Source organism: uncultured Methanobrevibacter sp., from assembly GCF_902784195.1.
Classification (GTDB): Archaea; Methanobacteriota; Methanobacteria; order Methanobacteriales; family Methanobacteriaceae; genus Methanobrevibacter.
In genome coordinates, this window is sequence record NZ_CACZTX010000002.1 from 57672 (window position 1) to 173014 (window position 115343).

General features: G+C 32.0%; 110 protein-coding genes and 1 tRNA gene (1 of these 111 only partly in view). 79 read left to right on the forward strand and 32 right to left on the reverse strand.

Features of this window, described 5'->3' with window-relative positions; all coding sequences use genetic code 11:
- Positions 1 to 188: 188 nt before the first annotated feature.
- Positions 189 to 992, forward strand: a complete 804-nt coding sequence (locus QZU90_RS02580; RefSeq protein WP_295604983.1) for a winged helix-turn-helix domain-containing protein — start codon at positions 189 to 191, stop codon at positions 990 to 992.
- 25 nt (positions 993 to 1017) lie between these two features.
- Positions 1018 to 1833 carry a winged helix-turn-helix domain-containing protein gene (locus QZU90_RS02585; protein WP_295604985.1) on the forward strand — a complete coding sequence of 272 codons (816 nt, stop codon included), beginning with the start codon at positions 1018 to 1020 and terminating at the stop codon, positions 1831 to 1833.
- Positions 1834 to 2029: 196 nt separating this feature from the next.
- Here the strand turns inward: QZU90_RS02585 and glyS are convergent, their stop codons facing one another.
- The 4 genes from glyS to tfrB form a co-directional block, all read right to left on the reverse strand.
- On the reverse strand, positions 2030 to 3742 hold the full coding sequence (glyS, locus tag QZU90_RS02590) for a glycine--tRNA ligase (protein ID WP_295604987.1): 1713 nt from the start codon (positions 3740 to 3742) through the stop codon (positions 2030 to 2032).
- 215 nt (positions 3743 to 3957) lie between these two features.
- Positions 3958 to 4833 (reverse strand): DUF362 domain-containing protein, encoded by an 876-nt coding sequence (locus QZU90_RS02595; RefSeq protein ID WP_296855365.1) that lies wholly within the window; start codon positions 4831 to 4833, stop codon positions 3958 to 3960.
- 103 nt (positions 4834 to 4936) lie between these two features.
- Complete coding sequence (locus QZU90_RS02600; protein WP_296855367.1) at positions 4937 to 5731, reverse strand: TrmJ/YjtD family RNA methyltransferase; 795 nt, start codon at positions 5729 to 5731, stop codon at positions 4937 to 4939.
- Positions 5732 to 5756: 25 nt separating this feature from the next.
- Positions 5757 to 7268: a fumarate reductase (CoM/CoB) subunit TfrB gene (gene tfrB, locus QZU90_RS02605; RefSeq protein ID WP_296855370.1), complete on the reverse strand. Its 1512-nt coding sequence runs from the start codon at positions 7266 to 7268 to the stop codon at positions 5757 to 5759.
- 437 nt (positions 7269 to 7705) lie between these two features.
- On the opposite strand from tfrB, the gene iorA reads away from it, so the two are divergent.
- Together iorA and QZU90_RS02615 are read left to right on the forward strand one after the other, a co-directional pair.
- A complete protein-coding gene (iorA, locus tag QZU90_RS02610; protein ID WP_296855372.1) occupies positions 7706 to 9697 on the forward strand; it encodes an indolepyruvate ferredoxin oxidoreductase subunit alpha in 1992 nt (663 codons plus the stop codon).
- Position 9698: 1 nt separating this feature from the next.
- Positions 9699 to 10310, forward strand: a complete 612-nt coding sequence (locus tag QZU90_RS02615; RefSeq protein ID WP_296855374.1) for an indolepyruvate oxidoreductase subunit beta — start codon at positions 9699 to 9701, stop codon at positions 10308 to 10310.
- Between the two features lie 48 nt (positions 10311 to 10358).
- On the opposite strand, the gene QZU90_RS02620 is transcribed toward QZU90_RS02615, so the two are convergent.
- On the reverse strand, positions 10359 to 10949 hold the full coding sequence (locus QZU90_RS02620; RefSeq protein ID WP_296855376.1) for a zinc ribbon domain-containing protein: 591 nt from the start codon (positions 10947 to 10949) through the stop codon (positions 10359 to 10361).
- 330 nt (positions 10950 to 11279) lie between these two features.
- On the opposite strand from QZU90_RS02620, the gene QZU90_RS02625 reads away from it, so the two are divergent.
- The 3 genes from QZU90_RS02625 (at position 11280) to QZU90_RS02635 (ending at position 12637) form a co-directional block, all read left to right on the forward strand.
- The gene (locus tag QZU90_RS02625; protein WP_296855377.1) at positions 11280 to 11555 is read left to right on the forward strand and encodes a 2TM domain-containing protein; all 276 of its coding nucleotides are present in this window, start codon (positions 11280 to 11282) and stop codon (positions 11553 to 11555) included.
- Positions 11556 to 11695: 140 nt separating this feature from the next.
- Entirely contained in the window at positions 11696 to 12163 is a 468-nt protein-coding gene (locus tag QZU90_RS02630) for a LytTR family DNA-binding domain-containing protein (RefSeq protein WP_296855379.1), read from the forward strand.
- 36 nt (positions 12164 to 12199) lie between these two features.
- Positions 12200 to 12637 carry a DUF3021 domain-containing protein gene (locus QZU90_RS02635; protein WP_296855381.1) on the forward strand — a complete coding sequence of 146 codons (438 nt, stop codon included), beginning with the start codon at positions 12200 to 12202 and terminating at the stop codon, positions 12635 to 12637.
- A gap of 391 nt (positions 12638 to 13028) precedes the next feature.
- Here the strand turns inward: QZU90_RS02635 and QZU90_RS02640 are convergent, their stop codons facing one another.
- The 3 genes from QZU90_RS02640 to QZU90_RS02650 form a co-directional block, all read right to left on the reverse strand.
- On the reverse strand, positions 13029 to 13901 hold the full coding sequence (locus QZU90_RS02640; RefSeq protein ID WP_296855383.1) for a nitrogenase iron protein NifH: 873 nt from the start codon (positions 13899 to 13901) through the stop codon (positions 13029 to 13031).
- A 75-nt stretch (positions 13902 to 13976) separates the two neighbouring features.
- Positions 13977 to 15347: a nitrogenase component 1 gene (locus QZU90_RS02645; protein WP_296855385.1), complete on the reverse strand. Its 1371-nt coding sequence runs from the start codon at positions 15345 to 15347 to the stop codon at positions 13977 to 13979.
- Between the two features lie 16 nt (positions 15348 to 15363).
- Complete coding sequence (locus QZU90_RS02650; RefSeq protein ID WP_296855387.1) at positions 15364 to 16923, reverse strand: nitrogenase component 1; 1560 nt, start codon at positions 16921 to 16923, stop codon at positions 15364 to 15366.
- A 674-nt stretch (positions 16924 to 17597) separates the two neighbouring features.
- On the opposite strand from QZU90_RS02650, the gene QZU90_RS02655 reads away from it, so the two are divergent.
- The 6 genes from QZU90_RS02655 to QZU90_RS02680 all read left to right on the forward strand — a co-directional run bounded on the left by QZU90_RS02655 (position 17598) and on the right by QZU90_RS02680 (position 26541).
- Complete coding sequence (locus QZU90_RS02655; protein ID WP_296855389.1) at positions 17598 to 18740, forward strand: amidohydrolase family protein; 1143 nt, start codon at positions 17598 to 17600, stop codon at positions 18738 to 18740.
- Between the two features lie 84 nt (positions 18741 to 18824).
- Complete coding sequence (locus tag QZU90_RS02660) at positions 18825 to 19268, forward strand: universal stress protein (RefSeq protein WP_296855391.1); 444 nt, start codon at positions 18825 to 18827, stop codon at positions 19266 to 19268.
- A gap of 22 nt (positions 19269 to 19290) precedes the next feature.
- Positions 19291 to 19917, forward strand: coding sequence for a CatA-like O-acetyltransferase (locus QZU90_RS02665; RefSeq protein ID WP_296855393.1), 627 nt, complete (start codon positions 19291 to 19293; stop codon positions 19915 to 19917).
- An 856-nt stretch (positions 19918 to 20773) separates the two neighbouring features.
- The gene (locus QZU90_RS02670) at positions 20774 to 23848 is read left to right on the forward strand and encodes a transglutaminase domain-containing protein (RefSeq protein ID WP_296855395.1); all 3075 of its coding nucleotides are present in this window, start codon (positions 20774 to 20776) and stop codon (positions 23846 to 23848) included.
- 657 nt (positions 23849 to 24505) lie between these two features.
- A complete protein-coding gene (locus QZU90_RS02675) occupies positions 24506 to 25342 on the forward strand; it encodes a CBS domain-containing protein (protein WP_295608343.1) in 837 nt (278 codons plus the stop codon).
- 683 nt (positions 25343 to 26025) lie between these two features.
- The gene (locus tag QZU90_RS02680) at positions 26026 to 26541 is read left to right on the forward strand and encodes a hypothetical protein (protein ID WP_295608341.1); all 516 of its coding nucleotides are present in this window, start codon (positions 26026 to 26028) and stop codon (positions 26539 to 26541) included.
- Positions 26542 to 26607: 66 nt separating this feature from the next.
- Here the strand turns inward: QZU90_RS02680 and larE are convergent, their stop codons facing one another.
- From larE to QZU90_RS02695, 3 genes are all read right to left on the reverse strand, one after another.
- Positions 26608 to 27675 (reverse strand): ATP-dependent sacrificial sulfur transferase LarE, encoded by a 1068-nt coding sequence (gene larE / locus QZU90_RS02685; RefSeq protein ID WP_296855398.1) that lies wholly within the window; start codon positions 27673 to 27675, stop codon positions 26608 to 26610.
- 166 nt (positions 27676 to 27841) lie between these two features.
- The gene (locus QZU90_RS02690; protein WP_296855400.1) at positions 27842 to 28474 is read right to left on the reverse strand and encodes a TfuA-related McrA-glycine thioamidation protein; all 633 of its coding nucleotides are present in this window, start codon (positions 28472 to 28474) and stop codon (positions 27842 to 27844) included.
- Entirely contained in the window at positions 28474 to 29727 is a 1254-nt protein-coding gene (locus QZU90_RS02695; protein ID WP_295608335.1) for a YcaO-related McrA-glycine thioamidation protein, read from the reverse strand. The genes QZU90_RS02690 and QZU90_RS02695 overlap by 1 nt, the downstream gene beginning before the upstream one ends.
- A gap of 192 nt (positions 29728 to 29919) precedes the next feature.
- Between QZU90_RS02695 and QZU90_RS02700 the strand changes: the two genes are divergently transcribed.
- From QZU90_RS02700 to QZU90_RS02750, 11 genes are all read left to right on the forward strand, one after another.
- Complete coding sequence (locus QZU90_RS02700) at positions 29920 to 30963, forward strand: Xaa-Pro peptidase family protein (protein ID WP_296855402.1); 1044 nt, start codon at positions 29920 to 29922, stop codon at positions 30961 to 30963.
- A gap of 142 nt (positions 30964 to 31105) precedes the next feature.
- On the forward strand, positions 31106 to 31342 hold the full coding sequence (locus QZU90_RS02705; RefSeq protein WP_295608331.1) for a hypothetical protein: 237 nt from the start codon (positions 31106 to 31108) through the stop codon (positions 31340 to 31342).
- Entirely contained in the window at positions 31339 to 31737 is a 399-nt protein-coding gene (locus tag QZU90_RS02710; protein ID WP_295608330.1) for a type II toxin-antitoxin system VapC family toxin, read from the forward strand. The genes QZU90_RS02705 and QZU90_RS02710 overlap by 4 nt, the downstream gene beginning before the upstream one ends.
- Positions 31738 to 32439: 702 nt before the next feature.
- A complete protein-coding gene (locus tag QZU90_RS02715) occupies positions 32440 to 33336 on the forward strand; it encodes a type II secretion system F family protein (RefSeq protein ID WP_295608328.1) in 897 nt (298 codons plus the stop codon).
- A 14-nt stretch (positions 33337 to 33350) separates the two neighbouring features.
- The gene (locus QZU90_RS02720) at positions 33351 to 33572 is read left to right on the forward strand and encodes a class III signal peptide-containing protein (protein WP_296855404.1); all 222 of its coding nucleotides are present in this window, start codon (positions 33351 to 33353) and stop codon (positions 33570 to 33572) included.
- A gap of 113 nt (positions 33573 to 33685) precedes the next feature.
- Positions 33686 to 35101 (forward strand): lactaldehyde dehydrogenase, encoded by a 1416-nt coding sequence (locus QZU90_RS02725; RefSeq protein ID WP_295608323.1) that lies wholly within the window; start codon positions 33686 to 33688, stop codon positions 35099 to 35101.
- Between the two features lie 109 nt (positions 35102 to 35210).
- A complete protein-coding gene (locus QZU90_RS02730) occupies positions 35211 to 35936 on the forward strand; it encodes a tRNA-binding protein (RefSeq protein ID WP_295608321.1) in 726 nt (241 codons plus the stop codon).
- Positions 35937 to 36634: 698 nt separating this feature from the next.
- A complete protein-coding gene (locus QZU90_RS02735; RefSeq protein ID WP_295608319.1) occupies positions 36635 to 37045 on the forward strand; it encodes a PRC-barrel domain-containing protein in 411 nt (136 codons plus the stop codon).
- Between the two features lie 402 nt (positions 37046 to 37447).
- Complete coding sequence (locus QZU90_RS02740) at positions 37448 to 38209, forward strand: aspartate dehydrogenase (RefSeq protein WP_295608317.1); 762 nt, start codon at positions 37448 to 37450, stop codon at positions 38207 to 38209.
- 90 nt (positions 38210 to 38299) lie between these two features.
- Positions 38300 to 39061: a tRNA(His) guanylyltransferase Thg1 family protein gene (locus tag QZU90_RS02745; protein ID WP_296855407.1), complete on the forward strand. Its 762-nt coding sequence runs from the start codon at positions 38300 to 38302 to the stop codon at positions 39059 to 39061.
- An 86-nt stretch (positions 39062 to 39147) separates the two neighbouring features.
- Positions 39148 to 39933 (forward strand): Mov34/MPN/PAD-1 family protein, encoded by a 786-nt coding sequence (locus tag QZU90_RS02750; RefSeq protein ID WP_295608313.1) that lies wholly within the window; start codon positions 39148 to 39150, stop codon positions 39931 to 39933.
- A 175-nt stretch (positions 39934 to 40108) separates the two neighbouring features.
- On the opposite strand, the gene serA is transcribed toward QZU90_RS02750, so the two are convergent.
- The gene (serA, locus tag QZU90_RS02755; RefSeq protein ID WP_295608347.1) at positions 40109 to 41683 is read right to left on the reverse strand and encodes a phosphoglycerate dehydrogenase; all 1575 of its coding nucleotides are present in this window, start codon (positions 41681 to 41683) and stop codon (positions 40109 to 40111) included.
- Positions 41684 to 41984: 301 nt separating this feature from the next.
- Between serA and QZU90_RS02760 the strand changes: the two genes are divergently transcribed.
- From QZU90_RS02760 to QZU90_RS02785, 6 genes are all read left to right on the forward strand, one after another.
- Entirely contained in the window at positions 41985 to 42326 is a 342-nt protein-coding gene (locus QZU90_RS02760) for a heavy metal-binding domain-containing protein (protein WP_296855409.1), read from the forward strand.
- 133 nt (positions 42327 to 42459) lie between these two features.
- Positions 42460 to 43086, forward strand: coding sequence for a TetR/AcrR family transcriptional regulator (locus tag QZU90_RS02765; RefSeq protein WP_296855411.1), 627 nt, complete (start codon positions 42460 to 42462; stop codon positions 43084 to 43086).
- A complete protein-coding gene (locus QZU90_RS02770; RefSeq protein WP_296855413.1) occupies positions 43086 to 44180 on the forward strand; it encodes a radical SAM/SPASM domain-containing protein in 1095 nt (364 codons plus the stop codon). Before QZU90_RS02765 ends, QZU90_RS02770 begins: the two co-directional genes overlap by 1 nt.
- A gap of 160 nt (positions 44181 to 44340) precedes the next feature.
- Positions 44341 to 45156 (forward strand): hypothetical protein, encoded by an 816-nt coding sequence (locus tag QZU90_RS02775; RefSeq protein WP_296855415.1) that lies wholly within the window; start codon positions 44341 to 44343, stop codon positions 45154 to 45156.
- 102 nt (positions 45157 to 45258) lie between these two features.
- Positions 45259 to 46089, forward strand: a complete 831-nt coding sequence (gene fdhD / locus QZU90_RS02780; RefSeq protein ID WP_296855417.1) for a formate dehydrogenase accessory sulfurtransferase FdhD — start codon at positions 45259 to 45261, stop codon at positions 46087 to 46089.
- A 118-nt stretch (positions 46090 to 46207) separates the two neighbouring features.
- The gene (locus QZU90_RS02785) at positions 46208 to 46636 is read left to right on the forward strand and encodes a nuclease (protein WP_296855419.1); all 429 of its coding nucleotides are present in this window, start codon (positions 46208 to 46210) and stop codon (positions 46634 to 46636) included.
- Positions 46637 to 46666: 30 nt separating this feature from the next.
- On the opposite strand, the gene QZU90_RS02790 is transcribed toward QZU90_RS02785, so the two are convergent.
- Positions 46667 to 46834: a hypothetical protein gene (locus tag QZU90_RS02790; protein ID WP_296855421.1), complete on the reverse strand. Its 168-nt coding sequence runs from the start codon at positions 46832 to 46834 to the stop codon at positions 46667 to 46669.
- Between the two features lie 44 nt (positions 46835 to 46878).
- A complete protein-coding gene (locus QZU90_RS02795) occupies positions 46879 to 47856 on the reverse strand; it encodes a transcriptional regulator (protein WP_296855613.1) in 978 nt (325 codons plus the stop codon).
- 216 nt (positions 47857 to 48072) lie between these two features.
- Here QZU90_RS02795 and QZU90_RS02800 point away from each other — a divergent pair, with 216 nt between their 5' ends.
- The 21 genes from QZU90_RS02800 (at position 48073) to QZU90_RS02900 (ending at position 70161) form a co-directional block, all read left to right on the forward strand.
- The gene (locus tag QZU90_RS02800; RefSeq protein WP_296855423.1) at positions 48073 to 49332 is read left to right on the forward strand and encodes a tRNA(Ile)(2)-agmatinylcytidine synthase; all 1260 of its coding nucleotides are present in this window, start codon (positions 48073 to 48075) and stop codon (positions 49330 to 49332) included.
- A gap of 324 nt (positions 49333 to 49656) precedes the next feature.
- On the forward strand, positions 49657 to 51135 hold the full coding sequence (locus QZU90_RS02805) for a DUF3100 domain-containing protein (RefSeq protein WP_296855425.1): 1479 nt from the start codon (positions 49657 to 49659) through the stop codon (positions 51133 to 51135).
- A gap of 289 nt (positions 51136 to 51424) precedes the next feature.
- Complete coding sequence (locus QZU90_RS02810; RefSeq protein WP_296855427.1) at positions 51425 to 52828, forward strand: DUF3100 domain-containing protein; 1404 nt, start codon at positions 51425 to 51427, stop codon at positions 52826 to 52828.
- Positions 52829 to 53182: 354 nt separating this feature from the next.
- The gene (locus QZU90_RS02815) at positions 53183 to 54460 is read left to right on the forward strand and encodes a DUF3100 domain-containing protein (RefSeq protein WP_296855429.1); all 1278 of its coding nucleotides are present in this window, start codon (positions 53183 to 53185) and stop codon (positions 54458 to 54460) included.
- Between the two features lie 148 nt (positions 54461 to 54608).
- Positions 54609 to 56036, forward strand: coding sequence for an MmgE/PrpD family protein (locus QZU90_RS02820; protein WP_296855431.1), 1428 nt, complete (start codon positions 54609 to 54611; stop codon positions 56034 to 56036).
- 70 nt (positions 56037 to 56106) lie between these two features.
- Positions 56107 to 56982 carry a peptidase gene (locus QZU90_RS02825; RefSeq protein WP_295606589.1) on the forward strand — a complete coding sequence of 292 codons (876 nt, stop codon included), beginning with the start codon at positions 56107 to 56109 and terminating at the stop codon, positions 56980 to 56982.
- An 82-nt stretch (positions 56983 to 57064) separates the two neighbouring features.
- Positions 57065 to 57949 carry a fumarate hydratase gene (locus QZU90_RS02830; protein WP_295606546.1) on the forward strand — a complete coding sequence of 295 codons (885 nt, stop codon included), beginning with the start codon at positions 57065 to 57067 and terminating at the stop codon, positions 57947 to 57949.
- Between the two features lie 185 nt (positions 57950 to 58134).
- Positions 58135 to 58983, forward strand: coding sequence for a citryl-CoA lyase (locus QZU90_RS02835; protein ID WP_295606549.1), 849 nt, complete (start codon positions 58135 to 58137; stop codon positions 58981 to 58983).
- A gap of 80 nt (positions 58984 to 59063) precedes the next feature.
- Positions 59064 to 59570, forward strand: a complete 507-nt coding sequence (locus QZU90_RS02840; protein WP_296855434.1) for a nitroreductase family protein — start codon at positions 59064 to 59066, stop codon at positions 59568 to 59570.
- 31 nt (positions 59571 to 59601) lie between these two features.
- Positions 59602 to 59949, forward strand: a complete 348-nt coding sequence (locus QZU90_RS02845) for a hypothetical protein (protein ID WP_295606555.1) — start codon at positions 59602 to 59604, stop codon at positions 59947 to 59949.
- A 410-nt stretch (positions 59950 to 60359) separates the two neighbouring features.
- Positions 60360 to 60674 carry an ATP synthase archaeal subunit H gene (ahaH, locus tag QZU90_RS02850; protein ID WP_292786818.1) on the forward strand — a complete coding sequence of 105 codons (315 nt, stop codon included), beginning with the start codon at positions 60360 to 60362 and terminating at the stop codon, positions 60672 to 60674.
- 9 nt (positions 60675 to 60683) lie between these two features.
- Positions 60684 to 62690, forward strand: coding sequence for a V-type ATP synthase subunit I (locus QZU90_RS02855; RefSeq protein WP_296855436.1), 2007 nt, complete (start codon positions 60684 to 60686; stop codon positions 62688 to 62690).
- Between the two features lie 251 nt (positions 62691 to 62941).
- Positions 62942 to 63427, forward strand: coding sequence for a V-type ATP synthase subunit K (locus QZU90_RS02860; RefSeq protein WP_295606562.1), 486 nt, complete (start codon positions 62942 to 62944; stop codon positions 63425 to 63427).
- 13 nt (positions 63428 to 63440) lie between these two features.
- On the forward strand, positions 63441 to 64121 hold the full coding sequence (locus tag QZU90_RS02865) for a V-type proton ATPase subunit E (protein WP_296855439.1): 681 nt from the start codon (positions 63441 to 63443) through the stop codon (positions 64119 to 64121).
- Positions 64122 to 64133: 12 nt separating this feature from the next.
- Complete coding sequence (locus QZU90_RS02870; RefSeq protein WP_296855442.1) at positions 64134 to 65288, forward strand: V-type ATP synthase subunit C; 1155 nt, start codon at positions 64134 to 64136, stop codon at positions 65286 to 65288.
- Entirely contained in the window at positions 65285 to 65602 is a 318-nt protein-coding gene (locus QZU90_RS02875) for a V-type ATP synthase subunit F (protein WP_292786807.1), read from the forward strand. The genes QZU90_RS02870 and QZU90_RS02875 overlap by 4 nt, the downstream gene beginning before the upstream one ends.
- Positions 65599 to 67353 (forward strand): ATP synthase subunit A, encoded by a 1755-nt coding sequence (locus QZU90_RS02880; RefSeq protein ID WP_296855444.1) that lies wholly within the window; start codon positions 65599 to 65601, stop codon positions 67351 to 67353. Before QZU90_RS02875 ends, QZU90_RS02880 begins: the two co-directional genes overlap by 4 nt.
- A gap of 2 nt (positions 67354 to 67355) precedes the next feature.
- Positions 67356 to 68741, forward strand: a complete 1386-nt coding sequence (locus QZU90_RS02885) for an ATP synthase subunit B (RefSeq protein WP_295606577.1) — start codon at positions 67356 to 67358, stop codon at positions 68739 to 68741.
- A 94-nt stretch (positions 68742 to 68835) separates the two neighbouring features.
- Positions 68836 to 69525, forward strand: coding sequence for a V-type ATP synthase subunit D (locus QZU90_RS02890; RefSeq protein WP_295606580.1), 690 nt, complete (start codon positions 68836 to 68838; stop codon positions 69523 to 69525).
- Between the two features lie 256 nt (positions 69526 to 69781).
- Positions 69782 to 69853: transfer RNA gene (locus QZU90_RS02895), tRNA-Gln, on the forward strand.
- Between the two features lie 158 nt (positions 69854 to 70011).
- A complete protein-coding gene (locus QZU90_RS02900) occupies positions 70012 to 70161 on the forward strand; it encodes a hypothetical protein (protein ID WP_295606583.1) in 150 nt (49 codons plus the stop codon).
- Between the two features lie 55 nt (positions 70162 to 70216).
- Here the strand turns inward: QZU90_RS02900 and QZU90_RS02905 are convergent, their stop codons facing one another.
- The 3 genes from QZU90_RS02905 to dnaG all read right to left on the reverse strand — a co-directional run bounded on the left by QZU90_RS02905 (position 70217) and on the right by dnaG (position 74175).
- Positions 70217 to 71452, reverse strand: a complete 1236-nt coding sequence (locus tag QZU90_RS02905) for an ATP-grasp domain-containing protein (RefSeq protein WP_296855446.1) — start codon at positions 71450 to 71452, stop codon at positions 70217 to 70219.
- An 11-nt stretch (positions 71453 to 71463) separates the two neighbouring features.
- Positions 71464 to 72462 carry a site-specific tyrosine recombinase/integron integrase gene (gene xerA, locus QZU90_RS02910; RefSeq protein WP_394350197.1) on the reverse strand — a complete coding sequence of 333 codons (999 nt, stop codon included), beginning with the start codon at positions 72460 to 72462 and terminating at the stop codon, positions 71464 to 71466.
- Between the two features lie 363 nt (positions 72463 to 72825).
- Positions 72826 to 74175: a DNA primase DnaG gene (gene dnaG / locus QZU90_RS02915; RefSeq protein ID WP_296855448.1), complete on the reverse strand. Its 1350-nt coding sequence runs from the start codon at positions 74173 to 74175 to the stop codon at positions 72826 to 72828.
- Positions 74176 to 75301: 1126 nt separating this feature from the next.
- On the opposite strand from dnaG, the gene QZU90_RS02920 reads away from it, so the two are divergent.
- On the forward strand, positions 75302 to 76036 hold the full coding sequence (locus QZU90_RS02920) for an RraA family protein (protein WP_296855450.1): 735 nt from the start codon (positions 75302 to 75304) through the stop codon (positions 76034 to 76036).
- 83 nt (positions 76037 to 76119) lie between these two features.
- Here QZU90_RS02920 and QZU90_RS02925 read toward each other — a convergent pair whose 3' ends face one another.
- On the reverse strand, positions 76120 to 76848 hold the full coding sequence (locus QZU90_RS02925; protein WP_296855452.1) for an NAD-dependent protein deacylase: 729 nt from the start codon (positions 76846 to 76848) through the stop codon (positions 76120 to 76122).
- A 377-nt stretch (positions 76849 to 77225) separates the two neighbouring features.
- Here QZU90_RS02925 and QZU90_RS02930 point away from each other — a divergent pair, with 377 nt between their 5' ends.
- Positions 77226 to 77600 (forward strand): Gar1/Naf1 family protein, encoded by a 375-nt coding sequence (locus QZU90_RS02930; RefSeq protein ID WP_296855454.1) that lies wholly within the window; start codon positions 77226 to 77228, stop codon positions 77598 to 77600.
- 129 nt (positions 77601 to 77729) lie between these two features.
- Complete coding sequence (locus QZU90_RS02935; protein WP_394349913.1) at positions 77730 to 78734, forward strand: transcription initiation factor IIB; 1005 nt, start codon at positions 77730 to 77732, stop codon at positions 78732 to 78734.
- Between the two features lie 222 nt (positions 78735 to 78956).
- Here the strand turns inward: QZU90_RS02935 and QZU90_RS02940 are convergent, their stop codons facing one another.
- Together QZU90_RS02940 and QZU90_RS02945 are read right to left on the reverse strand one after the other, a co-directional pair.
- On the reverse strand, positions 78957 to 80888 hold the full coding sequence (locus QZU90_RS02940) for an MJ1255/VC2487 family glycosyltransferase (RefSeq protein ID WP_296855456.1): 1932 nt from the start codon (positions 80886 to 80888) through the stop codon (positions 78957 to 78959).
- Between the two features lie 109 nt (positions 80889 to 80997).
- Complete coding sequence (locus QZU90_RS02945) at positions 80998 to 82140, reverse strand: hypothetical protein (protein WP_295607696.1); 1143 nt, start codon at positions 82138 to 82140, stop codon at positions 80998 to 81000.
- A 168-nt stretch (positions 82141 to 82308) separates the two neighbouring features.
- Here QZU90_RS02945 and QZU90_RS02950 point away from each other — a divergent pair, with 168 nt between their 5' ends.
- A complete protein-coding gene (locus QZU90_RS02950) occupies positions 82309 to 83139 on the forward strand; it encodes a sulfite exporter TauE/SafE family protein (protein WP_295607693.1) in 831 nt (276 codons plus the stop codon).
- Between the two features lie 77 nt (positions 83140 to 83216).
- Here the strand turns inward: QZU90_RS02950 and QZU90_RS02955 are convergent, their stop codons facing one another.
- From QZU90_RS02955 to QZU90_RS02985, 7 genes are all read right to left on the reverse strand, one after another.
- Positions 83217 to 84152: a hypothetical protein gene (locus QZU90_RS02955; protein WP_295607691.1), complete on the reverse strand. Its 936-nt coding sequence runs from the start codon at positions 84150 to 84152 to the stop codon at positions 83217 to 83219.
- Between the two features lie 40 nt (positions 84153 to 84192).
- Positions 84193 to 84516: a YbjQ family protein gene (locus QZU90_RS02960; RefSeq protein ID WP_295607688.1), complete on the reverse strand. Its 324-nt coding sequence runs from the start codon at positions 84514 to 84516 to the stop codon at positions 84193 to 84195.
- Between the two features lie 134 nt (positions 84517 to 84650).
- Entirely contained in the window at positions 84651 to 84839 is a 189-nt protein-coding gene (locus QZU90_RS02965) for a DUF2116 family Zn-ribbon domain-containing protein (protein ID WP_295607685.1), read from the reverse strand.
- Positions 84840 to 84987: 148 nt separating this feature from the next.
- Positions 84988 to 85782 carry a TatD family hydrolase gene (locus QZU90_RS02970; protein WP_295607683.1) on the reverse strand — a complete coding sequence of 265 codons (795 nt, stop codon included), beginning with the start codon at positions 85780 to 85782 and terminating at the stop codon, positions 84988 to 84990.
- 107 nt (positions 85783 to 85889) lie between these two features.
- On the reverse strand, positions 85890 to 86567 hold the full coding sequence (gene pyrH, locus QZU90_RS02975) for a UMP kinase (RefSeq protein WP_292788598.1): 678 nt from the start codon (positions 86565 to 86567) through the stop codon (positions 85890 to 85892).
- A gap of 155 nt (positions 86568 to 86722) precedes the next feature.
- The gene (locus QZU90_RS02980) at positions 86723 to 87238 is read right to left on the reverse strand and encodes a hypothetical protein (RefSeq protein ID WP_296855460.1); all 516 of its coding nucleotides are present in this window, start codon (positions 87236 to 87238) and stop codon (positions 86723 to 86725) included.
- A 41-nt stretch (positions 87239 to 87279) separates the two neighbouring features.
- Positions 87280 to 87621 (reverse strand): hypothetical protein, encoded by a 342-nt coding sequence (locus tag QZU90_RS02985; RefSeq protein ID WP_296855462.1) that lies wholly within the window; start codon positions 87619 to 87621, stop codon positions 87280 to 87282.
- Positions 87622 to 88040: 419 nt separating this feature from the next.
- Here QZU90_RS02985 and prf1 point away from each other — a divergent pair, with 419 nt between their 5' ends.
- The 10 genes from prf1 (at position 88041) to QZU90_RS03035 (ending at position 97027) form a co-directional block, all read left to right on the forward strand.
- Complete coding sequence (gene prf1 / locus QZU90_RS02990) at positions 88041 to 89285, forward strand: peptide chain release factor aRF-1 (RefSeq protein ID WP_295607674.1); 1245 nt, start codon at positions 88041 to 88043, stop codon at positions 89283 to 89285.
- A gap of 18 nt (positions 89286 to 89303) precedes the next feature.
- On the forward strand, positions 89304 to 89951 hold the full coding sequence (locus tag QZU90_RS02995) for a DUF655 domain-containing protein (RefSeq protein WP_296855465.1): 648 nt from the start codon (positions 89304 to 89306) through the stop codon (positions 89949 to 89951).
- Positions 89952 to 90649: 698 nt separating this feature from the next.
- Positions 90650 to 91075 carry a hypothetical protein gene (locus tag QZU90_RS03000; RefSeq protein ID WP_295607667.1) on the forward strand — a complete coding sequence of 142 codons (426 nt, stop codon included), beginning with the start codon at positions 90650 to 90652 and terminating at the stop codon, positions 91073 to 91075.
- A 35-nt stretch (positions 91076 to 91110) separates the two neighbouring features.
- On the forward strand, positions 91111 to 92880 hold the full coding sequence (locus QZU90_RS03005) for a hypothetical protein (RefSeq protein WP_296855467.1): 1770 nt from the start codon (positions 91111 to 91113) through the stop codon (positions 92878 to 92880).
- Positions 92881 to 93284: 404 nt separating this feature from the next.
- Positions 93285 to 94085 carry a hypothetical protein gene (locus tag QZU90_RS03010; RefSeq protein ID WP_295608686.1) on the forward strand — a complete coding sequence of 267 codons (801 nt, stop codon included), beginning with the start codon at positions 93285 to 93287 and terminating at the stop codon, positions 94083 to 94085.
- Positions 94086 to 94240: 155 nt separating this feature from the next.
- Positions 94241 to 94678 (forward strand): hypothetical protein, encoded by a 438-nt coding sequence (locus tag QZU90_RS03015; protein WP_295608684.1) that lies wholly within the window; start codon positions 94241 to 94243, stop codon positions 94676 to 94678.
- Positions 94679 to 94772: 94 nt separating this feature from the next.
- Positions 94773 to 95195 (forward strand): hypothetical protein, encoded by a 423-nt coding sequence (locus QZU90_RS03020; protein WP_296855469.1) that lies wholly within the window; start codon positions 94773 to 94775, stop codon positions 95193 to 95195.
- A 59-nt stretch (positions 95196 to 95254) separates the two neighbouring features.
- Positions 95255 to 95887 carry a 5-formyltetrahydrofolate cyclo-ligase gene (locus tag QZU90_RS03025; protein ID WP_295608680.1) on the forward strand — a complete coding sequence of 211 codons (633 nt, stop codon included), beginning with the start codon at positions 95255 to 95257 and terminating at the stop codon, positions 95885 to 95887.
- Between the two features lie 275 nt (positions 95888 to 96162).
- Positions 96163 to 96708: a rubrerythrin gene (gene rbr / locus QZU90_RS03030; RefSeq protein WP_296855473.1), complete on the forward strand. Its 546-nt coding sequence runs from the start codon at positions 96163 to 96165 to the stop codon at positions 96706 to 96708.
- A 160-nt stretch (positions 96709 to 96868) separates the two neighbouring features.
- A complete protein-coding gene (locus QZU90_RS03035; RefSeq protein WP_296855475.1) occupies positions 96869 to 97027 on the forward strand; it encodes a hypothetical protein in 159 nt (52 codons plus the stop codon).
- A gap of 164 nt (positions 97028 to 97191) precedes the next feature.
- On the opposite strand, the gene QZU90_RS03040 is transcribed toward QZU90_RS03035, so the two are convergent.
- Positions 97192 to 97689: an SseB family protein gene (locus tag QZU90_RS03040; RefSeq protein WP_296855477.1), complete on the reverse strand. Its 498-nt coding sequence runs from the start codon at positions 97687 to 97689 to the stop codon at positions 97192 to 97194.
- A gap of 28 nt (positions 97690 to 97717) precedes the next feature.
- Positions 97718 to 98125 (reverse strand): SseB family protein, encoded by a 408-nt coding sequence (locus QZU90_RS03045; protein ID WP_296855479.1) that lies wholly within the window; start codon positions 98123 to 98125, stop codon positions 97718 to 97720.
- Between the two features lie 384 nt (positions 98126 to 98509).
- Here QZU90_RS03045 and QZU90_RS03050 point away from each other — a divergent pair, with 384 nt between their 5' ends.
- Positions 98510 to 98770 (forward strand): hypothetical protein, encoded by a 261-nt coding sequence (locus QZU90_RS03050; RefSeq protein WP_296855481.1) that lies wholly within the window; start codon positions 98510 to 98512, stop codon positions 98768 to 98770.
- Entirely contained in the window at positions 98767 to 99042 is a 276-nt protein-coding gene (locus QZU90_RS03055; protein ID WP_296855483.1) for a type II toxin-antitoxin system RelE/ParE family toxin, read from the forward strand. Before QZU90_RS03050 ends, QZU90_RS03055 begins: the two co-directional genes overlap by 4 nt.
- Positions 99043 to 99143: 101 nt before the next feature.
- Here the strand turns inward: QZU90_RS03055 and QZU90_RS03060 are convergent, their stop codons facing one another.
- Positions 99144 to 100016 carry an SseB family protein gene (locus QZU90_RS03060; protein ID WP_296855485.1) on the reverse strand — a complete coding sequence of 291 codons (873 nt, stop codon included), beginning with the start codon at positions 100014 to 100016 and terminating at the stop codon, positions 99144 to 99146.
- A gap of 375 nt (positions 100017 to 100391) precedes the next feature.
- On the opposite strand from QZU90_RS03060, the gene QZU90_RS03065 reads away from it, so the two are divergent.
- Together QZU90_RS03065 and QZU90_RS03070 are read left to right on the forward strand one after the other, a co-directional pair.
- Positions 100392 to 100730: a type II toxin-antitoxin system RelE/ParE family toxin gene (locus QZU90_RS03065; protein WP_296855487.1), complete on the forward strand. Its 339-nt coding sequence runs from the start codon at positions 100392 to 100394 to the stop codon at positions 100728 to 100730.
- A 579-nt stretch (positions 100731 to 101309) separates the two neighbouring features.
- The gene (locus tag QZU90_RS03070; protein ID WP_296855489.1) at positions 101310 to 102809 is read left to right on the forward strand and encodes a DUF2779 domain-containing protein; all 1500 of its coding nucleotides are present in this window, start codon (positions 101310 to 101312) and stop codon (positions 102807 to 102809) included.
- 299 nt (positions 102810 to 103108) lie between these two features.
- Here the strand turns inward: QZU90_RS03070 and QZU90_RS03075 are convergent, their stop codons facing one another.
- Positions 103109 to 106336 carry a type ISP restriction/modification enzyme gene (locus tag QZU90_RS03075; protein ID WP_296855490.1) on the reverse strand — a complete coding sequence of 1076 codons (3228 nt, stop codon included), beginning with the start codon at positions 106334 to 106336 and terminating at the stop codon, positions 103109 to 103111.
- A 759-nt stretch (positions 106337 to 107095) separates the two neighbouring features.
- On the opposite strand from QZU90_RS03075, the gene QZU90_RS03080 reads away from it, so the two are divergent.
- Together QZU90_RS03080 and QZU90_RS03085 are read left to right on the forward strand one after the other, a co-directional pair.
- Positions 107096 to 107989 (forward strand): hypothetical protein, encoded by an 894-nt coding sequence (locus tag QZU90_RS03080; RefSeq protein WP_296855491.1) that lies wholly within the window; start codon positions 107096 to 107098, stop codon positions 107987 to 107989.
- An 11-nt stretch (positions 107990 to 108000) separates the two neighbouring features.
- A complete protein-coding gene (locus QZU90_RS03085; protein WP_296855492.1) occupies positions 108001 to 108306 on the forward strand; it encodes a hypothetical protein in 306 nt (101 codons plus the stop codon).
- Positions 108307 to 108360: 54 nt separating this feature from the next.
- Here QZU90_RS03085 and QZU90_RS03090 read toward each other — a convergent pair whose 3' ends face one another.
- Positions 108361 to 109083 (reverse strand): PD-(D/E)XK nuclease family protein, encoded by a 723-nt coding sequence (locus QZU90_RS03090; RefSeq protein WP_296855494.1) that lies wholly within the window; start codon positions 109081 to 109083, stop codon positions 108361 to 108363.
- Positions 109084 to 109494: 411 nt separating this feature from the next.
- Between QZU90_RS03090 and QZU90_RS03095 the strand changes: the two genes are divergently transcribed.
- The 8 genes from QZU90_RS03095 to QZU90_RS03130 form a co-directional block, all read left to right on the forward strand.
- Positions 109495 to 110352 carry a hypothetical protein gene (locus QZU90_RS03095; protein ID WP_295604840.1) on the forward strand — a complete coding sequence of 286 codons (858 nt, stop codon included), beginning with the start codon at positions 109495 to 109497 and terminating at the stop codon, positions 110350 to 110352.
- Positions 110353 to 110399: 47 nt separating this feature from the next.
- Positions 110400 to 110627: a hypothetical protein gene (locus QZU90_RS03100; protein ID WP_296855496.1), complete on the forward strand. Its 228-nt coding sequence runs from the start codon at positions 110400 to 110402 to the stop codon at positions 110625 to 110627.
- A gap of 60 nt (positions 110628 to 110687) precedes the next feature.
- Positions 110688 to 110870, forward strand: coding sequence for a zinc ribbon domain-containing protein (locus QZU90_RS03105; protein ID WP_295604836.1), 183 nt, complete (start codon positions 110688 to 110690; stop codon positions 110868 to 110870).
- The gene (locus QZU90_RS03110; protein ID WP_296855498.1) at positions 110870 to 111340 is read left to right on the forward strand and encodes a hypothetical protein; all 471 of its coding nucleotides are present in this window, start codon (positions 110870 to 110872) and stop codon (positions 111338 to 111340) included. The genes QZU90_RS03105 and QZU90_RS03110 overlap by 1 nt, the downstream gene beginning before the upstream one ends.
- A 223-nt stretch (positions 111341 to 111563) precedes the next feature.
- Positions 111564 to 112481 carry a hypothetical protein gene (locus tag QZU90_RS03115; RefSeq protein WP_296855500.1) on the forward strand — a complete coding sequence of 306 codons (918 nt, stop codon included), beginning with the start codon at positions 111564 to 111566 and terminating at the stop codon, positions 112479 to 112481.
- 223 nt (positions 112482 to 112704) lie between these two features.
- A complete protein-coding gene (locus QZU90_RS03120) occupies positions 112705 to 112956 on the forward strand; it encodes a hypothetical protein (protein WP_295604831.1) in 252 nt (83 codons plus the stop codon).
- 144 nt (positions 112957 to 113100) lie between these two features.
- Positions 113101 to 113664, forward strand: a complete 564-nt coding sequence (locus QZU90_RS03125; protein ID WP_296855503.1) for a hypothetical protein — start codon at positions 113101 to 113103, stop codon at positions 113662 to 113664.
- Between the two features lie 395 nt (positions 113665 to 114059).
- Positions 114060 to 115343, forward strand: the 5' portion of a protein-coding gene (locus tag QZU90_RS03130; protein WP_295604827.1) for a glutamate synthase-related protein. 198 nt of this gene lie beyond the right edge of the window; the window shows 1284 of its 1482 coding nt (coding positions 1-1284); the start codon lies at positions 114060 to 114062; the stop codon falls past the right edge of the window.

Below are 115343 nucleotides of genomic sequence, written 5' to 3' on the forward strand. Positions count from 1 at the left end.
TTTACTGGGGTTATCGATTTGATTGGGGTGTTTTGAGTAGTGAGGTTTAAATTTTGTTGATTTTTCTGTTTGATTTTTTGTTGATTTTTCGTATTAATTTTATAATTTTTAAAATCATGGTTTATATAAACTTAAAGGTATTTTAGTTTATCAATGATTTGATAGTTAGTTATATAAATGGTGATAATATGGATTATTTCTCAGTTGTTGGAGATGAGTTAAAGTTTTTAAACAATTCTGATATTAGAATAAAAGTCTTGATAGACTTATTGGATGGTCCCTTGAAAATAAGGGATATAAATAAACGGTCTTTATTAAGTTACAGTTCAATTTCAAGCAATATTCATAAATTATGTGCTGAAGGGTATGTTGAAAAAATTCATAACAGCTTCCAGCTAACAAATTTAGGGTTGATTTATACAACTATATTGATGGATTTTAGAGATGTTATTGCTACAATAAGCAATAATGCGGATTTTTGGTTGGATCATGACATCAGTTCATTATCCATTGAAGATTTAAATAAACTATCCTCTTTGGAAGGCTCTGAATTGATAAGATGCAATTCAATGGATATCTACAAGACACATAAGGAGTTTAAACGATTATTTAAAAATTCAAAAAATTTGAAGGTCATATTTCCCTATCTTCACCCTGAATATCCTAAATTGATAAGAAGATTAATCTTAAAAGGAATCAAGGTGGAATTGGTAGTTTCTAGGGACATATTGGATAGTTTCATAAGAGACATTGGGAATGATGTTGTTAAGAAAGGCATTTATGATGGCAATTTTTCCATAAAATATTTGGATGAGGATATTAAGATTGCCCTAGCCATTTCCAATGAATTCATTACAGTGGGATTGTTTAAGCTAGATGGAACTTATGATCAAAACAGATTATTGTTATCCAATAGGAAAAAGGCAATTGATTGGGGATTAAGCATTTTTGATTCCTATGCTCAATGTGCTTTGGCTTTGATTTTGAATTAATTTTATTTTAAATTTAGGTGGTTTAATGTTTAATGAAGAAGATTCACCAAATAAGTATGTTGATTTTTTAACTGTTCGATTTTTATTGGCTTCTAAGATGAGGCCTTTGCTATTGTTGTTATTATCTGATAAGGAGTATGATTTAAATGATTTTAGAGAAGAATTGAATAAGCCTTCAGCTTCAATATTGCACGGATTAAAGGAATTGGAACGGATTAATTTAATCAAGAAGAATTTTAAAAAGTATTCCCTATCCTCTAAAGGGGTTTTATGTTCTGCAAGTTTGAAAAAGCTTTTTAAGGATTTGTATATTTTTGAAATCAATAGGGATTTTTGGCTTAATCATTCTATAGAATCCATTCCTATAGAGTCATTTAAAAATACCTATCTTTTGAAGGATTCTGTTTTTGTCGAGTCTGATGAGCATAACCTTTCAAAATCCTTTACCCAATACCTTGAACTCTTAAGCAATTGCGGTAATATGGAAATAATTCTGCCTATATTCCTTGAGGAACATTTGGAGATAATATTGGAAAATCTTGAAAATGGAGATAATTTGATTTTAATTACAAATGAGGAAGTATTGTCATCTTTAAAGAAATCCAAATATTATGATGACTTGATTGATTTTTCAAAAAAGAGCCAGCTTATAATCAGAAAAGTTGATTATGACTTAAAGATATTCTTAACAATCTGTGATGATTTCATGTCTTTAAGTCTGTTTTTTAAGGATGGGCTTTTTGACAATTCCTGCTTTATTCTTAATGAACATTCCGATGGGATTAAGTGGGCCAGAATATTGTTTAAGAAGTTTTCTGAAAAGTCAATCAGGGCACTTTAAGGTTTTCATTTATAAAAAAAGGATGTTAAATCTTATTTGGTATTTTTTAAAGTTAGAAAAAGTTAAAAAAAGTATTAGGAGTTTTAAATAAGTATAAAAAAGTATTTGGCTTTTTAAAAATTTAAATAAGTATTAAAAAGTATAAATATATTTTAAAAAAGTAGAAGTTAAAAAAAGTTTAAAAATTTAAAAAAGTTTATTGAAGTTTTGCTTCAATAACTTCTTTTAAATCTTCTATTTTTACTCTTTCCTGTTCTTCAGTGTCCCTGTCTCTTATTGTTACAGTATTGTCTTCTTTGGTGTCAAAGTCAACTGTAATAGCTATTGGAACACCTACTTCATCTGCACGAGCATATCTTTTACCGATGGTTCCTGAAGTGTCATTGTCTACAGTGAAACCCGCTTCACGAAGTTTGTGAGTGATGTCAATTGCTATTTCACCGAGCCCTTCCTTGTTCATCAATGGGAAGACACTTACTTGAATTGGTGCAATCTCTTTTGCAAACTTGAAGTATTCCTTTTCAAATCCTTCTTCTTCAGTCTTAAATGAATGCAATAATGTGCAGTAAAGGATACGGTCGATACCAAATGAAGGTTCAATTACATGAGGAATGATTCTTTCCCCTTTAACTTCCTCTTCAATGTCTTCAAATATTAAGTGCTCTTCAAGAATCTCAAAGGTGTTGTCAAGTTCAAGGATGAATTTTCCTTCACTTTCGATTTGTTCCTTAAGTGCTAGAACTTCATCATCTGATAAGTTTTCGATATAAGTCTTGATTTTTGGAGAATCCCCTTTGAATGCAGGTCCGAATAACTTTAAGTTAGGCTTTACGATGGTTTTAGATACAAGCTTAGGCTCATCGTATTCCATGTAAATGCTCAATTCCTCATTACTGAATTGGCTATGTGCAGTTAGGTCGTAGTTTCCTCTGTCTGCAATACCGATGATTTCCACCCAACCGTATTGGTCAGTCAAGCATTCAACGTCCCAGCAGTCAAGTGCATAATGAGCCATTTCTCCAGGCAAGTGTTGTCTGAATCTCAATACTTCATCAGGGATGCCTAATTCCTTCAAGAATTTTCTTGCAAGATACAATTGATAGATTAATGTTTCAGAAGATACGACACCTTGGTCGAGTGCTTCTTGAGCAGTGATTTCCAAGGTTTCCTTATCATTCATCTGAACATCTTGAGAGGATAAGTATAAAATTTCATCAGCTATTTGGCTGAATTTAGGATGGGTCTTGTCTTCAGGATCAAGGAATATTTCAGCTTCAGCTTGGGTGAATTCTCTTAGACGGATAACCCCTTGTCTTGGAGAGATTTCATTTCTGTATGCTTTTCCAAGTTGCACAGCACCGAATGGGAGCTTGTTTTTAAAGAATCTGGATAATCTTTTGAATAGGATGAAAATTCCTTGTGCTGTTTCAGGTCTCATGTAACCTACTTTGTCACCTTTTGCTCCGATTTCAGTCTTAAACATTAAATTGTAGTTCCAGATGTTTGCTAAGTCTCCACCACAGCTTGGACATTTGATGTTGTTTTCCTTAACGATCTCATCCATTTGGCTATTTTCCAAGCTTTCCACATCTTCACCGATTGCCTCTTCAATGATGTGGTCTGCCCTGAACACTTCACCGCAAGAGAGACATTTGGTCATTGGATCTGTAAAGTTGTCAACGTGTCCAGATGCCTTCAATACTTCCTTAGGCATTACAGTAGGCCCTTCAATTTCGTGGAAACCTTCTCCTGCAATGTATTGCTTTCTCCACTTTTGCATGATGTTATTCTTTAAGCTTGCTCCAAGAGGTCCGTAATCTGTAAATCCAGACACTCCTGAGTAAATCTCAAAAGATGGCCATAAGAAACCTCTTTTACGTGCAATATTAAACATTTTTTCATGATTCATTAATATTTCTCCATAAGTAAAATAATTTTTTAAATTAATTAGAATATTTAATTAGAATATTTATTGAAATAAGTTATTATAATCAAATAATTTAACTTAATAATTTAACATTTTAATTTTTCTTTTTAATTATTATTATAAGTTTTTATAAAATTAGATTGCAAAATTGAAAAAATAAGTTAAATTAAAAAAAGTAATTAAAAAGTATTAGTTAATTATTTTTTATAATCAACTAATTCCCCAATTCTATTTAATACGGAATCAATAGATTTTTGGCTGTAATTCAATTCAATAGCATCGAACTTGCATGTTTGAACACAGTGCCCACAGCCAACACATTTGTCTTGATCAATGCTTATTTTTCCATCTTCAATATAGATTGCATTTCCAAAGCAAACGTCATCACCTAAACATTTTCTGCACATCTTACAGTTATCGCTTACTGTATGCACTTCAACATCTTCAAGCCTCATCACCTTATTGCTGATGTCATCATCCAAGTCTGGAAGAACTTTCCATAGGCAACAGCAAGGGCAGCAATGGCAAATTGTCAAGAGTTTTTCCTTTGGCCTTACATTCATCCAAACGCTATCGATCTTGTTTCTACCGATAACATGGCTTAATCCTAATTCATCTGCCTTGCCAACATGTGCTAAGGCCTCTTCAACAGTTGCGCTTCTACCGTATTTTGAAGCTATTTTCCTGCTTGCAGGGCCAATGAAAATACAACCGAAGTCTTGCGGGTAATCCTCACAATTTGCAGAAGTTCTGCAAAGGCATTTGTGCATAATGACAATATCTTCAGCTTCTTTTATAACTTCCTTGATTATTTGGCTCGGCACAAATTCAGAGTCATCTTTTTGGAAGCTTTGGTTGACTTCAATGTTTGTAGTGATGGTCTTATTGACGGCATTTTTGTTTGGAAGGACATAAACTTCATCATCTTCGAAAAGGATTTTATCAATGATTTTTTTAAATATCCTTGATCTTCTTGTCATTCTAGAAAGGAAAAATCGTGTATGGAATGTGTGCCCAACTAAAAATGTAGTTATATCTTCGTAATATCCTTTTCGTCTGTCTTTATCGTCCATAGTTCAGTCCCTTGAATTTTATTATTTATATAAGTCTATATAGATATAATTTTTTAATATTTAAATATTTTTTGATAAGTTTTTAAAGTATAAGGTTTTTTGATTATTCCTCATTGTTTTCTTCTTCTATCTTTTTATTCAATCGTCTTAAAATGCCTTTTAATGTATGTGCCTCTCTTCCAGTAATGAAAGCCCGATTGATAATGTTCTTGAACACTTTCAATCCGTTTTTCTTTTTATGGTCAGGAATGGATAATGTGCTGATTAGTTTCTCCATATCGCTTAACAGATATTCCTTTTCAAGTGCAGTGCTTTCTTCCAATCCTTCAACAGGGTAATTGTTTCTGTTTTTAAAGATTTCATAGAGAATGACTGCTGCTGCATGTGAAATGTTCATTATAGGGTAACTTGGGTCAGTTGGAATGCTTACAGTTATGTCACACATTTCTATTTCTGCATTGGTCAATCCGTTTCCTTCTCTACCAAAAAGGATAGCTATCTTATCGTTGTAGTTCATTGACTTTCCAAGTTCTTCAGGTTTGATTGGAATCCTTGATAGGTTATAGCTTCCTCCAGGGGCTCCTGTTGAACCGACAATAAAGTCAATTTCATTGTCTTTTACAAAGTCTTCAACTGTATCATAAACCAATGCATTTTCAACGGTTTCCCTTGCATGCATAGCCTGATAATAAGCTTCATCCTTAAGGGTGCATGGGTTGATTAGAACTAATTTATGGAGTCCGAAGTTACCCATGGTTCTTGCTAAAAATCCAACATTTCCAGGAGATTCGCATTCTACAAAAACAACATAGATGTTTTCCTTAAGTCTGATAGTCTCTTCATCCTCAACTATTTCCTTAACTTTGCCTCTATCGCTTGATTTGTTTTTGTTTTTCATGATAATCTTCTGTTGATTTTATTGCCTATTCGTCATAAGCCATTTTAAGCAATTGAATAAGATTTAATATTTTTACGTTTTCAAGACCAATTTCGTTCAAACCGTCTTGGATGTTGATTTGACAGAATGGACAGATTGTAGTTACATAATCTGCACCTGTTGCTTTAACCATCTCTGCTTTGTCTTTAGCGAGCCCTAAAGCGATTTCAGGTTTTCCAGATTTGATTCCTCCACCTGCACCACAGCATTGGTTAGGAAGTTCAAGCTCTTCAAATTCAACTCCTGGAATCATTTCAATGATTTTTCTTGGCTCTTCTCTGATGCCTTGGCCTCTTGACAAATGGCAAGGGTCATGCCAGGTTACTTTAGTATTGACCTCTTTCATTTTGCTTGCATCTAATTTGTCAACCAAGAACTCACTTATGTCTTGCACATTAAGGTTAGACCCATATTTTGGATGGTCATTTTTGAGGGTTGCTCCACAACCTGCACAGATAGTGATTACCTTATCGTAATCCTTGAAGATTTCCTTGTTTTTGTCTACAAGCTCTTGAACTACGTCAACTTGACCTGTTCTTAAAAGAGGGGAACCGCAACATACTTGTCCTTCTGGAATGTCTATCTCGATGTTATTTGCCTTCAATACATCAAGTAGTGCATATCCTACTTCTTGGGCTCTGTAATCCACCATACATCCTGTGAATAATGCAACTTTTTCCTTATCTTCATTATCATCAGTATAATATTTGCCTTCTTCATCCCATTTCTTATGAATGGTTTCAATGAATGGCTCTTCAGGTTTGCTCACGCTTCTTCCGCTTGCTACAACATTGTCCTTAAAGACCTTATGGGCATCAAGAGGTCCGAGATTTCCAGCATAAGCCATTGCTCTGAGTTTTTCGATTGCATCCCCAAAGCTGTTGATGTTTTTAGGACAGATTTCTCCACATTTTCCACAGCTTGTACATGAATACATTCCGCTGTCAAGAGCTTCTATCAATCTGTCATATTCATCTCTTGGATCAAAGTCAAACTTGGAGATGTATCTTAAGTAGTAAGGTCCGAGGAATTCTTCATTGAAGTGCTTTACCACCGGACAACTGGATAAACAGGTATAACATTCAATGCAGCTTCTAACCTTTTTGGTATCCTTGATGTCTTCAGGCTTAAGCTTTTCATGGGAAGTTTCGCTGTCACAATCCAAGCTTAACTGCAATTGCTTTACCTTTTCATCAGCTGAACTTCTATCCACAATCAAATCCTTTATGACTGGGAAATCCAATGGTTCAATCAATACATTATCACTAATTTCTGCCTTACATGCAAGTGCACCGTTTCCATTGATTTTCACTCCGCAGGAACCGCATTGTCCTGCAAGGCATGAGCTTCTAAAGCTTATGTCAGCATCATATTTTCTGTTGATCTCTTCCAATGCATCAAGCACTTTCATTCCAGGATATTCTTCAATTTCATAAGATTCAATATGAGCTTCCTCATCAGTTTCTCTGTTGAATCTTTTTACATAAACGGTAATCATAGCAATCCCTTTTTAAAACTATCAAATAATTATTTTATCAATATGATTTTTAAATTGATTTTATATTTTTCCTTAAATTGCATTTATTTATTTTTATATAATAAAATAATAAATCATTTTATATATTTTTATTTATTTAATTATAAAGTTTAGTATTTTTTAATCTCACATTTTTTATGTCACAATTCTTTTATATAATCCTTAGCAACCACTCTAAAATTTCTTAAAAATGCCATGTATTAAATATATAAAGAAACTAATATCTTATTATGATAATTTATGAAATTTTATAAAATTTTATGATATTTTAGCGAATTTTAATTATTATCTTATATTTACAATTTAATTAAAACTTTAGAGATTAATCGATTTATGATTTTTCATCGTTATTTTAGAGAATGATATTAATTGATTGGTCTCGTGTGTGGTGAATTTATATGGCTTATGATCAATTAGTAACTAGTGAAAAAGGAGATAAACTATTCCTTTTAGGTAATGAAGCTGCTGTTAGAGGAGCTATTGAAGCGGGCGTATCAGTTGCAGCAACTTACCCTGGAACTCCTTCATCTGAAATAGGTAACATATTATCAGTTGTTGCTAAAAATGCAGAAATGTACTTTGAATTTTCTGCAAATGAAAAGGTGGCTATGGAGGTGGCAGCTACTGCAGCTGCAAGTGGCCTCAGGTCATTTACTTTCATGAAGCATGTAGGTTTGAATGTAGCTGCGGACTCATTCATGACAACTGCTTACTCTGGTGTTAAGGGAGGAATGATTGTTCTTGTAGCAGATGACCCTTCACTCTTCTCTTCACAGAATGAACAGGATACAAGAAACTATTCAAGGCTTTCTTCCATTCCGATTTTAGAACCATCTTCCCCTCAGGAAATCAAGGACATGATGGTTTACGGGTTTGACTTATCTGAACAGTTTGGAATTCCAGTAATTCTTAGGACAAGCACCCGTGTATCCCATATGAGAGGAATTGTGGAATGCGGGAGACAAGAAAAACCTAAATCCACTACCAAGGAAACAGAATCAGATGGACATTGGTTAAGAGGATACTTCGTTAAAAATCCAAGGGAATTTGTACCTGTTCCTGCAAATGCTCTTGCAATGCATGAAAGACTTGCAGAAAAAATGGAAAGAATGGAAGAGACAGCTAATGAATGTCCAGTAAATGAGGTTTATTCTTTTGAAAACGGTTCACTTCAAGGAGAATATGGTGTTATTTCATCTGGCGGTGCCTTCAATTATGCTTATGATGTTGTTTCTCAAGAGAATTTAGGAATGGATATTCTTAAAATCGCATTGTCTTATCCTACTCCAAAAGATTTGATTTATGACTTCTGCAAAAACTTGGAAGGAGTATTCATAGTAGAGGAAGTGGATCCTGTACTTGAAAGGGATGTTCTTGCTGTTCTTGGTGAAAACAATTTGGATTGTCCTGTTTACGGTAAGTTCGATGGAACTTTCCCAATGGTTCATGAATTTAATCCAGACATTGTAAAGGAATCCATCAATAAGGTCGTTTCTGATTTAACTGATGATGCTGAGTTTAAGGAAGAGTACAAATCAGAAAATGGCAAAGAGCTTGAAGGAGATTTAATTGAAATCGTAGACAAGATGGAATTTACAGATGGATTGAATGACTTGATTGAAAACATTCCAACAAGAGCTCCAACATTATGTGCAGGATGTTCCCATAGGTCTGCTTATTATGCTGCTGTAAAGGCTTACGAAGAACTTGGATATGCTAAGGAAGATATGATTTTTGCATCTGACATTGGATGTTACACTTTAGGAATTTCCCCTCCTTATGAAACTGCAGACTATTTGCTTGCAATGGGGTCATCTGTTGGTGACGGTTGCGGTTTCTCAATTGCAACCAATCAGCATGTAATGAGCTTCATTGGAGATTCCACATTTTTCCACAGTGGACTCTCTCCACTTGTTAATGCAGTTCACAATAAGAACAAGTTCGTTCTTACAATTTTAGATAACAGAATAACTGCAATGACTGGTGGTCAGCCAAATCCAGGCATTCCTGTTGATGGAATGGGGGATGAAGCTCCAGCTGTTTCAATTGAAGATATTGTAGAGGCAATCGGTGTCAAGTTTATGAAGATTGTAAATCCTCACAACATCAAAAAGACTGTTGACATTTACAAGGAAGCACTTGAATACGATGGGGTTGCTGTTGTAATTGCAAGATACCCATGTACATTGATTAAGGGACAAAAGAAAAAGGCCACTATGGTCATCAAGGACAATTGTGTAAAATGCTTGACTTGTGTAAAGACTCTTGCATGTCCTGCAATCTCTTATCTAAATGATGAGGTAGTTGTTGATGAAGCATTATGTAAATCATGTACCGTTTGTATACAAGTCTGTCCGAACAAAGCTATTGGAGTAAAGAAAGGTGATTAAGATGGCGAGTAATGATAATAACAATTACAGTATTTACATTTCTGGTGTAGGTGGTCAAGGAATTATTAAGACATCTGTAATCATTGGAGAAGCTGCAATGCTTGAAGGTTATGATGTTGTAATGAGCGAGATTCATGGGATGAGTCAAAGAGGAGGATCCGTGTCAACTGAACTTAAGATAGGTAATTTCAAATCCTCAATTGTAGAGGAATCCAAGGCAGACCTGATTCTTGCTTTTGAACCTATTGAAGTCTTAAGAGGATTGAATAAGGCAAACAAGGACACAACCTTAATATTCAATACTTTCCCTATTGTGCCTTCAACATTGACTCAAACTGGAGAGACCTATCCTGAAATTGATGATATAATAGCTAATTTAAAAGATAATTTCAAATCTGTTTATCCGTTAGAAGCAAATGGTTTGGCTAAGGATGCAGGCAGTATCTTATCTTTAAATATGGTGCTTTTAGGTGCATGTGTTGCAAATGATGATTTCCCACTTTCTAAGGAAACCGTTGAAACTGCAATGAAAAACAATTTAGCTCCTAAATTCCATGAAATGAATTTAAAAGCTATTGAAAACGGTTATAATGCAATTAAAGATTTATTATAATCTTTAATTCTTCTTTTTTTCTTTCTTTAATTAATTTTTTGAAACTATTTATTTTCCATGCAATTTTATACCACAGATTTTGCATATTGTATCTTCTTCCTTAACCCTATTCCCGCATTGAGGGCAATATTTAGGAAGCTCTGGTTTGGTTGACTTGACTTTCTGATTAAGGAAAATATCTTCTCTGATTTTCCTGTTTTGAATAAGGCAAGCTCTATCCCAATCATGTTCCATCAGTGTCTTCTTAACAAAATAAGCTTCAACCATACTGTCATATTGACCGTAATTCTCTTCCCCTCTTATTACACAGAACTTACGTTCCTTATGGTTGAATACGATTTCCCCTTCCAAATCTTTTTTGAATTTCAGGTTTCCTTCAATACGTCCCCTCGGACGGCTTTCTGGAAATGGGGGAAGATCCATATTCTCATACTTGTTCGGCAAGTCGCATTCCACAAGAAGATCATAGTCAAACTTGCAGTAAAACAGGCAATCCCTTTCATAGAGAGCGTCGGATAGTTTACTGAATTCGCCATAATCTTTGTTATTGTATTTAATACGATATTTCTTACCGGACTTTACAATATTTCTGTAAAAATATCTTATATTATTAGTCTCTATCCTAACACCTCCATTCAAGTCGATTAGATGCAATTGCCAAATTAGTGGTTTATAAAATTTTTTAAAAAAATAAGAAAAAATAATTAAATTTTATAGTAATATTAGTATGTTTTAATAATATATTAAATTTTTTAAATCAATTTTTAAATCATTTTTTTAAAATATTTTTTTTAAAATATTTTCAGTATCCTATTTTTGCATTTCAGCACAATATTTCTGCATCTTGTTAATTTGGATAAGTATTCATTTATATAGGAATAATCTAAGTAATATTATCTAAAAACAAATGGAATTTCATTAATCATTTTAGAAAAACAAAAAAATTAAATTATAATTAAGTGTGATTATATGTCTGAAAGTGAATTATATAGTAGAGCAGAAAAAAGAGTGGATGAAAAGATGAGTTTTTATCATCATTTATACAGTTTCATTGCAGTAAACATAATTCTTATCATTATTAATGTCTTGTTTTCACGTGGTGAATGGTGGTTTTATTGGGTAACCCTTTTCTGGGGAATCGGCTTAGTATCCCATTATCTTAAGACCTTCGTTTTCTTTGAGAAATTTGATGAGAAATACAGAGATCAAATGATTGAAAAGGAAATGGAAAAGATGAGAAAATAAGCATTATTTTAAAAATGTTTATTTTATTAAAAAACAATATTTTTAATTGATTATTATTTATTTAGAAAAAATTGTTTGGCAGTAAAAACAATATTTTTAATTGATTATATTTTATTTAGAAAAAATTGTTTGGTAATTTTATGAAAGTGAATTTGTTTGTTTCAAAAGATCTGGAAGAGCCTTATGCAGAAATCTATACTGATGCATTGACTGACAATATTCAAAAGGCAATGGTTCTTTTGGAGAATGAAACTGAAGCTGAAACTGAAGAAGGAATGAATGACAATTCAATATTGGCTGTTAAAAAGGGACAGGATATTGTTCTTTTGGACTTTGAAGATATCTTCATGATTAGAGTTGAGGAAAAGCAGACTAAAGTCTATACAGAAAATAAGGATTATTTGGTAAAAAAGCCTCTTTATCAGATTGAAGAGAATCTTGACGCTAATTTCGTAAGGGTCTCAAAGGCAACTATTGTCAATTTGAGAAAGATAAAAAGGGTAGCTCCTTCTTTAAGGGGAATGATGTTTATTGAGCTTAAGAACGGATTGAAGGATAACATTTCAAGAAAATACCTATCCGATTTTAAGGAAGCTCTTGACTTATGATATTTATTGATTATGCTTATTTGTAAAGGTGGTTATATGAAATTGGATTTAATAGAAAGATTATCAATGGGAGCATTTGTAGGATGCTTCGTTGTAATGCTTGTAATGGTGTTGGGATCTTATATTGCAGGTCCTGAAAATGTATCATTTAGTGGTGCGGAAATAATCGGTGCATTCTTTGGATCAATAGTTGTTGGATGGGGATTTAGTTTAAGCGGACTCATTTATGAAAAGGAAGAAGTTCCATTTCCACTTCAAGTCATATTCCAAATGGTAATTGGTATGGGTGTATTGTTTGCTGTGGCAGTTTACTTGCAATGGATGCCAATCAGCTTAGGAATCGGTCCAATAATTACTTGGGTTGCAATAGCTTGCATCTTCGCTGCAGTGTTCTGGGCAGGATTTTATGTCTATTTCACTCTTCAAGCAAGGGATATAAATAAGAAATTGGAATCATTCAACAAGCTTTTTTAGTCTTCGACTAAAAAACCTTGACCAAAATATTTTTTTTAGAATGAGTCTTTGACTCTTAATTTTCTTATTTAAATTATTTTAATTTTTTTATTATTTTAATATTTTTTCAGTATTTTTTTAATATTATAGTTTTTTTATTATTTTAGTATCTTTTACAGTTTTTTTAATATTTTAAATTTTTAATTATTATAATAATATTTAACTGTTTTTTCAAAAAAGTTTTTAATCAAGGTGTTTGATGTGAGTAATGGGGCAAGTGATTAAAATGGGATAAATTATTTTTTTCATTACTCACATCAATACTATTTTGCAATGCAAAATAAGAAGGTTGACAAAAATGGGTGGTGATAATTAAATATGGTAAATATATTTAATTATCATGTTTTTAAGACTAAATTCCAGATGCTCCGTCTTGAATATTGTCTATTTCAACTTTTCTGTTTAATAATAATTGATTAATCCAACCAGAAGCCCAATCAGATAAATCATCATTATCAAATGGGGTTGGCAAGTATTTGTCCTTATTATTAATTACTTTTCTAGCAAGTTCTCTGTAAACTTCAGCTTGTTTGGAATCAGGTGCTCCTTCGATAGTTGTCACTCCATCCAATTCACATCTGGTTACTGTAGGAGATCTTGGAACAAACTGAATTACATCACTGTTTGTCCGTTCTGTGAAATCTTTTATCATATCCTCTTGGAGGGATGATTTTATGGAGTTTCCGATAACTCCTCCGAGTAAAGCGCCTCCATTGTTGGAGTATTTTAAAATTCCTTTAAATAGATTATTCACAGCATAAATCGCCATGTAATCAGATGAAGTTACAGTATACACTTGATCTGCAATTCCTTTACGTATAGGCATTGCAAAACCACCGCACACTACATCTCCCAATACATCATAAATAATGATATCTGGGTCATATTCATCTATGATTCCATTATTGTTTAGTAATTCGATAGCTGCAATAATTCCTCTTCCTGCACAGCCAACACCTGGTTCCGGACCTCCCGCTTCAACACAGTAAATTCCATTATATCCTTCATGTACAAGATTATCCAAATCGCTTGATCTTTGCCTTACAGTATCCAATACAGTAGGGATGGATTTACCTTTTCTTAATGTTGTGGTTGAATCGTTTTTAGGGTCACAGCCTATTTGCATTACACTATAACCTAAATCCGATAATGCTGCAGATAAATTTGAAGTTGTGGTGGATTTACCTATTCCACCTTTTCCATAAATTGCTATTTGTTTTGGCATGAATATCACCTTTTAGTATGATTATTGATTTGGCTTAAACAAATCCGTTTTTTTATTTGAGATTTAGGTCCCCATTTATAAAGGACCTACAAATCCGCTTACTACATCTTCCACCACTGTCAATCCACCGTCATATCCACTATAATGTTTTGCAAGAACTGACCTATTATAAATTGGATAGGAAATCGGAATATGCAAAGCATTATAATCTTCTATTGAGGTTGGTGCTTCGATTGAACTTGAAAACAGGAATAGGAATGGCCTGTTTTCCAAGTTTTTTCTAATTTTATAAGTGTCTGCTTCAAATATGATATCCGGTTGGACAACAGTGTCTAAATTCTCTCTAATTTCTCTTATAATTTCTTCTCTAACTTCAAGCGGTGGATTATCAGTTATTTGGATAATATCCGGCAAATAACCAAGCTCATTTGCTAAGAATTTTGTAAATGCAATTGCATAACTGCTTTCAGCAGCTACTGCATAAAATGAATTTGGGCGCACTAAAATAATTGCATCACCAGGATATTCCATTAACCTGTAATACCAGTCTTCTTTTTCTGCTATGTAGTTCTCCACAGTTTCACTAGGTATGGATAATTTTTCACCAACTATTCTTAAAAATTCCGCTGTTTGCTTTGCACCAACTGGAACATTTGGGAATTTAATGAATGGGGTGCCGTATTTCTCCTCTAGCTTTTCCACTGCTCTTACTCCTAGCCATGGATTTACAACTATATTGTATTCCGCTTGAGGTATTTTTTTAATATGGTCCAATCCATTTTTTTCCGTAAATATTATATTGGTTTTAATGCCAATTGATTCCAACAAAATTTTAATGGTTAATAAATCTCCTTTCCAGTAAACATGATTGTATGGAACTACTCCAAAGATATTTACTGTTTTTTCTTCTGTTTCAAAAGTTTCATCAGGTAATAATTGGTCAATTATTGCATCCCAAAATAAATTGTACCCCTCAGGGGAGTTTGCTTTAAATCCGGGTGCATTTACATGGATTATTGCTGCTTGATCTCTAAATTCATCAACCACTTGGTCCACATCGTCACCAATCAATGAAGGCACACATCCTGAAGTCACTACAAATAATTCATCATTTGCTATTTCTATTGTGGATTCGATTAAATTTCTAAGCTTTTCTTCTCCACCTAAAATCACATGTTCTTCTACAAGGCAAGAACAGGGAGTACTTGTTCCACCTTCGTTTCCACCAGCAGATTCTCCTCCAGCGTATAATGTTCCAAATAATTGGCCTACGCCACATCCAGCACCGGAGTGGAGAATTGGTATTCCGCCACGAATTCCCAATGTGGTCCCATAGACTCCTGCAAGTGCACAGCTATATCTTGGAGCTTCCACTGATTCCTTTTCAAAATTATTTATTCCAGTATCAATTCCTGACTGATTTTCTATAGTGTTTTTGCTAGACAAATCATCCCCTCCTTAATCATTTGCTTTCATTTAAATAATACAATGGATTATCCTGTTCGTACCACCAATCTTTATAACTTTTTTCAGTTTTTTCTGATAAAGTTTTATGATAAGACCTATTTTTAAATGCATGCAACAGGAAATTACCAAATGCAACCGCTCCAGCATATCCTGCTTGAGCACTTGTTGGTTCCGGGTCTCCCCTTAATGAATGAATTCTAGTAACATTATTGTCTCTTTCCCAGGTACCTCCTTGGAATGGACAGGTCAATGTTAAATCAGGGTCCAAATTAGTTGTTACATTTGCTTGTTCTGCAGCTTGGAAGGTGTTAACCATCAATTGGAAGTCTCCGCTCTTTTCAATGATTTCCTCAAGTTCATCAATTAGTAAATCATCAAAATCCTGAGCCATTGCTGCAGGTGTTGCAAGGCCTAATTCATCAAAGTAAGGCATTTGAGAAACTAATCTTCCTTGACCTAATGACCCTAATACAGTTGGTTTTTTACCATTTTTCCTTAAACTTACAAATTCCTGTTTAATTGCATTAAGCTTCGGTTCCCAAATCTTATGCTCTTCCTCGATTAATTTTTCAACTTCATCTTCTTTTCCTGTGTATTTTGCAATATTTCTTAACCATTCATCAGTGCTTGATAATCCAACAGGGGATGGGTATAAGAAGTATGGAACTCCATATTTTTGTTCTAATCCCCTTGAAAGGTAATCAGTATATGTTGGACAGATTGGTGCTGTAACCGCTGCTTCGGATAATTGTTCGAAATCAGAAACAGTTGCAAATTCTGGAATGAAATTCACTCTCAAACCTAATTTTCCAAGCAATCTTTTGATTTCAAGTCTATCCTGCCAAGTGTATGACAGCATGCTTGCAACATTTACAAGATCTTTCTGTTTTTTCTCAGGCTCTTTTACCAAATATTTTAATATTGCATGCCAAAATGCATCATAACCGGTTTGCACAAGTCTACTTCTAATTCCTTCACAGTGAATTGGAACGATTTTTGCATTTACTTCTGATTGCACTTCATCGACAGTCCCTTCAATGTCTTCACCAATAATGCCTGTAGTACATGAAGTCAATATGAATATTGCCTGTGGATGGTACCTTTCTTCAGCTTTTAAGATTGCATCTCTTAATTTTTCTGAAGCACCATAAATCACATCTTCCTGTTGTAAATTGGTAGTTAACCAAGCATTGTTATATTCGTTTGTTCTTCCTAATGATTCTGGCACTCCTCTATATAATTCACGATAACCAAGTGAACCTGCTGAACATCCTACAGGTGCATTGAATATTGTAACAGCATCTCTGATTGTTGTTACTCTGTTAGATAAATAGAAGTTTAATACACAACCTCCTGATTGTTGGAATTTCCTATCGGGGATATTTATATTCCCCTCTTTTGCATCTTGTAACAATTGAGATGCCTTTCCATAGTAAACATTAGTACCATTAGCTCTTTGTTCCCTATTTGGGCAAGTGTCTTTATCTAAATCGAGTATTCTTTTAATTTTGTTTTTTCTACATGATCCCCTATGAGGTCCATTGCATTGAACCATAAAATCACCTCTTATTAAATTATAACAATTGTTATATTTTTTGAATAGGTAATTAGGATATTCAAAATATAATATTATAACAATTGTTATATCAAAACTCGTTCGTATAATCAATTGGGTTTAAATTTTTAATTGTTAAATAATAAGGAATCATCAACAATTGTCTTTTGATAATAATTGCTGAATTATGAGGGTGTAATTATTTTTAACAATTAATATCTATTAAAAAAATTTTCTAATAGTTTAAAAAATTGCCCTAAACTTTTTTAATAATTTTTCATTTTTTTAAATAAATTAATTTTTAGGGGCTTTAACAAAGTCATAAAAAATATTACAAAAATTTGATTGTTAATGTTTCCATTATGATTTAATAATGAGCAACATTATTGAAAATCTTAAATTTTTAATTTTTTATAACAATTGTTATAAAAGTAGTCTGGTAATCCTAATTAGATTTAACTAGTATTTAAACTTTACTGTTCATACTTTTAGCTTAAAATATATTATTTTTAATTAGCAAGCAGTTTTACATTATTTAATAAATAAGTATTATATAAATGACTTTAGATATTTTTATACTTTTTTTATATTTTTATTATATGCTTTTATAATTTATTTAAAAAGATAAATTCTTTAAATACTTATAAATAAAACTTATTTTAAAATTATTAATAATGAAAACTATAGCAAATGGATTAATCCTAAAAGGCATTGATTTAAGTCCTGTAAAGGAGAACATTGTCATTGATGATGAAAATAACATCATTGAAATCTCCAAGGATGCTAAAGAAGGAGAAATCATTGATGCATCAAATAAGATTGTATGCCCAAGGTTCATCAATGCACATACACATATTGGGGATTCCATCATTAAGGATGAAGGAGATGGCTTAAGTCTTGATGAGGTTGTAAAGCCACCTCATGGAATTAAGCATCTTGCATTGGAATCTGCAAGTGATGATGAGCTCATTGAAGCCATGAGAGAGTCAATGTGGGACATGCACAATCTTGGAATCAGCCATTTCATTGATTATCGTGAAGGTGGCCTTGAAGGAGTCAAGCTTCTCAAGGAAGCATCTAAGAATATTCCAATCACTCCAATCATTCTTGGAAGAGACAGCTCATTCTATGGCGAAGACCCTAACTATCATCAAGTGAAAGTGGCTATCAGGAAGCTTCTAAAGCATGCTGATGGTATTGGATTAAGTGGTTTTGGTGAAATTGATACAACAGTTGCTGAAATAATCTGTGAAAAATGTGAATCTGCAGGAAAGATATCCTCAATCCATGTGGCTGAAAATGAAAATAACCAATATGTGTCTTTGGAAAAGACAAATAAAACCGAACCTCAAAGGGCATTTGAAGCAGGTTTCAATCAGGTTGTTCATATGACCAATCCAAAAAATGATGACATCAATCTTCTTTCCAAATCAAATAGCTCTCTCACCATTTGTCCAAGATCAAATGGTGCATTAAGTGTTGGAATAATTCCACTTTTTGAAGTGTTGAAAACTGGAGTTAATCCATTGATTGGAAGTGACAATATAATGATAAATAGGCCTAATCTTTTTAGAGAAATGGAATTTACATTAAAGATAATGAAAGGTTTCTCTAAGAATTACATAGCTCCTGTTGAAGTATTGAAAATGGCAACAACAAATGTATGTGTAGACAGTTCATTATCTTCAAAAATCAATAAATCATATGTTGGTGAAGGTCAAAATGCTGAATTCATGATCATAAATCAAAAGTCAAACAATCCATATCTAAGTTTGATAAACAGAACTGAAGTAAATGATATTGTAAAGATACTTTAATAAAAGAAATGTAATTTAGATGTTTTGATTAAACTTAATATTTATTTGATTAATTTAATTTTTAATAACTAAGCTTGTGATAAAATGAGTGAACAATTATATAAAAAAATATTATTGCCAACAGATGGCTCAAAATACTCAGACATATCTGAAAAGCATGCATTATCAATTGCAGCTACAAACAATGCTGAAATAATCGCTTTAAGCGTAATTGAAAACTCTTTTTCAATAGGTCTTCCAGATACCGATACTATCTCTGAAGTGAACAGATTGCTTAAGGAAGAGAATGAAAAGAACCTTAAGAAGGTGGAAAGGCTTAGGGATGAATGTGGAGTGGATGTGAAGATTAGAACATTGGTTAAGGAAGGTTCTCCTGCAAGGGTAATTCTCGAAACCATTGATGAGGAAGACATTGACCTTGTTGTTATGGGGAGTTCAGGAAAGAGCGGAATTGACAAGTTCTTGATGGGCAGTGTAGCGGAAAAGGTCGTCAAGTCTGCAAAATGTTCTGTCTTAGTTGTTCATTGATTGCATTTAATAGGCGTTTTAAATGAAGGAAATAGAATTTGATTTGGAAAACAACCCATTCATAAACTTCCTGTCCTCAAGGTACACCATGTCTGCAAGGGTAAATGTTGAAAACTTGTGGATTAAATCAAAGGAGCAGGATTTATCCTTTTTTGTCATGTCACTTGGAGCTTTGATGAATGCATTGAATGATGTTCCTGAGATGAGAAGAAGAATCATTGACGGCAAGGTCATTGAATTCGAATCCTTGGATGCAGTTTGCCCAATAATGGATAAAGAGGAGACAGTCTTTAAGGAAATAAGGATAGAAGGTCCTCAAAGATTCTATAACATTCTAAAATGGCATGATTATGTTGTGGATTATCAGCTTAATGTTTTGGAAGGAGTTGATAAGGCATTTGATGTGGATACAATGGAAAGGGATAAGATAAACATTGCTAATTTTTCATGCATCCCTTGGGTTGATTTCGATTCAATCACCAATGCAACTGCTGCGGGAAATGCAATCCAACCTTTAATCACTTGGGGAAAGGTCAATGAGAATTATGAGATGACTGTATCCATAACAGTTAGCCATATCTTTGTAAATGGGTTGGAACTGGCTAAGTTCTATAAGAATGCTCAAGAGAACTTTGACAGTTTGCTTTAATTTTTGCATCATTTTTGAGATTTTCATATGGATTTTTTCTTTTTTCTTTTTTCTTATCTGTTCATTATTTTTTTATTTAATTCATTCTTGCATATTTCTTGATTTTTACAAAATTTACATAGTATTTTTTGCTTCCTCAATATGCTTATTTTCTAATAAAACTCATTAATTCTTCTTTATTTTATTTCTAGAGTGCTAATATTAATTTTAAATAATTCTAGTTTCCCATTAGTTTTTGAAACTTGCCCTGCTGAATTATGAGTTTTTTAATGAATATATAAAAAACTATAAATCTTGCTTTTTTTAATTAAATTGGTATGATTTATGCATATTTTTATTTAAAACTTGTAATTTATTTATTTTTGATTAAAATAATTATATTTTGGCCTTATTTTATCTAATAAACCAATATTCTATCTTTTTTATCTTTAATTGTTAAAAATCATTTATTTTTTGTTTAACTTGAATTTTTGTATTATTTACATTAATGAAATATTTTTCAATGGATGATTTTATTTTTAACAAATATCCTACTTTTTTATTTGATTTAAATGAATATATGTCCTTTAAAATTTGGATTTAAAATGAAAAGATTTATATAAGATTAACCAGTTAATTTTAATCAACATTAAAAAAGAAATACTGATGCTTTAGTCAAATAAAGCCCAAATTTTAATTTTTAATGATTAAATTATATTAAAAAGAAATTTGTTTGTAAGATAATAATTAAGAATTTAATTATTTTTTAAAAACCATTATTGACATATTTTTTCATATGTTGATTCTTACTTTTTTAATGTATTGAGGTGAAACAATTTCGGTAAAAAGCAAGACGTTATTTGCAGTGCTTATAAGCTTGTTCATAATTTCTATAGCAAGTGTTTCTGCAACTGACGTCAGTGATATTAGTGATAATCAAGATTCAAATATTCTAAATGATGTAGATTCTGGCAGTGGGATTTCCACTTCCGATGATTTTGTTGAAAATGGTACTGGCTCTGTTGGTTCTAGTATTTCATCTAGTTCTGATAGTCTCAGCAGTTCAACAGGTGTTGATGTTTCTGATTATGATGGGAATTCAATTGATTCAATCGGTTCAACCGGTTCAGATAGTAATTCTTGCGAGATCAGTTCAAAAGATGAAATCTCTTCAACAAATGAATTGTGTTCATCTACAGAAGGAAATGCAGAAGCAAATGTCTCAAGTGATGTCTTATGCTCTTCTGAAGATGGTGAAAAGGATTCAGGTAGTGCTTTAGCTTCTTCAGCAAGTGAAAAAAATTCTTCAGTTATAGAATCTTCAAGCACTTCCGTTGCAAGAGGAGATTATTACAATGTCACTTTAAAAGATGGAAATTCCGGCAATCCATTGGCTGGAAAAACAATAACATTTAAATTAAATGGAAACAAGTATACAAAAACTACAAATTCAAAGGGAGTCGCTAGCATATTGTTAAATGCAAGTCCAGGTACTTATGTGATTTATTACTCATATGATGGTGATTCCAATTATGGGAACTATTCTAATTCCCAAAGCATAAAAATCGTAAAGACTCCAACAGCACTAGTTAATTCAGGCAGTTCTGTCGTAAATGGAAAAGCTTATTACATTACCTTAAAGGATTCTTATGGAAATGTATTGTCAGGCAAAACCTTAAGTTTGACATTTAATGGAAAAACATATAAGAAAACTACAAACTCTAATGGTAAAGTTAGCTTAACCATCAGCGGTACAGTTGCAAAGACTTACAAATTAACCTACAAGTATGCTGGAGATGCAAACTACAGTTCCATTGCTGGCTCAGCAAGCATCAAAATAAAGATGCCTACTGCTTTATCCGGTTCTGGATCTACAATAATTAAAGGAAAATATTATTACATTACTTTAAAAAACGGCAATGGGAAAGTCTTATCAGGCAAATCTGTAGTCTTCACAGTAAATGGTAAGAATTATACTAAAACTACTAATTCCAAAGGGGTTGCAAGTTTAAAGATTAACTTAAAATCTAATAGAACTTATGCTTTAACGTATAAATATGCTGGCAGTTCCTATTATGGAAGTTCCTCTAAAACGGTTTCATTATTTGTCAAGACACCTACCCAATTTGTAAATTCAGGTAGTTCAATTGCAAAGGGTAAAACCTATTACATTACTTTAAAGGATTCTGATGGGAATGTATTGGCTGGCAAAACCGTAAAGATAACATATCGTGGAAAAACTTATACCAAAACTACAAATTCAAAGGGTAAAGTAGGATTGAAAATCAGTTCAGCTATAGGTTATGCCTATAATCTTTCCTATAAGTATGCTGGAAATAGCAATTATGGTGCGATTTCCGGGTCTGTTAATTTAAAGGTTAAGAAAGGCACAAGTTTGGCTGGTTCCAGTTCCACTACAATTATCAAAGGAAACAAATACTCTGTCACATTGAAGGATTCAAGTGGAAATGTCTTGTCAAGCAAAAAAGTCACTTTCACTTTCAATGGTAAAAATTATACTAAGACTACCAATTCAAAAGGTGTAGCTAGTTTAACCATAAATGCAGCTGCAGGAAAAACCTATAGTTTTTCTTACAGCTATGCTGGAAGTTCATATTATGCAGCTTCCTCATCAGGCACTATCAAATTGGCAGTCAAGCTTAAAAGTGTAATTTCAAACTCTGGAAGTTCCATAATGAATGGAAGTAACTACAAGATTACATTGAAGGATTCAAGCGGAAATCTTTTAGTTGGCAAGAATATTACCTTCACTTTCAATGGAAAAACATATTCCAAAACCACAGGGGCTACCGGTGTTGCAAGTTTAAGCATTGATGTAAGCACTCCTAAAACCTATGCATTAACTTATAAATTTGGAGGGGATAGCAACTACACTTCATCTTCCGGATCTGTAAGCTTGAATGTAAAGTCAAAAACTGCATTCACTGTTGCGCATATAGTTTCTGCATCCTCATCATTGAAATCCTATGTTGAGAAATATGGAAAGGTTCCATCTACAGTTTCTGTAAATGGAATATCCTTGAATCTAAGCAGTTTCACTTATTTGATGGGTAAAGCTGTTGCAAGCATTAATTCAGGGAAGACTTCTGCGGTTATTACTTTAGTAAATATCAGTTCAAGCTATTCTAATGGAGGAAGTTCATCCATTAACGGCAATTTGTCTAAAGCCAAGTATGTTTCATTGGCAAACAGCTTAGTGTCTTATGTTAATTCCAATGGCAAACTTCCGAATTACATTAATACTAGCTTAGGATTGGTTTCACCAAAGCTTTATAGTTTTGGTCTTTCCAAAGTTTTAGTATTCTATTCATCTAATAAGAGATTGCCTAACACTTTATCTCTTGTTTCAAGTGATGTTGACGGGGCAAGCAGTTCTGCAAGCAGTTCTTCTACCGCTTATTCTTCAGTTACCAAAAAGGGTAATGCTTCCCAATATAAAACTGGATTGAATGAAGTTGCAAATCTTACTGCTGCTCAGTTGAAAGCTTATTTAACCTCTTCCGGAAACGATGCCCTTAACTCCGCTATAAAGAGTTTGGCAAGTAAACTTGTTTCTGGAAAGACTACAACATGGGCGAAAGCGGTGGCAATCTATAACTATGTTAGAGACAATATTTCATACAGTTTCTATTCCAACAGTAAAAAGGCCGCAAGCGGTACTTTAAGCAGTAAGTCTGCTAACTGTTGTGATCAAGCGAATTTGGTAGTTGCTCTTTGTAGAGCAGCCAACATACCTGCAAGATTTTCACATGCTAAAGGTTGTACATTTTCCAGCGGTTTGGTAACTGGACATGTATGGGCTCAGATTTATGTGGATGGAGTATGGTATTCTGCTGATGCAACAAGTAGCAGAAACAGTTTAGGAAACATTAAGAATTGGAATGTAAAGTCCTTTTCTAGCTTAAAACAATATGCGCATTTGTCTTTCTGATGGGTGTGTATTTTATATGGTATCTGGTTAAAATATGCATTTGTCTTTCTGATGGGTGTGTATTTTTTATCTGATATCTAATCAATGCTCATTGCTTTTTCTCTGAGCATTTAGTTCATGTTCGATTATGAACATGATTTTTAATGAAATAAATTGAATAGACAAATTAATAAATTAAATTCTTGTAATAAATGATTGAAGAATTGGTTTGCACTGGTTCTTCTTTTATTTATAATTCTTTTCCTCTTTTTTATTTTTTTATTTTTGCTATTGCGTATTCAGATAGTTTGTTTTTTGTTAATTTTTATTTTTGCTATTGCGTATTCAGATAGTTTGTTTTTAGTTAATTTATTAATTCCATTGCTCACTTTTCAAATATTTTTTACAATAATTACTAATTTTTTCATTAAATTATTTGATAATCAACTAAGTTAATTTTATTTTTCACTAATTTTTTTAAAATTATACTAAAATTATTTAAATGATAAACAATATATTATCAAATGTATAATAAGAATACTACTTTTTGTTAAAAAATTATAACAAAAGTTATGTTGGTATGTGATGATTAGGTGTGAAAAGATAAGAAAATAAATGAATTTGAAATTATCACAATACTTGTTTTAATCTTATTTAAAAATCAATTAGGTGTTACTTATGAAAGTAAAAGATGTAGCTTCTACAGATGTTATTCATGTAACTGTTCCAGGAAGCAGAGAAGATGCTCTAAGAATCATGAAAAAAGAGGATGTATCTGTAGTGCCTGTTATTAAAAATGATACTAACAAATTAGTCGGGATATTAACTCGTTCTGATATGATCACCAATCCTGATGAAGAACAAATTGCAATGTTGATGACTAGAGATTTAATCACAGCAAAAATGGATGATGACTTAAAAACCGTTGCAGAAAAGATGGTGGAAAACAACATCAGAAGAATTCCTGTTGTAGATGATAATGATGAATTAGTGGGAATTGTAACTTCTTTTGATATTGTTGCTTTAGCTATTGCTGATATGGGAATCAAGGAACCTGTAGAAGATTACATGATTAAGACCATTCCTGCAACTTGGGATGAAACTCCATTGAATGTTGCATTTGAAGTAATGAAATTCTTTGGATTGAAATCTGTAATCGGATTAAACTCCAACAACAGAATGACCGGTATCTTAACTGAAACCGATTTCATTGCTGAAAGTGAAATCATCTCTGAAAGAACTGAACACAGCTCTTCTGTAGGTACTGAAGGAGACAAATGGTCTTGGGACAGTACTTCTGTATTGTACATTGAGAAAAACCATCTCAAATTCACAGACAAAGTGTTCAAGGATGTTGCAATCAAGGATGTTGTAACTGCAAACACAAAAACTAAAGTCTCTGTATGTGCTGAAAAAATGAGATCCCTTGATGTAGAGCAATTACCTGTTTTAGGAATTGAAGGAGAGCTCGTTGGACTCGTCAGAGCTAGTGACTTAATTAAAACTTTATTATAAGTTTTAATTTTTTCTTTTTTCTTTTTTTATTCTTTTTTTAATTTTTATATTATTTTTCACTATTTTTTTCATATTGTAATTTATATAGGATATTTTTTGTTCCATAAATTGCTTTAATTTTAATATAAGATTATAATTATATTGTAAATTGATTTTAAATTATAAAATTGCTTTAATTTTATAATTAGAGCATTTTTAGAAAGTTTTATTAATTTTAAAGTCTAAAATATCTTTAGGTTTCGCCACCTAAAAAATTTACAGGCAAGTCAAATTTTAGGAGGTGGTTTTATGGAATTGACATTAAAATTTTTGCTGTTATTGATCAGTGCAATAATTAGCTTTGTTTTAATTTTCCTTGAATAATCATATCCTAATAATAAGCGTCCATGGTAAAAAAGTTAGGTTAAGATTTTCCTTGGTGGACTTTTCCTTTTTAATATTATTTCAAGTTCTTCTAAATATTATTCTGAGATAAATTTTATATACAAAAAAATCTATATTATATTCATGGATTATTATTAGTCCTAAAATTGACTTGTTTGGTGTTATTTGAATTCTTTTTAGAATTCACTTAACATTTTTTAAGCTATTTTTCTAATTTTTTTAAGATTTAAAATATTTATATTAGTTTAAATAAATGTTTTAGTATTCATTTTTTTATCATTTTTAATTTGAGAGATAACATGTCATCTAAGCCTATTTTAGTAATAAAGGATAATGATTCAACAATTGGAATCAGAGCAAGGGTTGGAGAGGAATTCTCTGAACATGAAATCCAATTGAATGTCATGCTTGCATATTATTGGGACAATGATCTTCCAGTTATAGAAAGCTTGATAGACCTTTTTGAATCAGCTGTCAAGAGGACAATAAATGAAGTCCTTCCACATGAAAACCTCTTATTGAAATATGATCTTATCACAGATGACGAGATAGATAAAGCAAGCAGATTTGAGATTCATCTGATTGAAGTGAAAGCAGACGGTACCGGTTTAAGATTGGATGGAAAAATACTTGCCTTAAAGGGCATTTCATCAAAAGAAGAGTATTCACAAGGAATTTTAGGTTTAAAATTTAAAAAAGAAGATGACTCAAATGATGGAATAATAGTTAAATCTGTTGAAAAGAACATTCCAACTGAAAAGAAGATTTCCTTTAAGGAGTTTGCAAGGCAGCAACGATTAAAAAATAATAATTAAAAAAAAAATTGAAAAATAGGATTTTTAAAATTAATAATTAATTAAAAAAAAGTAAATGAAGAAGAACTATACAGTTCTTCTAATAAATGGCAATATCTTTACTAAAGATTCTTTTGCATCTTCCTTGTTTTCATTGTTTTCAATGCTTATCTTACCATCTCTAAATATCTTAGACTCTTTTCCATCAATATTCAATTTGATGTATCCAATTTCATCAATAGTCTCAATATTGCTTATATGCTCATTTCCTCTACTTTTAAGAATCTTATCGGTTTCTGAAATATCAATACCAAATGGCAATCTCTTTCTAAGTCTAAGATTATTTGCTCCTTTTTCAAGTTCATCGTCTAGGATAAGCTCATCATCACTTTCGATTGCTTTAAGATTCAATAGGATCTTGTCATATTGTGATAATTTCAATTCTTCAACAATTGAATCTATCTTTTCATTGTCTAAAATAGCATCCAAATCACTTAATTCGATTGTAGCCACATTTTTCTCTTCTCTAAGCTTGACTACATCAGAACCTGTGATTTCTTTCACATATGCTTCACAATGGTCTATCCTATTCACCTTATCGATTGTTACGGTTTCATTAGTCTTGACCCTTGTTGCAAGACATGTTGTGGAATTTGAGTATTCAATATTATTTTCATCAAGGAACTTATGAATTTCAGGGGTTTCAAGTTCAGCTTCAATGAATGGACTTTCAATCTCATACTTGAATTTCATCAATATCCCAGGCCTATCATGAGTAAGGTCTGTTATATTGTTTCCATCTATGATAATTTCATATCCTTCTTCATTAGCCTTTTGTTTAATTGCACCATACATTAAGTTTCTGCATAGTAAACATCTTTTTGGACTATTTTCAACAAACTCATCTACATCTAGGAAGTTACCATCTATGATTTTGTGTCTTATTCCAAGTTCAGATGTTCTTCTTTTTGCAAATTCCAAAAATCCAGTTGGAAAAATCTGGTTGTCATAAGTGATTGCAAGCACATCTGCACCCGCTTCCTTTGCAAGGTATGCAAGCAATGTGCTGTCTGCTCCACCAGAAAAAGCTAAAGCTACTTTGCCATAGTCTTTAAATATTTCTTTTACTTTATTTATTTTGATATTTGTATTCATATTTGGCCTCGTTGACTTAATAATAAATTCATTTATTATTAGTTTAATTTGATTAATCGCCCGAGTTCAATATCATATCAAATATAAAAAAATAATAAATTAACTATTGTTATATTATTTATTGCTTTTAAAATTTTCTATATCAACGTTATATTCTAAAATGAGTTTATTCCAAGTTCTTAATGTATTCCAAGACTTCAATTGCATCCAAGTATTTGATGTCCTTTTCCTTCAATATGAAATCGATAAGCTTGGTTTTCTTTTCATCTTCCATTTCCACTTTTGAGAATATGTTCTGATAGGAACGTTTAGGGTAATAGATCTCTTTGGCAATATTGTGGATGTAATCCTTTTCCTCATCAGTGATTATTCCTTCCTCAACTGCCAAGTCCAATTTGTAGTCAACATTTACAAGAGCTTCAGATAATGGAACTTGATTGACGGGGTCAAAACTTAAAGCCACATCATCATCTGAAGTAATCTCTCCAGACCTGTATGCCTTGTAGACATAACCGATTCCAATCATGCCTAAATCATCAAGCTCTGATGCTCTTAAAGCGCCCATACTGCTTCCTCCAACTACAGTTATTCCCTTATCCAATGCCTTCATGATTTCCTTATGGGCAACTGCAGGAGTGTGGTGGAAAGCGCCATCAATGATTCCTATTATGTCTGGCTTTTCAGATATTGCCTTTAGGATGTCCCCTCTTTTTACTGGAGGCCTGTAATCGGCATCAAGTATTGTTTTTGCTTCATCCTCTAAAATGGACAATCCGAGGTAAACTATTATCTTTTTCATCAGACTAACCCTCTTCTTGCTTTTCTATCATATTCCAAAGCACGGTTACCTAATCTTTCCTCATCCAATGAATAAAGCTCTGCTTTTGGAATGATTACCCTTGCAACATTGATTCCGATTTCATTTCTTGTAAGGTCAGTGTATAATACTTGATTGAATCCAACTTTCTGAACCTCTTCAATACTTGTTTCAATGTCCTTTTTGATTGAATTTGAACTTTTGTCTTCAATGTCTGATAAGTTGATGGTTTCCTCTTCCCTTTGGAAGTAATGCTTGTTCATTCTCTTCATGTGTTCATAGCCTGATTTCCTCATGAAGTCTGCTCTTATTGTATCTTCACGGGTTCCATGAATCTGGGTTGCTCTGCTTTGTGCAACTTCAGTAAGCGCTCTAATCACTGCAACTTCAGGGTTCAAGTGGGTCCCAACACCTAAAGTGAGGAGCGCTGGATCTTTCAGTACAGTATCATCAGCGCTTGCAGCTATTGTGGTTATCTTCAAGTCCGCTGTAATGTCCATAAGCTTAATTTCAATTCCTTGGCTATTGAACTTGTCTAAAAGTTCATTGATAATCTCGTTATCAATGCTTTCTTGGCTTATTTCTTTTTTATTTCTTTTGGTAAGTTCAAAAATGCTCCATGCATCCCTTTCAACCACTTCAAAGATTCCATGCAAGACAGATTCCTCTATGATGTTTCCGGATGCAAGACCATTTGTGTTTCCTTTAAAAATAGCTATTGGACTAGGGTTCACGTCCCTTGTTGGAATGTAAGGATGGAAAACTGCATTTGATGGAACATAGACTGTTTCTTCGCTTATGATGTCTTCTGCTTCTATCCATTCTAACCTTGAATTTTCAACATTTTCATTGCTATAATTCTTTGGCAATAGAAGGTCTTTTGGGTCGAGAACATTCTTATCATTTTTAATGTTGTTGTAAGTGTCTACGAATGTTCTTTCTCCATCGATATCCTGCCTTTCTGCAGAATACCTTTCGAATCCTTCCATCATTGCAGATGCCTTTGCCTGCTCTCTGGTAGCGCCCTTTCCAGCATAGACACTTACACTTCCAGACTGTGCAGTTGGACGGATAGCGGAGAATACTGGAATCTTGACTCTATCCAAGTCGGTAATGTCGGTCAATCTGGTTATTCCAGCAGTTCTAAGTTTTTTCTCATTTATCTCAATTGTTTCCCTTGGGTCTCTCACTCTATGAGTTCCCTTAAAGAATTTTATTGGAATATCTTCAAACATGTTTTTTATCCTTAGCTATTTTTAAAATATTTTGAAATTGTTTAAAATTTTAAATTTTATAATATTTATATTATGTAATTGATTATTTATAATAATTGTTATAGGATAATTTCAATCATTCGTTTAATTTTTAAATAATAAGTGATATAAGAAAGTATAGGAGAAAATTAATTATTCAATCGAGGCTTTCAAATGCAAATTAAGGATAATGACATTCATAATTTTCACATAAAAAACATCTTGAAAAAATTGGAAGAGAAAGACTTGGATGCCATGCTTGTGGCTAATTTCAATAATATCTATTACTTGTCAGGATACTTGTCAACAAGCTTTGCATTCATGATAATCAAGGAAAATCCAATTATATTTGTTTCTGGAATGGATATGGAAAATGCAGGAAACACTTCTTCCATTGATATTGTGAAGTATGAGTCCTTTGATAAGATGATTGAATATCTAAAAGAAGAGGGAATCAAGAGTTTAGCCATTGAATCAGACTTGACTGCAAACGTTTATGAAAAGTTCAAGGACTTCAATCTTACAATATCCAATGCAATATCCACTGAAAGGATGATAAAGTCTGATGAGGAAATCGAAAAGATGCTTAAGGCAACGGATATTGCACATGAGTCACTCATTGAATTGGATGTCCGCTCCAAGCAGGAAAAGGGGGCAGAGGAGTGGGAATGTGCATATGAATTAGGCTATCTGATGAGAAAGAACGGAGCAACCGTTGAATCATTTGACACAATATTTGCATCAGGTTCTGTATCCTCATTGCCACATTCAACTCCAAGACAGCATGTTCTTGACACTCCTGTTTTAGTTGATTACGGCTGCAAGTTTGAGGGATATTGCTCTGATACAACAAGAACTTTCATCTACACAGAAAGGCAAGAGGAAATATCTGATATAGTGCTTGAAGCTCATGACAAGGCAATTGATGCAGTTAAGGCAGGAGTAAAGGCCTGTGAAGTGGATAAGGTGGCAAGAGACATCATAAGTGAATATGGATATGGGGATAATTACATTCACAGCACTGGCCATAGCTTAGGTTTGGACATTCATGAAAACCCTTCAGTTTCCCTAAAGGATCATACTGTTTTAGAGAACAATATGATTATAACAATTGAACCTGGAATCTATCTTGAAGGCGAGTTTGGAATAAGGATAGAGGATATGGTCTTAGTTGATAAAAAGGGTAAATTGATTGGTAATTTGCCTCAAATATTATAATTTTTCTTTTTTATTTTCATTTTTTATTTACACACTACTTTTTCAAGATATTTCTTATTTTTTCACCATACCTTTTAATTTTTTAATTTAAGAGGTAAAAAATATATATGCCTTTTAATATAATATTTTAATAGGTGATATGATGGTTAATGTGGGTACCACTAGGATTTATAAAAACAACCAAACTACCATTCCATCTAAAATCAGAAAGCTATTTGACGTTTCTGAAGATACAGTGATGGATTGGGATTTGAATTCTGATAATGTCATAACTATAACTTTTAAAAGCAAAAAGTCTTCAATTCATGATTTGGCAGGATTAGGCAAAAGCAAAGAGACTACTAATGCAGTGGAATTAAAGAGGAGCTTGTATAAATGAAGATTTTCGTAGATTCCTCTTTTTTAATTGCATTAGTGAATGAAAATGACTCATTGCATGAAAAATCGTTGGAATATATTGACTTGATTGAGAAAAATGGCTGCTATATAAGCAATCTAGTCATTAATGAAGTCATAACTGTAATTGGAAATAAGATAGATTTGGAAACTGCCATTTCTGCATTTGATCTCATTAATGACATTTTCCATGTAATAAATGAGTATGAAATCAAGGATTTCAATTCAACCACTATGTTGATATATGAAAAGCATAACACTAAATTGAGTTTCACTGATTGCAGCATAATTGTGGATATGCATTATCACAAAATTGAAAATCTTTTAAGCTTTGACAAGGAATTTAAAAAAGCTGAAGGGATAAATTTAATTTTATAATTTTTTTAATCTAATTTTAATTTTTTAATCTCATTATAATTTTACTAAATCGCTTAATTTTTACTTATTTTTAGTTTTTTTTCATAAAAATATGATAATGATTCTATTTTGAAATTCAAAGGGTTTAAAATCGTTATATTTAAGTATAAATCCTAAAATATCTATTTTTAGGTTTCACCATCTAAAAAAATCAAAGGTTCTAAAGAAATTAAGGAGGTGATGATTTGGAAATGGATCTTAGGACAATTTTATTGTTTATTGAAGTTCTAATAAAATTATTTCTAATCTTTATCCAATAGTTATCTCTGTCTTATAATACCATGAAAAAAGTTAGGTTAGATTTTTCCTTGATGGGCTTTTCCTATTTTTGAATGTTAATGAAAACTTTTAAATATCATTTTTATTATATTATTATTATGGATTTATAGACAGATCCAAAAATTTCTTTAGAACCTGTTGTTATTTGAATTCTTTAGAATTCATTTAACATTCATTGACTTTTTTTACCCAATTTAATTTTCAAATCTAATTTTAATTTTATTAAATCACTTTAATTTTACAACATCATTGTAATTTTACTTATTTTTTATTATATTCTTATTAAAAAGTTTTTTTAAGTCTATAAATAAGTTAAATTTATTAATAACTTATACAAATCTATTATCAATGTTTATTGAAGATTTAATAATCAATTTATCGAATATGATTGAAAATAAAATCAACCAATCTATTTTAATTGCCTTTCAGGAGTACTTGCTTAAGGCAGGAATATTTACACTTGCATCCCAGATTTTAGCAATTATTCTAATGGTTTATATTGCATTCATAATTCTATTTTCATTAGTCTCATTATTGTTATCATTTAATGTTGCAATTGCTTTAATTTTAGCTATTTTCATTCCAACAATTGCATTCATTTTGATCTTATTTTTAAAAATAGAAAAAAGGGCAAGTGAGATAGAAAACTCAATTCCAGACTTCTTAAGGCAATTGTCATCTATGCTGAAGGTTGGCTTAAGTTTGGAAAATGCTTTGGTTGATATGTCTGAGAATGGAAAAGGGCCATTGTATGATGAATTAAGGAGAGTTGTTGTAGAGATAAGGATGGGGAAATCCCTTGACGAATCATTTAACAATATGGCAATGAGATTGAATTCAAAGGACCTTGAGAGAAGCTTTAAGATAATACTCAATGCCCACAAAAGCGGGGGATCTCTATCTGATGTCATTCTTGATGTAAGTGATGACTTAAGAGCTATGCTTATATTGAAAAGGGAACGTAAGGCAAGCGTTATGATGTCAATCATGTTTTTAATCATTGCTTCAACAATAGCCGCTCCCTTTGCACTTGGGATGGTTGGAGTCTATTCCTCTTTCATGATTGAACTTGGGAAAGGTGGTGCAATATGTGAAGTTGCACCGCTCGCTGCAGAAATCTATCTAATCATTCATTCAATTTTAGCTGGCTTTCTAATAGCTTTGATAATGTATGGAGACTTGAAAAAGGGGATTAGGTATTCCATTCCAATAACCTGCTCTGCCTTTGCAGTATTCTATTTAATCAACAACTTTGGGGCGGGATTCTTTGGATTGGTCTAATTGGTGTGAGTGTAATGAAGGAAAAGAATTTGAATATTACAAATGGTTTCATTCAGGATAATAAAGGCCAAGGGGCTGTTGAATTGATATTGATAATTGGAGGAATAATCGTAATAATTCTTCTTGTTGTTTCAATGTATAAATCATATTTGGTTGATTTGGGCAATGAAATTGATTCAAACGAGATTAATACTTTAAACACTTCCTTTAGTGATATTACTTCTAAATTTGAATAGTTATATTTTACCAAAATTTATTATTGAATAAAACAAATAATTTATTAATTGTTTAAAAATTCAGAGTTCAAAAGAAATATTTAAAATAAAAAATAAGTTTAGGAGTCAAAATCATGAAATTCTTAATTAATGGTGAATTTATAGATAAATCAGACCATTATGATGTAATCAATCCATACAATGGTGAAGTTGTGGATACTGTTCCAATTGCATATAGAAGTGATGTGGATAATGCTGTTGAAGCTGCAAATAATGCAAAGAAGGCATTGAATGACTTATCTGCAAAGGAAGTTTCAATAAACCTTCAAAATGCTTGTGAAGAGCTTGAAAAGGAAAGCAGGAACATAGCAAAACTGATTGTTGCTGAAGCTGGAAAGCCATATAAGCAAGCTATTGTAGAGCTTCAAAGATCTGTGGAAACACTTCAATTTGCAGCTGAAGAGGCCAAAAGGATTTATGGGGAATCTGTGCCTATTGATGCTACAGGGCCAACTGAAGCAAGATTCCTTGCCTTTACAAAGAAAGTTCCACTTGGTGTTGTTGGAGCAATCACTCCATTCAATTATCCAGTGAATTTGGCACTTCATAAGATAGCTCCAGCTATTGCAGCTAAAAACACTGTTGTCATGAAACCGTCTATGGAAGCACCTCTTTCCGCTTTAAGATTGGCTGAAATAATCAATAATCATTTCCCAAATGGTGTGATTAATTCTGTAACAGGTTATGGAAGTGAAGTTGGAGATGCAATGGTGGTTTCAACTGGAGTAGACAAGATATCATTTACAGGAAGTGTAGCAACAGGATTGTTCATCTCCTCAAGAGCAGGAATGAAGAAATTGACAATGGAGCTTGGTGGAAACGATCCTTTAGTCATACTAGAAGATGCAGACATTGAAAAGGCAGTAAGTGCAGCGGTATCAGGTGCATTCCTATTCTCTGGTCAAGTCTGCATTGGTGTAAAGAGATTGATTCTTGACAATAGGATTGCAGATGAATTCATAGACATGTTTGTAAAGGAGGCAAGCAAGTTAAAAATGGGTAATCCTATGGATGAATCAATTGATATAGGTCCTGTAATCAATGAAAGCTCCGCCCTTAATATTGAAACCTCTGTCAATAGGGCAATTGAGGATGGTGCAGAACTCTTGCTTGGTGGAAACAGAAAAGAGTGCTTCTATGAACCAACCATTTTAGACAATGTAACTATGGATATGGATATTGTAGCGAATGAGACCTTTGGTCCAATTGCACCTATAATCAGAGTGGATGGCCTTGATGAAGCAATCAAAGAGGCAAATAATACCCAATATGGCCTTCAGGCAGGAGTCTTTACAGAAAGTATCCATAGTGCCTTAAGATGTGCAAATGAAATTGATGCAGGTTCAGTTTTTATCAATAAGGAATCCACATTCAGAACCGATGCAATGCCATTTGGAGGATTCAAGTCAAGCGGTATGGGCAAGGAAGGAATCAAGTATGCAGTTGAGGATATGTGCAAGACCAAATTGATTGCATTCAATTGCAGATAATTTCCAATATTTTGATAAAGTATTAATTTAAAGAGGAATAAATTATTATTCAAGAAAAAATTAAAGTTTAAATTAATTTTTAAAATTTTTATGATTATCAAGTGATATTATGTGGGATACTGCTAAAGATTATAGAATTTTAATAGCTATGCATGCTCGTGAATTATTCCTAAGAACTGTTCAAACAGGAAGTTTTAGAGGAAATTGGAATAAGAAAGGAGCTATTGAAGAAACCAAAAGGATGGAGCCGGACTTAAAGTCATTGCTTTACTGCTATCTTGAAGGAGATACATTGGCTAATTGTGAAGATGTTGATAAGCTTGAAGAAAAGGCTCATAGAATCATTGATTTCCTTGGTGGTGAAGATTGGGCTCATAAGTTTATGAATGGAGCTCAAAAGGATGAAAGGGAAAAGACTGAGGAAAACATTGCTAAGGTCAGATTCTTCCTAGACACCATTTTAGGTCTTAGAAACAGATTCAAATTTGGACCAATTGATGATCCAATCATTGGAATTGATGTAAAGGTTGGTGAAATCATGAGTGTCAGCAAGCACCCTAATGCTGATTCCCTAATGATCTGTAATGTAAATCTTGGAAAAAGAGCTTTGAAAGTTGTTACCAATGACTTGAATGTAAAGGAAGGTAATAGAGTAGGCGTTTCATTGCTTCCTCCTGCTACATTTATGGAAATTGTTTCTGAAGGAATGTTTTTAGGAATGAATGGCAGCATCTTAAAGGATGTTCAAGGGGAATTGGGCCAAATGCCTAATGGAATACCTATGGAATCATTGAATGAAACCAAAAACATGATTACAAACTTTTTAGACAGTTAATAAAACGTTTAGACAAACTTTTAGACAAACTTTTAGACAAACTTTTAGACAAACTTTTAGAAAAAGTTTGATCAAAATTTTTTCACTTTTTTATTTTATTTTATTTTTTCATTTTTTCTTTTTTTCAGCAGTTTTTTCAATGATTTTTATCCATATCTTTTAATTTTTTTTATTAATATTTTCTTAAATTTTTTTCATTGGCCTAACGAAATTACTTAATGATATTAACATGACATTAACATTTTTTTGAAATTTCATGAAATTTTCAATGATATTATCATGATATTATCATTTTTTGGAAAATTTTGAATTTTTTCTCTAAAATTTTACTTATTTTTTCGTTTTAATATTGAAATTTTTCTATTTTTTAATTTTTAGATAATTTTTATTATTATTTTTAATTTTTATTTCAATTTTAGCAATTTTTTTAAATTTTAATACTTATTTTTGACTTAAAAAACATAAAGTATTTATATAAGCAAATAGACATATATTATATAATAGGCTTATTTGATGTTTAATTGTTAAATTTCATATGAATTTCTTAATAAAATCTAAAATTAAAAAATTCATATCTTTAATTATTAATTCATTATCCATAGGCTAAAATTTTTAAAAATTAAAGGATTTTGCAATGTTTTAAGTGCATTGACAACAAACATTTTTATTTGATTTATTGAGTTATAATGGTGAAAAAAATGGTAGAAGTTTCAACTCTTTACGATTTGGATATATATACATTAGCAGGACAGTATGTAGGTCAAGTACATGACGTAGTTTTAAATATCAGATACGGAACTATCTCTAGACTTCAAGTAAAAGCTTTAGAACCTGAAAGAAAAAGTGCAGGGTTCAGAGATATCTTTAGAGGCGGATTCCAGTTCGTACCTGAAGAAGAAGTAGGCAGAACCTTCCAAGAAGGCTTACTTAACATTGAGTTTGACAGAGTAACTGCTATTGGCGACATTATGTTAATTGATCCTCAAGACTTAAAAAGACCAAAACCTCCAGTAGTTGGAGAAGAAATGTCTATTCGCCCAAGACCAGAGCCTGTTAGAGCAGCTCCGGCAGAAGCTCCTGTAGAAGTTCCTATACCAAAAGCACAATAGTTCTTTAACTAAATATGTTTTTAATCTTTGAGATTTTTACCATATCCTTTGATTATTAGCCTATTTTTTCTAAATGTAGTTTCAGATTAATTAACATATTTATTTAATTTTCTCTTTTTTTATTTTATTTTTCATGAAGTGAATTTCATCATTTTTTTCTGTTATTATCAATGTTATTAACAATTTATAATAAATGGTTTAAATTTTTCTAGTTTTTATTATAGATCAAAATAACACTTAACTATATTCAATAAGATAAGTTTTTTATTTAATAAAAATTAATTATTATTAAGGAAAAATTAATTATTGTTAGGAGAATTTACATGGATTAATATTTGCTTAATTCAAGAATGATTAATTCAAAAAAATTTTAAATTAATTTTCATTATTTGAGGTGAACTGATGATAGTAGGTATTGTAGGATGTGGAGCTATAGCTAACACTATAGTGAATGAATTCATATCCGATAGTGGAATACAAATAAAATATTTCTATGACACAGACATAGAAAGGGCTGAAAATCTTGCACAGATTGCAAATGGTGTTGCTGTTTTAAGATTAGAGGATATGCTAGATGATGTGGATTTGATTTTGGAATCCGCTTCTCCAATTGCTTTAAAGGTCATTGCATTGGACATCCTAGAAAGAGGCATTGATCTTATGGTTATGAGTGTTGGTGCTTTGATGGATAAGGAATTCAGAAACAAGGTTAGAAAAACCGCTGAAGAACATAATGCGAAAGTATATGCTCCTTCTGGTGCTATTGTCGGTTTGGATGGTATTAAGGCAGCATCCATTGGTAAGATTTCAGAAGCTTCATTGACTACAAGGAAAGCACCTAAATCATTAGGAAGGGAAGTTGAAGAGGAAGAAATCCTATTTGAAGGAAAAGCTTCAGAAGCTGTTGAGAAATTCCCAGTAAATATCAATGTTGCGGCATCCTTAAGTATTGCTTGCAATATGGATATTGATGTAAAGATAATAGTGGATCCAAAAGTGGATAGGAACGTTCATGAGGTTGTAGTTAAAGGTGACTTCGGTGAATTCAGAACAAGTTCTGAAAACTATCCATTCGCTGCAAATCCAAAAACAAGCATGTTAGCTGCATTTTCAGCTATTAAACTCTTAAAGAGTTTTGGTGAATGTTTCTCAGTAGGAACATAATTTAAATTTAATATATTTTTAATTAAAATCAATTTAATTTTTCAAATATGTATTTTGCATAATTGAATTAACTAGAATTTAGGTGATTAGATGAAGGATTATGAGATTTATTCAACTATGAAGGTTCCAAAGAACTCAAATATCATCATACGTTTAGATGGGCGCAAGTTTCATAGTTTATCTAAGGCATTAAATCTTGTAAAGCCTTATGATGAGAATTTCTATAAGATAATAGAAAATGTTTGCCTCGATATTTTCAATCAGTTTGCACCTAAATTCATTTATGCATTTTCAGATGAAATCAGCATACTTCTGGATGAGATTCCATTTTCAGGCAGGGTTGAGAAGATCAATTCAGTATTCGCTTCACTGGCTTCAAGTTCCTTTACATATAATCTATTAAACGATTATTCTAATGAATTTGATTTAGACAACTTATCAGATAATGAAAGGAATATTATATTTCCTATATCCTTTGATTCAAGAATCATTCCAATCGATGATGCATCTATATCTGACTACTTCAAATGGAGACAAGATGAATGTTGGAGAAATTGCATCAATGGATATGGCATCTGGGCACTGAAAAAGGAATATGATAAGGAAGAAGCTAATGAAAAGATAAAGGGATTGAAATCAAATGAAATCCATGACATGCTATTTGAGAAAGGAATTAATCTCAATGATGTAGACACTTGGAAAAAGAGAGGAATCGGTGTTTATAAGAAATCATGGGAAATAGAAGGATTCAATCCGAAAAAACAGGAAAAAACAGTATCTACAAGGTCTGAAGTTTTTGCTGATTATGAATTGGACATTTTTAGTAAGGAATTTTTTGATAATTTGAGATAATTTTCTTAAAATGAATTTTTAAAATTAAAATTATTTTTTTTATTAATCTTTTATAATATGTTTAAACTTGGCTAAGAGGTGAAATTATGGGATTTGAAGATTTGGTATCTAAAATGAATGAAAGGAATCAATTCAGGAAGGTCTGTGTAGACCAAGGTGTGATTGATTCTGTAGTGTTCTATTCTAAAAAATCATATCCCAATGAATTTTTAGCCATGCTAGACGGACACGTTAAGGATAATGTTTTATATATCACTGGTTTATTGTTCTTGCCAGGTGAAAGGTCTCATACAAGCGCAAGCTTTAATGATTGGATGATTCCACCTAATCAGAAAAAATGGGGTTCTGTACATTCACATCCCGGCAACAATGCAAATCCGTCACATGCAGATTTAATGACATTTTCAAAGCATGGTCCATTTCACATGATTGTATGTGAACCATACAGTTTAGAGACTATGAAAGCATATAACGCTTATGGAGAGCCAGTTGCCTTTGAAGTTGGTAACTTTCCAGATGAGAATAAGGATTTGATGCTTGAGGATTTAAAGCAAATCAAGGAAGAGATTGATGAAATGGATGGGGAAGAACTTAGTCCATCATTCTTTGATTTGGATAAGGATTTGTCCTACTTTGATGATGATAAGGAAAAGACCAATAAGTATTCCCATGAATTTGATGAAAGCTATAACCCATATAACATTTCAGATGAGGATTTGGGATCTATTGACTTGAATCCGACTGTTGTTGAAATAGGTGGAGAGAGAATCAATGGTCAAAGTCCTAAATTAGGTCTTGTCATTGAATTTAGAGATGGAAAGCCTATTTTAAAAGGAGTTTCAAATAAATTCCTCGAAGAGGATGATGAGTAATTACAAGTAAAAAAAGATTTTTTAATCTAAACTATTATAATCTTCACTATTTTAAATTTTTATAAAAAGAAAATAAGATTTAATTGCTATTTTTAAAATTATGAATAAATAAAGAAAAAAGAAAAAAAGATTAGAATTCAATGAATTCTAATTAAACTATTTTTATAATATTTGCTTAAAGAATTAAGCTGGTTGCGTCATAAACGTTTTCTAATTGTTTAATCTCTTCAACAGATTCTTTAGTAGCAGGTTCATCTAATGTGAGAATCATGATTGCTTCTCCACCAGAAGAGTCTCTTCCAACTTGCATGATACCGATGTTGATGTTCTGTTCACCAAATTTAGTACCGATTGCACCGATACTTCCAGGAATGTCTTTGTATTTTGCAATGAACATGTTTCCTTCAGGTTTTACATCTACCCAGTAGCCGTTGACCTTAATGATCTTAGGTTCGTGCAAGTATGTACCGTCTGCAGACATTTGACCTGCTTTGGTTTTTGCAGTAACCTTAATCATGGTTTCGTAACCTTCGCTGTCATCGCTTACAGCTTCAGTGATGCTGATTCCTCTTGCTTTTGCAACAGCGGTTGCGTTTACAGCATTTACTGCAGTTTCAGTGATTGGGTTTAAGATACCTTGCAAGATGGTTCTTGTGAACAATTCCCTATTTGGAAGTTTAGCGATTTCACCTTTGTAAGTTATTTCCAATTTCTTGATAGGGCTGCTTGCAGATTGTGAAATGAAACTTCCTAATTTTTCACAAAGCTCTAAGTAATTGTTGGTTTCTTCAAATTCTGCATTGTTCATACGAGGCATGTTGATTACGTTTTTAGGCATGTCTCCTTTGAATAAGGTAATTACTTCATTTGCTACGATGATAGCTGCATCCCTTTGAGCCTCTTTAGTGGATGCTGCAATGTGAGGAGTACATACGATATTATCTAATTCGAATAATTTGTTTTCTTTTGCAGGTTCCTCTTCATATACGTCAAGACCTGCACCGAGGATTTCTCCATTTGCCAATGCATCATATAATGCATCCTCGTCAATGATTCCGCCACGTGCACAGTTGAAGATAAGTGCAGTGTCTTTCATCATCTTGAATTGTTCAGTTGAAATTGAGTGTTCAGTTTCAGGAGTGAGTGGAACGTGAATGGTAATCACATCTGCTCTGGTCAATACGTCTTCAATGTTTTCGTATAATTCCACACCCATGTTTTTAGCCACTTCAGGTGGTAAATATGGGTCGTATGCAATTGCATCCATTTCAAATGCCTTACATCTGTTTACAACTTGGGATCCGATTCTTCCCATACCTATTACACCAAGGGTCTTGTTTCTAAGTTCCATACCCATAAATGCCTTTTTCTCCCATTTTCCTGCTTTGGTTGACTTGTCAGCAATAGCTATTTTACGGATAGTGCTTAAGATGAGTCCCATTGTGTGTTCTGCTACAGTGATTGAAGTAGATTCAGGTGCATTAACTACCATAATACCTTTTTGGGTAGCTGCATTTACGTCAACGTTGTCTACACCTACACCTGCTCTTGCAATGATTTTAAGATTGTCTGCCTTTTCAATGACTTCAGCAGGCAATTTGGTTCTGCTTCTTATGAGAATTGCATCATATTCCCCAATGGTTTCAAGTAACTCTTCAGGGGTAATGCTAGTATCCACTACAACTTCACAAACTTCTTTTAAGTTTTCAATACCTTTTTCATTTATTGCATCTGCGACTAATGCTTTCATTATTTCACCGTTTTTTATTTGAAATAAATTATGTAATTTTAATATATTGATTGAGATTAAAATTAATGATAATTATAAAGGTACTTCGTATATAGTAAATCTAGTTTTTGGATAATTTATTTTATAGGAATTCATACGAAGTACCTTATAATATATTATGTATTGTTTACATAATATTTAAAATATTTGTTGAATAATGAATATTTTTTAAAATAAACTTTATATACTTTATAGCCCTATATAAAACTAATTAACTTATGTTAATTTAAAATTCACTAGAAAAATAATGTGAGGTATTAAAATGGTAAGTATTGAAGAATTTCCAATTGCAAGTTCAGATCATATTCCGGGATACAAGATTGTAGAAGAAAAAGGATTCGTATACGGTTTGACTGTACGTGCACGTGGTATTGGTGGAGACATTGGTGCAGGATTAAAAGGATTGCTCGGTGGAGAAATCAAGCAATACGTTTCAATGATGGAAGAATCCAGAGATGAATCAATTAAACGTTGCATTGATCATGCTAAGGAATTAGGTGCAAATGCAATCATTACCATGAGAATGGATTCAGACAGCATTTCCCAAAACATGCAAGAAGTTTTAGCATACGGTACTGCTGTTGTAATTGAAAAAGAGGATTAATTCTCTTTTCATCTTTTTTATTTTTTATAATTCTTTAACTATTTTTCATAGTCTCTTAAACTTTTTTTCAAATCATTAAATTTATATGTAATCATTTCAAAATATATAACTACCGAACGGTAGGTAGGTAAATATGAACACTAAAGAAAAGATATTTGATGTGTCTTTAGACCTGTTTTCAAAAAAAGGTTATGATTCTGTTTCACTTAGGGAGATTGCAGAAGAGGTGGGAATTAAAAAGAGCTCAATATATAGTCATTACTCATCTAAAGAAGCAATATTAATGGACATATTTGAATACTTGACAAATCTTTTTGAATATGATGAGTTGCTCAACAATAATGAATTGGATTTAAGTGAAGATAATGAAATATTGCTTGAAAACCCTGAACTGTTTTATCATATGGGGTCTGAAGCTATTAGGATAATGTTTTCTGAAGAGAAAAATCTCAAAATTTGGAAATTGATCTTTATCCAGATGAATCATAACGAAACAATAAGGTTGTTTTTCCAGGATGAGATACTAGTTAAGCCATTGAGATTTTGGAGAGGATTCTTTAGTATTCTAAAGGAAAATGGAATTATCCGACAAGACTGTAACCCTGAGCTATTGGCTAAGGAATACTATAGCTTTCCAATTTATTTGCTTTTGGAAATATGTGCAAAATATGATGACATTCCAGAAAGCACTTTGGATAATTTCTTCAAGGAAGCAGAAGAGCATGCCAATTTCCTATTGGATTGCATAAAGGTGAAATGATGGATGATGAAAATTTTAATTTACAGGATTATCTTGCAGAAGGGGCTGAAATAATTGTAAAGGATGCAATTAAGGCATCTCTTAAGAATCCTAAAGAGAGTCTGTTCTTGGCCAAATTTGCAAAGCATACAAGAAAAGCGAGCAAAATTAGACAAGAGTATGAGAAAAAAGGTCAAAATATTCCAATTTTTTTGATAGCAAGCATTACAAGCAGTTGCAATTTGCATTGCACCGGATGCTATTCAAGAGCGAATGATGCATGCCATGACAATGAACCTATCAATCAATTAAGTGGAGAAGAATGGGAAAATATCTTCACTCAAGCAAAAGAACTTGGAATAAGTTTCATCGTGCTTGCTGGGGGTGAGCCTATGATTAGGGAAGATGTTATCAATAAAGCAAGTAATCATCCAGAGATTCTATTCCCAATCTTTACAAACGGGACCCTATTGAATAATGATTATCTAAGATTGTTTGATGAAAACAGAAATCTTGTTCCCATATTTTCCATTGAAGGGGATGAAGAGGTAACTGATTTAAGAAGAGGAGAAGGAGTCTATAATCAGCTATTGAATTCAATGGATTTGATGAGAAAGAACAATATTATATTCGGAGCTTCTCTTACATTTACAAAAGGCAATCTCTCCAATTTGCTTTCAAGGGAATACATCAATCAATTAAGGGATTTTGGATGCAAAGTGATATTTTTCATTGAATACGTTCCAGTAAATGAGGAAACAATAGAACTTGCTCCTGGTGATGATGAAAGGGATTTGCTTTTAGATGAGCTTGAACTTCTCAGAAAAGAGTATGATGATATGCTGTTCTTATCATTCCCTGGAGATGAAAAGACCTCTGGAGGCTGTTTAGCAGCAGGAAGAGGATTTTTCCATATCAATTCCTATGGTGGTGCTGAACCTTGTCCTGCTTCACCGTATTCTGATATTAATGTTAGAGATTCATCTCTTCTTGAAGCATTGGATTCAAAATTGTTCAGGTCTCTTCGTGATGGAGGCATCCTTTTGGATGACCATGAAGGAGGCTGTGTATTGTTTGAACACAAGGATGAAGTGGAAAGAATATTAAATGAATGATTTTTTAAATTTTTAATATCTTTTCTTTTTTTATTTTTTTAATTATCTTTTTTAGCTATTTTTTCGATAAATATAATAATTATTTTAATTAAATTTTTATTTAGATTTATATTATTAAAAATTATTTTATGTTAAAATCATTATCAATTTCAATTAGGTTGTGTTTATTATATTTAATCAAGATTTAGAATTTAAAGGAAAATCAATCCCTCGTGTAGTTTTGGGAAATGCACCGTTTCTTGCAGATGCCTATTTTGGCCATAGGACTCGTTTGTATAATTTAGACTTGCTTAGAAACCCAAACAATGTTAGCAAGATAATCGAAAAGTCATATGAATGTGGAGTAAGGTCCATCAACTTGGCAAACAAGGAAAATCTATTGAAGGCATTCAAAATAGCTTGTGACAATGGAGTTGAAATGCAATCTGTTTCCACAATAGGAAAGACAGAAATGGATTATGTTTTCCCAAATTATGAACAGGCAAAGATGGAAGCTACCTGGAAGGAAGACATTGAAAATTTGGCACAGTTTGATAACTCTGTAATGCTTGTAGATGAGTTCCTTATAGACACATATGATTGGGATTTCATAACTGAGATATTGGATGAGATTAATGGTGCAGGTGTTCCAGCAGGAATAATCACATCTTTCCCATTCAAAACAAGTGAAGAAATAATTGATTCCCCTATTCTTGAAGATAAAAGCCTCTTTGACTTTTACATGATTCCAGTAAACAAGCTTGGATACATGATGGACATTCCAGATTTCAGGTCTGATAAGCAGGATGAACTGAAAGGAATGCTTGATAAAATTGGTAAGAAGGTCATAATCAATAAGATTTTGGCAGTTGGTATTCAAAGACCAGAGGAAGCTTTCAATTTCTTGAATACTTTGGATTTTGCTGATATGGTTTCTGTTGGAATTGCAAGTGAAAGAGAGGCAGAGGAAACATTCAAAATTTTAAATGAAATTTAATATAAATTTATAAATATAACTATTGTTATAAATTATATTGTAGATTATAATAATATTGAAATTAAGATAATTATTTATTTTTATTAGTTTAAGGTGAAGAATATGGAGTTCATTAAGAAAATCCCTGCAATCAGATGGGAAAATGGAAAATATGAGCATGTTGAGGAAGAAACTGTTGAGGATGAAAACATTTATTTCTATATAGACTTCCTCCAGCCACGTAAATTTTCCACATATCCTGCAGATTTGGATGATTTCGCCATCGGATATTGCTTAGGTGATGGATTGGTAAAATCTGTTGATGAGATTGAGAGCATTGAAGTGGATGACAAGAAGGTTATCATCAAAACTGTTCACATGCACACTCCAGAAATTGACCTTGAAAGTGATGATCTGGTTCAGGAAAAGGAAGGCGGAGCTAAACATGCTTGTGCCTGCAGACTTTTGGAATATCAGGGAGTGATGTCTGATAGTGCAGGAGGATGGAGAACTGAACTCAAATCAATTGAACCAGTTGAATCTGACTTGGTAGTAAATGCAACTGAAATTATTGAAAACATGAAAAGGCTCACAGCTAAGGCGGAAATATGGCAAGAGACTGGTAGTGTCCATGTTGCACAATTGGTTTATGGAGACCAGTTCATTACCCGTGAGGATGTTAGCCGTCATGTAGCAGTTGATAAGGTAATCGGTGCAGCAGCTAAGGCAGGATTTGACTTATCCAAATGTTATGTATGCTATAGTGGAAGAATGCCTGCAGATATGCTAATAAAAGTCGTTAGAGTAGGAATTCCTATATTGGTTTCAAATGCGGCTCCTGCAGGATCTGGTTATGATATTGCAGAAAAGGGAAACATCACCATGGTCGGTTTTGTACGTGGTGACAGATTTAACCTTTATACCGCAACAGAAAGAATCAATTTGGATAAATGATTCTTTTTATATTTTTTTAATCTATAATATAACTATTGTTATAATAATATTTTTAGAATTTATTTTAAATTTTTTAAATTTTTTATATTTTTTTTATTTAATTCAATGAAGTGATTGTATGTCAAGTGAAAATCAAAATAAGGTTTATAATCTTCTTATAAGCAAAGGGATTGATTCCTATAATGAATATGAATTCTACAAGGAAAGGATAAACAGCCAAAAGGAGTTCAAATGGAATGAATACAATACTCAAGATGATGAGTTGAACGATGAATTATTCGAAAAAATAGATGTAATTGTATTGCTTTATGGTCTTTATCATCAAAATGAGGAAATTTGTGATGAGTTAATTGATAAATCACAGGAATATGATATTCCATTGCTTTTTGTTCGCTCATTTGGGGTGGAATATGTTGTGGAAGAAATAGTTGAAAAGGCAGATGCTGTAGTTGGCTGGAATCCACATTGCATTATAGATGCAATTCAAACCTTGGTAAAGGGTGAAGAAGAGTGGATCAAGCCATGTGACATTGAAGAGGAATCATAAATTCCTCAATTTATTCTTTTTTTAAAATATTTATTTTCTAATCTTTTCTACATAGATATTGATTAGAATTACGATAATTGCGAGTATTCCTAATCCTAAAATGATCGGATTGACAATTCCCACATAAAAGGTCAATATAATCGCCAATATCAATGCAATAATAAGAATGATCATTCCTCTATTTTTTTGAAAATCCATATTTTCACCTGTAATTTGATAATTTTAATTCAAATAAAAATTTATTAATTGTTTCTTCTTTCCCTAATCAACCTTAAGAACTCTTTTGAATTCTCAACCTCTTTCATTTCCCATGACTTGATTACTGGAATTCCATCAATGGAATCCTTGATCTTATCATCCTTAAGCACGAAGAATGGATCTGAAGATGTTACAAGGGAAAGGTCCTTTAAGCTGATTGCCATTTTCTTCAATGTTTTTGTATTCTGCTCATCCTGAACATTAAGATTTGCTATAAGTGGAGTTTGCTCTTTCTTTCTGGTAGCTATTTCAGCTTTAGCAAGTGCATCAAATGGACTTTTATTGGTTGAAACCACACCAAAACCTAATTTTGCCAAGTTTTGAGCATTTGTTCCTTGAGTTTGATTTAGGCTGCTTGTATCTGCCTTTAGCTTAATGTCTTCCTGATAAGGTTCAAAAAGGTCGATGTCAAGGGTAATCTTTGTATTCAAGATTTCTTCAAGGAGCATTGCAGTTTCAGTGTTTGCTCTCACCATTCCATTTTCATACTTGTACATTGTAGCTCTTGAAACATGTGCCAAATCAGCTAAATCCTTCAAGGATAAGTTGTACTCTTCTCTGTATTCCTTCAGAACATTTCCATTGATTTGAACGTAATATCCTCCACGGTCTGCAAGAATTTCCGGATATTCGTCATAGACAATCATGTTCTTCAAGGTTTCAAGGCCAATTGCAGGAAGCCCATGCCTTTCGTAGACAACATCCTCTTCCAAAATATGATTTTTGGATTTGACTCCTACAATGATTGGACTAGCTAAGAAAACGTTGGAGATTTGCCTAATCTCCTCTACATGAGATTCATTTATACTATCGATATTCACGAGGACTTTTAAAAGTAGAATTAGCAATTTCTTACGAGCCACTATATCAAAGCAGCTTTGTTCATAAATGTTTGATGTTTCAAAGCCCTCTTTGTTTAGCAGTTGATAAACTTCTCGTATTAATTGATTCCTATTTGTTATTGCCATAGGATTGCCTCGTATAAATTCATTGATTTTTGATAATTTTTTGATAGTATTTTTAGATAGAATTTATTAATTAGTTTCAATAAATTTTAATAATATTATTATCTTTTAAGATTAATATAAAATTGACTATTTAATTTTCTAGATTTTTGATTATTAATAGTTAATCTTTAATCGCTTAACTAAATTTTAATTAATCATAGTGGAATTTCAGTGATTTATATGGATTATTTATATATTGGAATTGATGATACAGACTCTCCAGATGGGATGTGCACAACATTTCTTGCATCAACTATCCTAAACGAATTCAAGGACAATGGCATAGAGATTATTGGCCATCCAAGATTGATTCGCCTAAACCCTTTTGCAAGATTCAAGACAAGGGGAAATGGGGGAGTGTCATTCAAATTAACTCTAGATCAAAACATTGATTTGGCAAAGGAAATTGTCCTTAAGTATGTATCAGAGCTTTCAATGTTTGATTGTGACAATACCAATCCTGGAGTTGTATTCTATCAAGGTGAAATCACTGATGAGATGATTGATTACGCATTTAAGGCAATTTACTCAATAATCACTATTGAAGAAGCGGAAGAGTTTGCAAACCATATCGGTGCTGAAATCCATAAGTTCAAGAAAGGAAGAGGGATAATCGGTTCTATCGCAGCTATTTCATGTCCTCTTGAAGATTATACCTATGAGCTATTGGCATATAGGCATCCGTCAAGATATGGAACTGTAAGAAACATTGATTATGATTCTGTTGTTAAAATGGACAAGGAGACATATCCTGAAACCTTTGAAAACATTGATGGCAAGTATTTGGCTATTGAACCTAAAACTCCATGCCCTGTTTTGTATGGAATCAGATCCAACAGCCCAGAAGTTCTGGAGACTGCAAGGGATATTGTCATTCCAAATGAGGAAATTGCCGATTCATGCATTTTCAAAACCAATCAGCACACTGACATGCACATTCAAAATGCAAATTCAATTGCTGAGCTTAAACAGTATTCCTGCTATAGGATAAAAGGATTTGTCAAGGAAAAGCCTCACATAATTGAAGGGGGGCACATGTTTTTCACACTCTATGATGAAAGCGGTGAAATTGAGTGCGGAGCATATGAACCAACCAAGAACTTTAGAAAAGTTGTAGCCAAATTGAGAGCAGGAGATGAGATTGAGCTTTATGGAGGAATAGGTGAACAGAACACTTTCAACATTGAAAAGTTCCAAGTCATAAAGCTAAATGAATTCATTTTTAGAAATCCTATTTGTGAATGTGGCAAGAGGATGACATCCGCTGGAAAAGGAAAAGGATTCAAGTGCAAAAGCTGTGGTAATAAGATTGAGTCAGATGAAAAGGTTCCTGAAAAGATAGAAAGAACTTTAATCAATGGCAAATTCTACGAAACTCCAGTTTCAGCTAGACGTCATTTATCTAAGCCTTTGATTCGCATGAATCTTTAATAAACTTTTTTTTTTTAATTGACATGTTTAAAACATTAATTACCTAATTAATTCTCATTCTCATTTTTTTAACTTCAAATAGATTAATTTATAAATAATAAATATAAAACTAAAATATATGTGATTTAATATTTAATTTATATGTTTGGTTGATTTTTTTTGAAATTCTAATAAATTGAATTAATTATTTATTCATTTTGTTCAATCTTTTTCTTATCATTAATATGGATTAAATATAATTCTTGTCTACAAATATTTCTTAATAAAATATAAATTCACTCATTTTAGGGGGGGGATTTTATTTCAAATGATGATTTAGAAGATATGCAAGATATTCATATGCAAGAGCAGCGTATCCAATATGAGCATATGCATGAACAGCATCTGCAAGATTTGCATATGCAAGAACAGAAATTGCAAAAGGAACACTTGCATAATAAAAAAAGATTTAAACCGAATAGATTAAGAAGGCGGGCGGATAGGGCATTAAAAAGAAGCCCTCCGTGGAGAGAGTATAATCTAACCTTTGTTGTATTGATTTTAGTTGTTATTTCAATGGCTATTGGAGTTATAGAGATTAAAATCACTGATACCATCAGTTTTTTATTGCTGCCTTTAATATATTCCTTAGTAATGGGATTAATTCTTTATTTGGCAAAGCCTTTTAAATACATAGACCTTGAGCAAGCAAAAGTAGCTGAAGGGATCATGGTTTTGCTCATTGGTGTCTTAATTTCAAAATTGGCTATTTCAAGCGGCCAATCCATTGATGTAGTTTTTCATGTAGGTCCTGCTTTGGTTTTACAGCTCTTTGGTGATTTAGGTACTCTTATAGCATTGCCTGTTGCTTTGCTTTTAGGTTTTAGAAGAGAAGTTATCGGTATGGCAAGTTCCATTTGTCGTGAACCTAACTTGGGAGTCATTATTGATAAATATGGTTTCGGATCTCCTGAAGCACGTGGGGTTTTAGCTGTTTTCGTTATAGGATCAATCATTGGTACTCCTTATATCAGCTTCTTATCAAGCATTTGCGTTTCACTCATACCATTGCATCCATATGCATATGCTATGGCATCTGGTATAGGAAGTGCAAGTATGAATGCTGCAGCATTGGTTCCATTAGTGCATACCTATCCATCTATGGCTACCCAATTGGAAGCTTTTGCAGGATGCAGTAATATCCTTTCATTCTGTTTAGGTATTTACATGTGTATGTTTGTTTCCTTGCCTATTGCAGAAAAATTGTATGAATGGCTATCTCCAAGGTTAGGAAAAGGTAATGCACAGCTTGATGATGACGGATATATTCCTGATGAAGTTCATGATGATGAAGAGGAAATAGATAACTTAAACTTAGGTAAAATTGAAAGATGGGGTGCATTGCTTTTTGCGTTTTCAGTCATTGTAACTGTTGGAAATTATGTAGGTTATCACACTCCAATAGTTGATACCTTCATTGGAATGCTTATAATTTCAATCATTACATTTATAGGTATGGCTCTTGAACGGATCAGTCCGGGTCATATCCAATCAATTATTTTCATAAGTATAATTGGTTTGATAGTGGCTATTCCAGGTGTTCCGACTGCTGATTTCGTAGCTCGTTACGTTTCTCAAGTTGAATTGACTACAATCTGTACTGCATTCTTGGCTTATGTCGGTATTGCAATCGGTAAGGATTGGGAAGAGTTTAAGAGAATCGGTTTTAAAGGTGTAATTGTTGCTTTGATTGTAATTACTGGAACTTACCTAGGTTCTGCGTGTATTGCAAATTTAACTTTATTTTTAACTGGAATGATTTAAATTTTTTTCATCCAGTTATTTCTTTTTTTATTTTTCACTTATTCGAACATGTTTGACTTTTTTATTTTATTTAAATAATTTTCATTAATCTTTTACATTTTTTTTAAATAATATTGCTTATTGTACTTATTTAACCAAGTTACATAATATTTGTCTTTATTTAACCTAGTTATGTTCTATTTGTCATTATTTATCACTATTAATCACTATTTGTCATTTTTGAGGAAAAAATAGATTAGTTTATAAATAATAAACTAAAAACTTAAATTTAAGAGTGTATTTTTTATTTTTGAAAAATTTTCATATTATAATTAGGAGTGATTTTATTACTGATCAATCTTCACATCCATTTAGGGAAAAAACTGATAGGGCGATAAAGAAGAGACCTCCATGGAAGGAGTATAATTTACATATTGTCGTGTTTATTTTAGTTATTATTTCAATGTTCATTGGAGTAAAAGAGATTAAGATAACAGATACTATCAGTGTTTTACTATTGCCATTGATCTATGCATTAGTTATGGGATTAGGTCTTTATTTGGCAAAACCTATTAAGTTTGTAGGCAGTAAGCAATCTAAGGTTGCTGAAGGGGCTATGGTTTTATTCATTGGTGTTCTAATTGCTAAATTAGCTATTTCAAGTGGACAATCCATTAATATTATTTTTCAGGTAGGTCCTGCATTGATTTTACAGCTTTTAGGTGATTTAGGTACTCTTATTGCATTGCCTGTTGCTTTGCTTTTAGGTTTCAGAAGAGAAGTTATCGGTATGTCAAGTTCAATTTGCCGTGAACCTAACTTGGGAGTTATCATTGACAAATACGGTTTCAAATCCCCAGAGACTCGTGGAGTTTTGGCTATTTTCGTAATTGGATCAATTATTGGTACTCCGTATATCAGTTTCCTTTCAAGCATATGTGTTTCACTCATACCATTCCATCCATATGCATTTGCTATGGCATCTGGTATAGGTAGTGCAAGTATGAATGCTGCAGCATTGGTTCCATTAGTGCATACTTATCCAGCTATGGCTACTCAATTGGAAGCTTTTGCAGGATGCAGTAATATTCTTTCATTCTGTTTAGGAATTTACATGTGTATTTTCATTTCATTGCCTATTGCAGAAAGATTGTATAAATGGCTTTCTCCAATTTTAGGTAAAGATGATGAGATTACTATTGATGATGAATACGCCATTGAAGGGGTAAAGGATGATAAGTATGCTGCTTCAGAAGATTTAAGTTCAGGTAAGCTTAAAAGATGGGCTACATTCCTTGTAATATTTTCATTTATTGTTGCTATTGGTAATTTCGTAGGTTATAAAACACCAATAAGCGATGTGTTCATTGGAATGCTTTTGATTTCACTTATTACAATTATAGGAATGTCTCTTGAAAGGATTATTCCATGGAATATCCAATCTATCATTTATATAAGCTTAATCGGTATCATAGTTGCTATTCCAGGTGTTCCAACTGCGGAATTTATAGTTCATTATGTTTCCCAAGTTGAATTGACTACAATCTGTACTGCATTCTTGGCTTATGTTGGTATTGCAATAGGTAACGATTGGGAAGAGTTCAAGAAGATCGGTTGGAAAGGAATCATCATTGCTATGATTGTAATTACTGGAACTTACCTTGGTTCTGCAAGCATTGCAAATGTAGTTTTACTCTTAACCGGTATGATTTAAAGAATCTATTTTCTCTTTTTTTTAATTATTTTTCTAATATTTTCAAATATTTTCTTATCTTTATAAGTTTTTTCATAAATTTTTTAATTAACTGATTATTTTTCAATTATTCAAATCAAATTTAGCAATAATTTGTCATGATTTATAATTTTTAGAAATTAAATAGATTAGTTTATAAATAATAAACTTATAATCTTTAATCATAAACTTATATAACTATGTAAAGTTTTAAATGTATACATTAGATTTAGGCGGGATTTTATTACTGACGGTCAACAACACCCTTTTAGGGAAAAAACTGATAGGGCAATTAAGAAGAGACCTCCATGGAAGGAGTATAACTTACACATTGTTGTGTTTGTATTGGTTATAATCTCAATGTTCATTGGAGTTAAGGAGATAAAAATAACAGAAACTATCAGTGTTTTATTGTTGCCTTTAATATATGCGCTTGTTTTAGGATTGGCTCTTTATCTCGCAAAACCTATTAAGTTTGTTGGGCCTAAGCAATCTAAAGTGGCTGAAGGTGCTATGGTTTTATTCATAGGTGTCTTAATCACTAAATTGGCTATTTCAAGTGGGCAGGCAATATCCAGTATTTTTCAGGTAGGTCCTGCATTGATTTTACAGCAAATAGGTAATTTAGGAACTCTATTGGCATTGCCTATTGCACTGCTTTTCGGTTTCAGAAGGGAAGTTATCGGTATGACCAGTTCAATTTGCCGTGAACCTAACTTAGGTGTCATTATCGATAAATATGGCTTCAAATCCCCAGAGACTCGTGGAGTTTTAGCTGTTTTTGTTATTGGATCAATTCTTGGTACTCCATTCATCAGTTTCTTATCAAGTATCAGCGCTTCACTCATTCCTATGCATCCATATGCTTACGCTATGGCCTCAGGTGTAGGTAGTGCAAGTATGAATGCTGCGGCTCTTGCTCCATTGATGCATATGTTCCCATCAATGGCCACTCAATTGGAGGCTTTTGCAGGGTGCAGTAACCTTCTTTCATTCTGTTTCGGTATTTATATGTGCATATTTGTTTCAATTCCGCTTGCAGAAAGAATGTATGATTGGCTAGCTCCCCATATCTTAGGTCATGATGAGATAATAAGCATTGATGATGATTATGCCATTGAAGAGGTAAAGCATGATAAGTATGCAACTACTGATGACTTGACTTTAGGTAAGCTTGAGAGATGGGCTACCTTCCTTGTAATATTCTCATTTATTGTGGCAGTGGGAAATTATATAGGATTCAATACTTCAATAATTGATGCATTCATTGGAATGCTTTTGATTTCACTCATTACAATCATTGGGATGTCTCTTGAAAGGATCATCCCATGGAACATTCAAGCAATCATTTATATAAGCTTAATCGGTATTTTTGTAGCAATTCCAGGTGTTCCAACATCTGACTTCCTGGTTCATTACGTTTCCCAGATTGATTTGACTACAATATGTACTGCATTCCTGGCTTATGTTGGTATTGCAATCGGTAATGATTGGGAAGAGTTTAAGAAGATCGGTTGGAAAGGAATCATCATTGCTTTAATTGTGATTTCAGGTACTTACCTTTGTTCTGCAGCTATTGCTCATATAACTTTAGTTGCTACAGGAATGGTATAATTAAATTCTTTTTTTTAATATTCTTTAATTTTCAATTTTAACTTTTTTTAAAATTTTTAAAATGTCCATTTGGAAAATTCTTTTTTTCATTGGATTAATTTTTTTTTATTGTATCAATTTATTATATAGTAATAATAAAAATAAGATTATGATTATTAATCAATTGTCTGAATATTTGATTCATTTAAGATATGAGGATATTCCTAAGGATGCTATTGAAAAGGCTAAATCATGTTTCATTGACTATTTGGCAGTTTATTTAAGAGGTTTAGAGAGTGATAATGCTCAAATAGCCATAAAAACCATTTATGAATTATATGGCAATGATTTTAATTCCTTAAATAAAGGATTCATCAATGGAATTGCTTCACATAGCTTGGATTTGGATGATGGCCATAGATGGGCACAATTGCATCCTGGTTCAGTTGTCTTTTCAACAGTTTTGGCATTGATATCAGATGGGAATTTGGACTTGGACATCACATCTGAAGAGTTCCTTGAAGCGGTTATAGGAGGATATGAAATAGCTATTGCTCTTGGAATGCTCGTCAATCCAGATCATAGAAATCAAGGGTTCCATAGCACTGGAACAATAGGCACATTTGCTGCTGGAGCAGTAGCATCAAAGCTTTTAAAATTGAATAAGGAGAAAACAGAACATTGTTTTGGTTTATGTGCAACTCAGTCTTCAGGACTTCTTGAAGCAGATCATGCAGGAACAATGGGAAAATCAGTGCATGTTGGAAATGCAGTTTACAATGGAATACTGTCAGCATATCTTGCTAAAAATGGATTTACTGGTGGTGAATCATTAATTGATGGAAAAGAGGGATTCATTAAAACCATGGCTTCAGATCTATTTGATAGGCATTGTGATGATAATGGCAATTTAGATGATTCAAAATTATCCCAGTTCATTGATATGAATTTAAACAAATTCCATATAAACAATGTCTATTTAAAGAAATATCCATTCTGCAGACATATTCATTCGGCAATTGATTCAACTTTAGCTTTAAAGAATGATTTGAAAGATTTGAAAGATTCAAATAATTTGAAAATTGACTGTTCAGACATCTCTTCAATTGATATAGAAACATATAAGATTGCAAGTGAGCATGACAATTATACTCCTAAAAATGAACAGGACTTAAAGCAATCATTGCCTTATGCAGTAGCTATTGCATTGGTTTTAGATGATTTGAGCTTGGATTCAATTGATGAATTGATTGACAATGGTCTTTTTGATGAAAAATCATCTGATAAGGACATTTTGAAGATAAAAGAAATTGTAAGCAAGATTAATATTGATAACAATGATGAATTGAATCAAATGACTCCAGAAAAAAGACCATCTAAAGTAACAATAAAGTTCAGTGATGATTCATATGAAATCTTGGAGGAAACCACTTATTATCCATTGGGAGAAGTGGAAAATCCTTTGAAAGAAGAGGATGTTCTAGAGAAATTCAAACTTTTAAATCCTAAGTTTAATATGAATAAGTTACAAATAATTAAACATATGGAAGATTATTCAATTCAAGAAGTTTTTGAAGAATTGGATTTATTAGATTAAAATTCTTTGATTTAAAAATGATATTAATTAAATATTATCAAATAATTAATTATAAAAAGTGATTTTTATGATGGATGAAACTAAAAAATCATTGGAGAAGTTAGGAATTAATGAATTACATGATGATTATGTATCTAAAAAGAGATTTGAAGATGGGGGACAATATAGATTTGAAGTTCCAGGAATACAAGGTCCTTCTGCACTTGAATCTCTTTTAGAGGCTTCCAATGATTATGACTTAACAATTCATAGAGCCACTCAAACCAAAGGAATCATGTTTTTATTGGATGATGAAATAAGCAAAATGGTTGATTTGGCTCAAGATGCAAATATGCAATTGTTTTTAGCTGTTGGTCCAAGGGCTCCCTATGATACAAGCGCTACTGTCCAAACTGAAGAGGGAAAACGTATAGGATACAGGTTAAGAGGTTACAATAACCTTGTTTATGCCATTGAAGATGTTAAAAGAGCAGTTGATTTGGGAGTTAGAGGCATCTTATTATATGATGAAGGATTGCTTTATGCTCTTTCTAAAATGAGAGATGCAGGAGAACTTCCTAAAGACTTGCTGTTTAAGTTGTCTGCTCATGCAGGCTGTTCCAATCCTGCTTCAGCAAAGCTATTTGAATCAATTGGATTGAACTCACTTAATCCTGTAAGAGACCTTCAGATTCCAATGTTGGCATCATTGCGTGATGCAATAGATATTCCAATTGACATCCATACTGAAAATCCAAAGTCAACAGGAGGATTCATACGCCATTATGAAGTTCCTGAAATGATTAAGGTGGCAAGTCCAGTCTATTTAAAGACAGGAGGATCCGTTGCAAAGCATCATAGTTGGGATACAACTGAAAAGGAAGCTCGCCAAAGAGCAAAACAAGTTGCTTTAATTAGGGATTTGATTGAAAGACATTATCCTGATGCTATAATGAGTAAATTATAATGAAAATAAATGAAAATAAATAAGAATAAATAAAAATAATTGTTTTTATTCGTTTTTTCTAATTAAGATTATTGTTGATATTATGGATTTGATTGAAAAGGTTCAGGATGCAGTTGTAAATGCAGGCAGTTCATATAGTGAAGACAGATTAGCTGCTTATGAAAATGCTCTAAAATTGGAAAAGGAGCTAAATAATGAAAATGCAGTTTGGGCCTTGGAACAGATAATTGAAAACTTTAAGGTAGCTAATGAAAAGAAGCTTCCATTATGTGATGATACTGGAATTCCACATGTCTTGATTGAAATAGGAGAGAAAAGGGAAATTCCTAAAGGATTTTTCAATGAAATCAATATAGGTATTGCACAAGGACTTGATAAACTACCCGGAAGGCCAATGGCAGTTAAAGGAAATGATATTGAACGCATTGAGCAATCACAAGGTTTATACAATGAGTCCCATATGATGAAGCCCGCATCCTTTTTGATTGAAGAGAAAGATGAATCCTCTTATGGAAGACTGATTGGTGTGGATGAAGATAAGATAAGAATCACAATTCTATTGGAAGGTGGAGGTCCTGAAATAAGGGCAAAGACATATAGGGTTTTCCATAAAAGAGACTCAAAAATAGTTTTCGGTGAAGCTTTGGATTGGCTAAAGGAATCATTGGCTATGTTAGGCTGCACTCCATCAATTCCAGCTATTGGAGTTGGAAGAACCCACTTTGAGGCAAATGCATTAATGCTAAGAGCAATGGCTCATGGTAATTTAGGCTATCAATCAGATATTGAAAAATACATTGCAGAAGAGTTGAATAAGACAAATATAGGTCCTTTAGGGCTTGGTGGTAAAACAACAGTGCTCGGCTCTTTTGTCAACATTGGCTCTCAAAGGGCAAGTGGAGTGAGAATTGTAGCAGCAAGGCCTGCATGTTTTGTTGAGCCAAGAGTTTCAAGCTTTGAATTCTAGTTATTCAAGTTAACTAAAATAGGATTAAATATTAGAAAAAATTATATTATATCAAGTTTAATTAAGATTATTGATTATTAGACTTTAAATATTAGACTTTAAATATTAGACTTTAATATTAGACTTTAATATTAGACTAATTATTAGAATATATAGATTATATACGATTATTTAAGGAGAATATTATGAACGATAATCCAAAACCTGGTAAGAATGGTTTTAAATTTCCTGAACACAGCATAAAAACTAAGATTACTGATGTTAAGCCTAATGAATTGGTTACTAGAGGCTATAATCAGGAAGATTTAATAACAAATCTTAGCTTTGCAGAAATGGTATTCTTGCTTCTTAGGGAAAGATTGCCTGATGAGAGGGAATCCAAGATTTTTAACCATATTCTTGTTTCATTTTGCGATCATGGTGTAACCCCTCCAAGCACACAGTCTGCAAGGTTGATAGCATCATCCGGTGCAAACATCAATAATGCTGTTGCAGGAGGATTGCTGTCCTTTGGTAAAAACCATGCAGGAGCTATTGAGAAGGCTATGGAATTGTTCCAGGAATCAATCAGTTCATTGAACCTTGAGGAAACTGCAGATGAGGATGTAAACAGGAAAATAGCAGCTAAGGCTATTGAAATTGTTGATAAGTATCAATCCGAATCCAAAAGAGTGCCTGGCTATGGCCATAGGTATCATGAGAAGGATCCTCGTGCAGTGAAATTGCTTGATTTGGCCATTATGGAATCATCAATTGGTCCACATACAAAATTGGCACTTGTAATCGAGAGCATACTTTCTGACAGGAAAGGAATTTGCTTAAATGTGGATGGAGTCAATGCAGGATTGCTTTCTGATTTGGGCTTTGACAGCTCTTTAGGTTTAGGAATTTTCATGATTGGAAGACTTCCTGGACTTATAGCTCATGCATATGAAGAGATGGAAGAGGAAGAGAAATTCAGACGCTTCTGTGATTTGGAAGATATCGTTTATGAAGGATTTAAAAATAGAGACATTAATGAAGATTCAGAATAAGAAATATATTCTAATGAAATAATATTCATAATGAGAATAATAATTATTTTATCATTTATTTATTCTAAGGAGTAATTTAGATGGAATTTTTTGATGTAATTGAACAAAGATACAGTATGAGAGGCTTTGAAGATAAGGAAGTAGAGCAAGAAAAATTAGACATGATATTAAAAGCTGCTCAACTTGCTCCAACTGGAGTTAACTTCCAGCCTTTTAAGGTAATTGTAATTGACACTAAAAAGTATAAGGAAGAATTGAAAGGAATCTACAGTCCTGATTGGTTTACACAAGCACCAATTGTCCTTTGTGTAGTTGCCTCTAAGGAAAAGGCTTGGACTAGGAAGTATGATGATAAGAACATTGCAGACATTGATGCAACCATTGTCATGACCCACATGATCCTTGCAGCTGAAGATGTTGGTTTGAACACTTGTTTCATTGCTGCATTCAAGCCTGATAAGGCAAGGGAATTCTTGGATTTAGATGATGAATGGGAACCTGTATTGTTCACTCCTTTAGGTTATGGAAATGCAGAGCCAAGAGACACTCCTAGAAAAGCTATTGAGGAATTGGTCATTTACAAATAATTATTAGTTAAAAACGATTTAAGAGGATACTATGAGATTTACAAAAAAATCAATTATTTTACTTGCATTTTCAGTTATCCTAATGGTTTTAGGATTATGGAATTATGTTGATGCAAACCCTGTCACTTATGATGTCATTGCTTCAAGTGTTGTGCTTATTGTAGTTGGATGGACACTTGCAATGTCTGTATTTGAACCTAGCTGGACTAAGGCAGCTATTCTCATTGATGGGTTAATCTTTGTTTTGGTAGGTATTACTTTCCTCTTGATGCCATATAATCTCATTTTCATTATATTTGGTATTGTTTTGCTTGCAATCGCAGTTGCAGCATATCTTGGAAAATTACCTAAATCTTTCTTAAGATTATTCCATAAATAATTCAATTTTCATTTCTATTTTTTAACTTTTTTTTCATTATTTTTTCATTATTTTTTTATTATTATTTCATCATTTTTTTAATGATTCATAAATTGTTTTTATTTTGTTTTTAAATTTCACTATTTTTCTTTCATGAAATTTCAAGATTTTTTCATGAAATCTAATTTTTTATTTTTCTTATCTTAATTTTAATACTTTTATTTGGGATTTTATTAATTCTAATCAATTTAATTTTTTATTAGATCTTTTTAATTTTTTCAAAATATTTATTCGAATTTCATCTTAATTTTTTAAAGAAATTTAAATTTATAATGCTGTTATAATTTCCTTATTATATAATAATATTACAATATTTTAATAAAATATATATATTAACAAAAATAAAAATAAAATTACCATGGTGATTTATTATGGCAGGGATATCAGAAGCTATTACCCAAATAAAAAAAGCTGAAAGCGATGCTGATTCCTTAGTAGAACAATCAACAGTCGATGCGAAAGCAATGATTGATGAGGCTACTGTTAAAGCTAATGAAATGATTGAACTTGCTAAGAATGAAGCTAGCGAAGAAGCTCAATCTACTGTTTTTAATGCAGAAGAAAATGCAAAGAAAGAAGCTGAATCTATTACTTCTCAAGCTGAAAAAGATGTTGAAAGCATCAAAAATGACGCAAGAAAAAATATAGATGAAGCTGCTTCAATTATTGTTAAAAATATTTTATAGTGTGAGATAATGTTTAGAACTGCGAGAATGCGTAAGCTTAATGTTATAACTTTGGACAAATACGCTAGTCCTACGGTCAGTGCACTTCACGACGAGGGTATTGTTCAAATAAATGATATTTCTGAACGTATTCAGCAAGATCCTAAGCTAGCAGAACTTTTGAAACCTTCAAAAGTTACACCCCACACCGGTAAGCTATCTTCACTTCTCATGAAGACAAGCGGTATTTCCGACTTGCTTGGAGATGCCTTGTCTGAGGATAGAAGCATGAAGGAACTGATAATGTCATTTATCAGTCCTGACCTTCCAGTTCCAAAAGAAGTCGAGGATGTTGATACTGAAAGCTTGATAGCTTATGCAGAATCAACATTAAGCCAGGTTGAAGGTGAAACAAAAGGTATTGAAAATAAGTTAGCCGCACTAGACAGTGAAGAGAGTAAACTTGAATCAAATAAGGACTTGGCCGAAAAGCTAAAACCTTTAGACATGGACTTAGGCCTATTAAGCGATTCCAAGTACACTTCTACCATTGTTGGTAGGATCACTGCTGAGTCAGCTCAGAAATTCAAAGATGAATACAGTAAGATTACAGATGATCTCTTCTATGAATTAGTTCCAGACGAAGAAAAAGAAAGTTTTATCATGGTTGTCGTCGTTGCTAATGAGTATAAGGATGATATCTATACCTTACTTAGGAAAAATGAATTCGAGAAGTTTGAAACTGAAGGTTTAGAAGGAAGACCTGATAGTCTTATTTCCTCTTCTGAATCCAGACTCCAAGCTATCGAAAGTGAAAGATCCCAAGCTAAAGCTGAATTGAAAGTTGTAGCGGAAAAATGGGATGATGAAGTTCTTGCTTTAAAAGAACAATTAGAAAATGAGAAAGATAAGAATGAGGTTTTCGCTGGTTTTGCTGAAACTGACAAAACTTATGTCTTTGAGGCATGGGTACCTGAAAAAGATGTGGAAAAAGCTCAAGCTATTATTGAGACCGCAACTGAAGGCCATGCAATCATGGAAGTTGAGGAAGTTCCAGACAATGCAGAAGACGTTCCTGTATTGCAACAAAACAATGCATATGCAAAACCTTATGAATTGTTAGTTGAAATGTATTCCCCATTGAAGTACAATGAAATTGACCCTACTTTATTTGTAGCACTTACATATCCTTTCTTCTTCGGTTTCTGTTTAACCGATGCAGGTTATGGTCTTTTAGTTGCAATTATAGGTTTCATTTTATACAGAGGAATGGGTAAAGTCAATAGAACCATGCATGATGGTGGATTAATCATCATAGCAAGTGGTGTATGGGCTATTATTTTAGGTCTGGTTACCAATGGTTTACTTGGGGACCTATGGACTAGAATATTAGGTTGGGGCCCTGCTCTCCCTACAGTTATTGATTCCATTAATGCGTTCAAATATCCGGCTACTATCTTAGTGATTGCAATTGTAATTGGTATTATTTACACTAACCTCGGTTTCATCTTAGGTGCAATTGACAATTTAAGATACGGCGAGAAAAAAGAGGCAATCGGTTCTCAAATCGTATGGTTTGTATTTGAACTTGGTATCATTTTATTGATTTTAGGATTCTTGTTCCCAGCAATTGGAATGATTGGTATGGCATTAGGTGCAGTATTCATTGTTGCTGCTCTTGGTATGCTTATCTGGGGTAACGGTGCTTATGGACTTATGGATGTATTTGGATTCATGGGAGATGTACTTTCATATGCTCGTCTTTTAGCTCTTTGTTTAGCTACTGGTGGTATTGCAATGACTGTAAACATCTTGACCAATATGGTAAATGACATGATTCCAGTTGTAGGTATTGTTTTAGCTATTATCATCTTTATTGGTGGACATATTGCTAACTTCCTTTTCCAAGTATTAGGTGCTGGTGTTAATGCTTTGCGTCTTAACTATGTAGAGTTCTTCTCTCAATTCTATATGGGTGGAAAACATTCATTTGAAGCTTTTAAAGCTAAAAGACAATTTACTAAAATTAAAAAATAGACAAAAATTTAGATTTATAGTTTTATAATTCAACGCTTAAAGATGAAATTATTGGAAATGTGATTTTATATTTAAGGCAATTATGAAAATTCATAATTAAGATCAAGAACTTATGCTTATGGAAATGTCGATTAGGACAATTCTTATAAAAATGACGTTCTTTTATCAAGAACTTTACGTTCTATTGAAATGTAATGAAAATTATATTTAAACGATTTATTTAAACAATTTAATTTAAGGAGATATATTATATGGTAGAAATTGCTTTAGGTACTGCTTTAGCAGCAATTGGTGCTGGTGTAGCAATTGGTTTTGCTGGTTTAGGTTCCGGTTTAGGACAAGGTATGGCAGCAGCTGGATCTGTTGGAGCTGTAGCAGAAGATAACGACATGTTTGCAAGAGGTATTATTTTCTCTGCATTACCAGAAACTCAGGCTATTTACGGATTCTTGATTGCTATTTTATTACTTGTATTCTCAGGATTATTAGGTGGAGGCGCAGGTCTTTCCACTACTGCAGGTATTGTAGCTATTGGTGTAGGTGCATCTATCGGATTTGCAGGTTTAGGTTCCGGTATGGGACAAGGTATGGCAGCAGCTTCCTCTGTTGGTGCTATCGTTGAAGATACTGACATGTTTGCTAGAGGTATTATCTTCTCTGCATTACCAGAAACTCAAGCTATTTACGGTTTCTTGATTGCTATCTTACTTATGGTATTCGGTGGAATATTAGGTTAAGGAGGTCAGTTATATGAGCTCTGGAGCAGACAAAATTGTCTCTAACATAATGTCTGATGCTCAAGCAAAAGCTGATGTAAATAAAAGTGAAGCTCAAGTGAAAGTTGATGCTATTTTAGCTGATGGTGAAAAAAGAGCTGAAGCTACTAAAGTTAAAATCTCAGAAGATGCTGCAAAGCAAGCGGAAATGAGATATCAACAAATTATTTCTGAAGCTAAAATGAATGCTCGTAGGGCAGAATTAGGGGCAAAAGAAGAAGTAATCGAAGAAGCTTTCAGTAAAGCTACTGAAGATTTAACAAATATGGCAAATACCAATGATTCAGAATATGTGGATGCTTTAGTTGAAATGATTAAAGAAGCAGCTGTAGAAATTGGTGGCGGAGATTTAATCGTTTTATTAAAACAAGAAGACATTCCAAAAGTCCAAGATAAATTGGAAACTATTGTTGGCTTAATCAAGTCTTTAATTAAACGTGAAAAACCTTCTGATCTTAGTGCAATCGCTACAGAAGTTTCCCTTGAAACTGATGTTGAAACTACTTTAGAAATTGGCGAACCTATTGACACTATTGGTGGAGCTATATTAAGAACAAGAAATGGTGAAATTCAAGTTAATAACACTATTGAATCTAGAATGTTAAGATTTAAGAAATCATTACGTTCAGAAGTTGCAAAAACTTTATTTGATTAGGAGAGATGAATTATGGCTGATGAAATTGCTACAATCATAAGTTCCTTAGGACTTTCTAATGAGGCATTTTTAGCAATAGTTCTTTTAGCATTTGTAGTTATTGGTGCAATTATTGTAATTGTTGCAACTAGACCAATTTTAGATGTTTATCCATATCTTCATCCTAATGCGAGAGTAAGAGCAAGAAAAGGAAGATTATTTGATGAGAAACAAATTTCTGAACTTGTTGAAGCAAACAATGTTGAAGAAATTACCAACTATCTCAGAGGATCTCCTGACTATGCTGAATACTTAGATAATTATACACTTGAAAAGGCATTAGATATTCAACTTGGTGAAACTTACGATTTAGTTTCAAGAATGGCTCCTAAAGAAATTCAATCTTCATTTAAAGTAATGGCAAAGAAATCTGACATTGCTAATATTAAAAGCTTACTCACTGCTAAAGAAGCAGGATTAAGCCAAGAAGCTACTGAAGAACTTTTAGTTCCTACTGGTTCTTTATATGAAGATTTACAACGTTTAACTGATGTTGACACTGTAACAGATGTTGTTGCAGGATTAGACGGAACTGAGTATGCACCGATTTTAGAAGAAGTGCTTCCTGAATATGAAAAAACAGGTATGGTCCTTCCTTTGGAATCTGCATTAGATAAATATTATTTAGATAAATTACTCGCTTCCTCAGAAACACCATCTGATGAGAACAAACAAATTCTCTATGCTTACGTTGGAAATCAAGTTGATGTAGCTAATATTAAATTAATATTGAGAGCAAAAGTTGATGGATTAGATTATGATGCTATCAGTCCATATATGATTGATAGTGGATATCAATTAAGAGAATGGAAGCTTAAAGATCTTATGGAAGCAGAAGATGTAACTGGAGTAATCTCCTCTTTAGAAGGAACTAAATACTCTGAAGTACTTACCGATGTGCTTCCTGAATACAATGAAACTGGATCTGTAGCTCTCTTTGAGCAAGCTTTAGACAAGTTTTTAGTCGACTCTGCAAAATCCTATTCCATGAAAAAACCTTTAGGTATTGGACCTATAATAGGATTCTTGTCCCAAAAAGAAGTTGAAGTTAAAAACTTAAAAGTAATTGCAAGAGCTAAAAGAGAAGAAGACTTCCCAATATCTAAAATTAGGGAGATGTTAGTATGAGTGATGTCGCTATTATAGGAGATATCGATACTGTCACTGGTTTTAAACTTGGTGGAGTTAAAAAAGGTATTATTGTAAATAATGATGAAGAAGCTAAAAATGCTCTTGATGAGTTATTAAACGATGAAATTTCAATTATTATAATTACACAAAAGATAGCTGATAACATAAGAGAACATATTCATAAACGTCTTGGTTCTGATGTGTTACCAATGGTTATTGAGATACCAGATAAATCTGGTTCATCTGAAGGCGGTGCCGATCAAATGGCAGCTCTTATTAAGAGAGTTATCGGGGTAGAGATGGTTAAATGATTAATGAAGGAAATATTATTAAAATTGCAGGTCCTGTTATCGTCGCAGATGGGATGAGAGGAACTCAAATGTATGAAGTGGTAAGAGTAGGTGAAGCTAAGCTTATCGGTGAGATTATTGAGCTAGAAGGTGACACCGCTACCATTCAAGTTTACGAAGAAACTGCTGGGGTAAAACCTGGTGAGAAAGTGGAAAGTACTGGAGGTCCATTGTCTGTAGAACTTGGACCTGGTGTAATGGGTTCCATTTTTGATGGAATTCAAAGACCTTTAGAAGTTATTAAAGGTATTTCTGGTGATTACATCGCTAGAGGTATTGATGTAGATTCTATTGACAAAGAGAAAAAATGGACTTTCGAACCTGTTGCTAAAGTAGGGGACAAAGTTGTTGGTGGAGACGTACTTGGTCAAGTACAAGAAACATCTGCTGTTTTACAAAAAATTATGGTTCCACCAATGATTGAAGGTACCATTAAGTCTATTGCTGCAAAAGCAGAATACACAGTACTTGAAACTATTGCTGAAATTGAGACTGATGAAGGAATTAAAGAAGTTCAAATGCTTCAAAAATGGCCTGTACGTAAAGGTCGTCCATACAAAGAAAAATTGGACCCAGATATTCCACTTATTACTGGTCAAAGAGCACAAGACACTTTCTTCTGTTTAGCTAAAGGAGGTGCAGCAGCTATTCCTGGTCCTTTCGGTTCAGGTAAAACTGTTACACAACAACAATTAGCTAAATGGGCAGACGCAGATATTGTGGTATATATTGGATGTGGAGAACGTGGAAACGAAATGACTGAAGTACTTACCGAGTTCCCATTCCTTACTGACCCAAAAACTGGAAACCCAATTATGGATAGGACTGTTCTTATTGCAAACACTTCCAATATGCCCGTAGCAGCTCGTGAAGCATGTGTATACACTGGTATTACTATTGCAGAATACTTCCGTGACCAAGGTTACGACGTAGCGCTCATGGCAGACTCAACTTCAAGATGGGCAGAAGCTATGAGAGAAATTTCAGGAAGATTAGAAGAGATGCCTGGGGAAGAAGGTTACCCAGCATACTTAGCATCCAGACTTGCACAGTTCTACGAAAGAGCTGGAAGAGTAATCACTCTTGGTCAAGATCCTAAAGAATCTTCCGTAACTGTAGTAGGTGCAGTATCACCTCCGGGTGGGGACTTATCCGAACCTGTTACTCAAAACACCTTACGTATTTGTAAAGTATTTTGGGCATTGGATGCATCTCTTGCAGATAAACGTCACTTCCCTTCCATCAACTGGTTACAAAGTTATTCATTATACGTAGAAAGTATTACCAACTGGTGGCAAGAAAACGCTTCAGAAGAATGGAGAGCAAACAGGGATCAAGCTATGGTTCTCTTACAAAAAGAATCAGAACTTGAAGAAATTGTACAATTAGTAGGTCCTGATGCATTACCTGATTCTGAACAAGTTGTATTGGAAACTACCCGTATGTTAAGAGAAGACTTCTTGCAACAAAACGCATACGACGATGTAGACACTTACTGTTCTCCAGCTAAACAAGCAGGTATGTTAGCAACTATTCTTAAATTCCACGAAGCAGCTAGTGCAGCTGTAGAACGTGGTGCAGATGTAAAAGAAATTGCAGCTTTAACTGTTAAAGAGGACATTGCTAGAATGAAATACGTCCCAGAAGATGAATTTGAAGCAAGAGTAAAAGAAATTCAAGAAAAAGTTGTAACACAATGTGCTGAGGTATAAAAATGAATGCTGATATTAAAACAAGAGAATATACAACAGTTTCTGAAGTTTCTGGTCCTTTGATGGTAGTAGAAGGTGTTGAAGGTGTAGCTTATAACGAAATCGTAGAAATCGAAGCTCCTACCGGTGAACACAGAAGAGGACAAGTATTAGAAGTAAAAGACGATGTTGCTGTTGTTCAAGTATTCGAAGGTACTACTGACTTAAACACCTTAAACACTAAAGTAAGATTTACTGGTGAAACTGCTAAAATCGGTGTTTCTAAAGATATGATGGGTCGTATCTTCGACGGTACTGGAAAACCTATTGACGGTGGTCCAGAAATCATCCCAGAAAAAGAATTAGATATTAACGGTAACCCAATGAACCCTGCATCAAGAGAATTCCCTGCAGAGTTTATCCAAACCGGTATTTCCACTATTGATGGAATGAACACCCTCGTAAGAGGACAAAAATTACCTATCTTTTCAGGATCTGGTTTACCACACAACGATTTAGCTGCTCAAATTGCAAGACAAGCTAAAGTAGTAGGTTCCGACGACGACTTCGCAGTAATTTTCGCTGCTATGGGTATTACTCACGAAGAAGCAAACTTCTTTATGAGAGATTTCGAAAGAACTGGAGCATTAGAAAAAGTAACTGTATTCATGAACTTAGCAGACGACCCTGCTATTGAAAGGATTCTTACTCCTAAAATGGCATTAACCACTGCTGAATACATGGCATTCGAACTTGGTATGCACGTATTGGTTATTCTTACTGACTTATCCAACTACTGTGAAGCATTAAGGGAAATTTCCGCAGCTAGGGACGAAGTACCTGGTCGTAGAGGTTACCCTGGTTACATGTACACTGACTTAGCTGGTATTTACGAACGTGCAGGACGTATTGCAGGTAAAGAAGGTTCTATTACTCAGATGCCTATCTTAGTTATGCCTCAAGACGATATTACTCACCCAATTCCTGACTTAACCGGATATATTACTGAAGGACAAATCGTACTCAGTAGGGATATCCACAGGAAAGGTATTTATCCACCTGTAGACGTACTTCCATCCTTATCTCGTTTGATGAGTGGTGGTATCGGTGACGATAAGACCCGTGATGACCACAGTGGTGTATCTGACCAACTTTATTCTGCTTACGCAGAAGGACGTAACTTAAGAGACTTAGTTGCTGTAGTAGGGGAAGACGCTCTTACTGAAAGGGACCAAAGTTTCTTAGCATTTGCTCAAGCTTTCGAAGATGAGTTCATTACTCAAGCTAAAGATGAAGACAGAAGTATTGTTGAAACTTTAGATCTTGGTTGGAAATTATTAACCATATTGCCTAAGACTGAACTTAAAAGAGTAAAAGATGAATTTATTGAAAAATATTACCCAGAATAAGTCTAATGTTTTATTAGATTCAATTCTAATATTTTAATTAAATTCATCACGAATTTAAGTTTTAATTAGGAATATTATCTTTTAGGAGGATAGTATGGCAGAAGAAATACTTGATGGTATTAACCCAACCCGTATGGAGTTATTAGCTCTTAAAGATAGGGAAAAACTTGCAGTTAAAGGTCACAGTTTGTTAAAACAAAAAAGGGACGCTTTAATTAAAGAGTTCTTCGACATCTTGGATAGAGTTAAAGGTGCTAGAGAAAACGCAGAAACTAACCTTTCTGAAGCTTACGCAGCACTTACTGAAGCTCAAATTACAATGGGTGATTTAGCTGTTCAAAAAGCAGCTTTATCTGTTAAAGAATCTGTTAAAGTAGATATTTCTTCAAGAAGTATTATGGGTGTTAACGTACCTATAGCTGATATGGAAATGGAATCAAGAACTTTAGTTGACAGAGGATACGGTTTATCCGACACTTCCATCCAATTAGACGAAGCAGCAAAGAAATTCGAAACTGCTTTGAAATACATTATTGAATTGGGGGAAATCGAAAAAACCATTTATCTTTTAGCTGATGAGATTGAAGCTACTAAACGTAGAGTAAACTCTCTTGAACACATTATGATTCCTAGATTCCAAGCTACTATTAAGTCCATTAATATGAAGCTTGAAGAAATGGAAAGGGAAAACTTCGTAAGAATGAAGATGATTAGATCTACTATCGAGAAAAACGAAGCAGAAGCTTTAGCAAAAGCTCAATTAAAAGCAGCTCAAAGTGAATAATTAAAATTTAGAATAAATGCAATTCATATTTCACTTGTTGAAATGGAATTTGTGTTTATATCTTAATTTTATTATTTTCAATTTTTTTATTTTATAATTTTAAACTATTTTTATCTATTTTTATAAAATTTTTTTTATTTGTTTTATCCACTATTTTTTACAATTTTTATTTACTATTTTTTTATTATATCAATTTTTGATTTCTAATTTTAGTTAACTTTATATATTATGTTTAACATATTATAGTATGTTGTATAGTCCCGTGGGGTAGTGGTAATCCTTCTAGGCTTTGGACCCGGAGACGGCGGTTCGACTCCGCTCGGGACTATCAATTTTTTTAGAGGATAATTATAACACTGTTATATTTTTAATGGCTATTTTTTTATTATAAAATATTTTTTTAAAACTAGTTTTTTAAGTAAAATTTAATAAGTTCTTTTATGATATATTATATTGTATTCAATAAAGTTTTAAAATGGTGAAATTATGAGAAGAGACCCAATTCATCAATTTTTAAGAGATCCTGACAATAAGGCAAAATTATTCATGGGGATTACTGGTGCTATGATTATAACTACTTTCCTGGTGGTTATTGGTACTATCATGCTTATTTTAATATTAGTAGGAGTAATCTAATTTTAGATTATTTTACTTTTTTTAATTATCTCTTTCTTTAATTCAATTTTTTTAATTAGTCAATATTTTTATAAACTTCATCTTCCGCTATTTTTGCATCATCAATTGCAGTTTTCAAGTTTTCATTTGAGCTGATGATGGTTACTAAAGGCTGGTCTTTTTCTATTTTAACTCCTTCATAAGGAATGTCATATACATTTGGAATATTCAGATTTCCTATATTGACTTGTTTTCTTGCATAAATGATTTTCTTGATTGAATATTGGCTTGGATTTGGAATGTCTATGATTTCTCCTTCACATGCCTTTATGTGTGCATCCAAGAGATTTATGTCAAGTGAATTTTCAACCAGTTCATAAGTTCCCTGGAACCTTGGGTTGATTTCAATGATTTTCAACTTCCCATCCTTATCTAAAATATAGTCAACACCATTTGATCCAATAAGGTTGAACTGCTTGATCAAATCTTCAGATGTATCTTTCATCTCATCATTAAGTTCATCAGCATTAATTTCTGTTTGATTATCATTAAACATTCTAAAGCTATTTTCATCCAATGGCAAAATGTTTCCAGAATATTCATATGATTCATTTCCCAAGTCATGTTCAGTTATCAATCTTGAATTGATCAAATTTTTTCTATCATTTTGACTTGACAATACTGAGGATGATACATTAGTTCCTTCAATATATTCCTGAAGTATATAGTTTTCAAGTGAAATATTTTCATAAATTTCATTCACTTGTTTTAATTCATTACAACTTTCATTATTTAGCAAGAAAATTCCTAACCCTCCACTTCCTTGAAGGGGTTTTAAAATAAATTGATTGTTAGTGTATTGTTGCAAAATTTCATTGAGTTCCCCTACATCAGATGGTTGAAATGTAAGTGGGACATCAAATTTGTTTTTCAGCTTATTGTAAAATTTGAATTTATTATCAACACATTCAGTGTTCTTATTGCCACGAACAATTTTTCTAAATTTTTTAAATTCTCCAGAAAAATTTTTTGCATTTATTCCAGTGGTGAGTACAATCTTATCAATTTCATTTTCATCATAATTTTGAAAAAGAAAATCTTTTGATAATTCAAGAATTTTCTTAGGTGAATAATTCTCTTCAAACCTTCCACAGGAAATGACACTTTCTTGATCTAAAACATGCTTCTCTCTATAAGGTACTTTAAAGTCAACAGTTTTAAAATAGCTTATGGAAAATATTTTGTAATCCAATTTCAGTGCTGAATTAACCATTGGTCTTGTGTCAATTCCCATAAGAAGTAAATTATCCATAATTTTCATCCCTAAATGTTATTTTCCTGTTCTCTTGCTTGATCATATACTGTTTTGATTGTGTCCATGTCTACACTGGTGTAAATCTGAGTTGTAGAAAGACTTGAATGTCCAAGGAGCTGTTGAATTACCCTTATATCCACTCCATTCTTTAAGAGATGTGTAGCAAATGAGTGTCTTAATACATGAGGGGTGACTTTCTTTTTGATTCCTGCTTCATCTGCATATTTCTTAATCATCATCTGAACATATCTGGGAGTGAGACTATTTCCATTCTTATTTACAAAAATATATTCTGAATCCTGTTTATCCACTTCAAGATAGTCCAATAAAAGCTCTTTTGTATGTTCATCAAAAAGAACAATCCTATCCTTATCCCCTTTACCTCTAACCCTAATGGTCCTTTCATCAAAATCAATATCTCTTTTCAATAGTTTTACAAGTTCTGAAATACGAAGCCCTGTAGAGTAAAGCAGTGTTAGTATGACCTTATCCCTTCTTTTAGACTTTTGTTTAAAAGGAGTGTCATTTTCATCAATAGATACAGCCTCTATCAAATCCTTCACTTCCTTTTCATTTAAGGATTTAGGCAATGACTTTGTTCTCTTTGGATTTTTAATGTCCTCTAAAAAATAGATGTCATTGAATTCAAGGAATTTCTTTGAAACGACTGTAGTTAGGTAAATGTAATTTTGGGTAAGGTACTTGTCCCTTTTCAAGTCACGGATATACTTTCTGAAACTAGCTAAAAATCTTTTTCCATCATATAGGTTTTCCTCATTTTTCATATAATTGATTAGGTTATGAATGATGGAACTGTATGTTTTTACAGTATTTTCTGAATAGTTTCTAATCTCTAGTTCAATTAGATAATCTTCGAGCATGCTTTCAAAATCAAACACTTCCATCAAATGCTTTTTATCTCCATTTTCATCGATAACCGGCAGTTTAATTGGAGACTTTTGGATAGGTTCATTTGATAAGTTCAATTGCTCTGTAAAAAGATTCATATAAATTCCTTCTTTAGATCTTTACCAAACCCATTAATCTAAATTTAGGATAATTCTTTAAAAAATTTCTTTTCTTAAAATTGATTATTCAATTTTTTATTATTAACTAATTAATTTATTAATTTTACTTCGTTATACCTAATTATATTCATGGTTTTATTTAAATATTTTTAAAATTAGTTTATTGAATCAGTAAAATAAGTTAAATAAGTAAAATAAGTTAAATAAGTAAAATAAGTTAAATCGTAAACTGTAAAAATTCGTAAAAAAATTAAAATTGTTAAAAAATAAAAAAAGAAAAAATATAGAAATAAAATTATTTATTTCTATTTGAATTTGGAATTAAATAGTCGAATAATCCATTTAGTTTAAAGTAACTATTCTGAGCTTGTCAGGTCTTTTAATTACTCTGCTTGATTTAAAAGCAACTAAGGTTTTGATTCCTTTGGAGTATGCAATGTCGACTAATCTTTGGCTGATTACACCATCGAAAATAACGGTGTCTGCATCAGGATTGTCTTGTTTTAAATCTTCGTAAAGGGTTTCAACATTAGTTTCTTTTAATAAGTTTAAAGAATCATCGTAGATTTCACTGTTTCCAGTTCCTTCTAAATCTTTTAACATGTTCTTTAATAATTTTATTCTACTATCTTGGATTCTGTCGTTTTGTCTGTCTCTACGGCCTCTGGAATTTCTATCTTTTCCTCTGCGATCGTTTCTGCCGTTTTTTCTTTCGAATTTGTCTTTGCGATCGTTTCTGCCGTTTTTGTTTCCGTGAAATTTATCGGATTTGTTTAAGTTTTTTGCTCTTCTATCACTAGTTTTGCTAGTTCTGTTGATTTTGTTTTTTCCCACTTTACCTTGAGTGTCTAAATTGAAATCAAGGTTGTTTATTACTTGTTCAGTAGGAGCTTTGTCTCTTAAAGCAATTAAAACTTCTTCTTTTTCTAAATCTTCAACTTCTTTGCCTCTTGGCGCTCTGGTAATGTAGTCCACATCTCCAACTTGCAAGAGTTCTTTTAAGATTAATTCTCCGCCACGGTCACCATCAACAAATGCAGTTACAGTTCTTTTTTTAGTTAATTCAGCTACACTGGTAGGGATATTAACTCCTTCAACTGCGACAGTGTTTTTAATTCCGTATTTTAATAAATTTAAAACATCATTTCTTCCTTCAACAACGATAATTGCATCGGAAGTGTGTACATTTGGACCTGCAGGAAGTCTTTCTGCTCCGAATTCAGAAATTTCATGAACTCTCATGGATTCTCTGATTTCTTCAATCATTTTCATGCTTTCAGGAGAGACAGTTTCCATCATGCCCATATAAATTTCTTTTGCACGATTAATAACTTGTTGTCTTTTCACAGCTCTTACGTCTTCAACTCTAAGAACTTCAATAGAAGCTTCACAAGGACCTACACGGTTAATGGTTTCTAAGGATGCTGCAAGGATAGCAGTTTCGATTCTATCTAAGCTAGATGGAATTACGATTTCACCTTTTGCACGTCCGCCATTTGAGTGAATGATAACTTGGATCCTTCCTATTCTTCCAGTTCTTTGGAGCTCTCTTAAGTCTAAATCGTTACTTAAAAGGCCTTCAGTCTGTCCGAAAACCGCACCTACTACATCAGGTTTTTCTACGATTCCGTTTGCATTGATTTGAGCGTGAATAAGATATTTAGTTGTAGTTAATTCTACACCTTTTCCCATAATAAGCCTCCTTTGAGCTTTGTAATAGGATAATTTAAGGCTAGTTTTTCGTAGAATTGTTATCATAACCAATATCTATCATGATAATTTAAAACCTTTGATTATTTTTATCCATAACACATGAATAATCTTGTTTTTTTACATTCAGTTTTAAACATTTATAATTAATAATACCTCATTTTCTTAATTAAGCTCATCTTGAGCAATGATTTAAAATTAATTAGTCTAATTAAGATTTAGCATAATAACAATTTTACTACTAGCTTAATTATAATTAATTTTAATTAATAAATTGTAATCTATAATTTGTTAATTTATAATTGATTATAATTTTAAATTATACTGTAATTTGTAATAAATTGATTAATTAATTTTATAAATTAATTGATAAAAGCAGATACTATTTATTTATAGAATTTTTGAGTCTAAATAGACATTAGCTATTTAAAATCTTTGAAATATTCTATGATCAAATTCATATAAAAAAAGATATTTGTTTGATTAAAATTTAAAGAAAATCATTTAAATCCATAAATGGCATAAATGTTACCATTTTAATTTAGATTTGTTTTTTGTTTCTAAATTTGATAATGATCTTTTAATTAATCTCATGATTTTAATGATTGGTAAAAGTAGTTGAATATAATAGTTTAATTTATTTTTATATAAGCTAATTCAAATAACTCAATGAATAATTGTTCTTTTTATCTTATAATTAATGTAATCGTTTATTTAAGTAAAGATTTATTCTGAATTTATTTTATGATAATTAGTTTAATTTAATTAATAATAATCTATTTTCCTTTCACCTTAAGTCTTTAATTTTAATAATAATTGTAATAATCGTAATTAATAATGAATTAATTAATGTTTGAATTAATTAATAATGTAATTATAATTTCTATTATAATCTAATATCATTTTTATATGATTTTAGTATCCACATAATAATATCTTTATTATAATATATAAATTATTTTATATTTTTCTAATGAATTGAAAAATTCTTAAGAATTTTAGAAATATTTATTAAACATACTTTAGAAATTTAAGTGTAGATAATTAATTATTCTATTAATAATTTTTAATAATTTTTAATAATTTTATTTTTAAAAGAGGTGTTAAATTGGCTAAGATCACTCCTAAGACTTTATTGAAAAAATCATCCAAAGTGATTGACTTAGATGATGTAGATATTAGCAAATATGATTTTTCCATAGATGATTTGGATAATGAAAAAAGCAAGAATCATGCTTTATTGAAAAAGATTTTGGATTCAAGTTCTGCTTGTCAAGTGTCAGATGCTTACTCATCTGTCTCTGGCCGCAGCGGTGTTATTGATGGATTAAAACCTATGAATGACAATAAGGTTTATGGTAAGATATTCACTGCAAAGACCAATACTGATGATTGGGGAACTTCATTGATGGCTATGGACAATGCAGAAAAAGGTGAAGTCCTATTCATTTACACTTATGGAAAGCCTGCTTCCGTTTGGGGAGAGCTTGCTTCAACCTGTGCAGGTGAGAAGGGAATCGCAGGAACTGTTTTATACGGTTGGGCAAGGGATATGGATGCCCTTGTTGATTTGGATTATCCTGTATTTGCCCTTGATTATCTTCCAAATGCTGGAAAGGCATTAGGTCTTGGTGAAATTAACGTTGATTTGGAAATTGATGATGACATTATAAAACCAGGAGACTTCGTATTTGGAGACCAAAATGGTGTAGTGGTGATTCCTAATGAACTGTTTCATGAAACAATGGTGGCTACCTTTAACGTAAAGGTAAAGGAAAGCCATATCATTAAGGAATTGAAAAAAGGCAGATTATTATCTGAGATTATTGGTTTAAATAGATAATAATCTTTTTCTCTATTTTTTAAAGGCAAATTTTTCATTATTTTTTTATTTTATTTAATTTATTTTCTATTTTTATTCAATTATTATTCTATTTTCGTCTGTTCTAAAGTTTCTCCAATAGCATCATTAATGACTAAACTTGCTAAATTGTCATAAGGAGTTTCGCTTTTATTGATTAAAACCAATTTTGAGCCATTGAAGTAATTTACCAATCCTGCAGCAGGATAAACGACTAGTGAAGTTCCTCCGATTATTAATGTGTCTGCATTAGCTATGTAATTGATGGATGAGCTTAAAACATCATTGTTCAACGGTTCTTCATAGAGAACGACATCTGGCTTGATTATTCCACCACATTCACATCTAGGAACTCCATCGCTTTTTAAGATGAAATCCAAGTCGTATTCACTTTTGCAGAACTCGCAATAGTTTCTATGGATGCTTCCATGAAGCTCTAGAACATTTTTGCTTCCTGCCTTTTGGTGCAAGCCATCAATGTTTTGAGTGATGACTGCCTTTATCTTTCCTGCCTTTTCAAGTTCAGCAATCTTTAAATGAGCAGGATTTGGCTTTGCATCCTTGAAAATGAGATTTTCCTTGTAATAATTGAAGAACTCTTCGGTATGGCTTAAGTAGTAACTATGAGAAACGAGATATTCTGGACTGTGCCCATATTTTTCCAAGCTTTTAAACACTCCATTTTCAGATCTGAAATCAGGTATTCCACTTTCTGTTGAAACTCCTGCCCCTCCGAAGAATACAATATTATCGCTATTGTCTATAATTTCCTGTAACTCGCTAATTTTATTCATAATTTTATTTATGTTTTTGTTCACTATTATTTCTTATTATTCATCATTATTCTGATTATTGTCATTATTTCCTTTACTATCATTATTTCTTATTATTCATCATTATTCTGATTATTGTCATTATTTCCTTTACTATCATTATCTCTTTTTATTCTCTATCTAATTCCATAATCTTTATATATTACCCAATATAACTATTATTAATCAATTGTTTGTTGATTAGAGAATGAATATGGGATATATAAAGAGTTTTTATTAGGATTTTTTAGTAATCCTTTTTAAGAAGAAATTTTTTTATATATAAAGGCATCGAAATATTTATATACTATAATGTCATTATATTAAGATGTACTAATGTTTATTTTTAAGGTGATTTGATGAAATTTTTAGGAAACATCTCACACCTTGCCAATTCTGGAAAATTAATTGTCAAAACCACAAAGACTCCTCCTGCAGGAGCTTTTGTTTTTACTAATGATAAGCAGAAAATAGGTAAGGTATATTCTATTTTTGGCCCAGTTAAAAATCCATATGTTTCCGTAAATATTTTTAGGTCAGTAAATAGAAGAGATCTTGAAAGTAGACATGGTGAAAAGCTATTTGTTTCCACTAAAAGTGAAATGGAAAAGATGAATAGAAAAAATAAGAACTCTAAGTCTAAAAAGGGTTCAAAAGCTAATTCCAGAAATTCCAGGAATTCAAAAAATTCTAGAAGTAGGAAATCTAATTCAAGAAAAAGAAGAAACAAATAGTTTAATTTAAAAAACTTTTTTCTCTATTTATTTCTTAGAGAAAATTAAAAGTTTTTCTCTATTCATTTCTTAGAGAAAATTAAAGGCATTTCTCTATTTTTAGGGATAAAACTTAGTCAAATTGATATAATAGGAGAGATTAACACGAAAGAAGGATTATCTGATGAAGTTCTTCAAAATTCCAAAAGAACTTCAAGAAGAAGACAAAAAGATGACTCTGAGCCAGAAAAACAAACTGTATGTCCTCAATGTGGATCAACTGAATTGATTGGAGATTATGAAAGGGCAGAAGTGGTTTGTGCTAACTGTGGATTAGTTATTGATGAAAACCTTGTAGATATGGGTCCTGAATGGAGAGCATTCGACCATGAACAAAGAGACAAACGTACAAGAGTAGGTGCTCCTATTACTTACACTATTCACGATAAAGGTTTAAGTACAATGATTGATTGGAGGAATAAGGACATCTATGGTAGAGATATTCCTGCAAGAAACAGAGCTCAATGGTACCGTTTAAGAAAATGGCAAAGAAAAATCAGAATTTCCGGTGCTACTGAACGTAACTTGGCTTTTGCATTAAGTGAATTAGACAGAGACTCTTCAAGATTAGGTCTTCCAAGAAGTGTAAGGGAAGCTGCTTCTGTTGTTTACAGAAGTGCAGTGGAAAACAAGCTTATCCGTGGAAGAAGTATTGAAGGAGTTGTAGCTGCTTCTTTATATGCAGCTTGTAGAAGATGTAAAGTACCTCGTACTTTAGATGAAATCGCTGAAGTTTCTAGAGTAAGTAAAAAAGAAGTTGGAAGAACTTACAGATTCTTAACAAGAGAATTGAACATTAAATTACCTCCTACATCTCCAGTAGATTACGTTCCAAGATTCGCAAGTGAACTTGGTCTTTCTGGTGAAGTACAATCCAGATCCATTGAAATCATTGAAAAGGCAATGGAAAAAGGATTAACTTCCGGTAGAGGTCCAACTGGTGTAGCAGCAGCTGCATTATACATTGCATCTGTTTTATTAGGTGAAAGAAAAACCCAAAGGGATGTTGCAGAAGTTGCAGGTGTAACTGAAGTGACTATCCGTAACAGATACAAAGAACTTACTGAACAATTAGAAATGGGTGTAACTTTATAACACTCAATTCTTTTCTTTTTTTATTTCGATCATTTCATTTTTCAAGCTTTTTTTATCACATATATTTTTATTCGTATATTATGAAACTATTAAAAAAATTAAAATCATTTCTTAAAAAATTAATTAAAAAAAATTGATTTCATGTAAATCATGTAATTACATGAAGTAAAAAATAGTTTATTAAAAAAATAAATAAAAAAGGCTTATTTTTCAATTCAGGCACTAATAAAGCTTTGAATATTTTTCAATGCTTAAGTCAAGATCTTTTAGGATTTCAGTATTGTCCCATGGTTCGACCTTGTTTAGGTTTTCCTGATACTTGTCAAGATTATCTAAAAAGCTTTCAATCTTATTGACATCCAAGTCATCATGGGATTCTCCAAATCCTAACTTTTCAACATAGAAACCATTCAATATCTGTTCAAAGTTCTTATGGGCAGGAGTGCAGTAGATAGGCTTTTTAAGATATATTGCCTCTGAAATCATAGTAAACCCTCCGTTCACTATAATTGCCTTAGCTGTTCTCATGTCCTCAAAGATCTGCTTTTCATTAAATGACCTGTAAGTCAAGTTCTCATCGACATCATCCTTGTTGAAGCCATAAACGATGAATTTGTAATCAAGTTTCTTAAGCTCTTCCATAAGGTTTATGCTTGATTCTGCTGTTTGATAAACCAAAACATGGTCTCCTCCAACAGGTTCCAGTTTCATTATCTCTTCCCTTAATACTGGAGGGTAAAGTGCAGTCATGTTAGGATGCTTTAATGGAGGATAGAAGAATGTTGTGATTATGTGCCTTTTTGGTCTTAATATGTATGATTTGGTAACTGCCTTTGCAGTTAGCATATCCGCCCTGTGATGTGGAGGATAATCATATTCGCATTGGGTCAACATATGGATGTTGTCAAGACTGATCAATGGGATGTTCATGAGCTTGCTTAGCATACTTGCATAGTTCTCAAAGTCGGATATGATTATATTAGGCTTTATTCTCTTGCATTCCTTATATAAAACATTGTATCCTTCCTTTAAGTTTGTAGGATTTGCCTTCAATGCCTTAAAGAATGTTTTCTTGGTTCTAACCACGTTGTTCTCATAGACAGTATTGAATCCTCCAATCTCAAATACATTATCAAATTTATTGGATAGGAATTCATATGCCCTTTCACTGGAAAAGATATAAACATCATATTTTTTGGTTAAATGCTCTAGAATAACGCTGCTTCTGATTGCATGTCCCATTCCTTCTCCACAAACGGAATAGAAAATTCTTTTCCTGCCTTCAGAGCCTGCTGCCTCTTTAACGATAAGGCCAGTTTCCTCTTCACTGACTTCAATAAGTTCATTTTCTTTGATTTCTCTGTCCTTGAATTTATTGATTCTGTCTTTTAGCTTTCTGTTTCTGGATTTTTCAGCAATCTTTTCCATTTCAACACTATCAAGTGCAGATATTGGATCATGTCCAAACTCATAGCCTAAGTCCTCAGCTGAAGTTCTTTTTCCTCTAAAGTCATTTACAGTGCTTTTACCATATTGCTTAAGCAAGGTGTAAAGTCCTTCCTCTTCAAGTCTTCTGGTGGAAACACCGATTCTTGCATTTCTAAGAACTTTAAATTCACTGATTTCAGCAACACGTTCAATATAATCAGTGTCTTCTCCGAAGTTCAGGTTCTCATCAAAACCTCCAACTTCATCATGCAATTCCTTTTTGGAGATTATTCCATAGCATCCCGCTCCATGAGGCTTTATGTTTTCAACAGCTATCATAAACCAGTTTGCAAGGTCATGAAGATACTTGTCTCTTTTCTTTTCAGAAAGTGGGGTCATTTGGGTAATGGCTATTCCCAATTCCTCAGACTCAAACTCTTCAACTACATTGCTTAGGTAATTTTCAGTCAATTCCAAATCAGAATCTAAAAATAGTAATATTTCACCTTGGGCGACTTCTGCACCTCTATTTCTTCCAGGTCCCGGAAGCCCTCCTTCTACAACAACACAACCATAGTCTTTAGCAATCTCTCTAGTATTATCATCGGATTGTGCATCTGCAACAATAACTTCATAATCAGTAAAATCTTGGGATTTTATGCTTTCAAGCAATTTAGGAAGATATTCCTCTTCATTGTATGTGGGTATGATAATACTAATCTTCATTATAATCATCTCTGAATAATTAGATATGGTTGAATTGTTTTGTTTTTGTTATATATTTATTTAATAAAATTATTGTTTATAAATAATGATGATTTTTTTCATAATCTATTTATAAGTATGAATATATGTTCCAGCTAAGTGAGTACCAATCACATTTTCCATTCAAATCAATGGCTAAGTTATTTAACAATTCCATCTCATTATATTGATTTGAAAGATAAACTGTTGTTTTATTTTCATGATCTGTTAAATTTAATACATCGTATTGATTTAATCCATCAAGATCATGTGGGTAGCCTACATCTAATTCATAAGAATCTGGACAAGCGCCATAAAATGCGATTGAAAACCTTAATATGATGATTAGAATCAAAGCGATATGTGGAATCAAAATCTTCAAATACTTTTTAACTGATTTTCCGTTATCTCTCATTTTGCCTGATAAAACAGATTTAATTGTGATCAGTTCTTCATTTAATTGGCTTTTAATTGCATCTCTTTTATATTTTTCAGTTATATAATCTGAAAATCCTTTAAGTATTTCATTATTGTACATCAATATGAGTATCCCATAAATTCCTCCAACTGTTGGAGTTGCAAATAATCCTCCATCAATGAGTCCAATTATGCCGATTGTGATTGCAACTGCCAAAAAGATTCTTGGGGCTGCCTTTCGTCTTTGCAATGAAAGTACCATGACAATATAATTGATTGGAATTAATATGAATAGAAGACCAATTAAATCTGGAGTGTAAGCACTTAAGGAGCTTCCGGTATGGATTCCCGCTGGAATGTAAGTTAAAAGCATTCCAAGGATCATTCCAAATATTCCTTTGTATAAATGGGAATGGAGAATGCTTGTGCTTGTTTCACTTGGATTCATGATTACAAGAATTGTGTTCCAGTCTATTCCAAGTGAATTCCTTAAGTAAAATTCCATGATAATTCCTGCTATTGCAGTAAAGAGCAATATGATTAAGGATAACTTTAAGTAAAAATCCTTATCTTTCAGCATTTCTGGAATTTGGAGATTCTTAAAATAGTTGTATATCTTTCCATTGTCTCCAAGTGTGGATAATATTATGGTAATTCCTAAAAGGACAAAAAAGAGAATGTCTTTTCCTTTTGATGATCCCATTAGAAGCGGTTGGGTAAATGGTCTTATGAATTGGTCTATTCCACTTAAGAAGAATAGGAGAGTTCCAAAAATGATTAGAATTATTCCAAAAGGAATGTATTTATTTGTTTTCATAAGAATTTCCCCATAGCAAAAGCCATTTTAATTTTTCAATTTCTAAAAATCCATATTTTCAAATATTTATTTAAAACATGAAATACAATATTATTATAAGTTTTATTAATCATATAATTTATAAATTTTTATATTTTAACTTGAATTATTATATTTTAAAGTGTTATCATGTTTCCAATTAGCTTTTATATAGGTTTGATTTTAATAGGAATATTTGCAGGATTCGCTTCAGGATTGCTTGGAGTAGGTGGAGGATTCCTAATGGTTCCTCTGCAATTCTTCTTATTCAGTTCTGTAGGGGTTGACCCTTCACTTGCTATGATGGTGTCCTTGGGAACCAGTTTGGCAATTATCATTCCAACAGCATCCTCTGGAGCTTATCAGCATCAGAAAAAGAACAAATCAATCGTAAAACCAGCTATCAGATTAGCTGTTTTTGGAATTATTGGAGGATTTTGCGGTGGCCTTCTTGCAAATGTTGTTCCTTCAAGAATCTTGCAGATTATCTTTGCATGCCTACTCTTTATTGTAGCGTTGGATATGCTATTTGGCTCTCGAACTGATGGTGAAAAGGCATTGATTGATTTCAATATATTGAGTGCAGCAATTGTAGGTTTTTCAATAGGTATAATCTCTGGATTGCTTGGTGTAGGTGGTGGTGTCTTCCTGATTCCTGCCCTTTGCATATTGTTTGGATTCAGCTTGATTCAAGCTATTGGAACATCTTCAGTCTTCATAGCCTTGACAGCTATTGGAGGGCTCATTTCATATATTTACACAGGTTGGTCAGTTAATCCAATGCCATATTCATTAGGTTATGTGAGTTTGGTGAATTTTGTTCTCATTGTACTGTTTTCAGTGCCTATGGCAACAGTTGGTGCAAAATTAGTTTATAAAATGCCTAAGGAAAGACTAAAACAGATATTTTCCATAATCCTGATTTATATGGCAATAAAAATGATCGGATTTGATCCAATAGCTATTCTATTGGGATTGTAAAAAATAGAATATCATAAAAAAAGTTAAAAAAAGTTAAAAAAAATAGTATGAGTAATTTATAAATTATTTTTTAGTAATTATAAGGAACTCACATCCTCTTTTTCTTCAAATACGACTCCAGTTCCTCTAATAACCACTTGAGATATGTTTTCTCCCATGCTTGGACCTAATGTTTCAATTGCCATATTCATGTTCAATAGGCCATTGCATCCATCTGCCCTTAATTGCTTAATCAATTTCAACAATGCCTTATCTTCAGCAATTTTTGTACAAATAAGCAATTCCTTTTCTATTGAGTCTTCAATTCCAGATCTTATTTCTTCTCTTTGTTTAACGGAAAAGATATGGGTTGATTCGTAGACTCCTTTATATTCAATTATGTTCAATTCTTTAGGAGAATCTTCCATAGTCAATATCAAGACTCCTAAATTATTCATATCAAGTTCTCTGTCATAAAAACTGTGTATCTTTTTGGTTTGCTTTTCGTTATATGTCTCTTTAGTTTTTGGCTCTTTCTTGAAGATTTTCTCATATGTATTCCATAGGAAACGTGTAATCTTCTTGAAGACACCTGTAACGTGGGAGATAATAGCTAAAATTGTTGCGATAAGGAAATAATTCACAGCAATAGGAAATGCAGCTTGAAGGATTATGACTATGCTTCCTGCTGTAATGACATTGAATCCTAAAGTTGGGTTTGCTATGATGAATCCATAGATAACTGTAATTAAGAAAAGAATAAATGCACTGATTGCACCGGTACTTTCTTCAAGATACCTTTTTGCAGCTAGGCTTTCAGCATATCCTGCAAAAAGCGGGGATAAGACCAATCCGAAATTCCATCCGTAAATGTCGAAATGAGTGTATAGGCAAATTACATAGGTGACTATACCTACTATTATCCCTATATCAATGCATCCTAGCTCTTTTAGGAATACTTTTCTCTCCTCTTCATCCTTGAGACGTTTAGAGATGGATAAATCGTTAACTTTCTGTTTGATTTTATTAAGCATTTATTCACTCATTAAAAGTTGATTAAAAAATAGTTTAAGTTTATTTGTAACTTACAGCGGTTCCATATGCAGTTACTAAAATGGTGTTTCCCATAGTGCCTCCAAGGTTGTTATAGGATATCTTAAGCCCTATGATTCCGTTGGCACCAAGTTCCTTTGCCTTGTTTTCCATAATTTGGAATGCTTCATTTCTTGCTGATTCAAGCTCTTCAGCATAAGTGCTGGTTCTTCCTGCCACAACGTCTCTAACTCCAGAGAATAAGTCTTTATATATGTTGGATCCAATTAATGATTCTCCATTAACCAATCCATGATATTTTACAATGGTTTTGTTTTCTAAAGTACTTGTTGAGGACAATAACATTTTATCACTTAAAATTGTCTGATTTTAAAAAAATAATTATAATTTGACTTTTTGTTTTAAAAAACTATTGTTAGCTATTAAGTTTAATTAATAGCTATTTACTTGTTTTTTAATTTTATTTATTAATAGTTAATTTATTTAAAGAACATGAAATATGCCCATACGAGAATAAATACTACAATTACACCAAAGAGCATTATTCTGCTTTTTCTGATGTTTTTCTGATTTTGTTCTAATACTTTTTGACAATCTGCAGAGCATACTCTTTCTTTCATTGGTATTGGGGTGCCGCATACTGGGCAATGTTTATGTGGTTCTACCATATTTCTCACCTTTTTATTTTTTGATATTTAATTAGTTTAATAGTTTAATTAATTTAATTGATTATTAATTTAAATTTTAATTAATTATGTTCTATTATTTTAATATTAATTTAATATTATTTAAAAATTGTCTAAATTTAGTTTAAACTTAGATATTAAAGAATTTTCTTGTTGTTTCACTTACCTTTTTGCCAAGCTCTTCACTATCCATTCCTTTGTACTCAGCTATTGTATTTAGGATATGTGGTAAGTATTCCGGTTTGTTTTTGTTTGATTTTGGCTTTTTAGGGAAGTTCCTTGGAATCAGGAATGGTGCATCAGTTTCTATCATCATCTTTTCAGGAGGAATCACGGTAACAGCTTCCTGCAGTGACTGGCCTCTTCTTTCATCGCAAATCCAACCTGTCACTCCAATGGAGCAGCCTAATTCTAGGTATTTTTCAGCTTCCTCTTTAGTTCCTGTAAAGCAATGGACACAAGCCTTTTCACACATATTTGGGTACTTTTCAAGTATTTTGACTAGATCTTCATGTGCTTCACGTTCATGTAAAAATAGTGGCATATCCAATTCATCTGCAAGCTTCACTTGCTCTTCAAACCATTTTCTTTGAACATCCTGTGGTGAATAGTTTCTGTTATAGTCAAGACCGCATTCTCCAATAGCAACCACACAGTCCTCTTTTGCAAATTCCCTTAAAGTTTCTATTGTGTTTTCATCACAGGTCTTAGCATCGTGAGGATGAACTCCTGCAGTTGAGAATAGAACTCCTTTAAACTGGTCTTGATTTGCGAAATTGAGAGCTGTTTCGCTTGAGTGGATATTGGTTCCAGTAATGATGAACTGGCTTACTCCAACATCATTTGCATTTTTTATGATCTCTTCTCTGTTTTTATCAAAGGATTTGTGCATTAAATTTAATCCTATATCAATTAATCCAGTCATTCAAATCACTTTAAATAAGAATTAATAAAAAAATAAAGTTGTTTTGTTAGTTTTTAAGATAATTTCTTTAGAAATAAAAAATTTTAAAAAAAGTAAAAATGTGTTATTTATTCAGAAATAACACGGGTTCCTATTTTTTCACCTTTAATAGCTCTAATTAGGTTTTGAGGTTCATTACCATTAGCTATTACGGTTTCTAAATTGGAACGCTTGATCATTTGAATTGCAGTTGTATCAATGAATTCATAGGTTCCTGCCTTGACATCATTTCCGCTGATGATTCCCATCATGTCAGAAGCGGTGATTTCTTCAATCAATTCTGCATCATCATATTTTTTAGGATCTTTAGTGTATAATCCATCTACTGCGGTTAAGTTAACTAAAAGGTCTGCTTGAACATACTCTGCCAAGATTGCAGAAACTGCATCAGTACTATGTGCAGGTTCAGTTCCACCCATAACGATTATTTTTCCGCTTGCAGAAAATTCCAAAGCTTCTTGGAAATTATGAGGAACTCTTTGGTAAGCTGCATCTCCAAGTGCAAGCAATAAGAGTTTTGCATTGACTCTTGTAACTTCTATTCCAATATCATCACATTTAGCTTCTCCAGCACCGAGGTCTCTTACAACTCCGATGTATTCCCTTGCAGGTTTTCCACCACCTACAACAACAAATATTTCATGCTCTTCACTTTGTTCCTTCAAGAGCTTTGCATATTCCTTAAATCTTTCAGCGTTGTAGTCCTGTAATAATATTGATCCTCCGATAGCAGCTACGATTCTCATAAATTCACCTTTTAATTAAATAGTTTAATAGTTTTTATTTAGTTTTAATTTTTAGTAGATTAAGTTTTTTTTAGTAAATTTAAATTTATAAAAAAATTTTGTAAAATAACTTAATTTATTACTTTAATTTATCTATTTAATTATATTTAAATTTACTATTGGATTGCTCTAAACCAACTGAAATTCTCTCCACCAAAATAGCTTACTAAAATTGATGTGATTATTTCAAGAATCAGGGTTATGAGTGCAGATTGGGGAGCAAAGAATATGGATAATATGATTGCTAAAACGCATAATGCATAGAATATTGCTTTTGTATTTTCTTTTCCATTATCATTTAGGATTGTTAGAATTCCTAAAACCACTGGAGCGAAGATAAGTCCAAGTATTATCCATAAGCATTCTCCTAATGGGACTAAATTGTAAACTGGCAAATTAAGCAAATCCATGTATAAGTAAGCTTCCAATACAGTCATGACAAGTCCAAACACTCCTCCTGCAATTGCTTGAGCCATTGTGTGCTTTTTAAGTGTGAATCTGCTCCAAATGAGTACTGGATAAAGCAATCCAACTAAAGCGCCTATAGGTCCAAGAAGCATTATCAATGCAGCTACTGGTCCAGTAAGCCCAGTTGTATGGATGCTGATTTTCCATTTGGTAGTGATGAGCATTACAATGAATGTGTTAACAGCATAACAAAGTATTAGAACAATCAGGAAATTGGAGCAATAAGTGGAACGAAACGATCTTCACGGTTGGAAATGTCCTTGTCTGTATCCAATTTTCTGGCCCAATGAAGGATGATTGCCATTGGCAATATGGATGCAAAGACAAGTGAAATAAGTTCTGTTATTATGAATTGGGTCCAATTAAAGCTGAATCCGCTTGTAAATGGAGTTCCATCACATGCAAGGATTATACAGATAATCAGGAATAATGGAATTGTGATTATAGGAGGATTTGTAAAAATAGATATTGTATCAGCTATCTTAAGTTTCTTCTCATCAGTTTCATCATATCTGTTTTCCGTATTGATGTCCTTTAAGCCAAACAATTACTTTCCTCCTTAACTTAATAAAAATAGTCTTATAAAATACGTTTAATTAATATTATTCAAATAATCTTATATCCTTTCAATTATTAATATTTTCTTAAAAAAAATTTTTGAAAGGGATTATTTCCAATGGTCCGATTTTCTAATTTTTTTCTTAAAAATTTTTAATTTTCATCATTACTTATATAAGTAACTTATACCAATATATAATATATTATATCAATTTAAGGTTATTATTATGGTTTGACAGAAATTTCTATTTTAGTGAAAATAATGTTTTAAAAGTTACGTTTTCAGTAATTTTTCTTAAAGATTTTATTTTAAAGTTTTGAATAATCTTAAATTATATTGTTTTATTTTAATTTTTTATACTAATTACTTATCAAAAAGTTATTTATCAATTTTATCAGGTGTTATAAATGAGTGAGGTATCCTCAAAGGAATTATATGAGTTTAAAAAGTCATTGAAGGAATTGGCGGAAAAGAAAGGAAAGGGAACAGAACTCGTTTCCATGTACGTTCCTCCAACTAAACAATTAAGTGATATCATCAAGCAGATGAGGGATGAATTGGGACAAAGTGCTAACATCAAGAGCAAAACCACTCGTAAGAATGTTCAATCAGCTATTGAGGTAATCATGCAAAGAATCCGTATGATTACAAACGACAACAAGGAATTGCCGAATGGTTTTGTATTGTTCGTTGGTATGATTCCTAAAGGCGGTCCTGGTACTGAAAAGATGGAAACTGTAGTTATCGAACCTCCTGAAGAGATCCAAACTTACAGATACATTTGTGACAGCACATTTTTCCTTGAGCCATTAGAAGACATGATTGCTTCAAAGGAAGTTTACGGTATTGCTGTAATTGACAGAAATGAGGCAACCATCGCTACTTTGAAAGGTAAAAGAATCAATGTTGTAGCAAACTTAACCAGTGGTGTTCCTGGAAAGCATAAGGCAGGGGGACAATCACAAAGAAGGTTCGATAGGGTCATTGACCAATTGGCTCACGAATTCCTGAAAAGGATAGGCACTCACATGGATGATGAATTCCTTCCAATCAAGGATGACTTGAAGGGAATTGTTCTTGGTGGTCCTGGAGGAACTAAAGAGGATTACTATAATGGAGATTACATGCATTATGAGCTTAAGGATAAGGTAATCACCACTGTAGACACTTCCTATACTGGAGAATTCGGTATCAGGGAAACCATTGACAAGGCATCTGGTGCTTTAGAGGAATTAGGAGTTATCCAAGAGAAAAAGCTAGTCCAAAGATTCCTTGCTGAGCTTAGGGATGACCACGGTTTATACTCTTATGGTGAAAAGGAAGTAAGAACCAATTTGCAGATGGGTGCTGTAGACATTCTTTTGCTTAGTGAAGACTTAAAATCCAAAAGGTTAACCTTGGATTGTCAAGCTTGCGGATTCCATGCAGAAGTCACTCAAAAGGAAGGTCAAAAGGTAGAGGATTTGACTTGTCCTCAATGTAATGAGAAAATGAAAATCACTCAAGAGGAAGATTTAATAGAAGATTTGGCTAATATTGCTGAGGATTTAGGTTCTAGCGTAGAAATCATTTCCACTGAAACTGAAGAGGGAAGCCAATTGTATAGGGCTTTCGGTGGAATCGGTGCTATCTTAAGGTATAACGTAAGATAATTTCCGGGGGTGTTTTTTATGAAAAATGAAAATTTCGGTTTGGTTTTAAGCACTAAAGACAGTGATGAAAAAAAGACTGCCCGTATTATTGGAACAGATTACTTCATATTGATGGATTTGGACTTGAATGATGATGTTGAAGTTAAGGTTCAAGACAAGATTCCTCTTGGAAAGGATAGTGAATTTGTCAAGCAGGAAAGAGCTCATTTAAGTTATGATGACTTAAGCAAGGAACAGGAATTCGAAACTGAAAAGGCTGTTCACAGCATTGTAATTGCCAATGAACCTAAGTATGTAAAGTTCTTCAATGAGCAAAGCAAGGAAGCAAGCAAATTGCACTTCTTAGATGGAATCAGCAGAAAGTTAGGATCTAAAATCTTAACTGAGAAAGAGCTTAACGGTGACTTTGAAAGCTTTGAAGACATTGACAATAGAATCAGCTTTATTGAAAGCTCTGAGGAATTGATTGTAAAAAGAGTTCTTTATGAATTGGCTGAGCTTCCTAAAGAGAAAAAGGGAAGGCCTTCATATCTCTTTACAATTGTCAAAAGATCCAATAAAAAAGAAGTTCAAGAGTATGATGAATTCGTTACAGATGACAGTCGTTTCATTGAAATGATTAAGGAAAAAGGACTTCTTGAAAAAGAGGGAAAACGTATCAGATAATTGTTTTTCTCTTTTATTTTTTATTTTTATTCTATTTTTAGATATTTTTTATAATTCAACGGTTTTTTTTATTTAATGCTATTTTTTTATAATTCATGGCTGTTTTTTTTATTTAATGCTATTCTTGTCTGTTTTTTTATTTAATGCTATTTTTTTATAATTCATGGCTGTTTTTTTTTATTTAATGCTATTTTTTTATAATTCTTAAACTATTTTTTAATACTATTTATTATTTTTTTAATTTTCAAAATTAGTCCTCTTTTTAATAGGGGGTGTGGGGATTAACAAATATATTGAGTTTAGGGTTTTTGTCAAATATGTAATTATTGAGTTTGATTCATTGAGTGAATAAATGCTTAATAAGTTGTTTAGTTTAAAATTCTTTAAAGGTATTTTATAAATGTTAATCCCATACCTTATTCTGTCATTATTCTAATTTAAATCTTTCTATTTGATTTCTAAACGATTATAATTTCTTCTTTTTGTCTAAAAATTAATTTTAATTTGTTATTTTTATTTTAATTAGCATATTGATTTTATTTCATTATTTTTATTCAGATTATTATATTGATGTCATTTTGTAAATTATGTTGATGATTTAGTAAATTGTGGATGTTATTAGTAAATTTTGATTTGATAAAATTTATATTTATAAAAAATTATAAAAAGATATATAAATTCAATATAAGAGGCTTTTTATGTCTAATCTAAACACATGTTCTAATGAAAAGTTATCATTTAAATACAGTGATGAATGGGAATTGGAAGAAGTCCCATTGGAAAACAATCCTGATTGCATAGCTACTTTAAGCTATGAGGATGGCAGTTTATTGAATGTAATTGCATTCCAATCTGAGATGCCTTCACTTGAGGATTTCAAGGAAATCATTGAAGAAAGCCTATTGAATGATAACGCTCAAATAGTATCTTCTGAAATTGCAAATGTTGGCAAAAGGAAAAGCATTCAGACACATTCAAGGATTTCAATTCCCGAAATTGATTTTGAAATGTTTTCAGTTGTATTTTTAGAGGATGGTTTTGTTTATATATTTGAACTTAGGACAGTTAGTGATATAGTTTCCAAATTTATGGAAATAGTCAGAACTTTTGAAATAATCGAATAAATTCTGTTTTTTAAACAATTGGTTGTGGTGTGATTATGAAAAGATCAAATAAACTTATTTTGCTTATAGCTGTAGTGATTGCAATACTCACATTATTGATTGCTGCAAGTGAAATGGGATTATTAACTGATACTAATAATTATAATGTTAATCTCACAGAGTTGAATGATGAGTTAACCATTGATATGTCCAATTGGAAGTATGATGAGAAAAACAATATCTACTATCAAATTGGGCTTGTGTACTGTACAGACCCTGAAGCTACTGAATATGAGTCTTTAGGAATTTATGTTCCTGGAGATTACTTTAAAAGCGAACGGAATGATAATGGAACTTATACCTGTACAGTAATAGACTGTCATGTTGGAAATTATTCTGCATCTAATGCACCTATTGTAATGCCTATCAACACTGCAGGATATTCCGCTCAAAAAGCCCCAACAAGATATAATGCGAATGAAGTGAAAGATTACACAGATGCAGGTTTCATTTATGTTAATGCAGGTTGCAGAGGTAGAGAAAAAGGAGGAACCTACTCTGGTGGGGCTCCTTGGGGAGTTACTGATTTAAAGGCAGCAGTCCTTTACTTGAAATTCAATGACGATACACTTCCTGGAGACAGCCAAAGGATCTTTTCATTTGGTCACAGTGGCGGTGGAGCTCAAAGTGCAATCTTAGGTGCAAGCGGTGACAGTGAATTGTACACACCATACCTAGAATCCATTGGAGCGGCTCTTATAGACAGAAATGGAAACAAGTTATCTGACAGCATCTGCGGAGCAATGTGCTGGTGTCCTATCACTTCTCTAGATACAGCTGATGAGGCTTATGAATGGGCTATGGGACAATACACTACAGATGGAACACGTGGAAGCGGCACTTGGACTGGTGCGTTATCCGATGATTTGGCTAGTGCATATGCCAATTACATTAATGATTTAGGCCTTAGAAGTCCTAATGGAAGGCCTTTAAGTCTTGAAGAGTCTGAAGATGGAATTTACACAGCAGGATCATATTATGATTATATGCTTAAAACTGTAGAGGATTCCTTAAACAATTTCTTGAATGAAACCAGTTTCCCATACTCTCCAAGTTCTGGAGAGGGCATGGGCATGGGGCCTTTACCTGATGGTGTCTCTCTTTCAAGTGATGTTACTGGATCAAGTTCAGGAACTTACAGAACTCCACAGGAATATATTGATTCATTAAATGGTGATGAGGAATGGATCATTTATAACAGTTCAACAAACACTGCAGAAATCACAAGCCTTGAAGCATTTGTTAAACATTGCAAATCCCCAACTAAAGATGTTGGCGCTTTTGATGATTTAGGAAAAGACCAGGCTGAAAATGAGTTATTCGGTACTGATGAGGATGAATCATTGCACTTTGATAGCATTATGGCAAATGTTCTAAATGAAAATTCAGACAATTACTCTGCATTCTCTGATTATGACTCATCTAAAGCAAGCAGCTATGCAAATGATTTGAGAATATTGGACAGGTTCAATTACACAACTCTAAACCGTTCCAATATGTATAATCCTTTGTATTATGTTTCCCCTTATTATGATGGAGTGGGATCATCACAGCTTGCTAAATATTGGAGAATAAATGCAGGAATTGAACAGACAGACACTTCATTTACTGTTGAAACCAATTTGGCTCTTGCTTTGATGCAGATTGGTGATGTGGAAAGTGTGGAATTCAATGAAGTTTGGGGTCAAGGCCACACCCAAGCTGAAAGATCAGGTTCCGCTAATGGAAACTTCATAAATTGGGTCAATAAATGCATGAGCAACTAATCTGATTTCTTCTTAATAGATTTTTTTAATTAGGTTTTTAGAAATAATTTTATTTTTAATTATTTCTTACTTTATTTTTTAGTTATTTTTTAATTTTTCTTTCTTTATTTTTTTTAGTTATTTTTTAATTTTTCTTTTTTAATATTTTTTTAAATTCTTTCAATAATTTTTTAGTTTTTTTCATAAATTTTTTCACATCTTTTTTAGCAATTTTCATTACATGAATTTATTGCATGAAATTTCATGTTCATTTCATGTACTTTGTTTTAATTTATTTGTTTTTAGCTATTTTTCACAAATTATTGTTTATTTTTTCATTTTTATTTTAAAATCGCTTTAATTTTTATATAATTTTTTTAAATTAAATAATAACCTTTATAAAGGCATAAATCATATTATTAAATATGATTATCAAGACTGGGAAAATTAATAAATCAAGAGGTAATATAAGTCTCACTATCGGTAAGGAAGATGTGAAAAAACATAATCTTGAAGAGGGAGATTTTGTAATCTTGACTCCTCAGGAATATGAGGAATTGAAAACTTCTTCTGAAATCGAAGTGTCCACTATGGAAGTAATCCCAGACGATGAAGCTGTTGTAAAATTAGAATACGATCTTAAGGAAGCAAAGTCTAAAGAAAAGATTCTTTTCTCAAAAGTGGAAGAGTTGGAGAACATTAATTTGGAGCTTACCACTAAATTGTCCCAACTTGAAAAAGCGAATTATATAAACAGCAGTGTTTTATCCGATTCTGAATCTAATTCTCTCATTGACGAAGTTAAAAAGTTAAATGGAGATATCGATGATTTGAATTCTGAAATCAAGCAATTGAATAAGGATTTGAATGAATCAAATGAAGAAAGAATTGAATTATTGCAGGATATGAATGTCTTGAAGACTAAAATGAGTTTTGATGCTGGAGAATTGTCAAGACTTAGAGAGCGAGAAGACAAGCATAGGGAAATCTTGGAGATAATCCTAAGAACAAACAAGAACATGCTTGATGAGGTTGTAAACAAGACATTGACTGCCACTATCAATGAGATAAATAAGGAATTAGGTGAAACCAGCATATTAAGAAGAATTAGAGGGTTGACCATTGTGAAAGAACCTGAAATTCACAAGTCCGCTATTTCAAGCAAGGCTTACACTCAATTGGAAGAGTTAATTCCAGATGAATATTTGCTTGAAAGTGGAGAATAAGTTTCCTTAATTTTTTATAATTTCTAATTTGCCTAGTCTATCTAATCTAAAATTTTTCAAAAATTTTTAATATTAAGCATTAATTCATATTATTCAATTATTCATATATTTCATATTTATATAGTTTATTGGGTATCAATTAAAATGGTGATTCTATGGATGAAATCCAATTTGATGAAGAAGGAATCAAATTCAGATATTTAAGTAATTGGAAAGAACAGAATAAAGAAATGATTGGTCCAAATTGTATCAAGGCTTTAGTGAAAGTGGTGGAAGGAAATCCATCCACCATTACAGTTTATAAAAATGATGCTGGAGAAGCTGAAGCAGTTGCACAAATTGAAGAGGCTTTTAAGGAAAGCTTTGAAGCTCAAGGTTGGACTATAGTCGAATCCAGAATTCTAAACCTTAATGGCATGCCTGTTTACAATATCATTACAAGCGCTGACGAAGGTGGAAGAACTTTAGAAAACAATACTTCTGCATTGATCAATGATGGAAACATGTATGTGTTTGAATTGATGCACTTCAAGGAATTCCCATATGCTTACAATGATTATTTAGCGATTATGGATTCCATTGAATTCGATTAATATCTATAATTAGATAATTATTCTTTTTTCTATTTTTTTATTTTACTTTTTAATTTATTTTTATTTTACAATATCTTTTTTAAAGGAGTTTAACATGTCCAATATATTTAAAAACTATGAATTAAGTTTTAAGTATCCAAATAATTGGAAATTGCTTGAAGCGGATGATATTGAAAATTGCATAGCAGTACTTGACTGTGACAGCAAATTCAGCAGAGTTATGGTGTTCAAGTATCCTCAGGAAGGATTGTCTATGGAATATCTTAAGAATGCAATTGAAGACATTCCAAGGGAAGACAGCCTAATTGTTGAAGATTCTCATTTAACTATCATTGGAAACAAGGAAACTCACGAGCTCATAGCAAAGGATACAAGCCATGAACCTCCTTTGAATACCCATTCTCTCTCAACAATCAATGATAGGGATGCATATAGCTTTAATTTCTTCGGTTTTGGAGAAGATAATCCAGATAAAGAAGGATTCATGATGATGTATAGGACTTTAGAATTTTTATAGTGATTTTTTAGTTATTTTCATTTTACTTTATTTTACTTATTTTTATCTAATTTGATATTATGTCTTTAAAGGAAGAAAAGGATTCTATTAGAAAATCAATTTATGATAAATTGTTTAAGGAAGGCCAGTCTCTTAGACCTAATGGGGATTATGGCAAGATTCCTGATTTTAAAGGATCAGATATTGCAGCTGAATTGCTGGCGAGCACTGATGAATGGATAAATTCAAAAACTATTTTTTGCAGTCCTGATTCTGCTCAGATTCCAGTTCGATTCCTTGCTTTAAAGGAAAATAAGAATCTCATTATGGCAAGCCCTAACCTTGAACATGGATATCTCTTTCTTGAGGGAAACAAGTTAGATGGAAAAGAAAGAGAAGCATCAACAAAGGAGGGGGCATTCGATCATTGCTCTAAGTTTTTTGATTTCGGTAAAGGAAGTTCATTTGACATAGCTATTGATATGGTAGTGGAAGGATCCGTTGGTGCAGATAGGTGCGGAAATAGGATTGGAAAAGGAAAGGGATACGGAGATAGGGAAATCGAAGACCTTTTCAATAAGAATCTCATTAATGAAGAGACTCCTTTAGTCACTACTATTCATCCGTTTCAATTGATTGATCATATTCCAATGGAAAGCCATGACAGAAGATTGAATATGATTGTAAGCACTGATGAAGTTATCAGGATTTGATTTTTTTACTCTTTAAACTCTTTTTACTCTTTTCAAAACCCTCACTTTTTTTTAGTCTTTTAACTCTTTTTAAAACCCCCATTTTTTTAACTTTTTTAACTCTTTTTTTAATTTTTTATTTTTTTCATTATCACTCATTTTTTATTATATATAAAATATTTTAGAAATATTTATTAACATTCAAAACTAAAATAGTTTTAAGTAGTTTAAACTACTACTGAATTCTTATTAATTTAAGAATTAACACATGTGTTAAAAAAATTTAGGTGATTATAATGGCAGATTTAAAAGGTACTAAAACCGAAGCTAACTTAGCAGCAGCTTTTGCTGGTGAATCTCAAGCTCATGCTAAATACCAATATTTCGCAAGTAAAGCTAAAAAAGAAGGATACGTACAAATCCACGATATCTTTATGGAAACTTCCAAAAACGAAAAAGAACATGCAAAAATCTGGTTCAAACTTTTACACGATGGAGAAGTTCCAGACACTATTGCTAACTTAAACGCAGCAGCTGATGGTGAAAACGAAGAATGGACTGCAATGTACAAAGAATTCGCAGAAACCGCAAGAGAAGAAGGTTTCGATGAAATCGCAGGTTTATTCACCATGGTTGGTAACATCGAAAAAGAACATGAAGAAAGATACAGAGCTTTACTCGCTAATGTTGAAGGCGAAACTGTATTCAAAAAAGAAGAAGAAATTGAATGGAAATGTATTAACTGTGGTCACATAATTAAAGGAACCGATGCTCCTGTAATTTGCCCAGTATGTAAACACCCTCAATCTTACTTCGAAGAAAGAGCAACCAACTTCAAATAAGTTGATTGATTTTCGCTATTAATGATTTATTCATTAATAGCATTTTTTTATATTTTTTAGCTATTTTTATTAAATTTCATTTAATATTTAAAAACAGTAATTATTTTAAAATTATTTAGGATTATTTAAGATTATTTTAAATCTATTTTTGGTGATGAAAGTGTCTAAAGATGATAATTGTCAAATTGATGGAAATTGTTCTAATGGTACTTGCGCACCAGTAAGTCCATTTTCAAAAGAAGGGGCTTTATTTTTAGTTTTCATTGCTGTTTTATTAGTTATTCTATTTTTTGTTTTATCAGTTAGTGGTTACATTTAATGATTTTAATATTGGTACATCTATCAGTAGTGTTCATTAAATTAAAAATTAGATATTTCATTTAAAATAATTGATTAGATCATCCACTAAATAATGATTTTTTAAGGAAAATGTATTTTTAATTAATTGATGATTTAATTATTTTATATTGAATTTTTTATCCATTAATCCATATTTTCATCTTCAAGCATTTCCTCTTCAATCTCTTTCATAAGGTCTTCAAATTCCCTTTCCTCATCAAAGAGACTTAAGAACTCATCAATGCTTATCTTGTATTCATTTTCTGCACTCGGATTAATGATGATTTGGTCAAAGCTGTCTTGTATTGGAAGTATAGACTTGTACAAGTCTCTCATGAATAGTGATCCGACTGTTGTGTTCATTTGAACATCTTGAATGTTTTCCTCATCGGTAAAAATAGGTATGACTTTAATCTCATTTGGACCTATAAATGACTTTAAGTGAAACTTGACCTCTTTATTGATTTCATTCAATCCATCAAGATTCATGTTTTCAAGGTCTAATGAATCAAGTTCAATTTGAAGAGGAACCAATAATTCTGATTTTCTGAATTCATTCAAGAAGTGTTCATTCTCCTCTTCGCTCATTTCTGATTGTATTTTCATTAATTCTTCAAGTTTATCATTATAGAGTATGCTCATTTTTATCACGGGAATTAAGAATCAATATTTAAAAGTTATTTTTCTCTAAAAATTCATCAAAGTCTATCTTATATGAATCAACGCTGTATGGATTTATTACAATATAATTGAAATCAATGTCAAACTGTGCCAATATGAGAGATAATTCCATCACATTTACAGCTATTGACTTGATTTGGTATCTTGCCTTTTCCAGTTCGTTTGTATCTGTAAACAGGTATATGTTGCGGTCTCCGTTTTCCTCATCAAAGAAGCCAATCTGCAAGTCAAGTGTGTCTCCATCGCTTAGTGATTCCTCATTTTCCATTGCAATGACTGGAACGAAAACTTCTGATTTTAAGAATTCCTTATAGAACATATCAGGGTTCTGTTCTATCTTAACTCTTGACTTTGATTTCAATAGTTTTTTAAGTTTTTTATTATTTAAGTTAGTCATTTTAATCAGTAATCAATTTTTTAATATTTTATCCAATCTTATTTATGAAATCAATTATATTTATTTATATGCTAAAGGTTCCACTTAAAGCGAGATCTTAAATTTATAAAGATTAAAATTTGCTATAAATTTTTCATTTTCAATTAATTTTCTATTTTATAATCAATTTTTTATTTTTTTATTTTTTTATTATTTTTTAATTTTAAGTCAATATTGATGTTATATTATTATTTAAAGCTTTAAAAATAGTTTAATTTATATATATGCATCTATAAACTTTTTAATTGGAATTTAAAGAATATTTGATTATTCATTTCTATTCTTTTAGATTTTTTAGAAAGTTTTTTATAGTATACTGAGTATACTATAAAATGTGGTATAATGATGAATAAAACTATTAAAATCTCTCAAGCCAACCATAATTCTTTATCAAAATTAGCTTCTAAAAATGATACTTTCAATGATGTTATAAGTTTTTTAATAGAGTATTATTACACTCATGAGGAATTTAGTGATGAAGAAGGTAAATTTTATAATGAAGAGATAGAAAAATTCGAAAATGGCAATTTAGAAAACGTTAAAGAATTAACTCTAGAAAGTTTAGAAGAAAGAATTAATAAACTGGAACTTGAGTTAAAAAGATGAGCTATAGATTATATGAACATGAAAAGGCAGAGAAATTTCTTAATAAGCATAAGAATGATAAAAAGTTATTGTTGAGGATTAATGAGAAAATTTTGGAAATTCTAAATAATCCTCATAATCCTAATTTTAAAGAATTAAAAAGCAATAAATGTCCTAAATGTCAAAGAGCAAAGGTAGGGGACTATAGAATTATTTTTTATGTATCCGAAAGAAATCAGAGCATTGAAATAATTGATATAATTCCCAGAAAAAATAATTATAGGTTGTTTTAAAGTTTGTATTAAGTAAAAAATTTATGAATCAAATTAAGATAATCATCTAATCATTCCTCAGCATCTTCTTCTTCAATATTATCATAGAATGGCGGTTTTAATCATTCCTCAGCATCTTCTTCTTCAATATTATCATAGAATGGCTGTTTAATGCATCTCCATACTGAGGTGTCACCATCTTCATCATAGAACTTTTGGAATTCGCATCCAGGAGCAATCAATACATTGAAATCAGTAACTTCCTCGCTTTTGCCAGTGTACAATATTTTTTGGCCTTCATATATCATTATCTTATGCAATATTGGGAGATTGGATTGGAAATTAGGATCTGTGCATGCTCGCAGTGGCATTTTTGCTGTAAATATTCCATCTACAGCCTCATTTTCCATGAATTCATAATCTGAACGGATAAAGAACATGTAATGATTGTCAAGTTTCACTGAATTGCTCTTCAATGTAGCTAAAGTTTGTTCAAGTGAAGCAATAAACGGATTTTTTGCCTTTTCCTTAAATAGGCCTATAAGTGTGGAAGCGTTGACTATGATGGAATGCTCAGTTTGTGGATTGATGATGATTGATGAGAATGTGTCGCCAAATCCATACAAGATCTTGGCAAGATCTCTCATATTCATTATGATATGGTCTTTCTTAAGCTTGATTTCCTTCATGATTTCCTTTCTTGTGAATGCTACAAGCGCTCTTTCATTGTCGTTGACACTAAGTGAAATGAAATTGAATCCAAGTGGAGGCACAGGCTTAATAACATCTACAACGCTTTGGTCTTCAATATTAAATACCTCTTCCTTTTCCCAATGAATTGGAATGAATAGTTTAGCCTCTTTGAGTAGTCTGAAGAATTCCTCCTCATCTGCAATGGTCATCATGCCGGGCTCTATTAGCATTATGTCTTCCAGTTCGCTGTTGTCTATTTCAATTTCTGCATTAACATTATAGTTGTCTATGATTTCATTCATTGCATTCACCTTTTCCACTTCTGATTAATGATTTGTATTTTAACTTAAAAATAGTTTGTTAAAATGTTTTAATGATTATTATAAAATGAATGCATATTTTTTAAAAATAGATTTTTGGGCTGAAACTTAATATTAATATTTTTCTTTATAAAATCTTTAAAAAAACTACTTTTTTTAAAATTAGAAACTTTTTTATATATGTCAAAAATAGAGTATATTTGTGGTTTTAAAACCACAGAAATATCGGAGTTAATCATGTCTTTTTTAAACACAAAAACTGGTAAAAAGTACAGAGTGGTTGAATTAGATAAAGGCATATACTGCCTAAGCGATATTTTAGGAGGAAGAAAGACTTAAAGTCTTGTAGTTTGTTAGGTGATTATCAAGATCTATGCATCTTGCCCTAATAAAATTAGAAATGAAAGTCAGCTTAATGCTGTGCTTCAAGAGATTTTAGGCGAATCATTAATGGAATGGATATATAGAAAAGATTTCTTCAAATCTCTAAAGAAATTGGATAAAAGCGTTTTATCTCAATTATTGAAGAAGATTAAACAAATCTTTCAAAATCCTGATGTGGGCAAGCATTTGTCTTCTAACCGTAAAGGTCAGCAAGAAGTTTATCTTGCAGATTCATTCAGGTTATATTATTCATTTTGTAAAAAAGAGAATAGAATTGAGTTCCTTGAGTTTTCACACAAGAAACATCAATGATATTTTTCTTTTTTTCTTCCTCTTTTCTTGTTTTTGTTTCTTTTTTTAAAATTTTTTTGAAATATTTTGCACCCTAAAATTAAAGTTTAAAAAAGCAGTGTTAATTAATTAAAGGGAAATTTTTTGGTGATGTGTATGGTTTTTGAGAATTCCCCCTTTAACATATGTTTTTTTGATGTATGTTATAGTTTGTAATAATTAATATATAAACTTTTTGTTTTTATATTACAAATTTATTTATTATTAAATTTTAAATTTTTTTAATTTATTAAATAAGGATATTTTATTAAAAAAAGTATTTATATTATTTTAATTTTATTATTTTTTATTAATAATAATTTTTTATTAAAAATATTGATTATTTATTAAAATCATAATTAAATAATTATTTTAATTAATTATTACAAAATTATTTTGATTATTTTTATTTTAATTCTTTTTATTTTATTTATTTTGCTTTAAAGATAATATAAACTCTATATAATTATTTATTTTAGATTTTAAGATTTAAAATTAATCAAAAGTTATATATGCTAATATTAATAAACTTTTTATTATATTTTTGAATAGGGTGATGATATGAACAACATATATTTATCAAAATCAAAGTATTGCAGATGTGTGCAATGTCAAAAGATTCTTTGGTTAGAAAAGTACAAACCCGATTGTGCAAAACCTGAGGATAAGACAGTTATTTTTGAAAACGGTCATAAGGTAGGTGAACTTGCAAAAGGATTGTTCGGAGATTATGAGGACATTCCATTTGACAAGACAATCACTCCAATGATTAAACAGACAGAGGAGCTAATGCCAAAAAAGCCAAATGTCATTACAGAAGCTTCATTTGATTATGATCACAATTTCTGCAGTGTGGATGTCCTGAAGAATGATGTCGACGGTGTGGAAATCTATGAGGTTAAGAGCTCTACAAAAGTAAAGGACATCTACTTGGATGATGCTGCATACCAATACTATGTATTGTCCAATCTAGGATACAATGTAAAGAAAGTCTGCATTGTATATGTTAACAATGAATATGTTAAAGGAGAACTTCCTGTTGAAGATGAATTGGACCAATACTTCAATATTGAGGATGTGACTGATATAGCACTCTCAAAGCAGGATGAGATTCAAAGCAACATTGATGAGATAAACAGATTCATGGAACAGTATGGCGAGGACAACGAACCTCCTACATGTCTGGAACTGAAATGCTTCAATCCTTATGATTGCGATTTCTGGCAGTACTGTACAAGAGACTTGCCAAAACCTAATGTCTTTGATGTGGCAGGAATGTGGAAAAGCAAAAAGTTCGAGAAATACAATGAAGGAAAAGTGTCTTTTGAAGATTTATTATATGAGGACTTGAATCCAAAATATATAGAGCAAGTGGATTTTGAAGTAAATGATAAGGAGCCTAAAATCAATAAGGCAGCTATTGCTAGAACTTTAAACTCCTTGGAATATCCATTGTATTTCATTGATTATGAAACATACAACCAACCTATACCTGAAGTGGAAGGAACCAAGCCATATCAGCAATTGCCTTTCCAATACTCTTTGCATATCATTGAAGAGGAAGGAGCTCCAATAGAACATAAGGAATTTTTGGCGGAAGTTGATGATGAGGATTTCATAAGGACTTTTGCAGAAAGCATGATAAGCAATCTTCCTGAAGACGGAAGCGTGATTGTATACAATAAGTCATTTGAATCAAGCGTAAACAGGAAAATAGCAGAGCTCTATCCTGATTTAGCGGATGAAATGGCTAGGATAAACCATAATATGGTGGATTTCATGGTTCCATTTAAAAACAGAGATTATTATATGAAAGAAATGGAAGGGTCCTATTCAATCAAGTATGTATTGCCTGCACTATACCCAGATGATCCTGAATTGAATTATGATAATTTGCCTTTGGTTCACAATGGTGGAGAAGCTTCTGAAACTTTTGTCGGCTTGAAGAGCAAGTCAAAAGAAGAGCAAGAATCAATAAGGAATGCTTTGCTGTTATATTGTGGACTTGACACTTATGCTATGGTAAAATTATGGGAGAAATTTATTGAAGTTATACAATAATGCTATAATTTTAATGCAATGCTTAAAATATATTTTTTGGATATGTAAAACAAATGCCTTTATGAACAGAATGAAATCGGTTAAAAGAGGATTTATATAATGTAAATTGTTTATTGTTGATGAATACTAGAAAATACGTTTTGGGTAGCTATGGCACTTCTGCTAACGGACACAGGGAGAATAAGTTTTCACAGGAGTACATGGCTATTCAAAGGAGATGAAAAGGATAGGATTAAAAAGATAATCCTATCATTTACTTTTCTCAAATAATTAATTTTTTTACTAATCTTATATGTTCCTTAATTTTCTTGATGTAAGTCTCTTAAATAATTTTCTAATTTAATAGTTTCTTCAAGTAAACCAACAATATTTACTATATGATCAAAATTATCAATATTTAATAATTCTCCCTTATGTTCTTTAAACCATTTATTTATTACTTTATATCCTCCAATTTGGTAGTTCCATACATCTTCAGGAATTCCTAATATTTGTTTGCGTTTATTAAGGTGGAGAATTCCTTTTTTATATTTTATAGAGCCTATTTCTAAATCATCAGAATTATTAGGTTCAAGTATCAATTGTGCAGGTATTTTTGAATCCATCAAATGTAGTTTTCGCAACTTAGAACCTGTTGCTATATATTCCTTAAATAAGTCTTCACTAACGAAAAAGGCCTTATCTTCATTTTCTATGCTTTTATCATTTATTACAGGTACTCTTGGGAAGTCTTTGCATAAATATTCTTCGTACTGTTCGGAATATGTTGGATCGTGAAGAATGCCATAAACATAATCAAATACTTCTATTGGAGAAGGTTTTTCTTGAATATATTCTGTTAATTTATTATAAGTTTTTTCATCGATATTAGCGTCCCATGTTTCTACACCTCGTTCATCAGTTGATACTAAATACAATGGTGCAACATAAGTTATTTCACACTTAGCTGAAAACAAACGGTGAGCAATTATTTTCTTTGAGACAAATGGTGAGAAAGATTGTGTTGATGTTCTGCCAAATACCAATCCTATGTTCTCACCTATTGGAGAAGTAGGTTTAGCTAGTAAATGTCCCATTGTGCTTTTTTCACGAGGCCAAAGAAGCCAACCACAAGAATTTCCTGTATAATAAGTCCAACGTGAATCGAAAGGTCTATATGAAATTTCTGTTATTTTTCCATTAGAAATCACATCTTCTTTGATTTTCTGTGCGCTCTGTCCACGACTAAATTTAGTCCATAAACTTAGAATTTCGTTATCATCTGTGGCATGTTTAACTTTATCCATTCTTTCAATGAGTATATCTCGTGTTGGAGCTAAGGCGACTTTGTCTTTTCCTGACTGAACTCCTGTAACATTGGTTGGAAACAATTCAGTTATACTAACTCCTGCATCATAATATTCCTTATCATCACTTCCAAATGGAACAAAGTATGCCATTTTTTTATCTATTGTCAACTCAGTGAAGTCTAAACCTCCTTTTTCTAAGGTATTTAACTTATAATCTTTTGTACCCCATAAATCAGTATAATATACTTTTGCCCAATCGTCTGTATCTGTTTTTTTAACTCCGATGAAAAGGGACACACCCACCATTATGTCAAATATATTTTCATCTTTTTCACCGTCAGGAGTGGTTTCCTGTTTATTTGCACTTCCATGTAGGTTTACAATCCAAATTTTATCAAATGTTCTTAATAAGCTTCCACGCATTCCTCTAAATGTAGGATTTTGTAAATAACCATTATTTGAAACGAAAGCAAGAATTCCACTATCCTCTTTATTTATGATTTGTTCTGCGAAATGGAAGAATTTTACATAATCATCATTCAACAAATGTTTCTTTTCGCCGAAATCAGTAATTCCATCAGTTTCTTTTTTGTATGTAGAAATGTCATAAGGGTTTGAAGATGTGGAAAGCCATGGGGGATTCCCTATAACAACTTTTATAGGGCGGCGTGCCTTCCAAGTATCTGCATGATATGCTTCATCAGTTATTGCTGCTGAAAAATCGAACAAAGTCAGTTGTTCTCCTCTTTCAGTATTTGACATAGGTGGAGCAAGAGAATTAGTCAGAAAAATATTTATAGGTAACTGAGCATAAGGAGCATGACCTAATGTTGATTTCACCATACGGCGCAACTTAAGGTGTGCGACAACATAGCTAGTCATCATAATCTCAAAACCAATAACACGAGACAATAATCCGTTTTTGTCTTGAATGTACTCTTCATAAAATGCTTCTCTTCCATCAGAAAAGTATTTGTCCTTAATTACTTTAATTATCTCTGCTCCAAATGAACCTGTTCCACATGCAGGGTCAAGGATAGCTATGCGAGGCACTATAATCTCCTCTTCTGTCACCCATTTTCCTTTTTTAATTTCTTTTGGTTTGCATGGAACGATTGTTGATATTTGTTCATTATTTGAGAGACCTTTATCAACATTTAGTTCATTCACCAGAATTTCATCCACCATATTTACCAGATAGTGCACTGTTTGAACAGGAGTGTAGAAAACACCTAAATCTTTCCTTAATTTAGGGTCATAATATGTAAGAAACTCTTCATAAAAATGAACGATAGGGTCATTGTGGTCATCTTCTGCAAGTAAAAGTGATATATCACATATTTTATATAGTTCACATAACTTATCTACAACATTATCAAGAGTTGGATGTGTTTTTCCTGTAGTAATGTGTGTAAAGAATTGTTTCAACAATTCAGACTCTTCTTGCAAATTGCCGAGAGCTTCATATTTATTAAATGTGTCCAATGTTTTATCATTGTATCTTGCAATGAAAAGTCCGTATACTATAGTCTGAGCGTACATGTCTGAAAATTTTTTTGTTTTCATTGAAGGATCTAATTCAGTCTTGATTTTATTGTAAAGCCCATATAATTCCAGAAACATTGGAAGTTTCTTCTGTGTATCATTAAGTAAAGGCATTCCTTTTTCATCTTCTTTTAGTATTCCTTTAACGATACTACGAATAGACTGCCCATGAATAGCCATATATTCAGCAAGTTTAGTGGATGATTTGATTTGTGTTGGGTCCTTAAGCAGAAAATCCTTTAATAAACTTATAAATAAATCAACATTTTCTTTATTAAGACTTAATTCTCCATTTTTTAACTCCAAAAGTTGTATTTCAGCATACATTTCAGTATTGCCATCACACCAGAATTTCCACTCCAAATTGTCAGTTAATATGGCATTGCCGAAGCTATTTACTTCAATTATTATTTGTGATTTTGCGCGTTCGTCAATACCGCCAATCTTCTTAACTTCTATTCCGCCAAATGGTTCTATTTCAGTTACTTCGCTTTCATTATGCCACAATTTAATATCAATGTTTTCTCCTCTTTTACCTATTCTTTGACCTGATAAATCTCTAGCGGCACAGCCAAATTCAGTAATCATTTTGATGATTGGAGGATTATAAGAAGATTCAACATTTCCAAGTTCATATGCTTCGCGAACTTCATTGTAGTATTCTTTAATAATTGCTGAATATTTTTTGTCCATATTTACACCCGTCATATATGCTTTTTTTTGATATGGTTTTACTTAATTTAACATTATATTTTTCTTATATATAATAACTTTGTAGAATAACTTTATTTATATCATATATTAAAGAAAATAATATTTTTTCATAAAATGCATCTGTTTATTTTTTCTAATTGTAGTGACTTATTTTTTTATATATTTTAAGTGATTATATGTATAAAATGATGAATTAATGCTAGAAAATTTTATTAAAACAAGGGAGTTATCTTTAAGAACAAAACATGGATATAAAAATTCTCTAATAAATATACTTTTTTCAAAAAGATTCTTTTACCAACTTATTAAAAGAAGCAGATCATAAGAGGAAACTGGGATTCGATGAAAAATAGCAAATTAAAAATCATATGATAAATTATTTAAAATTAATTTAGACTATTTAAATAGCTATTTTGGAAAAATAAATAAATCATCTGGGTTTAGAAAGGCAAAAACTTATAATGGATTTAGAAGTCATATGTTAAGAAAATTCTATGGCTCTACATTATATGATGCTGAAAATGAATTAAGTTTAGATGAAATTAATACTTTACAAGATAGAAAGAAAGATAATACACATTCTTCTTATTTTATGGAAAATCTTAAAATTCATACAATTTTTGAATATTACTTTTCAATTGCTCTTACAAATATTTTATTTTATATAAATATCATATTAATGTTTAGGTGATAATTATTTATCAAGAATTCATCAAAAATCAATCAAAAAATAAATTTATGAAAGTAATTAATTCAGATGATAAAACTTTAAGTACAAATATCAATATTTTATTGGCTTTTTTAAATGAAAATTTTATTACTAAAACTATTATTGACGAATTAAGGTTAAATCCTAATTATAACCCTGAATGGAATTTCACTCAATTAGGTGGTATGCATGGGTCTGTTGATCTTAATTTACCTAATGATGAAGAAGGTTATGCTGCATTGTCATTATCTATTCTAGAGAAATATGTGAATGATACAAGGTCTTTAATTAATTTATTTTATAGATTTGTTAGAAAACAGCCTATTAGATATTTTAATAATATTTTTACTAAAAAATTGATGGAATATATAGATATGAGAATAGATGAAGGAAATATTATTCTTTATATTTTAAACAAATACAAAGTTTATTGTGAGTGGTTCAATAAAGAAGAATTAATGCAAGAATATATGAATAACACTATTAGAGGAGAGGATTTATTAACTAGGGATTTGAGAAAATATTTATTTAATCAAGGTATTGATTTTCCATTTTCAGAGCCAAGCACTCCCTCAGGGAAACCGGATTTAATTTATGGTATTGATACTCAAGATCCATTGGCATTAGAAGTTAAATTATTTGGAGGTCAAAACAATTATAACAAAGATTATATTAAGAAAGGCTTTAAACAAGCATATCACTATGCAAAAGATTATAACAAAGAATATGGTTATTTGTTGATTTTTAATTTAGGAGAAAATATTTTATCATTTAATTTAAACAATAAAGACGACTTTCTATCGGTTCAATATGGTAATAAGATTATTTTTTTAATAGTGGTTAATCTGAATATTAATAAATCTGCAAGCCAGAATAAAAATTTAGAAAATGTTATTATTGATGAAAATTATTTAGTTTCATAGGAGGATTTTTAATGAAAATTGATTTTAAGGGATTAAATGAATTATCAAAAAGAGCAAAAAAACTTGATGGAGAGAATATTGTTTCTATAGATGAATTATTTTCAAAAGAGTTTTTAGAAAAATATTCTGCTTTCTCCAGTTTTGATGAAATGATTGATATGTCTGGTTTTAAATTAGAAAATGAAGAGGATTTTTCTAAACTTTCTGAAAATGAAGATTGGGAATTTTTTATTATAAAAAATACCTCATTTAATTCATTTGAAGAAATGGAAAATGAAGCTGCTAAAGAATATGTTTTTAATCAACTTTTCAAATAATTCTTTTTTAGAATTTTAAAAACATTTAAAAACTTAATACTATAACAAACTGTTCTATCCAAAATCTCCATCACACATCTCTTTATAAAAGCAATATTTACATAAAAATCCTTTTTCTTTCTTGAAATAATTCTTATCAATAGTCTCATACAAATTATCAACTATCGTCTCCACATAATCAAAGTCACCATCACCAATATCCTCTTTTGACTGTGACTTGAAGTAATCTCCACTATGAGAACCAAAATTAGCTATTCTATATGCGGCAGAACTTGTAAAGTAAATTCCTGCAGAGACAACATTAAGATCAAGATACTTGGATTCCAATAATATCTTATAAACACACAATTCCAATTTATATTTGTCAATATTCCTTGGCTTTCCGGTCTTATAATCAAAGATTATAAGTTCATCCCTACTATTCTTTATGACTATATCAACGATTCCATTCATATTGCTCTCATCATCAACAATGTACTCCTCAACGCTAAAGATCTCATAGCCATTTGAATATATGTCCTTGAAGAATTTCTCCAATCCACGTATATGGTCTTCCAGTTTTTCATCATATTCAAGGTTTAAGAACACATCATCAATCTCGTTTCCTTCCATTAATTCAATAGCTATTTCTTCAGCTATTTCATGAACTTCTGTTCCAAGGAGCATGTATTTATTTGCCTCTTCAGTTATCTCATCAATGTATCTGTATTTGAATTTACGAGGACATTCAATGAATGTATTGATTTTGGATTTGGATAAAGTCAATTTATTTGCCATAAGTTCACACCCTTTAATTATAACTATTGTTTTAATTGTTTAATAAAATTAAACTTTTTTTAACTTTTTCTATTTTTCCACTAAGTTTAAATACTAATTAATTTAAATTAATAATTAGACTTTATTTTAAAAATAAAACTCAAATAACTATCAAAATAAAAAATTAAAACTATACAATCATTATTTTCATATATGGTAAACTATACATAAAAAAATATAAAATCAAAGCAAAATAAATGATTATAATTTACATTTTAATTATATTATCTTAATTTAATTATTAAACTACAATCAACTTGTAAAATTGATTTTAAAGTGTAAATAACTCTTTAATTAACCAATAAGTTTATATGCTACTTTATTAATAGAATGCAACTATAAGGAGGAGAAAAAAAGTATTGGTGTAAAAAGATGAAGAGAATAGATAAGCCTGATGATAAATTTAGAAAAATAAGCCATAGTCAGCTTGGAAAGACAGTGCATAAATACTTTGGGCTTCCAGGCAAATTCATCGGAACCCTATTGAATGAAATACCAGATGGGGAAAATAAGGAAAAGAGAACTGATGGTGGATACAAGGTGGAATTGGATGGTGATGAAATGATAATTCTCATAGAGGATGAGAGTTCTGGAGTGAATAAGGAAGAATTATTGAAAATCTTCGGATACTCTGTAACAATGAGATATCTTTCTTCTTTGCCTGTCTTTTCTGTAATCACCACAACCGTTCCATTAGAGGGATGCGATCAGTATGTTTTCTCATCACCAACAAACAAGTTCTTGCCAATCATTATATCCTTCAATGAATTTGATGGCAATCAAAGATTGGAAAAAGCCAGAATTAAGGTAAGGAATAATGAATGGTGGAATGATGTTGAAGGGTATGACTTGGTGAACATTCCAAAGATGTTTGATGATGGAAACGACATGATTCTGGAAGAGGTTTGTGTATTGTTTTCTAAAATGAGAATGGAGAATAAATATATTAAATATGCATTGGGCAGATGTTTGAGATGTATGATCAGTAAGTACGCAATCACATTGGATGATGTGGCTCGATTGGAAGGAGTGATAGATATGTTTAAGTTGAAAGGAGATGCAGATGCTTATCTTGAAGAGATTCGTGAAGAAGGTAGAGTTGAAGGTAGAGTGGAAGGTAGAGTGGAAGAGAGAGTGGATTTGGCTAGAAAAATTGCTGAAAGATTAGGTATGGCTGAAGCTGTTGAAATCAGTGGATTAAGTGAAGATCAAATTCTAAACAGTCCGTAATCTTAATATGGATTGGAGGATATGGTTTTCCAATATGTTTGAGATGTATGATCAGTAAGTACGCAATCACATTGGATGATGTGGCTCGATTGGAAGGAGTGATAGATATGTTTAAGTTGAAAGGAGATGCGGATGCTTATCTTGAAGAGATTCGTGAAGAAGGTAGAGTGGAAGGTAGAGTGGATTTGGCTAGAAAAATTGCTGAAAGATTAGGCATGGCTGAAGCTGTTGAAATCAGTGGATTAAGTGAAGATCAAATTCTAAACAGCCCTTAATCAAAAACATTTATTAACTCCCATTACAATACTACTATTAAAGTAAAGGGAGGAATTAATATGCAATGCCCATTCTGTGGAGAACATGTAACAGGTGGAGACTTGACCTGCCCACATTGCGGAGCGGATCTAAGCTCCTTCGATGACGAATGTCCTTTTTGTGGTGTGCTTATAGATAGTTCTGAAATTCTTTGCCCTAATTGTGGGGTTAATATATGCGAGTATTGGTACGGTGAACGCTAATGGATAGGAAAGACATAATTATCATAATTCTCTCACTCATAATAATAGCTCTTCTAGCTATTGGCGCCTATAATCAGGCTAGAGAAGATCAAATCATATACCACACTGTAAACATAACAGATACATTTTCATTGGATGTTCCAATATCTGACAATGTAACAAAGACTCAAGTAAGCCCACATATGCATATTGTAAACGATTCCCAAAATGGAATTGAGATAACATCATTCAATATGGGAAATGAATCTACATTTGACCTGATAGAGGATGGGTCCCAATACATATACACACAGGAATCATATAAGCTTGGAGCTGAACAGATCACCTTGTCCAATCATACCGTATGGTACAATAGAAAAGATAAAAATTACATTGCATTCTTTTCTCCAGAGAATACAAATGACAATGTAATAATTGTATGCAAGGACAATGAAACCATGGCTCGTATGATCAGCACAGTCAGATATTGATTTTTTTCACTATTTTTATAATATTATAATCAAATTAAAATATTGTATGAACTTGAAATATTAAAATAAGGCTGTAAAATTAGAATTAAATTAAACTAACTAATTTAAATACTTGTTTCAACAAATTAAGATTAAACAATAATTTGTTGGAGGTGTTAAGGCAGTATTTCATATTTATGATTGCATTTTCAAGAATATCTTTGACACCTATCCTCAAGGGATATTGGACATTGTCAATGATGTGATTGCAGAAAACTTTCCAGAGCTGATTATGGACTTTTATCCAAAGGCATTTTGGAACACTTTTCCCCAAGAGATTCTTAATGCATGTCCTGATGATTTAATGAAAAACGATTTGTTCAGATTCAATTTCAAGCAGAAACTGGAAACTGAATTTTTCACAAAAGATGGAAAAAGATTTATTCCGGACTGTCCCTTTGACACTTTCGAGGATTTGGTCATTGGCCTTGAGTTCCAGTCATCAAGATTGGATTATAAAAGAAAAACAGTGTTTTACGAATATCAGGCCAATTTACATTTTAAGCATAAGAAAGATGTACGAATGGTTGTTTTTAGCACGGTTCACAATAATCACAAACTTTTCAGACATAGGGTAGGTCCTTGTGAAGAGTTTACTATGCTTATAATATCGTTAAAGGCTTTAAATCAAAAACAAACTTTAAATAATAGTTTATATAAAATAAGAAACAAGTTTAGGTTGTCAGATAAGGAAAAGGCTTTGTTTTTAGCAAGTCCGATGATGGATTCAAAGAATAAGGCTGAAGCTATAAATGTGCTTTTGAATAATTTTTACGGAATAAATGATATCTCTCATGAGGAATATGAGGATATGATCAAGATTGTATTGATTTATGCCAATAAATGGTGTTATAAGGAAGTTGAAAATAGTTATGGAGGTTCTGATATGGTTGTTTTGACTCCTGGCGCTCAAAAGCTTTATGAAAGATTAGTGAATGAAGGTATTGAGCAGGGTATTGAGCAGGGTATTGAGCAGGGTATTGAGCAAGGTATTGATATCATTGCTGTTAATATGATTAAGGAAGGTTTTTCATTGGAAGACACTTCTAGAGCCACAGGTTTGCCTAAAGCCAAGATTGCCCAGTTATGCAAATCTAAATAATTCTTTTTTAAATTTTTTCTTTTTTTACTTTTATATCATTGCAAACTTTTTTTAAAGAGCATTGGATTCAAAATGCTTAGATTTAATCCCTTTTGAAAAATTTTGATTAGAACATTACTTTCCACATGCTCTTGTTTTTTATTTATAAGCAATTAAATCCAACATTAATTTACATATGGTTAACTTTTTTTTAAAATGGGTTAATTTATTTAGGAGGCTTTCTATGAGAAGAATAGATGAATTAACTTCAGAAATCAATGAAGCTACCTTGCAACTGCAAATCATAAAGGAACAGATGAGCAAGCAATTCAAGGAAATCTGGAAACTTCAATGCAATAAGGAAATGGGAAAGGAGTACGATAAGGAAAGATATGATGATTTGATGTACAATCATAAGCTGCTTCAAATGAAAAGAAGACAGTTGATCACACATATAAATTACTTGAATAAAGAGTTCTTTGAAGTGTTGATGTAGATTACCTATTGGATTTAATTAAGAAAAAATATTAATATTAATTAAATTAAATATTTTCTTAATTAAAATCAATAATTTAACTTAAAAATATTATTTAATTAACCATTTTTTCAAGTATTTCATATCAAATTTCAGGGCCATAAAATGAATGATTTCTACAAGATAGCAAATGAGATTCTACAGATTCCAGAGGAAAACCTGTCATGGGAAGAGAGGTTAAATGAATTAGTCAAATTCAGAGCATATCTTAAAGAGTATTATGATTCATACAATGATGATTATCTCTCATTTTTAGAAAAAATAGGAAGCGAAAATGACTTGGAGGAAAAATACATTCTGGAATATGACTTCAAGAAGGAAGTTTTAAGCAAGGACTATGATTTGGATGGATTGAATTATCTTCTTGTAAATATTCTATTCAAATACAAATTGGCTATTGAAGACTATAATGAGTATGTAAATCTGCTTAAGGAAAAGCATGATGTAGAGCTTAAGGCAGATTGGGAGAAAATACTTTCGAAAAAGGATTTGGATTTGCTTGAAGCCTTAAGCTTATTGACATTTTTACAAAGATCTGATTATTGGGATTATGAGCATATGCCACTTTCCTATGCTATTTTTGATGGAACTATTGACAATATTCTAGAAAGCATTGAAAATCACATCGATAAGGAAAACATAGAGTTTTTAGAGATTTTTGTAAAATAATTACTTTTTTTTTTTTTAATTGACTTTAATATTCTAATTAAACTGTATTTTACGAAATGACTTTGTCATTACTTTTATTTTAGAAAAACTTTATATAGTTACAAATTAATATTATAATTGAAAAGGATTTATTTCCTTTAAAATACAAAACCTAAAAGTTTTGGCCGAATAAATTGTTATTTGAATTCTATTTAGAATTCATTTAACATTTTTTGAATAGTTTACTATTTTTAACTTTTTTTAAGCATTTTTAACATTTTTTCAAATGCCATAATCTCATTTTAACAAACTTATTATACCATTAAAAAAATATCTATAAGATAAGTGCATTAAACTTGACTGATGGAAATCAAATTGATTAACCGAATTAGTTAAAAACCATTGGAGGTTTTTCTATGGCAATATATAAATGTAGTGTCTGTGGACATGTATTTGATGAAGAAAAGGAAAACAAGTCTTTCAGTGAACTTGAAAGATGTCCTGTTTGTAAGCATCCAGCTAATGTATTCAATAAGGTTGTTGAAGGTTCTGGGGATTATAATGCTGAATCTACAGGTGAAGTTGTTGAAGGTTCTGGGGATTATAATGCTGAATCTACAGGTGAAGTTGTTGAAGGTTCAGGGAATCACAAGAATGGTGGGGATTCATTTTCTAGTTTGGAATATCCTAAAGAAACCGCACGTCTTGATGATTCAATTCCTCACATGTCTGATATTCATGAAATGGCTGTGACTGGAAATTCCATAATAGGGGCAATGGCAACTCAACTTCCTATGCCTGATTGGGATGATATGCTCATTATTGCAAATCAGCTCAATCCATTCCCTTTGGATGAGCATGCGGAAGTCAAGACAAGAACAGTCATTGGTAAAAATGCCAAAAAGCCAATGGTTCTTGAAAGTCCCATTTACATTTCTCACATGTCATTCGGAGCTTTGTCTTATGAAACTAAGATAGCTCTTGCCAAAGGAAGCGCAATGGCCAAGACTGCCATGTGCAGTGGTGAAGGGGGAATATTGGCTGATGAGATGGATAGCAGTTATAAGTATATTTTTGAATATGTTCCGAACCATTATAGCTTAACAAAAGAGAACTTATTGAATTGCGATGCAATTGAAATTAAAATAGGGCAGGGAACCAAACCTGGTATGGGAGGACATTTGCCTGCTGAAAAGATTACTGAAGAGATAGCGGAAATCAGGGGAAAACCTATGGGTGAGGATATTATAAGCCCATCATTATATGATGAGATCAAATCTAAGGAGGATTTGAAAGATCTTATAACTTATTTGCGTGAAGAATCTGATGGAAGGCCGATAGGTGTTAAAATTGCAGCAGGTAGGATTGAAGAGGATTTGGAATTCATATGCTTTGCTGAGCCTGACTTCATTACTATTGATGGCAGAGGAGGGGCAACAGGTGCAAGCCCTAAGATCATACGTGATGCAAGTTCAGTTCCAACAGTATATGCATTATCCAGAGCAAGGAAATATTTGGATGAAAATGGTATTGGCATTGATTTGGTAATTACAGGTGGCTTGAGGGTATCCTCTGATTTTGCAAAGGCATTATCCTTAGGTGCTGATGCAATAGCCGTCGCAACAGCTGCATTGATGGCCGCAGGATGTCAGCAGTATCGTATTTGTGGCAGTGGCAATTGTCCTGTAGGCATTGCCACT

Excerpts from the sequence above, each read along its gene's own strand:
- QZU90_RS02580 (WP_295604983.1), top strand. The coding sequence starts at position 189 with ATGGATTATTTCTCAGTTGTTGGAGATGAGTTAAAGTTTTTAAACAAT.
- QZU90_RS02585 (WP_295604985.1), top strand. The coding sequence starts at position 1,018 with ATGTTTAATGAAGAAGATTCACCAAATAAGTATGTTGATTTTTTAACT.
- glyS (WP_295604987.1), bottom strand. The coding sequence starts at position 3,742 with ATGAATCATGAAAAAATGTTTAATATTGCACGTAAAAGAGGTTTCTTA.
- QZU90_RS02595 (WP_296855365.1), bottom strand. The coding sequence starts at position 4,833 with ATGGACGATAAAGACAGACGAAAAGGATATTACGAAGATATAACTACA.
- QZU90_RS02600 (WP_296855367.1), bottom strand. The coding sequence starts at position 5,731 with ATGAAAAACAAAAACAAATCAAGCGATAGAGGCAAAGTTAAGGAAATA.
- tfrB (WP_296855370.1), bottom strand. The coding sequence starts at position 7,268 with ATGATTACCGTTTATGTAAAAAGATTCAACAGAGAAACTGATGAGGAA.
- iorA (WP_296855372.1), top strand. The coding sequence starts at position 7,706 with ATGGCTTATGATCAATTAGTAACTAGTGAAAAAGGAGATAAACTATTC.
- QZU90_RS02615 (WP_296855374.1), top strand. The coding sequence starts at position 9,699 with ATGGCGAGTAATGATAATAACAATTACAGTATTTACATTTCTGGTGTA.
- QZU90_RS02625 (WP_296855377.1), top strand. The coding sequence starts at position 11,280 with ATGTCTGAAAGTGAATTATATAGTAGAGCAGAAAAAAGAGTGGATGAA.
- QZU90_RS02630 (WP_296855379.1), top strand. The coding sequence starts at position 11,696 with ATGAAAGTGAATTTGTTTGTTTCAAAAGATCTGGAAGAGCCTTATGCA.
- QZU90_RS02635 (WP_296855381.1), top strand. The coding sequence starts at position 12,200 with ATGAAATTGGATTTAATAGAAAGATTATCAATGGGAGCATTTGTAGGA.
- QZU90_RS02640 (WP_296855383.1), bottom strand. The coding sequence starts at position 13,901 with ATGCCAAAACAAATAGCAATTTATGGAAAAGGTGGAATAGGTAAATCC.
- QZU90_RS02650 (WP_296855387.1), bottom strand. The coding sequence starts at position 16,923 with ATGGTTCAATGCAATGGACCTCATAGGGGATCATGTAGAAAAAACAAA.
- QZU90_RS02655 (WP_296855389.1), top strand. The coding sequence starts at position 17,598 with ATGAAAACTATAGCAAATGGATTAATCCTAAAAGGCATTGATTTAAGT.
- QZU90_RS02660 (WP_296855391.1), top strand. The coding sequence starts at position 18,825 with ATGAGTGAACAATTATATAAAAAAATATTATTGCCAACAGATGGCTCA.
- QZU90_RS02665 (WP_296855393.1), top strand. The coding sequence starts at position 19,291 with ATGAAGGAAATAGAATTTGATTTGGAAAACAACCCATTCATAAACTTC.
- QZU90_RS02675 (WP_295608343.1), top strand. The coding sequence starts at position 24,506 with ATGAAAGTAAAAGATGTAGCTTCTACAGATGTTATTCATGTAACTGTT.
- QZU90_RS02680 (WP_295608341.1), top strand. The coding sequence starts at position 26,026 with ATGTCATCTAAGCCTATTTTAGTAATAAAGGATAATGATTCAACAATT.
- larE (WP_296855398.1), bottom strand. The coding sequence starts at position 27,675 with ATGAATACAAATATCAAAATAAATAAAGTAAAAGAAATATTTAAAGAC.
- QZU90_RS02690 (WP_296855400.1), bottom strand. The coding sequence starts at position 28,474 with ATGAAAAAGATAATAGTTTACCTCGGATTGTCCATTTTAGAGGATGAA.
- QZU90_RS02695 (WP_295608335.1), bottom strand. The coding sequence starts at position 29,727 with ATGTTTGAAGATATTCCAATAAAATTCTTTAAGGGAACTCATAGAGTG.
- QZU90_RS02700 (WP_296855402.1), top strand. The coding sequence starts at position 29,920 with ATGCAAATTAAGGATAATGACATTCATAATTTTCACATAAAAAACATC.
- QZU90_RS02705 (WP_295608331.1), top strand. The coding sequence starts at position 31,106 with ATGGTTAATGTGGGTACCACTAGGATTTATAAAAACAACCAAACTACC.
- QZU90_RS02710 (WP_295608330.1), top strand. The coding sequence starts at position 31,339 with ATGAAGATTTTCGTAGATTCCTCTTTTTTAATTGCATTAGTGAATGAA.
- QZU90_RS02715 (WP_295608328.1), top strand. The coding sequence starts at position 32,440 with ATGATTGAAAATAAAATCAACCAATCTATTTTAATTGCCTTTCAGGAG.
- QZU90_RS02720 (WP_296855404.1), top strand. The coding sequence starts at position 33,351 with ATGAAGGAAAAGAATTTGAATATTACAAATGGTTTCATTCAGGATAAT.
- QZU90_RS02725 (WP_295608323.1), top strand. The coding sequence starts at position 33,686 with ATGAAATTCTTAATTAATGGTGAATTTATAGATAAATCAGACCATTAT.
- QZU90_RS02730 (WP_295608321.1), top strand. The coding sequence starts at position 35,211 with ATGTGGGATACTGCTAAAGATTATAGAATTTTAATAGCTATGCATGCT.
- QZU90_RS02735 (WP_295608319.1), top strand. The coding sequence starts at position 36,635 with ATGGTAGAAGTTTCAACTCTTTACGATTTGGATATATATACATTAGCA.
- QZU90_RS02740 (WP_295608317.1), top strand. The coding sequence starts at position 37,448 with ATGATAGTAGGTATTGTAGGATGTGGAGCTATAGCTAACACTATAGTG.
- QZU90_RS02745 (WP_296855407.1), top strand. The coding sequence starts at position 38,300 with ATGAAGGATTATGAGATTTATTCAACTATGAAGGTTCCAAAGAACTCA.
- QZU90_RS02750 (WP_295608313.1), top strand. The coding sequence starts at position 39,148 with ATGGGATTTGAAGATTTGGTATCTAAAATGAATGAAAGGAATCAATTC.
- serA (WP_295608347.1), bottom strand. The coding sequence starts at position 41,683 with ATGAAAGCATTAGTCGCAGATGCAATAAATGAAAAAGGTATTGAAAAC.
- QZU90_RS02760 (WP_296855409.1), top strand. The coding sequence starts at position 41,985 with ATGGTAAGTATTGAAGAATTTCCAATTGCAAGTTCAGATCATATTCCG.
- QZU90_RS02765 (WP_296855411.1), top strand. The coding sequence starts at position 42,460 with ATGAACACTAAAGAAAAGATATTTGATGTGTCTTTAGACCTGTTTTCA.
- QZU90_RS02770 (WP_296855413.1), top strand. The coding sequence starts at position 43,086 with ATGGATGATGAAAATTTTAATTTACAGGATTATCTTGCAGAAGGGGCT.
- fdhD (WP_296855417.1), top strand. The coding sequence starts at position 45,259 with ATGGAGTTCATTAAGAAAATCCCTGCAATCAGATGGGAAAATGGAAAA.
- QZU90_RS02785 (WP_296855419.1), top strand. The coding sequence starts at position 46,208 with ATGTCAAGTGAAAATCAAAATAAGGTTTATAATCTTCTTATAAGCAAA.
- QZU90_RS02790 (WP_296855421.1), bottom strand. The coding sequence starts at position 46,834 with ATGGATTTTCAAAAAAATAGAGGAATGATCATTCTTATTATTGCATTG.
- QZU90_RS02805 (WP_296855425.1), top strand. The coding sequence starts at position 49,657 with ATGCAAGATATTCATATGCAAGAGCAGCGTATCCAATATGAGCATATG.
- QZU90_RS02820 (WP_296855431.1), top strand. The coding sequence starts at position 54,609 with ATGATTATTAATCAATTGTCTGAATATTTGATTCATTTAAGATATGAG.
- QZU90_RS02825 (WP_295606589.1), top strand. The coding sequence starts at position 56,107 with ATGGATGAAACTAAAAAATCATTGGAGAAGTTAGGAATTAATGAATTA.
- QZU90_RS02830 (WP_295606546.1), top strand. The coding sequence starts at position 57,065 with ATGGATTTGATTGAAAAGGTTCAGGATGCAGTTGTAAATGCAGGCAGT.
- QZU90_RS02835 (WP_295606549.1), top strand. The coding sequence starts at position 58,135 with ATGAACGATAATCCAAAACCTGGTAAGAATGGTTTTAAATTTCCTGAA.
- QZU90_RS02840 (WP_296855434.1), top strand. The coding sequence starts at position 59,064 with ATGGAATTTTTTGATGTAATTGAACAAAGATACAGTATGAGAGGCTTT.
- QZU90_RS02845 (WP_295606555.1), top strand. The coding sequence starts at position 59,602 with ATGAGATTTACAAAAAAATCAATTATTTTACTTGCATTTTCAGTTATC.
- ahaH (WP_292786818.1), top strand. The coding sequence starts at position 60,360 with ATGGCAGGGATATCAGAAGCTATTACCCAAATAAAAAAAGCTGAAAGC.
- QZU90_RS02855 (WP_296855436.1), top strand. The coding sequence starts at position 60,684 with ATGTTTAGAACTGCGAGAATGCGTAAGCTTAATGTTATAACTTTGGAC.
- QZU90_RS02860 (WP_295606562.1), top strand. The coding sequence starts at position 62,942 with ATGGTAGAAATTGCTTTAGGTACTGCTTTAGCAGCAATTGGTGCTGGT.
- QZU90_RS02865 (WP_296855439.1), top strand. The coding sequence starts at position 63,441 with ATGAGCTCTGGAGCAGACAAAATTGTCTCTAACATAATGTCTGATGCT.
- QZU90_RS02870 (WP_296855442.1), top strand. The coding sequence starts at position 64,134 with ATGGCTGATGAAATTGCTACAATCATAAGTTCCTTAGGACTTTCTAAT.
- QZU90_RS02875 (WP_292786807.1), top strand. The coding sequence starts at position 65,285 with ATGAGTGATGTCGCTATTATAGGAGATATCGATACTGTCACTGGTTTT.
- QZU90_RS02880 (WP_296855444.1), top strand. The coding sequence starts at position 65,599 with ATGATTAATGAAGGAAATATTATTAAAATTGCAGGTCCTGTTATCGTC.
- QZU90_RS02885 (WP_295606577.1), top strand. The coding sequence starts at position 67,356 with ATGAATGCTGATATTAAAACAAGAGAATATACAACAGTTTCTGAAGTT.
- QZU90_RS02890 (WP_295606580.1), top strand. The coding sequence starts at position 68,836 with ATGGCAGAAGAAATACTTGATGGTATTAACCCAACCCGTATGGAGTTA.
- QZU90_RS02900 (WP_295606583.1), top strand. The coding sequence starts at position 70,012 with ATGAGAAGAGACCCAATTCATCAATTTTTAAGAGATCCTGACAATAAG.
- QZU90_RS02905 (WP_296855446.1), bottom strand. The coding sequence starts at position 71,452 with ATGGATAATTTACTTCTTATGGGAATTGACACAAGACCAATGGTTAAT.
- xerA (WP_394350197.1), bottom strand. The coding sequence starts at position 72,462 with ATGAATCTTTTTACAGAGCAATTGAACTTATCAAATGAACCTATCCAA.
- dnaG (WP_296855448.1), bottom strand. The coding sequence starts at position 74,175 with ATGGGAAAAGGTGTAGAATTAACTACAACTAAATATCTTATTCACGCT.
- QZU90_RS02925 (WP_296855452.1), bottom strand. The coding sequence starts at position 76,848 with ATGAATAAAATTAGCGAGTTACAGGAAATTATAGACAATAGCGATAAT.
- QZU90_RS02930 (WP_296855454.1), top strand. The coding sequence starts at position 77,226 with ATGAAATTTTTAGGAAACATCTCACACCTTGCCAATTCTGGAAAATTA.
- QZU90_RS02940 (WP_296855456.1), bottom strand. The coding sequence starts at position 80,888 with ATGAAGATTAGTATTATCATACCCACATACAATGAAGAGGAATATCTT.
- QZU90_RS02945 (WP_295607696.1), bottom strand. The coding sequence starts at position 82,140 with ATGAAAACAAATAAATACATTCCTTTTGGAATAATTCTAATCATTTTT.
- QZU90_RS02950 (WP_295607693.1), top strand. The coding sequence starts at position 82,309 with ATGTTTCCAATTAGCTTTTATATAGGTTTGATTTTAATAGGAATATTT.
- QZU90_RS02955 (WP_295607691.1), bottom strand. The coding sequence starts at position 84,152 with ATGCTTAATAAAATCAAACAGAAAGTTAACGATTTATCCATCTCTAAA.
- QZU90_RS02960 (WP_295607688.1), bottom strand. The coding sequence starts at position 84,516 with ATGTTATTGTCCTCAACAAGTACTTTAGAAAACAAAACCATTGTAAAA.
- QZU90_RS02965 (WP_295607685.1), bottom strand. The coding sequence starts at position 84,839 with ATGGTAGAACCACATAAACATTGCCCAGTATGCGGCACCCCAATACCA.
- QZU90_RS02970 (WP_295607683.1), bottom strand. The coding sequence starts at position 85,782 with ATGACTGGATTAATTGATATAGGATTAAATTTAATGCACAAATCCTTT.
- pyrH (WP_292788598.1), bottom strand. The coding sequence starts at position 86,567 with ATGAGAATCGTAGCTGCTATCGGAGGATCAATATTATTACAGGACTAC.
- QZU90_RS02980 (WP_296855460.1), bottom strand. The coding sequence starts at position 87,238 with ATGCTCATCACTACCAAATGGAAAATCAGCATCCATACAACTGGGCTT.
- prf1 (WP_295607674.1), top strand. The coding sequence starts at position 88,041 with ATGAGTGAGGTATCCTCAAAGGAATTATATGAGTTTAAAAAGTCATTG.
- QZU90_RS02995 (WP_296855465.1), top strand. The coding sequence starts at position 89,304 with ATGAAAAATGAAAATTTCGGTTTGGTTTTAAGCACTAAAGACAGTGAT.
- QZU90_RS03000 (WP_295607667.1), top strand. The coding sequence starts at position 90,650 with ATGTCTAATCTAAACACATGTTCTAATGAAAAGTTATCATTTAAATAC.
- QZU90_RS03005 (WP_296855467.1), top strand. The coding sequence starts at position 91,111 with ATGAAAAGATCAAATAAACTTATTTTGCTTATAGCTGTAGTGATTGCA.
- QZU90_RS03010 (WP_295608686.1), top strand. The coding sequence starts at position 93,285 with ATGATTATCAAGACTGGGAAAATTAATAAATCAAGAGGTAATATAAGT.
- QZU90_RS03015 (WP_295608684.1), top strand. The coding sequence starts at position 94,241 with ATGGATGAAATCCAATTTGATGAAGAAGGAATCAAATTCAGATATTTA.
- QZU90_RS03020 (WP_296855469.1), top strand. The coding sequence starts at position 94,773 with ATGTCCAATATATTTAAAAACTATGAATTAAGTTTTAAGTATCCAAAT.
- QZU90_RS03025 (WP_295608680.1), top strand. The coding sequence starts at position 95,255 with ATGTCTTTAAAGGAAGAAAAGGATTCTATTAGAAAATCAATTTATGAT.
- rbr (WP_296855473.1), top strand. The coding sequence starts at position 96,163 with ATGGCAGATTTAAAAGGTACTAAAACCGAAGCTAACTTAGCAGCAGCT.
- QZU90_RS03040 (WP_296855477.1), bottom strand. The coding sequence starts at position 97,689 with ATGAGCATACTCTATAATGATAAACTTGAAGAATTAATGAAAATACAA.
- QZU90_RS03045 (WP_296855479.1), bottom strand. The coding sequence starts at position 98,125 with ATGACTAACTTAAATAATAAAAAACTTAAAAAACTATTGAAATCAAAG.
- QZU90_RS03050 (WP_296855481.1), top strand. The coding sequence starts at position 98,510 with ATGAATAAAACTATTAAAATCTCTCAAGCCAACCATAATTCTTTATCA.
- QZU90_RS03055 (WP_296855483.1), top strand. The coding sequence starts at position 98,767 with ATGAGCTATAGATTATATGAACATGAAAAGGCAGAGAAATTTCTTAAT.
- QZU90_RS03060 (WP_296855485.1), bottom strand. The coding sequence starts at position 100,016 with ATGAATGAAATCATAGACAACTATAATGTTAATGCAGAAATTGAAATA.
- QZU90_RS03070 (WP_296855489.1), top strand. The coding sequence starts at position 101,310 with ATGAACAACATATATTTATCAAAATCAAAGTATTGCAGATGTGTGCAA.
- QZU90_RS03075 (WP_296855490.1), bottom strand. The coding sequence starts at position 106,336 with ATGGACAAAAAATATTCAGCAATTATTAAAGAATACTACAATGAAGTT.
- QZU90_RS03080 (WP_296855491.1), top strand. The coding sequence starts at position 107,096 with ATGAAAGTAATTAATTCAGATGATAAAACTTTAAGTACAAATATCAAT.
- QZU90_RS03085 (WP_296855492.1), top strand. The coding sequence starts at position 108,001 with ATGAAAATTGATTTTAAGGGATTAAATGAATTATCAAAAAGAGCAAAA.
- QZU90_RS03090 (WP_296855494.1), bottom strand. The coding sequence starts at position 109,083 with ATGGCAAATAAATTGACTTTATCCAAATCCAAAATCAATACATTCATT.
- QZU90_RS03095 (WP_295604840.1), top strand. The coding sequence starts at position 109,495 with ATGAAGAGAATAGATAAGCCTGATGATAAATTTAGAAAAATAAGCCAT.
- QZU90_RS03100 (WP_296855496.1), top strand. The coding sequence starts at position 110,400 with ATGATCAGTAAGTACGCAATCACATTGGATGATGTGGCTCGATTGGAA.
- QZU90_RS03105 (WP_295604836.1), top strand. The coding sequence starts at position 110,688 with ATGCAATGCCCATTCTGTGGAGAACATGTAACAGGTGGAGACTTGACC.
- QZU90_RS03110 (WP_296855498.1), top strand. The coding sequence starts at position 110,870 with ATGGATAGGAAAGACATAATTATCATAATTCTCTCACTCATAATAATA.
- QZU90_RS03120 (WP_295604831.1), top strand. The coding sequence starts at position 112,705 with ATGAGAAGAATAGATGAATTAACTTCAGAAATCAATGAAGCTACCTTG.
- QZU90_RS03125 (WP_296855503.1), top strand. The coding sequence starts at position 113,101 with ATGAATGATTTCTACAAGATAGCAAATGAGATTCTACAGATTCCAGAG.